Source organism: Blautia faecicola, assembly GCF_004123145.1.
GTDB classification, from domain to species: Bacteria; Bacillota; Clostridia; order Lachnospirales; family Lachnospiraceae; genus Oliverpabstia; species Oliverpabstia faecicola.
The window spans coordinates 725,486-840,828 of record NZ_SDKC01000001.1 but is presented as its reverse complement, the minus strand read 5'-3'; the positions used below and the strand labels follow the sequence as shown (position 1 = coordinate 840,828).

Below are 115,343 nucleotides of genomic sequence, written 5' to 3'. Positions count from 1 at the left end.
TCTTTTTTATGTTCTACCAGGCGCTTCGCTCTCTCAATTGTCATCTCGGATACCCGTTTGTGGTGTTCCGGCTGTTCATCGAATGTAGAATAAATAACTTCTACATTGTCTCCGCGGATCGCCTCCCGGATATCGGTTACTTCCTCCGGACGTTCATCGATCAGCAGAATGATCAGATGCATATCCGGGCTGTTTCGAAGAATGGACTGCGCTGCCTCTTTTAACAGTGTCGTTTTACCGGCTTTCGGTGGAGATACGATCATACCTCTCTGCCCTTTTCCGATCGGGCTGATCAGATCTACAATCCGCATCGCCATGCTTCCGCCCGGGCGTTCCAGACGCAGGCGGGAATCCGGGAAAATCGGCGTCATATCTTCAAAATTATACCGTTTGGTGTTCTCATTCGGTGACATGCCGTTGATAGAAGTCACATACAGCAGTGCACCGAACTTTTCATTTTCTTTTTTTACTCTTGTACTTCCCCGTACAATATCTCCTGTCTTCAGATTGAAGCGGCGAATCTGAGAAGGGGATACATACACATCATTTTCACCCGGCATGTAATTATCGCTGCGGATAAATCCATAACCGTCCGCGAGCACTTCCAGAATCCCATTTGCCTCGATGCCACTGTCCAACTGTCCAAATTCTGCTTTTTTATCTTCAATCTGTTTTTCCTGCTCTTTGGCGTCCTCATCCAGCATCCGCTGTACAAGTTCCTCTTTCCTCAGAGCAGAGATTCCTTTCAGTCCTCTTGCTTTGGCTACTTCCCGAAGCTGTCCGGCTGATAATGATTCGTATTTTTCTCTCATTTCATGATTCCTTTCTGTATGTCCGATCTGACACCCGAGATGGTTCTAGCCTACCATCGTGTCTGCGGTTTGTCAACTTATGCCTCTGCTTTCCTCAGGAAAATTTTTCCAGAATATGTCGCAGACGCTCCTTTTCTTCCTCCGGCAAAAATGCTGTCCGGATACTGTTTTCCATCAGTTTTCTGCAAAATGTCTTCTCATCTTCCACCGGTTTTTGGGACGCTTCCATCAGTTCCAGTGCCATCTTCAGTTCTCTGGTCTCGCTGGTCTGACTGACGGTACGATTATCGGTATTAACCGTTACCAGAAGCCCCTGTTCCCAAAAGAGCGCCAGTGGATATTCTTCTCCCTCCTGCACCGCTTTCGTCTGAAAATTGCTGCAAGGGCACATCTCGATCCCCACGTCTCTTTCCGCTGCCAGTTTCATCAGTTCCGGATCTTCTTTCATCGCGATCCCGTGTCCGATCCTTTTTGCGCCCATCTCGATCGAAGTTCTCACATTTTCCGTGCTGTGGCATTCACCTGCATGGATCGTAAACGGGATACCCAGTGCTCTCGCCTCCGCAAACAGGTCTGTAAACTGTGATGCCGGATAGGATGCCTCATCCCCTGCAAGGTCCACCGCACACACCCCGCGATCCAGATACTCTGTGGCAGTCCGGAACACTTCCAGATTCTGTTCCATCGTATGATGGCGCATTGCACAGCAGATCACCCGCCAGGAGATCTTACAGATCGCTTCTGCCTCCCGCAGCCCCTCAAGAACCGCCTCGATGACCTGCGAACAGCCAAATCCTTCATGAACGGAAAGCTGCGGGGCAAAACGCACTTCCACATACATCACATTTTCTTTTTTCAGATCCAGCAGAAACGACTTTGCCGCCTCCCGCAGCCCCTCTGCCGTCTGCATCCCGAGCAGCGGAAGATCAAATTTCTCCAGATAGGTCTTCAGACTGTCACAGTCTGCTGCCGCCTGCAGATCCTCCCATGAAATCTCCTGCTTGCCCGTCAGGTTTCGTACCGTTTCCAGATTCAGTGAACCATCCAGATGGCAATGGAGATCAACTTTCGGCAGATCTGCCAGCCATTTTCTTTCTTTCATACGCTAATGGCCTCCTTTTTCAGTTCTTCTATAATTTTTATCCTCTGGGAAATCAATCAGAATCTAAGATATGATATCAATACTTTCTATATAATGCGGTTAGTGGGACTCGAACCCACACGGTTGCCCACTGGCACCTAAAACCAGCGCGTCTGCCAATTCCGCCATAACCGCCTGTATCCTACAACGAAAAAAGGACAAGCACTAGGCTTGTCCGATGAGACATCGGGGATTCGAACCCCGGACAACTTGATTAAAAGTCAAGTGCTCTACCAACTGAGCTAATATCCCATAACCTGGGCTAGGCAGATTCGAACTGCCGAATGCAGGAGTCAAAGTCCTGTGCCTTACCGCTTGGCGATAGCCCAACGTACGCCTTACGGCAGGGTGGATACAGGGATTCGAACCCTGGGCCTCCAGAGCCACAATCTGGCGCGCTAACCAACTGCGCTATACCCACCATACCTTTCCTCTTTAGAGAAAAGAAACGTGCTTGGAGGGATTCGAACCCCCGACCCACGGCTTAGAAGGCCGTTGCTCTATCCAACTGAGCTACAAACACGTACTCATCAGATATTGTCTGATGGAAGCGGGTGATGGGAATCGAACCCACGTATCCAGCTTGGAAGGCTGGTGTTCTACCATTGAACTACACCCGCAAAGGAAATATTTAGTTGTTAAGTCGGGGTGACAGGATTCGAACCTGCGACCTCCTGGTCCCAAACCAGGCGCTCTAGCCAAGCTGAGCCACACCCCGTTTCGTTCCTCGTGTTGAGCTCTCTCGCTCAGCACAAGGAGTATTATAGTGTATAGTTCTCTAAAAGTCAACACCTTTTTTCAAATTTTTTTAATTTTTTTTATTTTCCCGATTTTTCCTTATTTTTCAGGCTTTTTCGAGGTATCGGTGTTCGTAATGTGCCTTGCCCTGCTCATCAATTTCCATCACAAGATAGCTCGGCTTACGTCCGGGCTGGCGGGGATAGGAAAGACTGCCCGGGTTTAAAACCGTCAGATCTTCCATCTCTTCCAGATACGGATAGTGGGTGTGTCCGAACATAACCACCTGTACCTGTCTGCTTCTCGCTTCTTCCTCCAGCACACAGGTACTCATCGAGACACCGTACAGATGTCCGTGCGTCACCAGGATCCGATAATTGCCCAGCGTAAACTCTTCTTCTTTTGGCAGATCGCTGAAAAAGTCATTATTTCCTCTCACGAAGTAACAGGGACATTCCACAGCCTCCGGGATATACTCTTCGGAACCTTCCAGATCCCCGCAGTGGATCAGTGCATCGATCGGCAATTCCCGCTGCAGGGCACACATCAGATTCTCATCGTGTCCGTGCGTGTCGCTGACTACCAAAATCTTCATTCTGCGCTCACACTCTCTTTCAGGATCTCTCGCATCTTTTCCAGTGCTTTTCCGCGGTGGCTGACCGCATTTTTCTGTTCTTCGGGAAGTTCTGCTGTCGTACAGCCGAATTCCGGCACATAAAAGATCGGATCATAGCCAAATCCGTTCTCTCCGCGTTCCTCATATCCGATCCGGCCTTCGATCACTCCCTCGGTGGTTTTCACGGTTCCATCCGGAAATGCGGCTGCGATCGCACAGACAAAGCGGGCGGTTCTTTTTTCATCCGGCACCCCTGCCAGGCGCTCGATCAGGCTGGCATTTTTGATCCGGTAAGAGGTGTCCTCTCCCATATATCTTGCGGAATAGATTCCCGGCTCTTTGTTCAGATAGTCAATTTCCAGACCGGAATCGTCGGCAAGGACCAGTTCTCCGGTCAGTTCCATGATCGCTTTTGCCTTGATGATCGCATTTTCTTCAAATGTTTTTCCATCCTCGACAATATCTGCTTCGATCCCTGCTTCTTTCATCGACAGGATCTCCACCGGAAGATCGGCAAGGATCTCCCGGATCTCCCGCATTTTATTCTGATTGCCCGTGGCAAATATCAAACGTTTCATCGTGTCTCTCCCTCTCTGCGTTTCGGCGGTTTCGGACCAAGGAACTGATAATAATAGGTCCGGATCATGCCATTATAGATTTTCCGGTTCTTATCTGCCTTTCTTCCAATATAGCGCTCCGCATCCTGATAACTGGTGATCAGATACATCGACCAGGCATCCAGTTTTTCATACACTTCACCGATCTGGCGGTACAGCCCCGGAAGCATTTCTTTTTCTTCGAGACGCTCGCCGTATGGCGGATTGGTGATGATAAATCCGTATTTTTTCGGATGACGCAGCTTCGCCACTTCTCTCTGCTGGAAATGGATCAGATGATCCACACCCGCCGCTGTCGCATTTTCTCTCGCATTTTTTACTACTTCCGGATCAATATCGTATCCCTGCAGATCCAGACTTTCTTCCATATGTACCAGATCCTGCGCCTCCTCCAGTGCGTTATACCAGTGTTTGCGCGGAATCAGGTTTATCCAGTCCTCTGCAAGGAACGAACGGTTCATACCCGGAGCGATATTGCATGCCATCATGGCAGCTTCGATCGGGAACGTTCCGCTTCCGCAGAAAGGATCCACCAGAATCCGGTCTTTCTTCCACGGCGTCAGCATGATCAGTGCTGCTGCCAGTGTCTCGGAGATCGGTGCTTTGGACTGTAATTTTCGGTATCCTCTCTTATGTAGGGATACCCCTGTCGTGTCGATGCCCACAGTCACAATATCTTTCATCAGAGATACACGCACCGGATAGCTGACTCCGTCTTCCTCAAACCGCTCTCTGTGATACTTCTGTTTCATCCGTTCCACCATGGCTTTTTTCATGATGGACTGAATATCGGAAGGACTGAACAGTTTACTCTTGATCGAAGAGGCTTTCTTTACCCAGAACTTTCCGTTTTCCGGAATGTATTCCTCCCATGGGAGGGCTTTTGTGCCCTCAAACAGTTCATCGTAGGTACACGCCTTGAATTCTCCTACTTTTAACAGGATTCTTTCTGCGGTTCGAAGGAACATATTGGCATAAGCCACCGCTTCCTCGTCTCCCCAGAAACTTACCTTTCCGTCTTCCACCTTGCTGATCTCATAACCAAGATCCAGGATTTCTCTTTTTAACACCGCTTCCAGTCCGAAATGGCACGGGGCAATCAGTTCAAATTGTCTCATAAATCGTATTCCTTTATTATTTCTTCCTCAAATGTCTTGATGGTAAATCTGCTGTTTTCCAGGATCGCATACGTTGGCGGATTGCCTTCTTTTGGGATAGATACAGAACCCGGGTTCAGGATTGTGATATCTCCCACTTTCTCTGCGCGGAGCACATGGGTATGTCCATGCATGAAAATGTCTCCCGGTTTCAGTGGCGGCAGGTTGTTTTCGTTGTAGATATGTCCATGGCTCATATAGAAGGTCTTTCCGTCGATCTCCATAAATCCGTAATCTGCCAGCACCGGGAATTCCAGTACCATCTGGTCTACTTCCGCGTCGCAGTTTCCTCTTACATTATAGATGCGGTTCTTTTCTTTGTTCAGCATCTGAATCACTTCTTTGGGCGCGTATTCTTTCGGAAGATCGTTTCGCGGACCGTGATACAGAAGATCTCCAAGCAGGATCAGACGGTCTGCCTTCTCTTTTTCCAGAGCTTCCATCATTTTTCTGCAATAGTAAGCAGATCCGTGGATATCTGAAGCAATCATATATTTCATTGGCTTTTCTCCTTTGTCAGAGGGCGGAATTGCCACCCTCTGTTTCTTTTGCATTGCATATCAATAGGTTTACATTATTTTTTATTCTACTATGATTGTCCGAAAAACTCAAGATTTCTTCCTTTATATTCTGTAATTCCGCCCGCCACGGAAACGGCGCGGTAGCCCTGGCGAATCATCTCCCGGGCTGCTGCCATGCTGGTGGCTCCCCGTTCACAGTACACCACAATCTCTTTTCCCCGCGGCAGTTTCCAGATCTGTCCCGGCTCATACGGAATATTCACGGCATGTCGGATATGGGATCTTCGGTATTCTTCCCCGGAACGCACGTCGACGATCCAGATTCCCGGATAGCGGTCTACATACTGATCCAGCTTTCGTGGAGAGATCAGAGGTATATCCACAAGAAAACTCCTTTTTTCTTATCTTATGCACTCCTTCGCCCCGCCGCACATCCGCAGCCTGCTTTTATGTATCAGTCTGTTCCGGTGGCAAATCCCGGAACAGACCATTGTGTTTACTGTCTGTTTTTATCGCTGTAACGGTTGGTACTGTTTCTGTCATAGCTGTCAGAGCCATAACGGTTTTCTTTTTTCTGTGTTTTGACATCCTCGTTTGTCTCGTCTGTCATGCCGTATTTGTTGGTTTCTTTGTTCTCTTCGCTGTACTTGTTATAGTTTTTAGACATGTGTATTTCCTCCTGCTCATCCTTGTTTTGTAAATGTTCCGATGAACCATCGGTTTCATTTACAGGGTTAGTATGTCAAAAATAGAGGACTTTATTCATTTCTTTGTTGCATTTTCAAATGATCTGTATTATAATCAAACCTGTAAAAAGAATTTACCCTTCAAAAATTTTTTTTACAATTAATAACCCCTTATTAATTATTTATACTCCCCTCGAAAGGCCAGTAGCTCCCCTACTGGTCTTTCTCTTTGTCTGAAACCATGTATTTCTGGGATACGTCCCCACTTTTCCGTTTTTTAATTTTTCGGTATTTTCTTTGTTTTCTGTATTTACTATCCACTTTTTTATGATTTTCTGACGGGTTTTTCCACCTTTTGCGTCCGTTCCTCCACATTTTTCCTTTTCTATAGCAAAAAAGCAGAAGATGCGTTTTCTTCACACCTCTTCTGCTTTTTTCTTATTTTTGTTTAAAATACGCCACAACCAGCAAGATCACCATCGCCGGAATCAGTACCGGAAGCAAGTGGATAAGTACCGTACCTGCCGCCCACAGGATCATTGCCACGATGACAACGAAAATAATAGCAGCCAGCAGACAGCCTCCTCTGGTCTTTATCTCCATTCGATGCAGTTCTTTCTGTACATCGTCGGCCTCCTGTCCGCCTTGTTCATCATAAATGTTTGTCTCCGGACGGCTGTACCCTTCCTGGGTCTCCTGTACATCCATCAGTGTCTTTGCGATCAGAAGCGGATCGCCGAGTTCTGCCAGTACCTCTTCCTCTGATCTACCGTTTCGCATCTGTTCCTGAATATAGTTCTCATAGTAATGAACCTGTGCTGTCACTTCCTGCACGGACATCGTCTGAGACAGCCGTGCCCGCAGTTTTTCCAAAAATTCTTCTTTTCTCATGGTAATCCCCTTTTTCTGTCGCTGATCGGGTTACTGATTTAACGCTGCACTGAACTCTTCTATTTTCTGGAGTACCCGTTCTTTTTCGCTTCCCTCCAGAACCATCGGCTGATAATTGTTGTAGCCGGATTCCGAAGAAAGAGAGCACGGGATAATATTAGTCACATCGTCTTCCACCAGCTCCCCGTTTTCTACGGTAAAGGTCTGCTGGAAGATCATCGTATCTTTGTCTGACGGGTTCTTATTTCCACCGAAGCAGAAGTTTCCAAGGCTGTATACAATATTTTTTCCCTGATATTTTTCGATTCCCTGAAGCACATGCGGGTGATGTCCGACTACCAGATCAGCGCCCTGATCGACCGCCAGATGCGCCAGTGTTTTCTGGATATCGTCCGGAATGTTTGATTTTTCGGTTCCCCAGTGGAAACTTACGATAATGACCTGTGCGCCCTGATCTTTTACTTCCTGTATCGTATCGATCACCTGCTGCTGTCTGCCAAGACCATCTTTCAGTTCATAGATTCCGATCAGCCCCACTTTGATGCCTTTCACATCCATGACAGCTGTCCGGTCATAGCCAAATGTCGTGATGCCGGCAGCTTCCAGATACTGGATCGTATCCTCATAGCTCTGATCTCCGTAATCGTGACTGTGGTTATTGGCAAGGTTTGTGGCTTCCACGCCGCCCCGGGTAAGAATCTCCGTATAGGACGGATCACCCTTGAAAGCAAAGGTTTTCTGCTGCCGGTCGTTGGAAGTTGTCAGAGTTCCCTCCATATTTGCCACGGTGAGATCATCTGCGGTAAAAATGTCCTTTACATTCCGGAAAAAGTATCCCGGATCGTTTTTCATCTGGTAAAATGCATCAAAGCTGGTACTCTGATCAAAATTCACATCGGTTCCGAGTGTACAGTCACCAACCATGCTTACCGTAATGGATACCGGCTCCGCTGTCGGTTCCGGTGTCGTTGTCTCCTCTTGGGAATCCTTCGAAGTATCGTCTGTGTTGTCTGTACTGCTGTCATCTTTCTTTGGTTCTGTTGTTTCTTCCTGTTGTTCCTGACTTGCTGTTTTTTCACTGTTCTGTGCCTGTCGGTTGTTCATCACTTTGGTCAGTGCAGCCGCTCCTACCAGCAGTCCGAGGAAAATTGCCACGGTGATCAGTGTAATCTGCATGTATACAATTTTCTGCCGGTAACTCATACGGCGTCTTCGTTTTCGCCGTCTTCGTGCATTTCTTCTCTGTTGTTCTTTATTCATCTTTTATCTCCAGCTTTCTGTCTGTATCTTCTGATTTTCTGATAGTTGCTCCTTTTTCATATTTATTATCCATGATACCTGCTTTTTTCTAAAACTTCAAGTATTCTGTCCTCTTTTTCCTGCCAGTTTCATCAGCTTTACATTTCCCGGCTGCGTGTTTATAATATTCGTATGATTTGCTAGAGCATGTCTGAAAAAGGCTTTTCGTGAGCTGCGAGTCCCAGTTTGTGGGAGATTTTATCCGAATAAGGGCGGCGTAGCGGGCTACGTCAACCGAATGAGGGTAAAATATACCGCAAAGTGGAGCTCGCAGATTGCGGAAATGATTTTTCAGACACGCTCTAGAGAAAGGTTGAGGTATTTATTTTATGAAGAAATCAAATCCATATCAGATTACCGAATGGTGTCGTTCGCTGATCCGGCCGCAGGTAAAACCGGGGGATCTCTGTATCGATGCGACAATGGGAAATGGGCATGATACGCTGTTTTTAAGTCAACTTGCCGGTCCTTCCGGGCGGGTGCTGGCTTTTGATATTCAGCAGGCGGCACTGGATGCTACCCGCAAGTTGCTGGAGAGGCAGGACGGGGTGGCTCCGGTTTCGCTGTTTTTGGACAGCCATGCCAATATGGGTGATTACGCCAGACCGGGGACGGTTTCGTGTATTGTTTTTAACCTGGGATATCTTCCTTCGGGGGATCATTCGATTGCTACGCATAAGGAATCGACGATTGCGGCACTGGAGCAGGGGCTGGAGCTTTTGAAAACGGGAGGATGTATCAGTCTTTGTATTTACAGTGGAGGGGATAGTGGATTTGAGGAACGAAATGGGGTGCTTGAGTATCTGAAAGGGCTGGATTCGCGGAGGTTTTTGGTAGTGCTTTCCTGTTATTATAATCGGCCGAATCATCCGCCGATTCCGGTGGTGATTTATAAATTGTAGGGATGCCGAAAATTGTTGGTAAGGGGGACGCCGAAAAACGAGTCCGGGGTGAGCGGATCAAACGTGGAGACGTGGGCAGGGCAACTTTAAGCTAAGTCCTAAGAAGAACTATATGCCAGTTCGCGGAGAGCCGCTCACTGTCAAGTTCTTCTAAGGACTGGATCTTAAAGCTTTCCCTAACCGCCCACAAAGTGTTCCCCCTTACTGATCCGCTCACCCAGGACTCGTTTTTCGGCTGGTTACTGGTTGTGAAACGTTGTGTTAGTTTGTTGATGGTATGCTATCGGACTTTGTTTAATACTACCCATCTTTCAGCACCACATGATTTATTTTTCACATTTTTTATCCATACTCATTTTTAATATTGATTTACCAATATATATTTATTACACATCACCGTTGCATTTTAACTGTATTTGTCAATTTTTTCCACACTTTCATTTTTTCAGCTTCAAAAGTTAAGAATCTACAGTTATGTCTCAGGTTTCGCGGTCGAGTGGGAATTCTATGGTGATTTTGGTTCCCTGACCGGGTTGGCTTTCGGTTCGGATCTGGGCGTGGTGGAGGGCGGCGCCGTGTTTTACGATGGACAGGCCCAGGCCGGTGCCGCCGGTCTGGCGGGAGTGGCTTTTGTCTACGCGGTAGAAGCGCTCGTAGATCCGTTCCTGTTCATCTTTGGCGATTCCGATTCCGGTGTCTTCCACTTGCCAGTAGATTTTATCGGCGGTTTTCCACATGCGTACCCAGAGTTTTCCGTGTTCTACGTTGTATTTGATTCCGTTATCCATCAGGTTGTACAGCATTTCGTACAGGATCTGGCGGACGCCGGTGATTTCCTGGGTGATTCCTTCGATTTTCATCGTGATGTCTTTTTTCTGGGCGGAGTGAAGAAGCGTATCACCGATATCTTCTGTCAGTTCATAGAGATCTACCGTCTCTTCCTGCATCTGGCTGGTTCCCTCTTCCAGTTTGGACAGCTGAATGATATCCTGTACCAGTGCGGTCAGCCGGTTGGCTTCCTGATGAATACGGGATGCAAATTCCGGGATGTCTGCCTGCTGTACCATGCCATTTTCAATCAGTTCCGCATAGCCCGAAATCGACATCAGCGGGGTTTTTAATTCATGCGATACATTGGCGGAGAATTCTCTTCGCATCTGCTCTGCCGCATTTTTTTCTGTGATATCCCACACCATGATAACTGCACCGTAAGTCTTTCCTGATACTTTTACCGGATTGGCAAGAAGCTGATAAAAACGTCCGTGTGTCTCCAGCACTGTCTCGATATGTTCGCCTGCCAGTGCGCCGTCCAGCGCTTTTTTCAGTTCTTTGTTCCGGCTGACACGGCTGATCGGTTTTCGGATACAGTCGCTCGCCTGTACCTGAAACAGTTCCTGTGCCGCCTTATTAATAGAAAGTACCTCTGTCTGGCTTGCTACCACCAGACCATCTTTCATATTCTCCGTGATCGCCAGATATTCCTCATGACGCTCTTTTAATTCCTGGATCTGTCCTGCGATCTGGCGGTTCTGTTCGTGAACACGCACCAGAAGCGGACGCAGTTCCTCATATTCCACATGCCGAAGCGGATGTTCCAGATCCATCTTATTAATCGGCTCCACCAATTTTTTTGTCTGGTTCTGGATCACGAAAAAGGCGATACCGATGATTCCCAGCACCAGAACTGCCACCAGTACAATTCCGGACTGTAAGTATCCCAGAACGGAATCGATGCTTCTTGACACCCGGAGGATTTTACCATCCTCCAGCCGGACTGCATAATAAAAGGTCTGTTTGGCCAGTGTTTCCGAATACCGGAGCATCTCACCGGAGCCGTCTTTTTCTGCCTCCCGTACCTCCGGGCGATCGTTGTGATTTCCCATCGTGGAGGCATCTTCCAGAGAATCGTATAACACCGTACCATCCGTATTTAACAGGGTGATTCTGTTATCCGACTTCATACTGCTGATTTTCTCATTCAGGTATGCACCATCCGTCTCCTCGATTGCCACTTTGATATATTCCGCTTCTTCCCGCACACTTTCATGCATATATCCGTTAAATTTGCTGTACATCGTCAGACTGACGACTAAAAAGGTAAGCAGGATGGAGACCGTCAAAAGGACTCCAACCTGCTTTAAAATTTTCTGTCTCATGATTCATCTCCCATGCGGTAACCTACGCCGCGGACCGTCTCGATACATGTTCCTGCTTCTCCAAGTTTCTGTCGGAGGGTTCGCACATGGACATCCACCGTTCTGGTCTCACCGTCAAAATCGTATCCCCAGATTCTGGTCAATAACTGATCACGCGTCAGAACAATTCCTCTGTTTTCCACCAGATATTTCAGCAGTTCGAACTCTTTCAATGTCAGTTCTACCTTCTGCCCGTGCACCAGCACTTCATGGCGCTGGATCCGGATCTGGATCGGACCGTGTACCAATGTTTCTTCCGTCCGGGTTCCCCCTCTTCGAAGTACTGCCTTCACACGCGAGATAAATTCCATCATGCCGAATGGCTTGGTGATATAATCGTCCGCACCGAGATCCAGACCTTTTACCTTATCAAACTCCGCACCTTTTGCGGTCACCATGATCACGGGAACCTCCCGTACTTCCGGCATCTGCCGGATCTTAGCCAGGATTGTATATCCGTCATCCCCCGGAAGCATGATGTCCAGCAGGATCAGATCCGGGATCAGGTTGCCCAATTCTTCAAACAGCTGCTCACCATTTTCCAGTCCCTTTGCCTCAAATCCTGTGGAATGCAGGGTATATACCAGCAGTTCCCGAATATTTCTCTCATCCTCAACGCAGTAAATCATAAGTCTCTCCTATCTTTATGGCAGCAAATATTTTCCTTCTGCCTCTAATACCAGTCCACGGAAAATCTCGCTGTCCTCATTTTTTACACTGTTCAGGTATCCATGGGTATCGTAAGTATCATCCCTTACCTGTGTCACACAGACTGCAATGTTGGAACAGTGATCTGCCACACGCTCGAGACTGGTCGTGATATCCGAAAGGATGAATCCCAGTTCGATCGTACATTTTCCATTCCGCAGTCTGCGGATATGGCGTTTCTTCACTTCCTGATTCAGGTCATCCACGACCGCTTCGAGCGGTTCTACTTTCTGCGCCAGCTTCTCGTCCTGGTCACGGAACACCGCATACGCTTTTTCCACAATATCCTGCACCGCTCTGCAGAAAACTTTTAACTCTTCTTCCGCTTTCGGCGAGAAGGTCAGCTTCTTGTTGTGCATCTCCTGCGCTGCCTCCATGATGTTGATGGCATGGTCGGAAATCCGTTCAAAATCTCCGATACAGTGCAGCACGATCGATAACGTGTGGCTGTCATGAACACTCAGGTTCTGCCTGGAAAGTTTTACCAGATACGTTCCCAGCTCATCCTCATACTGATCTACCAGTGTCTCCAGTTCGCTCACCTTTTTCGCGCCATCCTCCGTGTAATTCCACAGAAGATCCATCGCTGTAAATAGGGTACGTTTGGATTCCTCCGCCATCTTATTTGCCACATGAACGCTCTGCTCCATCGCAAATGCCGGTTTTTCCAGAAAACGGGCATCCAGAAGCTGTAATTCTTTTTTCTCTTCTTCCTCTTCCAGAGATTTTGCATCGTCCCGGATTGTCAGGCAGGCAAGTTTCTCCAGTCCTTTACTGAACGGAAGTAATAACAGCGTAGCAAATACATTAAACAGACTGTGTACCACAGCAATTCCCGCTGCGTTTGCCGCCGTACCGAGGAAAGAAAATCCAACGACTGCATTGACCGAATAAAAGATCACCATGAACACAACCGTTCCGATAATATTGAAATACAGATGTACCATAGCGGCACGTTTTGCATTTTTGCTTGCTCCGATACTCGATAACAGGGCGGTCACACAGGTACCGATATTCTGTCCCATGATGATCGGGATCGCTACCCCGTAGCTTACCGCTCCGGTCACACAGAGCGCCTGCAGGATACCGACAGAAGCAGAAGAACTCTGAATGATCGCTGTCAGCACTGCTCCGGCGATCATACCGAGGATCGGGTTGGAAAATGCTGTCAGGATACCGGTAAATTCCGGTACATTTGCCAGCGGTTTTACCGCATCACTCATGGTTTCCATACCGAACATCAGCACGGCAAACCCAACCATGATTGTTCCGATATCTTTTTTCTTCTCATCTTTGAGAAAGATCAGAAAAACCACACCGATCACTGCAAGGATCGGGGAAAAGGAACTTGGTTTACATAATTTTACAAAGATATTGTCTCCCTGCAACCCGGATAAACTGAGGATCCAGGAAGTTACGGTTGTACCGATATTGGCACCCATGATAATTCCCACTGCCTGGTTCAGCTTCATAATACCCGAATTGACAAATCCGACAACCATAACGGTCGTCGCTGATGACGACTGAATCACCGCCGTCACACCGGCTCCGAGCAGTACCGCCTTGATCGGACTGGATGTCAGATTTTCCAGAATCCGCTCCAGCTTTCCGCCGGATACCTTCGCCAGCCCGTCTCCCATCACCTGCATACCGTACAGAAACAGGGCCAGTCCTCCTACCATCGTTAATACACTGAATATGTCCATTGTTGTCCTCCCAATGTTTTTTCTCTTTCGACGGCATCATTATATTAAATCCCTGTTAAATCTGTTCACGGTCTTTTGTTAAATCTGTGTAAAGTGAGCAGGAATTCACTTTACAGTTCAAATATTTAATTTCTTTTCCATATATTTTTTCACATCATGATACACTTTTTCTTTTTCCCGTTCGTTCAGGATCTCATGACGCATGGACGGATACAGTTTGCCTTTCGTGTCCATATATCCTATCCGCCGCATCGTCTGCACTGCCTGAGCAAATTTTCTTGCTCCTCCGATACACGGATCTTCATAGCCTCCGATAAATAATACCGGAAGCTTCGGGTTGGAAAGTTTCCATCCAGTCTCCCGATACGTCTCATCCATCAGCTGAAACAGTGCCTTGTCCGCATCCACAGTAAAGGTAAATCCGCAAAATTCCGAGGCTTCATAATCACGCACGACCTGTTCATCGGAACAGCACCAGGCAAAACGGCTTCCCTCACCGGCGAACTTCGCCGAATAGCTTCCCAGGGAAAGCAGTTCCAGAAAACGGCTGACATGATGTGCCCCGCTGATCTTTTCCTGGGCAGCTGCCAGCGCCAGTCCGACTTTTGCTCCCGGATTCTTCGACGGAGAACCACAGACTACCAGCATGTCCAGAAGATCATCGTACTTTTTTGTAAAACAGCGAACCACCATAGAACCCATGCTGTGTCCCAGTAAAATAAGCGGTACTCCCTGCCATTCTTCTTTTAACATTCTGGTGATTTCAGCGGTATCTTCAATCAGCGCGTCCATACCGCCGCCATACATATAACCCAGATCTTTTTTCGTCCGCACACTTTTTCCGTGTCCGCGGCAGTCATGGATCGCTGTCACATATCCGGCTTGTGCAAAATATTCCATAAATGGCAGATACCGCTCTTTATATTCTGCCATACCGTGATGAATCTGTAGAATCCCCTTTGGCGTTTTGTCCGGAACCAGCACCAGCAGATCCAGTTTCAGTCCGTCAACCGGAGATTTGATCTTCTTTGAAATCTTTGTGTATTCCATATCATTCCTCCTGACTTATTTTTTATATACGAAAAAGGACCTTGTCATTACTGACAAAGTCCTTCATTCAGAGCACGAGACGGGATTCGAACCCGCGACCCTCGCCTTGGCAAGGCGATACTCCACCACTGAGCCACTCGTGCATATCCTTGTTCCTTGGAACAAAGATATCATACTATAAATCTCAGCACCTGTCAACTAAATTGTTGCAATTTTTTATATTTTTTCTTCAACTGAGATAAATCATGCTATTTTTCCATCTTACGGACGTAAAATCGCACTCAACACATACTGATTGTTCTGAAAGTTTTTCTGACTCAGCTCGTCCAGACGGATCAGATCCACATCCAGCCACATCTCTTCTGCTGCCGTCATCATATTGGCAAACATGATACCAAAGTTTACCTCATCCCATTTTCCCAGTTTATCACTCGGATGCTTCTTTGAGAAAATATGGATCCGGCTGTCAAATACTACAAAGCGCCACGGCTGGCTGTTCATACTCGACGGTGCCATCCGTGCGGCGTCTAACAGCTGCTTCATCCACTGTCTCGGTGTCTCTTTGTATACACACAGTTCATCGAGACTCAGCCGCTTCGCCTCTACCTGTTTCCGATAACAGCTTCCCTTCGGTTTTCCGAATGCCATCACCACCATCATCCGTTTTTTATCACGGTACTGGTATTTTTTCTTGATGATCGGATTGCCGATAAAACAGCTTCCGATTCCTCTGGTATACATATATAAAGAAAGCTGCTCCATCAGATACCCGGCGTTCATCATCGCACGGTCTTTTTCCTCAGAATACAGCACCAGATAGTACGGCGCCTTGATTCCCAGGAGGCTCAGCATCTTATAATCATTCTGTCGATTGTCAAAAATCGCCAGTTCCGTCTCTACTCCACCAAACAGTCCGTTGATCTCATCAAATTGTTTCAGAATATCTTCCAAAACTTTCGGACTGATCCCTTCATTTGTATAACTCCGGACGGATTTCCGGACAAAAATTGCTTCAAATAAGTTCATGTTATCACCTTTAATTTTTTCGTAACACTATTGTAACATGTTTTTTCTGTTTTGCAACCGCTTCCGGTACTTTTTTATATCTTTTTCTTCCCTTATTTTTATGACGCAAGCGCCTCGATCTGCTGCTGCACATCCGTCTTAAACTGCTCCCAGGCGTCCTCATGTTCCACAAAATATTTCGGACAGATCTTACCTGTCACATCATAGTGACGGATCACATCCTGACCGGTCAGTCCAAACCGGTTGCACAGCCATGCCGTCAGCTGCACCATCGACTGATACGTTGCCGTGTTGAAAGCACCGGTATCATCCGGATGACAGCACTCGATAGATATCGTATCGGCATTCCGGTTATTGGAAGCATATGCAATTTCCGTGGTTGGTATACATTGCACGACTTCACCGTCCAGACCTACAATAAAATGGCTGCTGGCTTTTGTGGTATGGGCATCTTTGAGTCCCTCAAAATAATCCCGGTTTGCCATGGCGCTGCTTCCCGGATTCGCAGTGTAGTGAATGACAATGCTGTTCACCTGCTCCAGCGCTATTCCCGGACGGGAATATTCGTTGCCATCCAGAAGTTCCACATCGATTTCCGGTGCACCGGTCCAGTCAATCTGTCCCGTCTCCTGCACCGCATCCTGTCCTGTCTGTGAAAAAAATAATTTCTTACATAAAAATATCAGACCGATAATACATAAAAAAGCAATACACAGTACAATCATCGATCGCCGGATCAATTGCTGTCTCCTCTGTTGTCTCGTCATCCGTCTCCTACGGACTGTCCTGCTCCCCTGTCGGTTTCTTCCCCCGGTTCTTCTCCCACTCATACTCTTCTCCTGTATATCCAAAAAGGCAGTCCCACCCCTGAGACCGCCTCTTTTATCTATTCATCAATACTGTAGTTTGGTGCTTCTTTGGTAATATGAATATCATGCGGATGAGATTCTTTTAAAGATGCTGCGGAAATCTTTACGAATTTTCCGGTTTCTTTTAATGTCTCAATATCTTTTGCTCCGCAATACCCCATACCGGAACGAAGTCCTCCGATTAACTGGAATACTGTGTCTTCCAGATGACCTTTGTAAGCAACACGGCCTTCCACACCTTCCGGAACCAGTTTCTTCGCACCGGTCTGGAAATAACGGTCTTTACTTCCGTTTTCCATTGCTGCGATAGATCCCATACCACGGTATACTTTGTATTTTCTTCCCTGATACAGTTCGAAGCTTCCCGGGCTTTCATCACATCCGGCAAACATGCTGCCCATCATACACACGTTAGCTCCGGCTGCGATTGCTTTTGTCATATCTCCGGAATACTTGATACCGCCATCTGCGATGATCGGCACACCGTATTCTTTTGCTGCGTTGTAGCAATCCATAACTGCTGTGACCTGTGGAACACCGATTCCGGCAACCACACGGGTCGTACAGATAGATCCAGGTCCGATACCTACTTTTACCGCATCGGCTCCGGCCTCGATCAGGTCTCTGGTTGCTGCACCTGTTGCAACGTTACCTGCGATCACCTGCAGATCCGGATATTTATCTTTGATCATACGCAGTGTTTTGAAAATATTTGCGGAATGTCCGTGTGCAGAGTCGATAACAATGACATCAACTTTTGCTTTTACCAGAGCATCCACACGTTCCATCACGTTTGCTGTAATTCCAACAGCTGCACCACAAAGCAGACGACCGTTTTTGTCTTTTGCAGACTGCGGATATTTGATCTGTTTTTCAATATCTTTGATGGTGATCAGACCTTTCAGGTTGAAGTCATCATCTACGATCGGCAGTTTTTCTTTTCTTGCCTGTGCAAGGATCTTTTTGGCTTCATCCAGTGTGATACCTTCTTTTGCTGTGATCAGTCCTTCGGATGTCATACAGTCTTTGATCTTCTTGGTGAAATCCTCTTCGAATTTCAGGTCACGGTTTGTGATGATACCAACCAGTTTTCTGCCTTCTGTAATCGGCACACCGGAGATTCTGAATTTTGCCATCAGATTGTTGGCATCTTCCAGTGTGTGTTCCGGTGAAAGGAAAAATGGGTCTGTGATGACTCCGTTCTCTGAACGTTTTACCTTGTCCACCTCATCAGCCTGAGCCTCGATAGACATGTTTTTATGGATAATACCGATACCTCCCTGTCTCGCCATGGCGATCGCCATACGATGTTCGGTAACTGTGTCCATTCCCGCACTCATCATCGGGATGTTCAGTTTAACTTTTTTTGTTAAATGTGTAGATAAATCTACCATGTTGGGAGTTACTTCTGAATACTGAGGAACCAGTAACACATCGTCAAAAGTAATTCCATCACCAATAATTGTACCCATTTCTTTCTCCTTTCGTATGCTTTACTCATTGTTGACAATTAGTTTAACAAAAAACATGCACCCTGTCAATCTTAATCAAAGAACACTTTTCTCGGAGCTTTCAGTCGGAAGTCCTTGACCATATGCTCAGATGGCTCAAAAAGCACTTTCAGCATCCCTTCTTTTTCCGGCATGATCATCGCATATACCAGTTTTTCTCTCTCCGGGTTGCAGGATGAATAATCACAGACTTTTAATTTCTGATTGTTATTATAGTAATCAAATCTGTGAGACGCTGCCGGAGCGATCAGTTCTGCTTTTGTGATATCGTAAGATGCCATACGTTTTCTCTTTGCTTTGTTCAGGATACGGTCCACATCCAGTTCTCCGTTGACATACTGGTATTCCCATTCTGTCTGAAATCTCGGGAAAATAAAGATATCTGCCACGCAAATCGCGATAGAAACCGCAATAATGATCAGGTTCCAGGTGAGAAGCGACAGTACAACACCGATCGCAGTCACTGCCATCAGTGCATACCGCAGTGCCTGATCCGTTCCCGTTCTTCTTCTTTTTACCAGTTCTTCCAAATACAAATCACTCATTGTTGTCCTCCTTCGTTTTCATCAGGCGTGTTTCCATCACCCATAATATATGTAATAAATGATTTGGCTTCCTCCAGATGATCCGAATAGATCAACACTCCCAGGCAGGCATCTTCATCCACCTGCATGCCATGGGCTTTGAGTACCTCACTGTCACCAACCTTCAGTCCGTATTCTGTCAGCTGGTCTTTGTATGCCTCCTGCTGTTCATCTGTCAGCAGTTCCGACATCGGATAAAATCCACCCTGATCCACATATTCCTGAAATTTGTATTCCGGAGCGATCAGCACATCCACCTGCTGGGCGCCGATGATCGTGGAGAGTTTCATGACCATGTTATAATCCTCCTGGTCTTTGACCAGATACATGGAATTATCCACGGTATATTCATGATACTTATCCGTATCTCCGGTATACGTTTTAAAATCCTGTGCAAGCGCCTCTCCGTCCCCTGACGAACCGTTGATAATTGCTGCATAAAAGACCGTGTCAAACTGACTCCGGTAAATCAGCTGTCCGACAAATACAATCACCAGGATAATGGCAAGCGCTATCGCCATATGCAGTTTATAGTATGCCCAGATGTATTCCACTTTCTGTGGGAATGTCATCTGTTTTAATTTCTTTTTCTCAAGTTCCCTTTTTTCTTTTGGGGTCATATCACTTTCGTATCGTTTCTGTTCCATCCCGGTTCCTTTCTGTGACGCCTTACTTTTGTTTTTCCCCCATGTCCGACCCGTTTTCTGCGCGATAGCAGTCAGGTCTGCTTTTCATTTTAACACAAACAGGAGCCGCCGTCTATCGCGTCAGCTCCTGCTTTTCTTAAATCTTTATGAAATTCGTGTTCTGTAACTGGAAATTACATCATTCCCATTCCCGGGTTACCTGCCGGTGCTGCCGGTGTCTCTTCCGGGATAATGGATACTACAGATTCTGTTGTCAGCAGAGTAGATGCAACACTGGTAGCATTCTGCAGTGCACTTCTTGTTACTTTTGCCGGATCCAGGATACCTGCTTTTACCATATCTACATATTCTTCTTTGTATGCATCAAATCCGACACCAACTTCGGATTCTTTTACTTTGTTGATGATTACAGATCCTTCCAGACCTGCATTGGCAGCGATATGGAACAGAGGAGCTTCCAGGGCTTTCATGATGATCTGAGCACCTGTCTTTTCATCTCCTTCCAGAGTATCAACCAGTTCCTGCAGAACTTTTGTTGTATGAATATAAGCAGAACCACCACCTGCGATGATACCTTCTTCTACAGCTGCTTTGGTAGCTGCCAGAGCATCTTCCATACGCAGTTTTGCTTCCTTCATCTCTGTCTCGGTAGCTGCACCAACACGTACAACCGCTACGCCGCCTGCCAGTTTTGCCAGTCTCTCCTGCAGTTTTTCACGGTCAAATTCAGATGTCGTCTCTTCAATCTGTCCTTTGATCTGATTTACTCTTGCTTTGATGGCTTCTTTGTCGCCTTCACCGTCAACGATAACTGTGCTTTCTTTCTGAACTTTTACAGATTTTGCACGGCCAAGCTGTTCCAGAGTAGCTTCTTTCAGATCCAGACCCAGTTCATCAGAGATTACCTGTCCGCCTGTCAGGATAGCAATATCCTGCAGCATTTCTTTTCTTCTGTCACCATAGCCAGGTGCTTTTACAGCTGCTACAGAGAAGGTTCCTCTCAGTTTGTTTACGATCAGGGTTGTCAGAGCTTCGCCTTCGATATCCTCTGCGATGATCAGCAGTTTGGAACCGGACTGTACGATCTGCTCTAACAGCGGCAGGATTTCCTGAATGTTGGAGATCTTTTTGTCTGTGATCAGGATGTATGGATTATCCAGAGTTGCTTCCATCTTATCCATATCCGTTGCCATATATGCGGAAATATATCCACGATCGAACTGCATACCTTCTACCAGATCCAGTTCTGTTTTCATGGTCTTGGATTCTTCGATTGTGATAACACCGTCTTTGGAAACTTTTTCCATAGCGTCTGCTACCAGTTTACCAACCTCTTCGTCTCCGGAAGATACAGCCGCAACTCTTGCGATCTGTTCTTTTCCTTCTACCGGTTTGCTCATAGCTGCGATAGCTTCTACTGCTTTATCGGTTGCTTTCTTCATACCTTTTCTCAGAACGATCGGGTTAGCACCTGCTGCCAGGTTTTTCATACCTGCATTTACCATAGCCTGTGCCAGTACGGTAGCTGTTGTAGTACCATCACCTGCTACATCGTTGGTCTTGGATGCTACTTCACGGATCAGCTGAGCGCCCATGTTTTCAAATCCGTCTTCCAGTTCGATTTCTTTTGCGATCGTAACACCGTCGTTTGTGATCAGCGGAGCGCCGTATGGTTTTGCCAGTACAACGTTTCTTCCTTTCGGTCCTAATGTAACTCTTACGGTATCAGCCAGCTGGTTTACACCTCTCTCTAAGGCTGCTCTGGCTTCTGCTCCAAATTTAATCTCTTTTGCCATGATTTTTTCCTCCTGATTCTATCTCTGTTTTTCTTTCTGAAAATCGATTATTTTACAACGGCAAGAATGTCATTCTGTTTTACGATGATATATTCTTCTCCGTCCAGTTTTACTTCTGTTCCTGCATATTTGGAGTAGATAACCTGATCTCCAACTGCTACTTCCATCTTTACTTCTTTTCCATCAACCATTCCGCCAGGTCCTACAGCTACAACCTCTGCCTGCTGTGGTTTTTCCTGTGCCTGTCCCGGTAATACGATACCGGATTTTGTGGTTTCTTCTGCTACTAACTGTTTTAATACAACTCTGTCTCCTAATGGTACTAATTTCATATCTATTTGCCTCCTTTAAGCGTATAACCTGTTTTATTAGCACTCGTTTGTCTTGAGTGCTACCGATGGTCTTATATTAGTAATTTTGCCCTGTTTTCGCAACTTCACTTTTCGCTTGTATTTCTAATATATTCTCGTATTTTTAAATCTATGCTCTTTTTTTCTCTTATTTTCTCACTTTTCTATATTTTTTTCCAGTTTGTCGGCGGTTCCCGGTTATTTATTTGCAACGAAAAAAAGAAGCCCGGGGAATATTCCTCAGCTTCTTTCTTCTGTCTTTTCTTTTTTCAACGATTCTGGTATCAGTCGTCTTTTTCTGTTGCTTTCAGGTTCTTTCTCGCTTTCAGTTCTTCGAGTTCATCAAAGATCACATCGTTGAGTACTTTGATGTAGGTTCCTTTCATGCCGCTGGATCTGGACTCGATCACACCGGCACTCTCGAATTTTCTCAGCGCATTGACGATCACGGAACGGGTAATTCCCACACGATCAGCGATTTTACTTGCCACAAGAATTCCCTCGTCTCCGTCGAGTTCATCAAAAATATGAATAATCGCTTCCAGCTCTGAGAAAGACAGGGTACTGAAAGCTGCTTTTACCACATGGACTTTTCTGGCTTCTTCTGCATTTTCCTCATTGACGGAACGCATCATCTCCAGTCCCACTACGGTTGTTCCGTATTCACTGACGATAATATCTTCAATATCATACTGGCGTTCCTTCCGATACATGAATACTGTTCCCAGCCGTTCTCCTGCAATATCGATCGGGTTAATGATCGCGCAGTACTGCTGGATATCATCCCGCTCAAATCCCAGAGTCTGAAGATTCACATTTTCCTTGGTGGACAAGACACTTAAAAAACGGTCATTTAACAGTGGATCCACATGACTTCCGACTTTATCCTCAATCAATTCTGTGATTTCCTCTACTCCCGGACATAAACTGACACCAAGAACTTTTCCTTTCTTACTGATCACAAGAATATTTGAATCCAATGTTTCCATCATTACTTTACAGATATCATTGAACACTACTTTTGTAGAATTATTATTGTGCAGTAATTTATTGATTTTTCTGGTTTTGTCCAATAACTGTACGCTCATCTTCTACTCCTTTCTGGATTTTTTGTCATTTTTATAATTTAATCATATTATACCATGATATTCTCTAAATAACAATAATATTTTCTGAATATTTCAATTTTTTCATTTATTGTGACTGTTTTATCTGCCTAATCAAAATCATAAAAAAAGATACAGACCCTTTTCAGGAATCTGTATCTTTGGATTTCGTTTTATTTTTCTTTTACTTCCACATACCCGCACTGCTCGTCCGCACAGGCTTTTTTGTTTCCCTTTTCTACCATGTAACCGCCACATTTCGGACATTTTTCATTGATCGGTTTTGCCCAGGACATGAAATCACATTCCGGATTATCCTCGCAGCCGTAATACTTACGGCCTTTCTTGGTCTTGCGAAGAACCACTTCTTTTCCACACTTTGGACATTTGACACCGATCTTTTCCAGATACGGTTTTGTATTTCGACACTCCGGGAAGCCCGGGCATGCCAGGAATCTTCCGTGCGGACCGTATTTGATCACCATGTTTCTTCCGCAGTTTTCGCAGATCACATCGGTGACTTCATCTTCCAGTTTTACTTCTTCGAGATTCTTCTCCGCTTCTTTTACGGATTCATCGAGATCCGGATAGAAGTTTCGGACTACCACTTTCCAGTCTACAGTTCCGTCACCCACTTTATCCAGCAGATCTTCCATCGTAGCGGTAAAGTTGACATCCACGATACTCGGGAAGGCCTCTTTCATCATCTGATTGACAACTTCTCCCAGTTCGGTCATATACAGGTTCTTATTTTCTTTCGCCACATATCTTCTTGCAATGATCGTGGTGATCGTCGGCGCATAGGTACTTGGACGACCGATGCCCAGTTCCTCCATGGTCTTTACCAGGGAAGCTTCCGTATAATGTGCCGGCGGCTGGGTAAAATGCTGCTGCTCGTCAAATTCCTGGAAATCCAGAACGGTATCTTTATCAATGCTTCGCACCAATGTATTGTTCTGTGCCTTCTCCTCGTCTGCCTGGACATACACCGACATGAAACCGTCAAACTTAATCTTCGATGCGGCAACGGTAAACAGATATTCCCCGCCGGAGATTTTCACGGATGTTGTCTCATATACGGCAGGCTGCATCCGGCTTGCCACAAAGCGTTTCCAGATCAGCTGATAGAGACGGAACTGATCTCTGGAAAGGGATTCTTTTACAATCGCCGGCATGCGGGAGACATCGGTCGGACGGATCGCCTCGTGTGCATCCTGTACGTTCTTGTTTTCTTTCTGTTTGCTCTCCTGAACTGCCACATAATTTTCCCCGTAATGTTCCCCGATAAAGCTTCTTGCCATGGCATCGGCTTCTTCCGAGATACGGGTAGAATCGGTACGCAGGTAAGAAATCAGTGCAACGGTTCCCTGTCCTTTGATATCCACACCTTCATATAACTGCTGTGCCAGACGCATCGTCTTCTGCGTGGAAAAATTCAGTGCCTTGGAAGCCTCCTGCTGCAGGGTACTGGTGGTAAACGGAAGCGGCGCTTTCTTGCTTCTCTCTCCTTTTTTCACCTCGCTGACCTGATAGGATACACCTTCCAGTTCTTTCATGATCTTTTCCACTTCTTCTTTGGAAGAAATCGTCATCTTCTCTTTTTCTTTTCCGTAGAACTTTGCAACCAGCGGTTTCTTTTCCCCCGGGATCTTAAACACAGCATCCAGAGACCAGTATTCTTCCGGAATAAATGCATTGATTTCTTCTTCCCGGTCTGCAATGATACGCAATGCCACCGACTGCACACGACCGGCACTCAGTCCGCGTTTGATCTTTTTCCACAGTACCGGGCTGATCCGGTAACCTACCATACGATCCAGGATACGTCTTGTCTGCTGCTCATCTACCAGATTCATATCAATGTCTCTGGCATGTTTGATGGATTCTTTTACCGCACTTTTGGTGATCTCGTTAAACGTGATCCTGCGCATCTTTTTTTCATCCAGCTTCAACGCTGTTGCCAGATGCCAGGAAATCGCTTCTCCCTCGCGGTCCGGGTCAGTTGCGAGATATACTTTGTCGGCTTTCTTCGCTTCTTTTCTCAGACTCGCCAGCAGTTCTCCTTTTCCACGGATTGTAATATATTTCGGTTCATAATCATTCTCTATGTCGATGCCCATCTGACTTTTCGGCAAATCACGGACATGTCCATTGGAAGCTGCCACTTCGTAATTGCTTCCGAGGAACTTTTTTACCGTCTTTACCTTCGCAGGTGACTCCACAATCACTAAATATTTAGCCAATGTTTTCCTCCTGATTCTTTATTGCCATGTCTTTACGCCCACCTCTTTTCTGTGCGGATATAATAATTCTGCCAGACTTCGCGGGCCAGATCTTTTGCTGTCAGGTAATACAGACTCTTTAACAGACTGCCGGATGACAAACCTGTCTCGTCCTGTAACTGTGACACGGCTTTTGGGTTCAAATCGAGACAACTATACACCAAATCATCTTCCCTTGCAAGCACTATTTTTTTCTCCTCTGTGAAATTCTCCTGTATTTTCCCCTTATTTTTCGTCCATTTCATCTCTTCCAGAATGATTTCCGGCTTCCATGCGGGGATCGCTCCCTGGTAGATCAGGCGGTTACATCCCTCGCTTAAAAGGTCGCCGGCACGCCCCGGAAGAGCGAAAACCGTCCGCCCCTGCTCGAGTGCTGCATCGGCAGTGATCAGGGAACCGCTTTTTTCTTTTGCCTCAACCACAAGCACCGCCTGGGACAGTCCGCTGATGATCCGGTTTCGCAGTGGAAAATGATACGCAAGCGGCGGTGTTCCCGGAGAAAATTCCGATAATATCCCTCCCTGCTGCTGCATGGTATGATACAGGTTTCTGCTTGATGTCGGATAACAGAAATCCACCCCGCACCCCATCACGCCATACGTTTTTCCACCCGCTGCCAGTGCTCCTGCATGGGCCGCCGCATCTACCCCTCTTGCCAGTCCGCTGATCACCTGAACCCCTGCTTTTGTCAGAACTCTTGCGTATTCATACGCCATATTTTTCCCATAGGAACTGCAGTTTCTCGCACCAACGATGGCGATTGCCGGACGCGTCGGATCCGGTAATTCTCCCAGCACATATATCCGCGCCGGAGCATCCGGAAGCTGTAATAATGTTTTTGGGTATCCTTCTTCTGTTTTCTTATATATTTTTATGTTCTCACTCATAATTTATCCCCCTGTTTCCAAGAATGTTTGTCAAAACTCCGATAACCGATCGCTTCCGCGATCTCCTCTTCTTCGATTCTTTCTTTTCCGTCGAGATCCGCCGCCGTCCTTGCCACACGGAGGATCCGGTTGCATGCCCTTCCGCTCAGATGTAACGATTCAAAGGCTCCCTGTAACATTTTTTCTGCTCCTTCACTGGTTTTACAGTAGACTGCGATCTCCCCCGGCGGAATCTGGCTGTTATAACAGATCCCGGATCCGGCAAAGCGTTCTCTTTGGATCTGCTGCGCCCGCTCCACCTGTCTTCTCATATGTTCTGTACTCCATAGATTGCTCTCGCCTGCCGGTGTCTCCCCGCGGAATTCCCCATATGTTGCCGCACTGGTGGTCACGCAGATATCCATCCGGTCAAGAAATGCCTGACTGATCCGCTGCTGGTATCGTCTGATCTCATGTTCCCCGCAGTCACAGCGGTTTCTGTCCGGATAGTAGCCGCAGGGACACGGATTCATTGCGCCCACCAGAAGAAATTCTGCCGGGAAGGTATACCGTCCGCCTATCCGCGCGATATGGATCTCCCCATCTTCGAGTGGCTGCCGGAGAATCTCCAGGGTATCCCGCTTCATCTCTGCCAGTTCATCCAGAAACAGTACCCCTCTGTGCGCCAGCGTGATCTCCCCGGGCATCGGGATCTTTCCTCCGCCCGCAAGCGCCTGGGCAGAGATCGTATGGTGAGGTGACCGGAACGGGCGGACAGAGACCCACGGCATCTCCTCGGACAGTAACCCTGCCACACTATAAATAGAAGTAATTTCCATCGCCTCCTCATGCGTCAGTGCCGGAAGCAGTCCCGGGATCCGTTTTGCCACCATCGTCTTCCCGGATCCCGGAGGTCCCATCAGCAAAATATTATGAAATCCTGCCGCCGCAAGCAGTGCTCCTCGCTTTGCCGCAAGCTGCCCTTTGATCTCTTTAAAATCAGCGGTTTCTCCCCGGTTATTCACCAGCTGCATCTGCGCTGCCTTCATCTGTTCCCATCCCCGATCTCTGGCAGTTCTCAGAAATTCTTTCAGGTTTTTCACTCCCACACTTCGGATCCCCGGGATCATCTGCGCCTCTTTTCGGTTCTCCCATGGAACGATACACCCCTGGCATCCGGATTTTCTCGCTTCTTCCACCATCGCAAGCACGCCCCGTACTTTTTTGATCTGTCCGTCCAGTCCCACTTCGCCGATCAACATGACCTGTTCCAGACCGCCTTTCGGAAGGTGTCCCAGTGATTCCAGGATCGCAGCGGTGATCGGAAGGTCGAACCCGGTTCCGGTCTTTGGCACATCTGCCGGGGACAGATTGATCGTGATCCGCCTTGGCGGAACAGGAATTTCCAGATTATGCAGTGCCGTCCGCACGCGATCCTGTGCCTCCCGCACCTGGCTGTTCACCGTCCCCACCATGGAAAATCCCGGAAGCCCCGGACTTACATCCACCTCCACCTGCACCGGGATCGCTTTGATTCCCTGCATCGTTGCCGATAAGATACTTGTATACATACAATGACCACTCCTCTCTGATGTACATTGATTTTTGGCATTTTCATTATGTTTTGGGAAAATATATTCTGATGTGTTCTGCTTCTGTATTTTGGGAAAAGCACAATTTCTTCTGACAGGGCATAGATTAGAAAGAAAGCCCTTTGAGGTGTATAAGTGAAGACCTTTCTGAAACCCCTCACCACGGAAGAAGAAACTTTCTATCTCCGTAAATGCCGACAGGGTGATAAGGCGGCGCGGGATGTGTTGATTGAACGCAATCTGCGGCTTGTTGCGCATATTGTAAAAAAATACCAGGGGGTTGATGAAGATCTGGATGATTTGATCTCCATAGGAACGATCGGTCTGATCAAGGCCGTGTCCACCTATGATATGACAAAAGGCAGCAGACTGGCTACTTACGCTGCCCGCTGTATTGATAATGAATTGTTGATGATGCTTCGCAGCCGGAAAAAATTTTCCAGAGAAGTTTCTCTGTACGAACCGATCGGTACGGACAAAGAAGGAAACGAGATTCATCTTCTGGATATTGTGGAAGGAAAAGAACAGGATATCACCGACCAGTGTATCCAAAAAGAACGGATTCTGAAATTACATGTTTTTTTAAGGGAAGTTCTTTCACCATTGGAATATGAAGTGATCAAATACCGCTACGGGCTTTTTGGTGAAAAAGAATTGACACAGCGGGTGCTGGGGAAACGGCTGGGAATCAGCCGCTCCTATGTCTCCCGCATTGAAAAAAATGCTGTATTAAAGCTCCGTGACCGGTTCTTTTCTGCGTAAAATATCATATCGATCCAGTTTGATTCCCAGATCAATGTAAAGAATCTGTTTCGGATGCGGTGCGCTCTCCATCTGGTTGCCTTCCTCGTCCTGAATACTCTTTACGGTCACTTCGATGTTATCGCCATTCGGCTTCATAACCTCGATCTGTTCTCCGACAGAAAACTTGTTTCTCTGAGAGATGCAGTATTTTCCTTCTTCGTTTGCCTCTCCCACGATACCCAGATAAGTATATTCTTTGATATATGTGTTGTTATCATAAATCTGTGCTTCCTGGGTTGGTTTTCCGTAAAAGAATCCGGTGGTAAACTGCCGGTAAGTACAGTTTGAAATCTGTTCCTGATACCATGGCATATTTTTCTGATACAGTGCCGGATCTTTCAGATAGTCGTCGATGGCTTTCCGATAGGTCCGGGCAACTGTTGCCACGTACAGGGCAGTCTTCATACGCCCCTCGATCTTAAAGCTGTCGATTCCGGCATCGATCAGATCCGGGATATGCTCGATCATGCACAGATCCTTGGAATTGAAAATAAAGGTTCCTCTCTCATTTTCATAGACCGGAAAATACTCTCCCGGACGACTTTCTTCCATAATAGAGTACTTCCATCGACACGGATGAGTGCATGCTCCCTGATTGGAATCTCTTCCGGTCAGATAATTGCTCAACAGGCATCTTCCAGAATAGGAGATACACATCGCTCCGTGGATAAATGTCTCAATCTCCATATCATCCGGAATCCGGTTTCGGATCTCGCGGATCTCTTCGAGAGACAACTCCCTTGCCGTTACCACACGTTTGGCTCCCATCTGATACCAGAACTGATACGTTCCATAGTTGGTATTGTTCGCCTGGGTACTGATGTGGCGTTCGATCTCAGGACATACTTCTTTTGCAATCTGATATACACCCGGATCCGAAATGATCAGCGCATCCGGTCCGATCTTTTTCAGCTCTTCAAAATATTCCCGAACGCCTTCGAGATCCTGATTATGTGCCAGAATGTTGGCTGTGACATACACTTTGACACCATGTTCATGGGCAAACCGAATGCCTTCTACCATGTCTGCTTTTGAAAAATTTTTCGCTTTGGCGCGCAGACCGAAGGCCTCGCCTCCGATATAAACTGCATCCGCACCAAATATAACCGCAACCTGTAATACTTCCAGGCTGCTGGCCGGAACAAGTAATTCCGGAATTCTCATGTTTCTTTCTCCTATCGTTTCGTGCTGACCGCAACCCCATCCCCTAACGGAAGCAGGGAAGTTACCAGCTCGTCATTGTGTTTTAATTCATACAGATACTCGCGCATCCGTTTGTAGATCGTCCGGTTCCTTCGCTCCACTGCGAACCGGGATTCGATCAGATCGCCTTCCTGCAGGATATTATCCGACACCAGAAGTCCGCCGCTCTTTAACAGGCGCAAAACTTCCGGCAAAAAGTGAAGGTACTGTCCCTTCGCCGCATCCATAAAGATAAAGTCAAACGGCTCGGTAAGTGTCGGCAGGATCTTTGCCGCATCTCCCTCCAGAAGTTCGATCTGTCCCTCCTTGCCCGCTTTCTTAAAGTTTTCCCGGGCAATCGGGATCCTCTTTTCATAATTTTCTATGGTTATGATCTGACAGGGTTCCGGATTATACTCACACATTAAAAGTGCAGAAAATCCAACCGCGGTTCCCACTTCCAGGATCCGCTTCGGTCTGGCAGCCGCCATCAGAAACTTTAAGAAACTCTGCATCTCTCTTCTTACGATGGGAACTGCATCTTCCCTTGCTTCTTTTTCCAGCTGTTCGAGAAACTCCGTATGCCCTTCATCCAGAGAATTGATAAATGTCACCATACGTTCATCTACGATCATGACGCACTCTCCTCCCCAGCCTCCGTATCCTCCGCATCGGAAGTACTGCTTTCTTTCTCCTGCGATGGCTGTCCTTCTGTATTTTTCCCTGACAGGATGGCAAGCATCTGATCGACCGTCTCATGCGTATTCAGAAGATACGTTCCCGGTTTGATCTTGCCACGGTAATCGGAGAGTTTTTCCTGTGCCCAGAAGATGACCGGTCGTTCGATCAGTCCTTTCTCCTGCAACGTCACACCCACATCATAGACGGAATCCTCCTCATGAACGATCACGGTCACATCCTGACCTTCCGCCTGTGTATCTGCCTCCGGTTCCTGATAAAAGATCAGATATCCAAAGCTGTATGCCGTTTTTCCCACAAAGATCAGGATACAGATCAGTAAAACATAAAGCAGGATCCGGATTGCTCCTTTCGCCCCGCTGACAGCAGCCTGATACGTTGCATCTTTTTTCTTTTTCTTACTACCCATCTATACTCCTTGCTTCTCCTTCCCGCATCTGCTGCAGGGATGTCCGGCAGTGTGATTATACATTGGGAATGTTCAGATCAATCCCGTTTCGGAACTGTGACTGTACCTGCTGAAGCATCCGACAGACATCCAGTTCCGCCTCCAGATATGCGTTCACCTCCGGAACTTTCCGAAGGCTTTCATATCTGTTTTCCACTTCATCTGTAATATCGTACAGATCTCCCTGTGTATCGTCATTGTTCATATGAAAGACGGCTACACGGAATTCATCAATCTGTTTTTTTAATTCCGGATTGGATTTCAGCTTCTCCTCACATGCAAGGTACCTCTGATATGCGGAATCCTCTCTGATTACTTCCAGCAGTTTTTCTACGCATTCCTGTATCTTGTTCATGTATCTTACGCCTCCATTATAATTGGCAGAATCATCGGTTTTCTCTTGGTTCTCTTCCACAGGAAGTCACCCAGGGAATCCTTGATCACACCTTTCATTTTTCCCCAGTCGGAGATTCTTCGATCCAGACAAGAATCGATCGCATCTTCTACGACGCTCTTTGCCTGTCCCATCAGATCTTCGGATTCTCTCACATAGACAAATCCACGGGATACGATATCCGGACCTGCCAGAAGCTGGTTGCTGTATTTTTCCAGTGTCAGTACAACGATCATGATACCGTCTTCTGCCAGATGCTGACGGTCGCGAAGTACGATATTTCCTACATCACCGACACCAAGTCCATCTACCAGGATCGCTCCGGTATGCACTTTACCGGTGATCGCCGCGGACTCTTCGTTTAATTCCATCACATCACCGGAGTGCATGATGAAAATGTTTTCTTTCGGAATACCCAGGCTTTCCGCAATGCCAGCCTGTGCTTTCAGATGACGGAATTCTCCGTGAACCGGAATCGAATACTTCGGTTTTACCAGAGAGTAGATCAGCTTAATCTCTTCCTGGCAGGCATGTCCGGATACATGGACATCCTGGAAAATAACATCCGCACCTTTGGCTGACAGTTCGTTGATCACGCGGGATACCGCTTTTTCATTACCCGGAATCGGGTTGGAACTGAAAATAATGGTATCGCCCGGTTTAATCGAAACTTTTTTATGAATATTTGCCGCCATACGGGACAGAGCCGCCATGGACTCACCCTGGCTTCCGGTTGTGATCAGAACCATCTGCTCATCCGGATAATTTTTCATCTCATCGATATCAATCAGTGTATTGTCCGGCACGTTCAGATAGCCAAGTTCGGACGCCGTTCCGATGACATTGACCATGCTTCGGCCTTCCACAACTACTTTTCTTCCGTATTTGTAAGCAGAGTTGATGATCTGCTGCACACGGTCTACATTGGACGCAAAAGTAGCAATGATGATTCTTGTATTTTTATGCTCTGCAAACAGATTGTCAAACGTTTTTCCCACGGTACGTTCTGACATGGTAAATCCCTTTCTCTCTGCATTGGTACTGTCACACATCAGTGCAAGAACACCTTTTTTTCCGATCTCTGCAAAACGCTGCAGATCAATGGCATCGCCAAATACCGGAGTATAATCTACTTTAAAGTCACCGGTATGCACAACAATTCCGGCAGGAGAATAGATAGCAAGTGCAGAAGCGTCCTGAATACTGTGATTTGTTTTAATGAATTCAATCCGGAAGCATCCCAGATTGATCGACTGTCCGTGTTTGATGGTTTTTCTTTTTGTGGTACGAAGTAAGTTGTGTTCTTTTAATTTATTTTCTATCAGACCGATCGTCAGCTTGGTTGCGTAGATCGGCACATTAATCTCTCTTAATACATAAGGAAGAGCTCCGATATGATCCTCGTGTCCGTGAGTGATCACAAAACCCTTCACTTTTTCATAGTTGTCTTTCAAATAGGTAATATCAGGGATGACCAGGTCGATTCCCAGCATATCGTCCTCCGGGAACGCCAGACCGCAGTCCACCACAATAATACTGTCTTCGTATTCGAAGGCAGTAATGTTCATTCCAATCTGTTCCAATCCGCCCAGAGGAATGATTTTCAATTTTCCATCGTTACTTTTTTTCAAATAGCACCTCCGTCACTACTTACATCTCAATATCCACATCGTCCATCATCTGACTGAACACTTTTGACATGGCTTCCAGTTCCACGTCATCTTCCACCATCACATAATCCGCTTCCGGATCTGTCTCATCAGAAGAGTCTTTCAGGATGTAGGCGTTGGCTTCATCATCCATGGAGTCTGTTACCAGCAGATAATCTGTACCGTTCACTCTGGTCTGCTCCTCTACATAGAATTCCACTGTTTCGCCTTCATCTGTCACAAATTTGATTTTATCCATAACGATTCTACCGTCCTGTTTCTTCTTTCTTATTCGCAAGATAATCCAGATATCCCTGCAGGATAAATACCGCAGCAATCTCGTCCACATGCTCTTTCCGGTTTTCCCGGCGTACTCCCGTCTCCATCAATACCCGGTTGGCAGATACAGTTGTCAGCCGTTCATCCCACATCACAACAGGCAGACCTGTCCTTCTCTCCAGCGTTTCTTTCAGCTCCAGAGATTTCTCAGCCCTGTCTCCCAGTGTGTTATTCATATTCTTCGGTAAACCAAGTACGATTTCTTCTACCTGATACTGTGCGATCAGTTCTTCGATTCTTGCCAGTGTCTGGCGCATCTTGTTTTCTGATTTTCTGCGGATGATTTCCACACCCTGGGCAGTAAAACCAAGGGGGTCGCTCACCGCGACTCCCATTGTCTTTGAGCCATAATCAAGTCCAAGAATCCTCATCAGCGATTCTCCCAGGATCTGTTCTTAATATATTCTTTCAGAAGTTCCTCTACCAGTTCGTCACGTTCTACTTTCATGATCATGCTTCTGGCACCTTTGTAGCTGGTGATATACGTTGGGTCACCTGACATAATATAACCAACAATCTGGTTGACCGGGTTATAACCCTTTTCTTCCATAGCTGTGTATACCACATCCAGGACTTCTTTCACCTGTACTTCCGGCTCTGTTTTCACTTTAAAATACTGTGTATTGCTTAAATTTGCCATTTTTTCACGTCCTCAACTATACTTGATATCTATTCTATTCTAATACAGAAGATACAAAAATTCAATCAAGTTTACAGTTTTTTTAAACTTTCTATTGCTATTTATCAGTTTTGTAACATTCTGCCAATTCCGGTTTTTTACCGTTTTGCAAGAACGAAATCCTGACCGATCATCTCCCGAAGCTGTACCATAACACGCTTATTCTCCAGGTTTTCTTCCGATATTACCGCAATTTTCAGGTATTCCATCGTATGTCCGGTCCAGTATTCCTGCCCTTCCACCGTCTGCTGTTCCTCAAACAGAACCTCTTTTTCCTGTCCCAAAAACTGCTCCATATACTCCCGCTGATGTTCTTTTCCGAGAGCGATCAGAATCCTGCTTCGTTCTTTTTTCACCTGTTCCGTAAGCTGATCCGGCATACCCGCTGCCTTTGTCCCCTCTCTCTTGGAATACGGGAAAATATGTGTCTCATAAAAATGAATACTGTCCACAAAGCTGCGGCTTTCTTCAAATTCTTCTTCCGTTTCTCCCGGAAATCCTGTGATCACATCGGTCGTCAGTGCCGGTGCCGGATAGTATTTTCTCAGGATTTCGCATTTTTCCCGGTACTCTTCGGCGGTATAGCGACGGTTCATCCGCTTTAATGTGGTGGTACATCCGCTCTGCAAAGACAGATGAAAATGCGGGCACACTTTCGGCAGACTGCTGATCGCCGCTGCAAATTCTTCTGTGATAATTCCCGGTTCCAGCGAACCAAGACGGATCCTCTCAATCCCGTCCACCTGATGCACTGCCTGAATCAGCGTCAGCAGATTTTCCTGATCCTCCGGGCGTTCTTTTCCGTAAGAACTCAGATGGATCCCCGTCAGTACCACTTCCTGACAGCCGGATGCTGCAAGGCGTTTTACTTCATTTACCACATCCTCTGTCTTTTTGCTGCGGATCCGTCCTCTGGCATACGGGATGATACAGTAGGTACAGAACTGGTTGCAGCCGTCCTGCACTTTCAGGTATGCTCTTGTATGTTCTTCGGTACGGTCAATCTCCAGATTTTCATACTCTTTCGTGTGATTGATGTCCACACATTCTGTAGTTTTCTGATGACCTGTCCGGTAACTTTCCAGTATGGGGATCAGTTCCTGTTTTTTATTATTCCCGATTATGATATCTATAGACGCATCTGCCTCTGCTTTTTTTGTATCTGCCTGCACATAGCATCCGGCTGCGACCACGATGGCATCCGGATTCATCTTTTTTGCTTTGTGAAGCATCTGTCTCGACTTGCGGTCGGCAATATTGGTAACGCTGCAGGTATTGATCACATAAATGTCCGCACCCGGTTCAAAAGGCACGATTTCATAGCCTGCCGCCTCTAACATCTGCTGCATTGCCTCGGTCTCATATGCATTTACTTTACATCCCAGATTATGCAGTGCAACTTTTCCTTTCATTGTCTACCTTCTTTCTTTTCTGCCAAATTATTTTTCTGTTTTCTTTGAATCTTTGTATGCTTTCACCTTGACTTTTAGCAAACAAAACGGTAAGATAAATTTAGTTGAAATGCGCCGCACAAAACTGTTATTGACAGATTTACGCGCCGTACATTCCAAAAATAATCTGAATTTTCGGGAGGAAGTTATCATGAAAACTGTTAGTATTTCACTTAATTCCATTGACAAAGTAAAAGCATTTGTAAACGATATTTCCAAATATGATTTCGATTTTGATCTGGTTTCCGGAAGATATGTGATCGATGCAAAATCTATCATGGGTATCTTCAGTCTGGATCTTTCCAAACCGATCAATCTGAACGTTCATGCAGAAGGAAGCAGCCTGGACGAAGTATTAAAGGTACTTGCTCCATACATTATTGAATGATGATTCTGCACTTTTAAATCGGGAGTCTATGTTTCACAGACTCCCGTTTTTTACGCTTCGCGTATTTTATCTCGCTTCCAGTTTACGCTTCAATATAGATCCTCTCTGCGGTATTGACCGCCTGATCCATCATCTCATCAATCTTCTCTGCAAGTTTTGTCTCTGATTTTTTGATCATCTGGATGTTCGGTTTGGTTACCGGATGTTTTGCCACAAAGATCGTACAGCAGTCTTCGTATGGCTGAATGGATGTCTCGTAAGTATTGATCTTCAGAGAGATATCCACGATCTCCTGTTTGTCAAATCCGATCACCGGACGGAATACCGGCATCGTGCACACTTCGTTCGTTGCCGCAAGACTCTGTACGGTCTGGCTTGCCACCTGTCCGATGCTCTCTCCTGTGATCAATCCCAGGCATCCCTGCTCTTTTCCGATGCGTTCTGCAATCTTCATCATGTAACGGCGCATAATGATTGTCAGCTCGTCGTGCGGGCACTGATCGTAGATATACAGCTGAATATCTGTAAAGTTTACAACATACAGATTGATCGGTCCGCTGTATCTTGCCACCAGTTTTGCCAGATCTACCACTTTCTGTTTGGCACGTTCGCTGGTGTATGGCGGTGCATGGAAATAAACCGCATCGATCTTTACGCCACGTTTTGCGATCATGTAACCGGCTACCGGAGAGTCGATACCACCTGATAACAAAAGCATCGCTTTTCCGTTAGTTCCGATCGGCATACCGCCAGGTCCCGGGATAGACTCGGAATAAATATAGATTTTTTCACGGATCTCCACCGTGATCAGCAGCTGTGGATCGTGCACATCGACTTTCATCTCCGGAAATGCATCCAGGATCGCTCCGCCGAGGTTTGCATTCAGTTCCATCGAAGTTCCCGGATAGGTCTTCTTTGCACGGCGTACATGCATCTTGAATGTTTTATTTTTATCCGGATACACATGGTCCACATAAGCCACCACATCTTTTTCCAGCTGTTCGTATCCCTGATCTTCTTTGATCACAACCGGGCAGATATACGCAATACCAAATACGCGTTTTAACGCTTCCAGCGCTTCCTCATAATCAAAGTCACCCTCGGTCAGCACATAGATTCTTCCCTGCTCTTTGGTTACATGGAAGGTTCCCTCTACCGGTTTCAATACATATTCCATCTGACGGATCAGCGCATCTTCAAACAGATATCTGTTTTTTCCCTTGATGCCGATCTCCGCATATTTTACTAAAAATGCTTTAAACATCTCTTTTCTCCTTCTGTTCCTTCCTGCGCTTAATGTCTTGCATACCGGCGCAGCATCGGTACTACTTCATTTAACACCTGTAACGTATAGTCCAGTTCTTCTTTTGTGGTTGTCTCACAGAAACTGAACCGTACGGTTGCTTCCATCTGATTCTTCGGCAGTCCGATGGCTGTCAGCGTCGGGCTTCCGCTTCTTTTATGTGTGGAGCAGGCACTTCCCGCTGACACATAGATGTCTCTTTCTTCCAGGGTATGTAATAACACTTCGCTTCGCACACCCACAAATGCAGCACTTACGATCTGCGGCGCAGCCGCTTCCCCGTGCGGACCATGAACCACAACCTGATCCATCTTTTCGAGTTCTCCGACAAAATACGCGCGAAGATCATACATATGATTTACATTTTCTTCCAGATGATCATAGACCATTTTAGAAGCCAGTCCCAGTCCTGCGATTCCCGGCACATTGTCCGTGCCGGAGCGCATGCCTTTCTGCTGACCACCTCCGTAGATGATCGGGACAATTTTCATTTTTTCACTGATATATAAGAATCCGGTTCCTTTCGGTCCGTGAATCTTATGTCCGCTCGCGGAAAGCATATCGATATGCATTTTTTTCGGAAGAATCCGGAATTTTCCATATGCCTGAATCGCATCTACATGAAAATACGTCTTCGGATTCACCTGTTTGATCAGTTCCCCGATCTCTGCAATCGGCTCTACCGCTCCGATTTCGTTATTCACAAACATCACCGATACCAGAACCGTCTCCGGACGGATCGCTTCTTTCAGTTCTTCCAGAGAAATCTGTCCCTGTGCATTGACACCCAGTCTCGTCACTTCAAATCCCTGGCTTTCCAGAAATTCCGCCGGGGCGGATACTGCCGGATGTTCAATGCTACTGATAATGATATGATTCCCCTGCCGTCTGTTTGCCAGTGCTGTTCCGATCAGTGCCCAGTTGTTGGACTCGGTTCCACCGGAGGTAAAATAAATTTCTTTTTCCTGTACTTTTAACGTAGCCGCGATCTGTCCTGCCGCTTCTTTCACGTATCGTTCACTCTCCACACCCTTCTGATGCATGGCGGAAGGATTGCCATAGTCATCCATCATAGTCTTTACGACAATATCCTTCACCTCTGCATAACAGCGGGTTGTGGCTGAATTATCTAAATATGCTTCCACTTGTTATTCCTTTCCTTCCAGCAAAAACATCAGGATCGAGAGTACCGTCATTCCTGCTGTCTCTGTCCGCAAAATCCGTTTTCCCAGTGTGATCGGCTGTACCTGATGTGCCATGGCAAGTTCAATCTCTTCCGGTGTAAATCCACCTTCCGGTCCGATAAAGATACCGATGGACTGTCCCGGTTCGATCTGTTCAAACAGTTTTTTCGTATGCGCCATATCTTCGGCAAGTTCATACGGAATAAACCGGATATCCAGCTCTCCGGCGTAGTTCACTGCCTCTGAAAACTTCATCACAGAATGAATCTGTGGAATCACCATTCGTTTGGACTGTTTTGCAGCGCTTTCTGCGATCGTCTGCCACCGTTTCTGTTTGGATGCTTCTTTTTTGGCATCCAGTTTTACTACCGCCCGTGCAGTGCTCACCGGAATCACTTCATAAACGCCGAGTTCCACCGCTTTCTGAATGATCATCTCCATCTTGTCACTCTTTGGAAGTCCCTGAAACAGATAAATCTTTGACGGCAGCTCCATGCCTACTTCCTGCACATAGCTGATATCTGCGATCACTTCTTCCGCTTCCATCTCGCCGACCAGACAGGTATATTCCAGATTATCCCCTGCGCTGATCAGGATGGTTTCTCCCTGACGCATCCGAAGCACATTTTTTATATGGTTCACATCACTGCCTGTGATATGCACCTTTTTTTCTTCCATATCAATCTGTTCCGGTTTTACAAAAAAACGATACATCTTACGCCTGCTTTCTTGCGGTTACGGATACCCACTCGCCCTGATATGTCACTTCCAGAATCTCCAGACCGGCTGCTTTCACGGCATCTACTACGGTCGGTTCTTTGTCATCGATGATACCGGAGGTAATATATACTGCGCCCGGTTTCATCTGGTTAACAATGACCGGTGTCAGCGGTACCAAAACATCTGCCAAAATATTTGCCACTACGATATCGTAGCATCCGTATCCGACTTTATCCTGTACTTCTTTGTCATCGATGATATTTCCGATCATCATGTCGAAGCTTTCCGGAATGATTCCGTTTACTTCTTTATTTTCTTCCACTGCCGGTACCGCACATGGATCCAGATCGGTTCCGACTGCGTGTTTTGCACCCATTTTCAGTGCAATGATCGACAGAATACCGCTTCCGGTTCCCACATCGAGAAGTTCGGTCTCCGGTGTCACGTATTTTTTCAGCTGGCGGATACACAGCTGTGTGGTCTCATGCATACCGGTTCCAAATGCTGTTCCCGGATCGATATGGATGATCATCTTGTCTTTGTCTTCTTCTTTGACTTCTTCCCAGGAAGGAATGATCAGAATGTCATCCACATAAAACTGTTTGAAGTATTTTTTCCAGTTGTTGATCCAGTCGATATCTTCCGTCTCATCCACGGCAATACTGCCCTCGCCGATCTCACAGAACATCCGCAGGGATTCCAGTTCTTCTTTTACCTGAGAAAGAATCTCTTCTTCTGTTTTCTCCTCGCCATTTACCGTAAGGGTTCCGTCTTCTGCCTCTTCCACAAAGAAACTTAAGTAAGCGATTCCGTCATCTTCCGGTCCGTCCGGCAGGATGTCTACAAACATCTGCTCTTTTTCCATCGCAGTCAGCGGCACTTTGTCTTCAATCTGTGCGCCTTCCAGTCCGATATCATATAACGTACTGATGATAATATCTTCTGCATCTGTCACTGTTTTTATTTTAAATTTTTTCCATTTCATAGTATTTCTCACCTTTCTGTACAAGTACACAAGTGCATAGCTATGATAACTATACTAGATTCTGTCCGAAAAAGCAACAAAAGAGATTGCCCGGAAACTATTTCTGTTTTCCGGACAGTCTCTTTTGCCTGTAACTGTCTGACTCTTTTTTATTTTCTGTCGTACAGTCTGTTATTTCTAATCTTCGTAACTGTTCAGTTCCTTCACAGTTACAAATATTCCTTACTGAATAGTTACTAATCCTCAAAGGTTTCTTTCAGTTTATCCATGAAGCGTTTTTTCTTTTCTTTCTCCGGTGCCGGTTTTCCCTGGCATGCTGCGTCGAAAGCACGAAGTGCATCTTTGGCTTCCTCGGAAAGTTTGGTCGGTACCTGGACAACCAGGGTGACATACTGATCACCACGAACATTTTTGTTTCTCAGTGACGGTACACCTTTTCCGCGCAGACGGATCTTGGTATCGGTCTGTGTACCGGGTTTTACTTCGTACTCTACTTCACCGTCTACCGTGTTGATGCGGATCTTACCACCCAGTGCAGCCTGTGCATAGGTGATCGGTGCTGTGGAGAAGATATTCATATCCTGTCTCTGGAAGATCGGATGACGGGCTACCTGTACTTCTACCAGCAGATCGCCTCTCGGTCCGCCATTGGTTCCCGGTTCTCCTTTTTCACGAATACGGATGCTCTGTCCATCGTCGATACCTGCCGGAATAGATACCTGGATCTTCTTTCTGCTTGCGGTAAATCCGGTTCCACGGCAATCCGGGCATTTGTCTTTGATGATCTTACCGGTTCCTCCACAGTCCGGACAGGTCTGTACGTTTCGTACCATACCGAACATGGACTGCTGTGTATAGGTTACCTGACCGGTTCCATGACATTTGCTACAGGTTTCCGGAGAAGTACCCGGTTTTGCACCGGTTCCGTTACATTTGGTACAGGTATCTTTCAGTGTCAGTTCCAGTTCTTTTTCGCAGCCGAAAACTGCTTCCTGGAAAGTAATATGAACAACCGCACGCAGGTTTGCTCCACGCATCGGACCGTTGTTCGCTCTGCGGCTTCTTCCGCCGCCGAACAGATCCCCGAAAATATCGCCGAAGATATCGCCCATATCTGCGCCGTTAAAGTCGAATCCACCGAAACCGCCACCCTGACCGGCTCCACCATTTTCAAATGCTGCATGACCGTACTGGTCGTATGTTCTTCTCTTTTCCGGATCGCTCAGTACGCTGTACGCCTCTGTCGCCTCTTTGAATTTTGCTTCTGCTTCTTTATCCCCTGGGTTCATATCCGGATGATATTTTTTCGCCAGTTTCCGGTATGCTTTTTTCAAGGTCGCATCATCAGCTCCGCGCTCTACACCCAGAACCTCATAATAATCTCTTTTCTCTGCCATTTTCTTTCACCTTATCGAAACGCCTCGTACCCCTGGGGGATACAACTGCGGAATTATCAAACTAAATGATGTTGGGGTCAAAAAATATTTTGACCCCTTTGATACCGGATTGTTCCGTACTTCGTACTCTCACAATCCTCAAAAACATTCGTAATCCGCTCATTTTTCTTCGAAAAATAGCTACTTACTCATGTTTTTGGCGGGTTAAAAGTTCAGAAATCTTCCTGCAAGCAAGCTTGCGTCAGATTTCCGACCTTTTAACCCTGGTATCATCACATTATGGGGACGGTGATCCTTCCGGTATCCCCGTCCCCTGAACTTACTTACATGAGTTTTGCAACCGTTTGGTAAGCATTTTTATTCGCTTTATTAAACTTCTTTGTAGTCAGCGTCTACGACATCATCGCCGTAGCCTGCTTCGCTGGATCCCTGAGAAGCACCGCCTGCTGCACCGTTCATGTCCGGACCTGCACCCTGAGCACCTGCTGCTCCCTGTGCCTGCTCGTATACTTTTGCGAACAGTTTCTGTGCGCTTTCCATCAGTTTTTCTTTTGCAGCTTTGATCTCTGCAACTTGCTCATCTGTCATGTTATCTACAGGAGCCTTTGCAATCAGATCTTTCAGAGCTGCCAGATCAGCTTCTACTGCTGTCTTATCGTTGGCATCCAGTTTGTCACCTACTTCTTCGATGGCTTTCTCTGTCTGGAATACCATAGCGTCTGCATCGTTTCTTGTATCGATAGCTTCTTTTCTCTTCTTATCCTGTGCTTCGTACTCAGCAGCTTCTTTTACTGCTTTGTCGATATCGGAATCAGACATATTGGAACCAGCTGTGATAGTAATGTGCTGTTCTTTTCCTGTTCCCAGGTCTTTTGCAGATACATTTACGATACCGTTGGCATCAATATCAAAAGTTACTTCGATCTGCGGAACACCTCTTCTTGCTGGCGGGATACCATCCAGACGGAACTGTCCAAGAGATTTGTTGTCTTTCGCAAACTGTCTCTCACCCTGTACGACGTTGATGTCTACGGCTGTCTGGTTATCTGCTGCTGTGGAGAAGATCTGGCTCTTCTTGGTCGGGATGGTTGTATTTCTCTCGATCAGTCTGGTTGCGATACCACCCATTGTCTCGATAGACAGTGACAGTGGAGTTACATCCAGAAGCAGGATATCGCCGGCACCGGCATCGCCTGCCAGTTTACCACCCTGTACGGAAGCTCCCAGAGCTACGCACTCATCCGGGTTCAGGCTCTTGCTTGGTTCATGTCCTGTCAGCTGTTTTACTTTATCCTGTACAGCCGGGATACGTGTAGAACCACCAACCAGAAGGACTTTGCTCAGTTCAGAAGCGGTCAGTCCTGCATCTGACAGTGCTCTTCTTACAGGTTCTGCTGTCAGTTCTACCAGATCATGTGTCAGTTCATCGAATTTTGCTTTTGTCAGGTTCATATCGAAGTGTTTCGGACCTTCTGCTGTAGCTGTGATGAATGGCAGGTTGATGTTGGTTGTTGTAGAAGAAGAAAGTTCTTTTTTCGCTTTCTCTGCTGCTTCTTTGATTCTCTGCAGAGCCATCTTATCCTGAGACAGGTCTACACCTTCTGTTCTCTTGAACTCTGCCAGCATGTAATCTGCTACTTTCTGGTCGAAGTCATCACCACCCAGACGGTTGTTACCTGCGGTAGACAGAACTTCGATAACGCCATCACCGATCTCGATGATAGATACATCAAATGTACCACCACCTAAGTCGTATACCATGATCTTCTGTTCCTGTTCGTTGTCCAGACCATATGCCAGAGCTGCTGCTGTAGGCTCGTTGATGATACGTTTTACATCCAGACCTGCGATCTTACCTGCATCTTTGGTTGCCTGACGCTGTGCATCGTTAAAGTAAGCCGGAACAGTGATAACTGCCTCTGTTACTTTTTCACCCAGGTAGTTTTCTGCATCGGATTTCATCTTCTGCAGGATCATAGCGGAAATCTCCTGTGGAGAATATTTTTTGTCATCGATGGTTACTTTGTAGTCAGTACCCATATGTCTTTTAATAGAAGAAACTGTTTTATCTGCGTTGGTTACTGCCTGACGTTTTGCAGGTTCACCTACCAGTCTTTCTCCTGTTTTTGTAAATGCTACTACAGATGGTGTTGTTCTTGCTCCTTCTGCATTTGTGATAACGGTTGGTTTTCCACCTTCCATAACAGCTACACAGCTGTTTGTTGTTCCTAAGTCAATACCAATGATTTTTCCCATGACTGTTTCCTCCTCATGAATTATAATCTTAATCTATATTCTGATAATTGTTAGTTGGCTACTTTTACCATGCTGTGGCGGACTACACTGTCTTTGTACATGTAACCCTTCTGGAACTCTTCTACTACGATGTTCTCTCCGACTGTTTCATCTTCCACATGCATCACTGCATTGTGAAAATCCGGATTGAATTCATTTCCTACAGCTTCAATGGCTTTTACTCCCATGCCATCCAGTGCGGTGAGGAACTGTTTGTAGATTTTTTCCATTCCCTGTACGAAAGGATCTTCTTTGTCTTCTGCGACATCCAGACCTCTTTCAAAGTTATCGACTACCGGAAGGATCTTCTCGATCACATCCTTGGCTCCCACAGCATACATACCTGCTTTTTCTTTTTCGGTACGTTTTCTGAAGTTTTCGAACTCGGCCATCTGGCGTTTTACGCGATCGGTCAGTTCTTCGATTTTTTCATCTTTTTCATCTTTTTTATCTTTTTTCTTTTTTCCAAAAAGTTTTTTCTCTTTGGTCTCTTCCACTTCTTCGCTTCCTGCCTGAGTTTCAGGAGTTGCTTCGGTGACTTCGTCTTCAGCTGCCTCGGTTTCTTTTACCTCTTCGGCTGTCTCCTCAGCAGTCGTTTTATTTTCTTCTGTCATCTCTCACATTCCACCTTTCTACGGCTTTTTGAATATGTTGTCCAACTGGACTTTCAATGTTTTCAGATTATCTACTACATTTTCATAATCCATTCGCTTCGGTCCGATAATTCCTATCGTTCCTTTCATTCCCTCTCCCAGATCATACGATGCGGTAACTACGCTGCAGTCTTTCATGGTCTGTATCGGGCTTTCATTTCCTATATATACCTGAATTCCTGTATTCTCTCCGGAATCAGAAACGGTATCTTTAATCATCTCAACCAGTTCCTGCTTATCCTCAAATGCGGATATCAGCTCGCTGGCTTTACTGCTGTCTGCCAGTTCCGGATACTTGAAGATGTTGGTCGCTCCGCTTGTATATATCGGAACTTCCTCATCGTCCACTGCAATGGCATCTGCCACCGCATCTAATACGGTACTTACCACGCCGCTGTGGACACCTGCCTGTTCTTTCAGCTTCGTGATCATGCCAAGACTGATCTCTTCGATCGTCAGGCCATTCAGCTGTGTGTTCAATAACAGGTTCAGTTTCAGGATCTGTTCATCATCGATCGTCTCATCCAGATTCACGATCTGGTTCTTTACCAGGTTGCCTTCCACAACGATCACCGCCAGAAGCTGTTCTTCGTTCAGCTTGGATAACTGAATGAACTTTACTTTGTTGTGATGATAGGTAGGACCGGTAATGAGCGTCGCATAATTCGTATTGGATGCAAGCACCTTGACCACCTGTTTGAGCACCCGTTCCATCCGGTCTGTCTTCTCGATCATGATTTCCTTCATCTCGGAAACTTCCTGATCTTTTTCTTTCATCAGTTCATCGACATATAACCGATAACCGAGATCCGATGGAATCCTGCCCGCTGAGGTGTGAGGCTGTACGATGTATCCCAGATCTTCCAGATCCGACATCTCATTTCGAATGGTGGCAGAACTCAGATTCAAATCTGTGTATTTGGAAATGGTTCTCGAACCAACCGGCTCACCAGTTTCCAGATAGGTCTGGATAATCGCTTTTAAAATCTTGCGTTTTCTTTCATCCAAATCCTGCATCTTCTCTGCCTCCTTCTTTGTCTTTTTGTTGTGTTAGCACTCGTTTAAGTGGAGTGCTAACATCTATGGTTTAAAGATAGCACTGCCTCTTTTATTTGTCAATGGGTATTTTGAAAATTTTTGTTTTTTCTTGGATTTCTTTTCTTATTGGTGTTTTAAGCTGGAAATTTTCTCCTGTGTTTTTCTCTTACTTTCGTTTTCTGGAAGCCTCTGTGTTCTCATACAAGCATAGTTTTGACACATTATTCACTCACGTAAGATGACATATACTTTATGCTTTGCAAACTTTTCTCGTTATCGCAACAATCGCCGTGTTCTCACACAACCAGGTCTTTGACTCGTTGCTCGCGTAAACGAGAAAAATACGCTTCACGAATTTTTCTCGTTATCACGGCAGTCGCCAAGGTCTCATGCAAGCATGGACTTTGGCTCGTTGCTCGCGTAAAATAAAAAGAAAGAATCTCCTGCCGAAAATGTCCTCTCACACATTTTGAGGATATTTTCCCAGAAAATTCTTTCTTTATATAAATACAGATTTTTGAGTCGTACTCTTACTTGTCCAGTTCTTCCAGATTCTTCTTCAGTTCAATCATCTGGTCACGCAGCTCGGCTGCCATCTCGAAGTTCAGGTCGGCTGCTGCCGCTTTCATCTGTTTTTGTACTTTTCCGATCAGTTCTTCGAGTTCCTTGCGGCTCATGGATTCCATATCTTTTTCCAGCTTCTTCTGCGTCTTTGCCACTTCTTTGGATATGCTGATCAGATCCCGGACTGCCTTTTTGATCGTCTTCGGTGTAATTCCGTGTTCCTTATTATATGCTTCCTGTAGCTCTCTTCTCCGAAGCGTCTCATCGATCGCACGGCGCATGGAATCGGTGATCACATCGGCATACATGATGACATGTCCCTCTGCATTTCTGGCTGCGCGACCGATCGTCTGGATCAGAGAAGTTTCCGATCGCAGGAATCCTTCTTTATCCGCATCCAGGATTGCTACCAATGAGATCTCCGGGATATCCAGCCCTTCTCGAAGCAGGTTGATGCCGACCAATACATCGAAGACATCCAGACGCATATCACGGATGATCTCCGAACGTTCCAGCGTATCAATATCGGAATGCAGGTATTTGACACGGATACCCAAATCTTTCATATAATCGGTCAGTTCCTCTGCCATTCGTTTGGTAAGCGTTGTCACCAGGATCTTATTGTGTTTTTCCACCTCTTTGTTGACTTCCCCTACCAGATCGTCAATCTGTCCCTCCACCGGACGCACTTCCACATAAGGATCCAGAAGTCCGGTCGGACGGATGATCTGCTCTGCCCGAAGAAGTTCGTGATCTTTTTCATACTGTCCCGGCGTTGCCGACACGAAAAGCACCTGATCAATCCTCTCCTCAAATTCTTCAAAGTTCAACGGGCGGTTATCTTTTGCCGACGGAAGACGGAATCCATAATCCACCAGCGTCGATTTTCTCGACTGGTCACCAAAATACATCCCTCGCACCTGTGGCACTGTAATATGGGACTCATCGATCATGATCAGATAATCATCCCCGAAGTAATCCATCAGTGTATACGGCGGCTCTCCCGGTTTCAGTCCTGCCAGATGCCGGGAATAGTTCTCGATACCGGAACAAAAACCTGTCTCTTTCATCATTTCCAGATCAAAATTGGTCCGTTCGCTGATTCTCTGTGCCTCGAGAAGTTTGTCTTCGCTTTTAAAATACGCCACCTGTTCTTCCATTTCTTTTTCAATGGCCTTGGAGGCCTCCAGGATACGTTCCATCGGCACAACATAATGAGACGCCGGATATAAGGCGATATGATTCAGTTCTCTCCGGATCTCCCCGGTCAGCACATCCACTTCCGTGATCCGGTCAATCTCATCTCCGAAGAATTCCACCCGGATCGCCACATCCGATTCATATGCCGGAATAATCTCCACCACATCCCCTCGCACCCGGAAGGTTCCACGGTGAAAATCCATATCGTTTCGGTCATACTGCATATCAATCAGACTCCGCAGCACCTCATCCCTGTCTTTCTCCATTCCAGGACGCAGAGAGATCATCATGTTCTGATAGTCTTTTGGACTACCGATTCCATAGATACAGGAAACACTCGATACGATGATGACATCTTTTCGTTCGGAAAGTGCTGCTGTGGCGGAAAGACGGAGCTTATCGATTTCTTCGTTGATGGCGGAATCCTTGGCAATGTAGGTGTCCGTGGACGGGACGTAGGCTTCGGGCTGATAGTAATCGTAGTAGGATACAAAATATTCCACTGCGTTATTCGGGAAAAACTCCTTAAACTCTCCATATAACTGCGCTGCTAATGTTTTATTATGTGCGATGATCAGTGTCGGTTTATTCAGCTGCTGAATGACATTTGCCATCGTAAATGTCTTACCGGAACCTGTGACACCAAGCAGCGTCTGGCACTGGTTGCCTTCTTTGAACCCTTCGACCAGCTCTTTGATCGCTTCAGGCTGATCGCCGGTTGGTTTGTATTCGGATACTAATTCAAAATGATCCATATGATTTCTCCTGATCCGCTCTGGCTGGCGGTGATATTTTAGAAATAGTAGTTGTATTCTTAGTATTGTTACTTATCCAGTATAGCATTCGGAAGAAAAAAAGTACAGAGCAAAGCCGAATGTTTGTTCTGTGAAATTTAATTGTAAATTTTAAACACATTGACAGACCATCCTTTTCCGATATATACTATTTTTATTACACACGTAAGATTTAGAGGAATATCACATGAGCAATCTGCCTCAAATTTCAGAAGCTGAATTTGAAGTTATGAAAATCGTTTGGAAATACGCACCAATCAGCACCAATGAAATTACTGAAAAATTAACACAAATTTCCAGTTGGAGTCCTAAAACAATTCAGACATTGATTAAACGTCTCGTTTCTAAAAAAGCACTAACCTATGAAAAACAAAGCCGGGTTTTTGTCTATACTCCATTGGTCAAGGAAGACGAATATATTCGGCAGGAAAGTAATTCTTTTTTAAAGCGATATTATAATGGTAATATCACTTCTATGCTTGCCTCTTACATTGAGGATGATAAATTGTCTGAAGAAGACATTGCCAGCTTACGGAATCTTCTTTCCAATCATTAACCATGGGAGGAGCATATTTTGATATATTTTAGTTTTCGATTTTTACTCTGTAATGCCATCATTTGTATTTTTTTAGGTAGTTTACTGGGATTAAAAAATTTATTGCAAAGGCAATTATCCGCACGTATGCAATATAATCTTTCGATTATATTTCTTGCCGTTCTAATTGTTCCCTTTTTACCGATAAACTCTGCCCCATCTTCTATATCGTGGAGACATTTGCTGACAGCCAGTTCAAGTACCAATGGTGACATTCAAACCACTTTTCTTTCTGGTAATGGTTATAATTTGGATAAAATAAATGATTTTGCTGTCTCTGTCAGCACCCAAATACCAACTTTTATTCACACATTACTTGTATTTTTCTGGAGTATCGGTATATTCATAATGTTTTTTCTTCTCTACCGCTCAGTAAAACAAGTAAAAGCCTTACATAGTTCTGCTTTACCTCTTCAAAATGAAGAACTAAACGCTCTTTATATAGAATGTTTAAACGAAGTGAACAGCAAGCATACCATTCCGATTTATAGTACAGCATTTTTGAAATCTCCTGTTTTGGCTGGTTTCCTGCATCCTCGCATTTATCTTCCAATTCACTTGATTTCAGATTTTAACGCTGGAACTATAAGTTCAACTGATATTCGATATATGCTTCTTCATGAACTGCAGCACTACAAGCATAAAGATATTCTAATTGGATATTTGATAAATACAGTAAATGTTTTCTACTGGTTCAATCCCCTAATCTGGTATTTTCTAAAAAGAATACGACAGGAACGGGAACTTGCCTGCGACAGTGCTGTATTACAATTATTAAAAGAAACAGAATACAAGTCATATGGAAATACACTGATTAACTTTGCCGAAACAATAGCTCTGTCTCCATTCCCTCTTACTATGGGAATCAGTGGAAATATAAAACAGTTAAAAGGACGCATTTTAAATATTGCATCATTCCACCAACCTACTTTTAAACAAAAAATTCGTGGATATCTTATATGCATATTCGTCTCTACTATCATCATTGGATGCATTCCCATACTTTCTGTTTATGCTTCTGATCAGACTGGCTATCATTTTGACACAACCGAAAAGAATATTACTCAGCTAAATCTTTCTTCCAATTTTGGGGACTACACCGGAAGTTTTGTTTTATATGATCAGTCTGCTGATAGATGGAATATTTATAATATGGATCATGCTTCCACACGTGTATCACCGAATTCGACTTATAAAATATATGATGCATTACTTGGCTTGGAATCCGGAATTATTACACCAGAACATTCCACTTTCACATGGAATGGAGAACCATATCCTTTTCATTCATGGGAAGCCGATCAAGATTTAACCTCGGCTATACATAATTCCGTAAACTGGTATTTTCAGGCAATTGATTCACAGGCAGGTTTTGAAGCCGTAAGAACATTTTTACAGACAATAAACTATGGGAATCAGAATACTGGAACAAATCTAAATCTCTATTGGACAGATTTCTCTCTGAAGATATCACCTATAGAACAGGTGGAATTGTTACAGAATTTCTATCAAAATAATTTTCATTTTGACAGTAAAAATATCCAGGCAGTAAAAAAAGCCCTGCTACTTTCCACTACTTCTTCCGGTTCTCTTTACGGGAAAACAGGAACCGGTCGTGTCAATGGTAAAGATGTCAATGGCTGGTTTATCGGATACATTGAAACAGCGAATAATACTTACTACTTCGCAACAAATATTCAATCCTCTTCTGGTGCAACTGGAAGTCAGGCTACCAAAATAACAGAATCTGTACTTTCTAATCTTGGTATTTGGAAATAAATAAAGAGAACTGATAGCATAATTTCCCGTTATCAGTTCTCTTTATTTATTTCTTCTCTACTGATCAATTCTGCAAATTACCTAACCGGTACTGATACCTCGGTATATTATCAATACCATTATCTAAAATCCTGTTTCCAACATACTGAATCGTTCCATCATCCTGAATTTTCATCGTAAGTTCGTGTGTAATAACAACATCATTACATACAACAGAATCACATACTGCATGAATTGTCAAAACAATGGTTCCATCTTCATTATGCCTGACCTCTGTTACTTCCGGTAAAGACAAGCCAAAATGTGTTGGTGAATAATTACCACATCCCAATCGTTTCCAGATAAACATATTACTTTGTTCATCGTAGACCGCCCATTCTTTCAATTCTTCTTTTGTAACAGGAAGATATGTCATAATTACATTTTCGAACTCTTCTGCTGGAATTCCCACAACCTCTTTTTCTGCAGTAAATTTTTCTCCATATTTCATTTGATAAAAATATTCATAAAGTCCATTATAATCCAACCCCTGCATATCCTCCGCATTCCAGTTTGAACATAACAGATTGTTTCCCTGATAGCCGAACGTACTCACATATTTTTTTGAATATTCCCGACACTCCTCACTCAAAGGCTTTACCCGGATAATACAACTTCCATCTACAATCTCTGTCACTTCCGGTGGTTCAGGTACGCATAATTCATAACAGAAATTTCCATTTTCAGTATATGCCCATTCTTTTATTTTTGATAGCGATATGTATGTAAGTACAGGCTCTGTATCCTCACTCCAGATCATTTTTGCGAACATCACACTCATTTCTTTTCCATCATAACTATATTCTTTTCTGGTAATTCCACCATCTGTATCTGCTTCATATAAAATTACACTTCCTTTTTCTTCTTGTTCTGCAGATTTTAAAAATTGTTCCATCTTCTGATAATTATCCATAACAGAATAATGATCGGAACCAATGACCGGATTCCCATTTTGTTTGATAATTTCTTTCATCCGATTCATCATTTGCTCAGCAGTATTCTGATCTGCTTCTTGTATTCCATTATATTCAGAATAAATGTCTCGGACAATGCCCATAATTTCTTCACAATCGTTCACAACTTCCTTTTTCTTGTCTTCATCGATTGGTAGATTATATCCCTTATCCGGATTTTCCATGGTAGTGTTTTTCTGATTCTTCTCATTTTTTACATCTGTGCTATTTAACGATATCTTACTTTCACAGGAAGTCAGAATCATTCCTATACAAAGTACTAACAAAATACTTTTTCTTTTCATATTGCCCCCTAATTATTACTGTAATTCTCTTCCCACTCTTCTTCTGTTAACCTTGGCATATACCACCCTGCATTTGCATTTTGATCTGAACTGATTACCTTATTTGATAAATACTGGAAACTTCCGTCTTCCATAGGTTTTATCATCAATTCACTGGTGATTGCCTGATCTAACATTCTGATTTCCCATACTGCTTCTATCGTAAGTTTTAATGTTCCATCTTGTAATTTTTCATATGAGATAACTTCCGAATATGGCTCATATGGGAATTCACAATCATATAACCCTCGCGGTCTGTATCTAAAAGTTTTATTATCAGAGTTATAAAAAGTTCCCTTTTCAATCTCAGTATTACTAAATGGTAAATAGGTCTTTATAACCTCTTCAAACTCATCTTCTGGAACTTCATATTCTACTCCACCATAATTTGCTTCATATGGAACTTGCTTTCCATATTTCATATAATACATTTTTTCATAAAGATCATAAAAATCAAGTTCCGTATAATTCTGATTATCCCAATTTGTAATCAACAGATTATTAAGTGCATACCCCAACGGCATAACATATTTTCGATTCAATTCCCGGCATGTTTTATCTAATGGCTGCACTCTGAATCCAGTTTCACCCGGTGCTCCATCAAATCCCGGTGGGTGATATTCCTCCAGAAACAAGTATCCTTTTTCTGTATATTTCCACTCATATGCTTCATATTCATCATAATAATTAGCCTGTGGACTATTATCCTTCCATTTAACCTGACATAATCGAACATTTATCTTTCCATTCATTGACTCTAAATGATATTGTATAATTTCCCCTTCATCAAATACAACAACAATATCAACTGCTGCCTGTTCTTCTTTCTCCGCTGCTTTGCAAAATTCTTCTACTTTTTCACGATTGACCATATCAATCTGATTATCACAATCTACTGCCGCATATTCTTTCTCTTCCAGACAATTGATAATTTTTCTTTTCGCCTTTAATGTATTTAACTCCGACTTCTCCTTCATATAAACAGACCGAAAAGTTTGCGCTGTTTTTTTTACTTCTGCATTCATTTCAGATTCTACGGTTTCTTTCTTTTCTTCTTTTTCCGTAATTCGATTTTGGCCGCACCCTGTAAAAACAATAAGAACTATCAATATCATCGCAAATTTCTTACACATGTAATAATTCCCCGTAAAAATTTTTTTATTTTTCAAAATATTCCTCCAATACGGTTGCATCCTTTTTAACAACATAACCACTTCCACCGATTCCTTTCACATTCTCAACCATACTGATAAGAAGAATTGGTTTGTCCACGCTTTTATCTGCCGTAAACACCGAAAACCACCCGATTTCTTTGCCAGAAGTATCTTCTTTCGTTGTCTTCAACTCGGCTGTCCCTGTTTTTCCAGCAAGCAAAATATCGTCACGATGTGCAGCATATCCGGTTCCTTCCGGATCATTTACAACACCTTCCACCCCTTGCATAATTTCTTCTACATTTTCTTCGCTAAACGCATTTTCTATCCATGTTTCACCAGATGCTTCTTCTTTGTATTTCAAATATGGTTTTATCATATTCCCTTCATTTAAAAATGAAGTATAAATACTTGCCAGATGTAATGGATTTACAAGAATCTGCCCTTGCCCATAACCACTATCTGCCAATTGTATTTCTGTTTCTATTTTATCTGTATTGGAATATGTTGATTCCTGCATCGCAATCTCAAACGGCATATTCTGATTAAATCCTATTTCATTTAAAGTATTCATGAAATTCTCACTACCAATTTTAAGAGCTGCCTTTGCAAAATAAATATTATCAGAATAGATAATTGCATTTTTCATAATAACCGGTTCATATTCATGAAGTGTTGTCACTTGATAAGATCCCCAAGACGAATCTTTCTGCCATGCCAAACCTTCATTTCCAAAATCTTCTTTTGGATCTATGCTTCCCGTTTTCAACCCAATTCCTGCCACAACTGGTTTAAATGTTGAGCCAGGACACCATACTTGACGAAAACGATTATATAATGGCTTCTTTTCATCTTCGTTTAATGATGTCCATTTCTCTGATGATAAGCCCCGTATAAATTCATTATTATCATAAGATGGGGTACTTACCAAAGCCAATACTTCTCCCGTATAAGGATTCATTGCGACAGAACACCCCGGATCTTCTTTAAACTGCTCGTATAATGATTTTTGCAAATCGGAATCTATCGTTAATCTTATATCCATACCATCTTCTTTAAAAATACTTGCAAGAACCTCTTTTACTTCCCCATCACTATCCAAAATCTTTATATCACAACCATCTTTTCCTTTTAATTGCTTTTCGTATAACTTTTCCACCCCAGATCTTCCGATTACACTTTCAGCTGAATATCCTTCCCCTGGATGATTTTCCAAATCTTCTGCTGTTACAGACTGTACATAACCAATTAAATGAGCTGCTGCTTCCCCTAACTCATAGGTTCTAACTTCCACATCTGATAGCATAACCCCTGGAATTTCCAAAAGTTTATTCTGACAATCCTGCTCTTCAAGTGTCTTTTCTTCTGGCTGTATTTTCATTAAATCTATTTCTTCTACTTTCGGAATAGTTTCAATTGGTACAAAAGAATCTTCTTTTACCCACTTTGCTGTGAGTTTGTTATTTATTGTTTCTACATCTATCTCTAATAACTCCGCTATTTTTTCAATAGATACATTCCTGTCTTCCAGCTTTCCCGGTATAATGCCAACTGATGTTGCTACTCCTTTTCCTGCAAGCATTTTACCATCTCGGTCTAATATTTCTCCTCTCTCCGCTTTTGATGTAGTAACACTTATTTTATCATCACTCTCTAAATCTGGAAAAATCAGGCTATCCTGCCATACTAATTTATATCCCTGTTTCGTCTTCTTCAGTTCCGCCATATTGTCAAATTGCATTGTTCCGGCAATTGTATTACATGATGTTTCATACGAAAGCGTAACTGTATCTGCTTTTTTCTCTTTCACAGCTATATGACTGATTTTAATGTCACTGACCTCTATTCCTTCGTATATCTTAGAATTTCGTTGTATGTATTCTTCTTTTGTCAGATAAACTTTTTCATCTGAATCTATCATAGTATACATTACTTCATATTCCTTTTTTTCAATATGGTTCATATATTCCACAAGTGTGTCTTCTGGTGATTCCGTTATCGTCCTTTTTAATAAAATACCTCCTGAAACAGCAATTACTGTTATAGCTACTATCAGCCCAAAAATCTTACAAGCGTAAGATTTTTGGATATTTTGCTTTTTTCGTCTTCTTTTCATAGATATTCCTTTCTTCTAATTTTTTTGTTTCTTAAATCTTACACTTGTAATATTTGAAAGTCAAGTCTATTTTCAGGAATTGTATACTCCAGATTCACCATTAGACTATCACACTTTTTCTCCTGCCTTTTAATATGCCGGAACACCATATCCATAAATGTTACTGCTTCCGATACTGTAACTCCGTCTTGCTACTTTATCCCCACTGTTGCCTTCAATGGTATTTACAGTTCCACCACTGACGCTCTCTACAATTCCAACATGGTCAATCGTTCCATTGTTTCCCCAGTCAAAGAAAATAATATCTCCTGCCGCCGGAGTATAACTGGCGTCCCGGAACCTGCCTTTACTTTCAAACCATTTCACACCGTCCGAACAAAGAGAAAATTTCGGAATGACTCCACTCTGGATATAACCACTCTGGTCTGCACACCATGACACAAAGCAGGCACACCACTCTACCCGGCTTCCAAATCCATATCAACTCCAGTAGGTTGTTCCGCCTTTTCCTTCCTGCGATGCTGCCACCTGAACAATTGCCTGATTGCCGATGCCTGTCGGGATTCTTCCAAATGCATAATACTGAAGCACATGTGGTACATACTGCTTGTCCCCATAACTGCTCCACCCCATTCTCTGTGCCATCATATCGGAAAATTCTGCCACATTTGCAAGGGTGTATCCACCTCTGGCTTTCGCCCATTCCAAATATCCATTTCCGTAGTTGTAACTTTGCAATGCCAGTTTAATATTTTCCATATCCAGAGGATTTTTTACTCCTGCACGTTCCAGACAGCTTTTTATCTCCTGCACTCCGCAAGAAATCGAATACTCTGGATCAGTGATTCCATTCGGCTGTTTGGGGTATTTTGTATTAAAGCTCCCTTCTGAACACTGCATCGGGTCAAGTCCTCTCCCACCTGATTCCTGCATCATAATGGCTTTGATTAGTTCCACATGCATAACGATTGTCTTCACCTCTGGATGCATTTTTAATGTCCTGGCCAACGCTGCAGGGACTTTACTTTTTTCAATTTCTTTTGCTGGCTGATAGACACCTGCCAGTGACAATAAATGTTCTCTCCTCCACTCTTTCCCGTCTAATTTCTGCAACGTCGCATAGGATAACAAATCAATGGCTGACTCAAACAGATGCACCGTATCATTGGATTTCTCTGCAAAAATGGAAAAAGAATAATTCTTATCGCTTCCATTTGCTTCTCCTATAAAGCTGGTTCCGATTCCTCTAAGAGCTGCATATTTCGGATTATCTTTCTCATCCATCCCTACAAACACTACATTATGATGAAATGCACTTTCATAAACTCTTCCGGACTCCAAACAAAACTGAATGATTTCCTTATCAATCCCACGTCCTAAAAGATACGCAATCACTTTCTGATCATCTTGATTTTCTTTGGCAACAGTAACTGTTTCTCCATCGGAACATTCTCAGATACAAAAAGAGGCGGCTGAATATTTGCCCGTTCTGCAAGCAATTCAACCGCCTCTAAAAAACTGTATCCTCTTACTTTGATCAGATAATCCAGTGCTGATCTGCCACCGGTTCTCTGACTCCACCACATCCATTTCCCATTTGATATTTTCAAACTATCGTGTGTTCTGGTAGTGTAGGTGTTGCCAGAAAAGTAAACTAATTCGTATGGTTCATAATTTTTCAAGTACATAAGCAAATCCATCCGCTTGACCTCCCGCACGACCGATGGTGGTATATATGGCATAATTTTCATCTCCTTTCTTGCCTTAGATTGATATTATTGGGGATAATATCCGGGCATGAAAATAGCCAGGTGATTCCTTGGTTGGAAACCAACTGGCTATGTAAAATATTCTTTTATTCTTGTTCTATCATCGGTCTCTGTAGCCTAAATTCTATAGTTTTGGTGTTTCCTCCGGTTCTTTTTATTAATTCATCTTCTCCAATCACCCTTACTAAATTGGCAATCTGTTTACCCATACTTTCTTTATTATGATAAAAAATAATTGTATTAACATTGTTATTTAGTATTAAATCTCTTAAAATATCTCCATCTGTAATGTCCAATGAATGACCATAAATATATAAATTATGTTTCCTGCTTTTTTTACTCATTATAGTACTATCAATTATACTATTTATCATACTTTGTATATCCGTTACGTTTCTTTCCACCTCTTTCATTTTCGCTTTTGTGTACAATAAATATTCTTCTTTTATCCTGTCAACCCAAGTTTTATATTTGCACCCTGTTTCCTTATATATTCTTTGATAAAATTTTTTAAACTCTACAAATTCGATATTTTTATTTTGTTGTTCAAGCGAAAGAAATTCATCGATACCAAGTACCATATTGTTTTTTTCAATTTCATAATTATTATTTACTTTACCATGAATGTAATCTATATCTATTTCACAATTGTTTGTGTATAATTTTTCAATAGTATTTGTATAATTAAAACACAATACTTTATTTTCCTTTTCCTCATTTGACGCATTTATAATTTCTTCTATATCCGGTGATATCTTTTTACATTCTATCTTATCCACATATTGAAACAAATAAATTTCTAATGCTTTGATTAATTTATTTAGGTCATCGTATAATTTTTCTTTTATATCTTTATAAATTTCCATATTGTGATCATTTACATAGCAGTCTAAAAATTCATTAGATAAAACACTTGGGATATCATCATATATATTAAACTCCATTTCATTCCCATGCATATCACGGTGTAAAGATTGAATAACGTCAGATATTTCACTTTCAAAGTCTATCCAATTTTCTTTTCCATGCATGTCATTTTGCAAAAAATATTCAATCCAAAAATTATTATCTAGTAAATTTTTCCATACCTTCTCTTTTGAAAATAAATTATTTCTAATATTTCCTGTATCATCTGTTACAATTCTTTTTATCTGGGGATCAGTCTTCCCCCAGTCTATATCATTCATATTTTTTGTATTTAATATATATCGAATAACTTTCACAAACTCTAAAAAATCTGTATATTTTGTAGGCAAATTATGAGCTATATCAAATCCATTTCCAATCACAATAATATTCATGCTGTCTCCTTCGTATTATATAATTTAATCTTTGGCAATAAATACTTTTTACTTAATCAATTTAAAATTATAATCCGGAATCAATAATACACATGTACTCAACACCCATATAAATCCTTTTTCAAAATTTCTGCTGACTTCATTTTGTACATTCAGTATCTCAGATAAATCCATCTGTTCAAATTGCTTTCTAAGATCATTTTCATTTACATCTTCCTTTTGAATTCTAGCTGCCTTGCGAATATTATGACATACGATCTCTTGTAAAACTTTTCTCATATGCTCCCAATATGTTCGATTCTCACATGTATATCCAATTTTTATAATCCAATCTTTTAATTGATATTTTAATGTCTTTTCCTTCTTCTCATCTCCTACAATACACAATATTTCTTCCAATTCTTTTTCTAACTCATTCGCAGAAATCTTCAATATTGCATCACAACATCCATTTCTTTTTTCAACATCACTTACCCGATATCTATCTCCTACAAGTAAATCATCAATTCTATGTGGCAACTCAACCGCCTTTTCAATAACACTTTCTGCCCTTACTAGGCTTTTATACTTGTCTCCCGGCTGCAATGATACCAGAATTTTTCGATTTATATACTCTTCATCTGGTATAGATTTTAAATGCAAATATGATTCAATCATTGGATAATTCAGATACAATTTCCCCATATCAGTCGAATCCGCAAAGCAATGCTGCATTTCTAAAATCTTTTCTTCAGAAAATGCCGGATCATGCCGTTCATAATCAAATACAAGAATAATATTGGTAAAATCATTTCTATAATAGATTGTCTCCGGATGTTCCTTTTTACTGATTACAAACGGTAAATCAACATCCATTTCATCTTTTGCCCAATCATTTCCGTATTCTTTTACAATATCCTCATATAACTTATAAATATTCGTACCGTAAATCCACACATCATCTATATCAATATTCATTTCTGGAAAACATTTAAAAACAAGCCAAAACAATTCATCCTTTTCATGTTTTCCCTCTACAACCAGTAAGCTCCGGCTACGCCGCCTTGTCTCTACTGCGTAATTATTCATATTTTTCAAACTCCCCACTGATATACATCTTTTCAAGATTGTGACCTTCTCTCAGCTCCCGTTCAGTTGCATTACAAAGAGCCGTTAATGTTCCCTTTCTTGATAAAATAAACAGGCAATCCGGTCTCATAATTCTATTTGTCATCAAGTTCGTATTATGCGATGTCATAATCATTTGGCATTTTGGATACTTCTGTTTAAAGAAACGAATCACATTTTCTGCCATTTCATAATGGTAAAACGCATCAAATTCATCTAAATAAATCAAGGATGCATCCCATACTTTCGGAACCAGTCTCCGATATAACTCAGCTAATGCCAATGTACCACTTGATGCATTTTCATAAAATGGAACTAATTGTTCATGTGAAAAATACAGTTCTCTTTGTCCGTCTGGTAATTTTTTTAATACCAATTTACATTCAATACCCATTGCATTTAAAAAATCTTCAAAATCCTTCAGATGTTCCGGATTTTCCAGACTCTCATAAAAACCTTGATTCAGTCTTCCAAAGCGATACTGCATCCCATTTCCTACTGTAATCATCATCATTCTTCTAACATAATTCGATAACCGGATAAGAGCTGAATCATTTTTCAAAGCCACATTACTGATCAGCCATCTCAAAAATGGAAGTTTTGGTTCACTGATTTCATCATCTTCTCCAACTTCCAGAGATTGTAAATAGCGCTCTATATTGGCAGTTTCTGCATCAATATAATCTAAATTATCAAAATTGTATTCTCGCAAACCAAAATTACATTTAAAAATGCTTTTTCCATTTACAGATAATTCTTCTTCACGTAATTCCTGATTTGATAATCTCGAATATTTGTAACTTAATTCTGTATCCTCAAATCTGAATTCATATTGAAACATTGCTGCATCTTCTTTGGAATCCGCGTTGAGTAAAATTCCATTACTCGCATATCTTGTTCCGCCAAACATTGTTGAACCAATATCAAGAATTGCTCTTCCAAGGTTCGTCTTACCAGTCGCATTACGTCCATAGATCAACATTTTGCCGATGATACCATCTGAAAAACAATCTGTATTAAACTGATAACCTGCAATATTTTCAAAATCTATCGTAATTTCATCTTTAAAATTTTTGTAATTCTTTAACGTGAATTTTTTAAGCATATCTTATACCATCCTATCAAAAAATTATTAACGTATAATTCTATGCTTACAGTATAACCAATTTTCACTCTGTTCGCAACAACATGCCGTAAAAAAATTACGGCATGTTGTGACATAGTTTCAATTTTTATTTCTCATTTTACTTCTGGTTCTTGTTTTTGTATGAATTCTTGCACACTTGTAAGCAATATCGGAATCAACACCACCATAATCATATGTGATATTATCATTTCTTGCACTGCCCAGTTTCTCGTAATAGATGAAATAGGATAAATATCTCCATATCCGGACGAAAAGAAAGACACAAAACTAAAATAAATATATTTTTCATTATTGGCACTACCCATATTATCTTCATTTAAAGCAATATTTAAATCTGGTTCTATAATACCTATTTTTCCGTTTTCATCTTGTATCATAATGTCTAACGGACACAATTTTTCTTTATCTTGTTCATCATAATTCCCTTTCACACTCCACGTTTTTCCATCAATTTTTTTCTCTATTTTCTTTCTATGTAAAGAGACATTTTCACCTTGCATTTCAAGTAAATTCATTTGAAACGCAAAATATACGTTATTATGATATGCCACATACAAATTAGCATATACACTAATTACAACCCCCACTATAATTACATATTCTAAACATACACATATTACAAATTTTATTTTCTCTCTTTTTTTCTTATTACTGTATTTTTTCACTCCCCATAATGACAGCCATACCCATATAGCTACCATACAACATATAAACATAAAAAATATATACTGAAATTCCCACGCCGTTCCTGTCACCATCTTCAATAACGTTTTCTGAGAAATAGTAAGTGACCAAAGCCAAATTCCAAAACCAACAAGGCTAATAATAGAAAGTGAAGCCAGTGGCTCTGTTCTAATTTTCTTAATCATCATTATAGACATAACACTTATCTTAATACCTACTATCATAACTTGTATTGCTTTAGAATTAGTAAACTTCACTGGAAAAAACACTATTAATAGTGCTATCATTATACCCAGAAATATCTGTATAATCTGATTTATTACAAATGCATTTATCCATTTGGGAAACTTTAATTTTCTATCTCCGTACCTTTTTTCGTTGTTTTCTTTTTGAAATTTATAGTCCTCTGCCTGTGTTTTTTCATCTGTAGTTCTTTTATTCCAATTCGTATAACTTCTTACTGGAGCCAAGGCTACTCCTCCTCTCTCGGTACAGAAATTCTTTCTGCATTGTCGCGGCAGTCGTCAGGTGTCTGTGCCAGCACATCCGTCTGACTCGTTGCCCGCGCAAAATCGAATGTTGAAAATACCGGTATAGCACCATATCTACCTTCCAGATATGCCTTGCTCAACACCTTATCATATCTCTCTTTAAAACGATCCAGGGAATATATAGAGCTTGCATTTTCTGCGTTACGTTCTACAAACCAGATTTCATCCCTTCTAAAAATAGCCTGATCCATAATAGATGATTCATGTGTGGTAAACAATAATTGCATTCGCTGCTCATCATGTAACTGCATAAATAATTGCAAAAATCTTTCTGTCAGTTTTGGATGTAAGCTTCGCTCCAATTCATCTACAACATAAAGAACATCTTCCCGTTTATTCAAAAGCATATCCATCAAATCAAATAATCTTCTTGTTCCATCAGACTCTTCGTCAAATCCAAATTCATAAAATGACTTATTATGATGCAATCGGATTGTTGTAACCTTCGGTTCAGAATGTCCTTCAACTTCGATATTAAAGAAAGTTTCCTTCGACCTCATCGTCATTCTGAATGACGGTTCTTCCTGCTCTTCCATTCTATTTTTCACATGCTGCATCATCTTATCAAATACTGGTTTCGGCATCGCATTTGATAACTCATCCAGTGTAATTTCTTCGATTTTTACCTGACTGATACCCGTATCAAATGTTTTGATCAATTTATTAATCAGCTTCAACGAATTGTCATCATAGTAGTACTCCAGATCAATCAATGGGGTATCCGGTGTGATAATCGAAATATGATTCTGAATCCAATCATACACATCCCGGAAAAACAATAATTTTGATCGTATGCCATATTTTTTCCCACGATTCATTTCCGTCAGGAACAAAGATGTTTCATTTCCTTCAAAATCATCTGCATAGGTTTCAAATTTATTTTTTTCTGTATTTGTCAGCGTAATGCCATCATTTAACACTGGACGTTTGCTTCCTTCTCGTTCAAAGAGACATTTTGCTGAACCATTCTGATATAATTCATATAACCATTCTCCGGTTACTTTTCGTCTGCTTAAAACTGCAGAAAAACCATAGGCATAAAATTTGTCACCTACAGTAATCTGAATTTCAAAACTACTTTCTCGTTCCTTATTCTCCTGCCGATTCTTGCAAAACATCTGTGTAGCTTCTATTGGAATACCATTGCAGACACTGTCTTTAAAAAATTTAAAGAACAATGCCAGATTCGTCTTTCCAGATGCATTTGCTCCATAAACTACTGCATATTTCAATAACTGGGTACCTTTTATCTTTAACCTGTGATTTGCATTTGTTCGTATTTTATTTGAGGAAATCATTGTCAGCTCTGCTGCTTTATCAAAAGATTTAAAATTTTCAACACTTACTTTTACTAACATTCTTATACACCTCCACCTTTATTATATGTTCTGCTCTTCTTACAGGCAATGCAAATTTTCTTATTTGGAGATTTTTTCGTTATATATTGCTCTCTTTTCTTTTTTGAAAATTTAATTTTGAGTTATGCATATAATATCAATGTATAAGTCAGTTTTTTGTAGCAACACTATTTTGCTAATGCCGCTACATGAAATATTACAGTAAATAAAAACTTTCTATTCTTTTTAGTTTTATCCGAATGAGGGCGGCGTAGCGAGCTACGGCAACCGAATGAGGGTAACATATACCGCAAAATGGGGCTTATAGATTGCGGAAATGATTTTTCAAACACGCTCTAATTTCGCCTAGAAGTTTCTGACAGTATTCCGGGGACTTCATGCGGATTGCTTCATAGAAAAATTGTGAGCTTTTTGGTACCCTTTATATTTCAGTGCTCTTATTCCTTTCCGTTTAATATCTCCACCAGTCTTTTTTCTTTGATAATAGCAATTCCCTGACTTTCATCGCCCAATATGATCAGATTATCACCTGGCTGAATATCAAATATTTTTCTTGCTTTTGCCGGTATCACAATCTGACCTTTCTCTCCCACTTTCGTGATTCCAAAAACATGCTTTCCCTTTGGCGGAACACCAAGACCAAGATTATTGCTGTTTTCTCTGTCATAATTTACAAGATCATCCAGACTTACATCCAATACTTCTGCCAGAAGTTTGCCCCTCTCAATATCAGGTAGGGATTCTCCTGTTTCGTATTTTGAAAGTGTCTGTCTACTTACACCAATCTTTTCAGCCAGTTCATCCTGCGAAAAGCCATGCATTTTACGTGCGGATACAAGATTATCTTTAAACATATTTTCCCTCCTTTTTCAGACCCAATACACACCAGCGGATAATCGGTATCCTGCTGATGATTTCGTATAAAAGCAATGCACCTGCAAATGCACTGATTCCCACGACTATATATACAATCCCTGCCGGAAGTTCTGAAGCAAAACACCTCAGATAATAAGCTACACAAGCTAATGGAAGATAATGAAAAACATAAATTCCCCAGGATTTTTTTGACATCCATCTTGATACTTTGTTTTCCAAGTTTCCATATTTTTTCATAAATGCCAAAATTGCAAGAATTGAAACCCAACAATAAATACAGGCAGGCATATTATTAAGTACAGGCTCTACCGCATAGTTTTCACCATAATAATATATCGTGTAGAATATTCCTGTTGCACCGGCTGCGATCAGAAAAATCGCCCACCATTTACTTAAGCACTCAACAACCTCATCATGCGAAAAAATGAAATAACCTGTAAAAAAACAGAACCCGTAAATTCCAAACCGGTACACAGTTACAATCGGCGTATTAAGAACTTGTGCGAATCCATATACACAGACAGTTAACAAAATCAGCAACCAGACTGGTGTTTTTTCTCCTCTTTTCCAGATACGATCCCTTTCAAATTTTCTCACTAGTAACAGAAGCATCGAAAAAATCCATAACACTTGTATATACCACAGAACACCGATTCCTGATATAGCCATGACCACATACCGAACTATTCCCGGAACTGATTCAAAACTTTCAAAAGCACCGCTGATTTTCATATTATAATATCCCAGTATCCATTGAAATACAAAAAGTCCAATGGTGGAAGGAACCAACAGCTTGCGTGTTTTATCTCGAATGCATTCTTTTAAATTATGCTTTTCCAGGTAATATCTGACTGTCATACCTGACACCGTAAATAACAATGCCATCATCCATGGATATACGAGATATTGGAAAGCATCCTGCAACTGTTCTTCTTTAAACGGACCGATTACTCCAAACGGCTGGACACCATTATACATATAAATCACATGATAAATAACAACAATACAAACCGTAATCCAGCGAATATTATCCAGATATATTCTTCTTGTGTTATCCATACTTTTCCCACCTTCGCAATTATTTTTAACATATTTTAGCATGAAAAATGTGGTCTTACGACCAACTTCCCTTAACATTTTCTGCTGAATTTTGTTAAAAATCGTTGCATTATGCTATACCTTCGTTTACGGCTCATTTTCATAATGTCTGTATAGCGCTCCCTTAGTCATTCCAAGAGTTCCTGCAATCCGACTCACAGATACAGCTTCATATCCTTGTAAACACAATAGATTTGACTGATGGGGTACTCTATAACTGTGATATGCATAATTTCTATGCTATCATAGACCTTGTTCAATTTGTTCTATAAACATACCGTTTGCGGTATATAATCCATTCTTTGCGCTTATTATACTTTTACAAACTAAAAATATCCCTCAGGGCTTCAAACCCTGAGGGGCATCTCCATTCAACTTAAAGACACTACTTTTATTTACATCGCCCTCTTCGTGATTCTTTTCGTTTTCCCGGAGATGATAGGGTTCGATTCCAAACAGGACATCGATATACGGAAGACACAGTGTACAGACATCTCTGTTTCGTTATCAATACTCCAGGTAAGCTCCCTTCATCGGACTTGCTGCATACTGGCTGAAAAGTCTCAACACACCTTTTTTATATTTTGCTTCTACCGGTTTCCAGTTTTTCCGTCTTTCGGCAAGAATCTGGTCAATTTCCTCCATCGACTTACGCTCTCCTGCAACTCCGATGATATTCAGTTTTCTTTCCATAACATCAATTTCAATCAGATCACCTTCTTCTACAAGTGCGATCGGACCGCCGTCAACCGCCTCAGGACTGCAATGACCGATAACCGGACCTGTGGATGCGCCGGAAAAACGGCCGTCTGTAATCAGCGCAATACTCTTTCCAAGCTCTTTATCACTGCTGATTGCCTCTGATGTATAGAACATCTCCGGCATTCCGCTTCCTTTTGGTCCCTCGTAGCGGATGAAAACGGCGTCTCCCTTCTGAACCTTATGCTTCAGGACAGCATCCAGGCATTCTTCTTCGCTGTCGAACGGTCTGGCACGGAGCACAGCTTTAAACATCTCTTTCGGACATGCCGTATGCTTGATCACGGCTCCTTCCGGTGCAAGATTTCCACGGAGAACGGCAATACTTCCATCGGTTCCGATCGCCTTCTCATACGGACGGATAATATCTTCTTTTGTGAGGTTTACCTGATACCGTCTGTTGAATTCCTGAAGCCATTTTTCACATTTCTCATAGAATCCGTTCCGCTTCAGCTCTTCCAGATTTTCTCCTAATGTCTTTCCTGTAACAGTCATTACATCCAGATGGAGGTGTTCCTTGATTTCTTCCATGATAGCCGGTACACCGCCTGCATAATAGAAGCACTCTGCCGGCCAGCGTCCTGCAGGACGTACATCCAGAAGATATCTGGCATTTCTGTGCAGTCTGTCAAAGGTATCTCCGGTAATCTCAATACCAAATTCATGTGCAATTGCCGGAAGATGAAGCAGGCAGTTGGTGCTTCCTGAAATTGCCGCATGTACGAGAATTGCATTTTCAAAGCTTTCCATCGTCACAATATCTGAAGGACGCATATGTTCCATCTTTGCCAGTCTTACCGCCTGTCTTCCAGCCTCTCTTGCAAATGCAAGGAGATCCGGGCTGGTTGCCGGCATCAGTGCTGTTCCCGGAAGTGCAAGACCAAGCGCCTCTGCCATGATCTGCATTGTAGAAGCTGTTCCGATAAAAGAACATGCACCGCAGCTCGGGCAGGCATTGCATTTCGCCCAGTCAAGTTTTTCTTCATCAATCTCGCCGCGCTCAAACTTTGCACTGTACATTCCGAGCTGCTCCAGTGTCAGCATTTCCGGACCCGCATTCATGGTTCCACCCGGAACAAACACGGACGGAATATCGACTCTGGCAAGTCCGATCAGATTTCCCGGCACTCCTTTGTCGCAGCTGGAAAGATAGACACCGGCATCAAACGGAGTCGCATTTGCATGAATCTCGATCATATTTGCAATCATTTCACGGCTGGCCAGGCTGTAATTGATTCCGTCTGTTCCCTGGCTTTCGCCGTCACAGATATCGGTGCAGTGATAGCGTGCACCAAATCCGCCTTCCTCTGCAATTCCTTTCCGTACCTCTTCCTCCAGGATATTCAGGTGACCGCTGCCCGGATGACTGTCACCATACGTGCTTTCCACTATGACCTGAACCTTTCCAAGATCTTCTTTCGTCCATCCGGTTCCGATGCGCAGCGGATCCAGCTCCGGCGCAAGTTTTCTCATTTTCTGACTTTTTAACTGCATTATCTTTTCCTCCCTGTACCTTTTATGTACTTTCGGAATCTTTCTACACTTTCTTTTGCGGCTGATTTTCCGGCAGTTGCAATCATCAGCCGCATTGGATCCGCCGCAAACGTTGTTCCTTCCATTCTTCTGTCTTCTTCTAATTCATCTGATGTTTTTTACATCACACACCAGCATTTCCTGCTATTTTCTTGTGTTACACGAATATCTTTTGTTGTTCAGCCTCGAATTCATCCGATGTATTTATCGTATAATTATCTTATTTAAAAATCAATATTGGAATTTTATCTAAAAAAACAGTTTTGTTTTTGTATGTTTTGATACTTTGACTTCGATCTATAAAGATATTATGATAAGAAGTAATAACGGAACAGCTAAGAAACGGAGCAAATCATATGATGACTTTATCACAGGAAGAAAAAGGTCTTCCGCAAAAAATATCAGATGACATCATCGCGCTTATTTTAGAGGAAAATTTGAAGCCGGGAGACAAACTCCCCAATGAAACCATTCTCTCGCAGCGCCTGGATGTGGGAAGAAGTTCTCTCCGGGAAGCCATGAAGCTTCTGGCCTCCCGAAACATTGTCACTGTCCGCCAGGGATCCGGAACCTATATCGCCGCGTCTCCTGGTATGGTAGAAGATCCTCTTGGATTTATTTTCATTGACAATAAACAGAAGCTGGTTCAGGATCTTCTGGAGGTTCGTTTTCTGCTCGAACCTTCGATTGCTGCCATGGCTGCCACACGCGCAGATGAAAAAGACATCAAAAAAATCACTGCACTCTGCGATGAAGTAGAAACGCTCTTAAAAAATCATGAAGATCACACACAAAAAGATATTGATTTTCACACAGCTATCGCTTTAAGCAGCAAAAACGTTGTTGTACCAAGGCTGATACCTGTGATCAACAGTTCCATTCCTCTGTTTGTGGAGACAACCGGGGGAATTCTTCGCATGGAAACCATAGAAAGCCACCGTGAAATTGCCGATGCGATTGCCTGCCGCGATCCGCTCCGCGCACAGGATGCCATGTATCTCCATCTTGTTTATAACCGCAAATGGATCTGCAGCCTCTCGCAGAAGCAATGAATTATACAAAAAGCCCGGGCACTTGGCTCCGGGCTTTTTTCGTTTAAATAAGCAAGCACAAAATACGGAAAGGTGTAAATATCATCACCATAACGAATTCCGAAGCACAACAACTCCGAAAATCAGCAATACCACTCCCGGGATAAAAAAGAGGACACCCCCAAGTACCGGTTTTTGTGGCTGATATTCTGTGATGTTCTTCGGATCAGACGGATCATAATAACCGGTACGCTGCATACCGGGCTTTTGCTCGGTGTCAGATCCATGATTGCTCGTATAGTAATAGACCTCGCCGTTTACCGTGTACTCATAGGTCGGCAGATAACAGATATCCGTGATCAGCTCCCGGTTTCCATCGCCAGTGTCTTCCCAGCGCTGGGTTTCTGATTTCGTCTGTTTGATCAGTGTCATAGTTGTGGTGGCTGTGTACTTTTGGCTGTCATCCTCATACTCGGCATAAACCTTTTTCCGATGCCGGGTTCCCAGCCAAAACAGAAGTATTGCTCCCAAAAGTAATCCAATTGCCAGACCCATACATTTCCCCCTTCCTGTCTGCTTTCTTTTGTAAGTATTGATTTATAGTAACTATTCAGTAGCCACTGTCCCGCGAGGTGTTTTGACATGAATATGTCAAAATTCCGAGACATACAAGCCATAATGCCATCACCGGTTTCTTCTGTTTTTATTATAACAGAACCCTTCTTTCCGCACTACTATATTATTCATCTGTGCAAAAAGATTGTTACTGGTTACTGTTCACTCCGTTCTCAGCAACACGCCTTGCAGAATATCACCAGTGAACAACAACAAAGGATTCCATAAAAATAATTTCATGTAAACTATGAGAAACACACTGCGCATCCTCGCGGAGCGTTTTTTACTTTACAGGAAAGCAATTTCCTGTAGAGTAAAAAAGCTTCCCGGGAAAATCCCGGGAAGCTTTCTGAATTTATATTTTTTATTCTATTTCTTCCGGCTCCATGCTCAGCACGTGCTCTTCACCTTTTTCAGTGATATCATATTTCTTTTTGTACTCGCTGAAGTATGTGTAATATTCGAAACTGTCCGTCGGATAGATCTTACTGTCGCGGATATGCATATCCGGGTCTTGTTCGCCACTCTTCATCAGGGCTACCATGGCACTTGCACAATGGGATGCAATTCGTCCGAAGCTATTCAGGATATCGTTAAATACAGTTCCCTCTTCCAGCCCGCAATTGCCATTGCTCAGTCGTTCCACATGGTGCATCTTCAGTTCATCACACAGATGGGTAATAACAACACCGAGAGGGGCTACACGCTGCGCTGCCTCCTTATCATCATTCAGAAAAGCATTACAGGTAATGTTGATCTCTTCACGTACCGCTTCCATCACGATATTCAACTCATTCCAGGCTGCCGGTGAAAAGTCCGTGTGATTGTCATGCATCTCGTTCGACATATGTGCGATATAAGATGCGTGGTCACCGATACGCTCAAAGTCACCGATCGTATGCAGATACAGGGATACCTGACGGGTCTGTGCCGTGTTCATCTCACGTTTGGTCAGCTGGATCAGATACTCGCCCAGACGGCTCTCATATTTGTCGATCAGGTCTTCTTTTCTCTGTACTTTATCGAACTTGTCCTGCTGATACTCGTTCAGCAGATTCATGGCTCTGTTTACATTCTTGCGAAGTTTCTTCGCCATACCGTTCATCGCACGGTGACACTGTGCGATTGCCAGTGCCGGATAGTTCAGCAGACGTTCCTCTAACAGGTCAAAATCTGCTTCGTCTTCCAGTTCTTCCGCACTGTCTTTGACCAGGATACATACCAATTTCTCGATCTTCGGAATGAACGGGAACAGTACCACTACGGTTGCCACACGGAAGACGGTATTTAACAGTGCGATAGATACCGGCGTCATCACCATATCCATAAAGGTAAAGTGCACAAACGCGTTGACCGTGTAGAAGATGATCGACCACATGAGCAGACCGAACAGGTCATTCAACAGATAAACCAGTGCGGTTCTTTTTCCGTTTTTATTAGCGCCGATTGCAGAAATCAGAACCGGACAGGCTGCACCAACACCGATTCCCAGTACGATAGGGAAGGCACTTGCAAATGTTAAGAGACCGGTAACGGAAAGTGCCTGCAGCACACCAACGGTGGCAGACGCACTCTGCAAAACTGCTGTGAACAGGATACCTACCAGGATACCTGCCAGCGGGTTGGAAAACATCGTTAACATCTTGATAAAGGTAGGATTTTCACGCAGCGGGGAAACCGCTCCACTCATCATCTGCATACCTGTCATCAGGATGGCAAAACCAAGCATGATATTTCCGATATTCTTATGTACGGAACGTTTGCAGAACATACGGAAAACGATACCAACTACAGCTACAACGGCAGAAATGGTCGCAGTGGAAAAGATACTTGCGATTCCTCCGCCACTTCCTCCGATGTAGGAAAGACACAGGATCCAGCCGGTAATACTGGTTCCGATATTGGCACCCATGATGATACCGATCGCCTGTTTCAGCTTCATCATACCGGAGTTTACAAAACCGATGACCATGACGGTCGTGGCGGATGACGACTGAATCACACTGGTAACACCCGTACCAAGAGCTACTCCTTTCAACGGAGTATTTGTCATTCGATATAAGAAGGCTTCCAGTTTGTTACCGGCTACCATCTTCAGACCATCGCCCATCAAAGACATTCCAAACAAAAATAATGCTACTCCGCATAGCAAAGACAAAATCATTGAAAATATTGCCATATTTTTCTCCTCTGTTGTCTGACATCCCGGTCTGTTTCCGGGACGGACACATTCTACATTTGGTTACTTTTTACTTTTGCTTTACCTATTATTTTCTTTTTCTTAACATTTCCTTTCTTATTATGCCATGTTGACGGTCTGATTACAACGTTTGATTGTTTTCCGACGTGATTTTTATCATCCCGTCAAAAATGCCTTGTTTTTTTTGTGTAAATTTCAGCAATTTTCCAACTATTTTCTCTATTGACATACTTGTGCGTACCTTTATGTCAATTCCGACATTTTCGTTATTTTTTTAACACTATAGTATACGCCGTACGGAATATTTTAAATTTACAGCTATGTCATTTCCCTTAAGTAAAAAGACGATGTCTCATACTCTTTTCAGAAGTTATGAAACATCGTCTTTTTTTACAGATACGACCGGATATCCACCGTAAGTTTTTCTTCTATATTAATCAGCCTTTTTGCAATATCTTTTACTTTTTCTTCTGCTTTTGCATACTGGTTCAGATAGCGGTGCAACGATTTGATTCCCATATTGCACCCATCCGTCATCAGATCCGCGATCGTTGCGTCGGACTCATCCATCGCCAGTTTTCCCTTGGTCTTCATCCAGGACATGCCCTTTGCCATCAGGTTCGGCTCTTTCCCCTCTTCCCGGCTGGCTTCCAGTTCCCGCTGGATTTCCTCCTGCAGTTTTTCGTGTTTATCCCTGCATGCAAGTAACAACTGTCGGAATTTCCCTTCTTTCACATACGGAAGCACCTCCTGAATCGAGGTAATTCCCATCTGTACACCGGCATCACACTCCTGTAACAGCCGGATCGTCTCTTCCTGTTCCATCATTTCTGACTGCCTCCTTTTTTGTGTTGCATTCAGATATAGTATGCCTTTTTGAAAAGACTTTTATGCGAATTTTTCTATTTTCCTGAATCCCTCATGCATGATTGGCGGAACATGTTTTAATTCATTTTCTCAGACTTCCGTGATCGCACGGCTCCAGATCTCCGTCAGTTTCTCCAGAGAGTACGCCGCATTGGCAGGGCTTGTGGACGGCAGTTCTTCCATCGGAAGGTTCATCTCTTTGTCCTGATATTTTTTATAAAGCTTTCCGGCTGTTTTTCCGTTTGTGTACACCTTCTGAATCTGCGATTCTCCCACGATTTTCCCCAGATCCGCCGGAACCACATCTTTGATACTGCTGTCACTCGACCCTATGATACTGCACTGTTCGATCACATCATACACGGCAACACCGCGCCGGAAAAGCATCGCCTTTTTCTCTTCCACCGTCTGTGGCTCCTCCTCTTTCAGCACTGCCGCCAGCACCTTCCAGAACCGATTCCGCGGATGTCCGTAAAAAAATGCCTGCTCCCTCGATTTCACAGAAGGAAAACTTCCCAGGATCAGTATCCGTGACTCGCTGTTATACACCGGCCCGAAGCCGTGGCTGATGTTTTGATATTCTTTCATGTATCTCTTCCTTATTTTCTCATCAAATTTTTTATTTCACCGCCCGTTTCTTCCCGGACAGCGCCGTTCCCACGATCAGTAACACCGGAAATACAATCGCTGCGAAGATTCCTTTTTTCAGATCTTCGGAGAACATGCTGGATACATAGCCAACCAGTGTCGGACCGCCGGAGCAGCCGAGGTCACCGCCGAGGGCTAACAATGCAAACATAGCGGTTCCGCCGTTTCGCATGACGGCAGATGCCTTGCTGAAGCTTCCCGGCCACATGATTCCTACGGACAGACCGCAGATCGCACATCCCAACAGGGACAGCTGCGGAAGCGGGGACAGGGAAATCAGCAGGTAGGAGCCGATACAGAGTAACCCGCTGCCTACCATGAATTTATCCAGATCGATCTTATCACCGAATTTTCCATAAAATGCTCTGGCGCTTCCCATCAGGATGGCGAACGCCATAGGACCTGCCAGATCCCCGATCGCCTTGCTGACACCCAGACCCTTTTCCGCAAAGGTGGATGCCCACTGGCTGACCGCCTGTTCACTGGCTCCGGCGCAGATCATCATCAGCATCAGGATCCAGAACATTTTTTCCTTGCACAGATCAAGGATTGTCATTCCGTTTTCTCCTTCTTCTACCAGAGGAGCAATCGGTGCTTTTACAAAAATCAGTCCGTTCACGATCGGGATAATTGCCCAGACACACGCAAGGATCTTCCAGTTTTCAATCCCGAAAATTTTAAAGAAGCAGGTGGAAATCAGTACGACTGCCACATGTCCCCAGCAATAAAACGAATGTAACAGGCTCATCGCTTTTTCTTTGTTGTCTGTCGGGCAACTCTCCATAATCGGGCTGATCAGCACTTCGATCAAACCGCCGCCGATCGCATAGATCATAACGGACAGCAAAATTCCTGTATACGCATCCGGTAAAAGATTCGGCAGTACGACCAGACCGAGCAGTCCCAACGCGGATGCCGCATGTGCGATCACGATCGATACCCGGTAGCCGATCTTATCGACAAATCCGGCGGATAACAGATCCACGATCAGCTGGATACCGAAGTTAAGCGTGATCAGCATCGTGATCTTACGCAACGGAATCCCATATGTTTTTTCAAAGGTTAAAAATAACAGCGGTACAAAGTTATTGACGACCGCCTGCACCACATAGCCGATAAAACAGGCATATATGGTTTTCTGATACTTATCTTTCATTTTTCCTCCCATGTTTTTCTTTTTCTATTTTCCTGTTGTCCATATACTCAAGACAGACAGTATCTCTCTTTTAAGGGATACTGTCTGTTCAGCAACAGCCTTTTATATTATATATCAGCCTGCACCATTTGTAATTGCATTTTTTTCGCTTCTTTTTATACTATATTGCAAATTGTTTAATTAATTCAAGTACTGACGAATCTTCTCTTCCTGCAATCTTTCCCCGATCACGATCAGAATCTCCTGTCCTTCTTTGATCGGCTGTTTTTGCAATTCATGGCGGGTTGCATTGACCTCAATCCAGCTGCCGTTTTCTTCCTGCATAAATCCTTTGATCCGGAAGACTTCCCCGCAGGACGGGTCGGCAAAGATTTTATTCATGCCTGCAAGAATCTCTTCCACCGTCATCTTCCGTTCCATCACATACACCGTGTCAAAACTGTTTTCCTCGGTCAGATCCATTTTCTGATAATTTTCCTGCACATAACCGCACTGCTGAATCTTTGCAAAATCCGCATTCATGAGCGACAGGCTGCCTTTTCGGATAATCTCCTGATCCAGTCTGCGGCCACAGTGTACCTTCTCCAGTGCTCGGTTCAGATGCATGATCGTTGCCTGCATCTCTTCCTCCGTCGCTTCTTCCGCACGGCTTAACACCACCGCTCCTGCATGCGCCGCCTCCGAAGCCAGCAGATACTCGGACATTTCCGAAAGCTCCGGTTCCAGCTTTGCGTTGACTACGGTGATGACATTTCCTATTTTATACCAGCGATCCAGCGGTTCATCCCGCAGCACATCAAAGAATTCATCCACATCATACACCCCTGATGGTTCCACCAGCACCCGGTCATAACCGCACATTCCCATCGCGATCAGTTTGGTGCGAAATCTCCTCCGGTGTGTTTCCCTGTCGCATCCACCGGCGATCATCTCCAGTTCACACTTATCCCCCATCAGTTCCTGTAACAGCAACATATCCACATTGACCGCGCCAAAATCATTTTCCAGAATCCCGATGTTCATTCCCTGATCCATCAGGTATTTTGCATAGCGTTTGATAAATGTTGTTTTCCCCGAACCTAAGAATCCGGTAATCAGATCGATTGTAACCATATCTCGTCACCTCATGTTGTTTTCCTATCATTTCATCAGTTTCACATGCCTACATTATGTTCGGTATTGCTTTCGCTGTCAAGTATTGCCTGCACCATGCAAATATGATAAATTTGTACCGAAACGATTATTACCCTACGCAGGAGGAACTTTACGATGTCCGATTATCAGCTGATCGCCTTTGATATGGATGGCACTTTATTAAACAGTCAAAAAGAAATCTCACCTGCCTGTATCCACTGGATCCACTAGGCTGCCCTCGCGGGAAAAACTGTAATTTTAAATACCGGGCGGTGTCCGGCGGAACTGGAAGAATATTTTGCACTGCTTCCGGATCTTACTTATGTAAACTGTGTAAGTGGTGCTCTTGTATATAATCACGCCACAAAAGAAACCATTTATTCCAGGACTCTTCCTGTCGATACCGTAAAAAAGAAAGCGGATCCTGGATCTGGGACTGGATGTCGAACTTGCCGATGCTGAGACAACTTCCCTGGAAATCTCCGCAAAGGGGATCCACAAAGGGATCGGACTTTCCAGACTTTGTGAATATCTGCACATCCCGCTTTCCCAGACGATCGTAGTCGGAGATGCCGATAATGATGCCGCAGCATTACAAGCAGCCGGTCTTCCGGTGGCTATGGCAAATGCGAAGGACCGGATCAAAGCACTGGCAGATGTGATTACGATGCAGGATAATGACCATGACGGGTGTGCCGAAGTGATTCAGAAGTATCTGTTATCCTGATACAAACCGGCTGCTCAGCCATTATCCAAACTGTCATCCACGGCAGTCGTCAAGTTCTCGTGCAAGCACGGACTTTGACTCATTGCTCGCGTAAATAATATCTGGATAAACCCATTTTTATAAAAAACACCTTTATGGAAATCAACGGATCATATACGATCCTGTTTTTCCGTAAAGGTGTTTTCTGTTTTACTCTTTTCTTAATTTTTTACTCTTCTTCATATAAACCAGCCCGGTAAGATCCGCCAGCGCCCAGCCAATCGGAATTGCCACCCAGATCCCGATCACACCGACCCAGGCCGATAATACGTACGCCAGTAATACGCGCAATCCCAGCGAGATCACAGTCAGAACCAGCGACATTTCCGCCTGCTTGATCGCGCGGTAATATCCATACAGCAAAAAAAGGAATCCGATGCCGATATAGCAGGCTCCCTCGATGCGAAGATACTGTACACCCGCTGCCAGAACTTCCGTCTCACTTTTCCGGATAAAGATCCGCATCAGATACGGGGCACCCGCATACACCAGTGCGGAAATGATCAGACTGAACACTCCGCTGATTGCAAATGCCTGCCGGGTTCCTTTCCGGATCCGTTCTTTCTCTCCCGCGCCGTAATTTTGTGCCACAAAGGTTGAGTACGCATTGCCAAAATCCTGCACCGGCAGATAAGCAAATGTATCAATCTTTACTGCCGCCGCAAAAGCTGCCATAATGACCGATCCGAAACTGTTGACCAGTCCCTGCACCATCAGAATCCCGAAGTTCATCACTGACTGTTGCAGGCAGGTCAGCGTGGACAGATTGGCGATTTCTTTTAAAATCCCCCTGTCATAATGCAACTCTGCCTTTCCCGGCAAAAACTCTCTGCTGCATTTCCATGCATACAGGGTAATCCCGATTCCCGACACATACTGCGCGAGTACTGTCGCAAGCGCCGCACCTGCGATTCCGAGTGAAAATACCATCACAAACAAGAGATCCAGCGCAATATTTAATCCCGCTGATACGGCAAGAAATATCAGCGGCACGGTTGAATTGCCGAGGGCACGGAGCATGCAGGAAAAGAAATTGTAAAGGGATGTTGCGAGGATTCCCGCAAAGATCACCAGCAGGTACTCCCGCATTCCTGCGTATACTTCTTCCGGTACTTTCAGAAATACTAAAATTCCGTCAATTCCAAGGTAGACTGCCACATTCAAAAGCAGTGTCACTCCAAGGATCAGCACACCCGCATGAAGAACCGTCACCCGCAGCCCTTCTTTTTCTCCCTTTCCCTGATAAATAGAAAATAACGCCCCGCTTCCCATACTGAGTCCCAGAAAGATCGAGGTCAGAAATGTCATCAGTGTATAGGCGGAACCCACCGCCGCCAGCGCTTCACTTCCCAGCACCCTTCCTACAATCAGCGTATCTGCAATATTATAAAACTGCTGCAACAGATTTCCCGCCATCATGGGCAGTGCAAAGAGTAACAGCGATTTTCCTATGTTTCCTTTGGTAAGATCTGTGTACATTTCGTTCCCGTCTTACCCTCTTGTCACACGATGGATCCGGGTTTCATCATAACGATCCTGCTGGGTTCTCTCTTCTGCCGGATATCCCAGCGCAAAGATACCGAAGGCCCGCTGACTTTCCGGAATACCGATGATTTTTTCTACTTTTTCCATCCTGTCCTCTAACGGCGCGATTCCCATCCAGACACCGCCAAGTCCCACTTCATCGGTGGCAAGCCACATATTTTCCATACAGATACTCAGGTCAATCTGCGCGTACTCCGGTACGGTACATTCTTTCCGGTAAGCGGTAACGATCGCCACCGGTGCTTTCGCAGTGAGTTTTGCGTATGGCGTTGTCTCAGAAAGTTCTTCTAAAATCTCCGGATCTTCCACGATGTAGAATTCCCACGGCTGCTGGTTACAGGCAGATGGTGCTGCCATGGACGCCCTCAGAATATAATCCAGTTTTTCCGGTTCTACCTTTTTTTCCTGATACTTTCTAATACTGACTCTGTGAAATAAATCTGCCATTATTTTTCCTCCCATATCATCGTTTTATATATCTAATATCTTATCATTTTTCCGTATATTTTCCAAATCATTTTCGCTACTGTCCTATTTTAGTTGATAATTCTGTTACTGGTACTCCGCAGCCAGTAACACGCTGCGCAATGCACAGAATTTATGCTGATCATATAAATTTGCGTGATATCTCTCGGGTTTTTCTGTGACCTTCACTCACCCAAAACGTCTCGCGGGATATTACCCGGGAACAGTAATATAATTCTCACTTTTTATTTATATTCACTAAAAATCATTGCAAAATTTTGGTGCTTTTTAACTGTATTGCCTGTCCATTTATTTTCCGATATAATAGATAGCAGTAAGGGTCAATCACAGCTTTGACCCTTATCTCTATGTAAACAGCTATAATTAAAGGAGGTTTCCCAATGGAAAATGAAATTTTTGAAAAGGCTCCCGTGCCGAAAGCCTTTTTTACGATGGCACTCCCTGTAGTGTTCAGTATGGTAATCTCACTGGTCTATAATATGGTAGATACTTACTTTATTGCCCGGACCGGCAACACCAATCTTGTGGCAGGTGTCTCTCTCGGCGCACCGATTTTTACCCTGATGATCGCCCTCGGCGATATCTTCGGACTCGGTGGAAGTTCCGTGATTTCCCGTCTCTTCGGAGAAAAAAAAGACGCGGACGGAAAACGGCTCAGCGTCTTCTGTTTTTATGGTGCGATCCTGTGCGGAATCGTGATCGCTGCTCTTATGCTGCTGTTTCGCCGGCCGATCCTCGGACTTCTTGGTGCTGACGCGGATACTTATACCTACGCTTCCCAATACTATACCTGGCTGGTGCTTGGTGCTCCGTTTATCATTGTGGCACTGACTCCGTCAAATCTGCTTCGTACCGAAGGGTTTGCCAAAGCTTCCATGGTCGGTACGATTCTCGGATCTGTAGTTAATATCATTCTGGATCCGGTCTTTATCTCCGTGCTTGGATTTGGCGCTGCCGGTGCGGCGATTGCTACGGTCATCGGAAATATCTGTTCTGATATTTTTTTGTCTGGTTTTTGTTGAACCGCAGCAAACGACTTTCCGTCAATCCTGCAAATTTCTACATCCACAAAGATGAACTGATTCAGATCTTCGCCATCGGTATCCCGGCTTCCATCACCAACCTGATGCAGAGTCTCGGCATGACACTTATGAACCGTTCCCTTCTGCCTTACGGAAATGACCGTGTCGCAGCCATGGGCATTATTATGAAAGTCAATATGATCGCCGTGCTGATCCTGGTCGGATTTGCCTTCGGTGGACAGCCGCTGATCGGTTATAACTACGGTGCAAAAAATCGCCGCCGGCTGGAAGAAATCCTTTCTTTCGCCTATAAGTTTGAATGTGGTCTTGGTCTTCTTCTGACCATTCTTCTTTCTCTGGCAGCCCGCCCGATGATCCGGATCTTTATGAAAGATAACACAATCGTCTCCCTCGGCGTTCCGATGCTCCGGATGCAGCTGCTCGGTATGGTGTTCGTGGCAATTGTTCTGGTCACCACCTGTACATTCCAGTCCGCAGGTATGGCAAGAAACGCGTTTCTGTTATCGATCAGCCGCCAGGGAGTGATCTTTGCCATTGTACTTGCGATTGCTTCCCACACAATCGGATATCAGGGGATTTTGCTGTCGCAGGCTATTTCAGATCTGCTGACCGCTGTGCTTGCTATCGCCCTTTATCGGACAAGTGTTGCAAAAGAACTCCACACCTGAAAAAGTTATAACATATCATTCTAAAGCATAAAAAGTTCGAATCCATCTGTTGTATAACAACTCGTGGATTCGAACTTTTTATGTTTTTGATGTCGGATTGTTCCGTACTTTTTCGAGCAATCCTTTTCAGGTTTACGCTACAGGCTGAACACACCCAGTGACTGCAGAAGCAGTGCTGCCAGCAGAACCGGCGCGATGAATTTTACCATAACAATATACAGTTTCTTTCTTCCGAACTTATAGCCGCCAATCGTTACTTCATCGATAATGGTCTGTGGTTTTACCACCCAGCCGATCAGGATACAGCTGAGCAGTGCAACAGTCGGCATCAGCAGGTTGTTGCTCAAATAATCCATCAGATCCAGAATCTGTGCAACCGCACCATTCGGAAGTTTCAGTTCAAAGTACAGGACATTGTATCCCAGACACACGATCACTCCGACAATACATGCATAGATCGTTACCAGAACCGTTCCTTTCTTTCTGCTCACATGGAACCTGTCAATAATGTTGGATACAATCGATTCCATGACAGATACGGAAGATGTTACCGCTGCAAAAGATACCATCAGGAAGAAAATCGTTCCGATGACCGGACCGGCTGCTCCCATCGCCTCAAAAATCTTCGGCAATGATACAAACATCAGTCCCGGACCGGCGGACATTCCCTCCGTTCCCATGAACGTATACACGGCCGGAACGATCATCAGACCGGCCAGCAGAGCCACCGCGGTATCAAACCATTCAATCTGATTAATGGACCGCATCAGATTGGTCTCTTTCTTTACGTAAGATCCATAAGTTACCATAATACCCATCGCCACACTGATCGAGAAGAACAGCTGTCCCAGTGCATCGACAAATACGATCACAAAGTCTTTCAGTGTCATACCACTGAAATTTGGTACCAGATAAACTTTCAGCCCCTGCAGACCGGTTCTTGTCACACCGTCCGCATCGCTGTGAGACAACGTCATCGAAAAGATGGATATACCAACGATCATTACCAGAAGAATCGGCATCAGGATTCTACTGTAATTTTCAATTCCTTTGTTTACTCCCCTGTAAACAACAAATGCGGTCAGGAACAGGTAGATAAACAGCCAGATGATCGGCTGCCACACGCTTGTGATATAACCGGTAAAATAACCGTCCTGTGCGGCTTCCACCCCATGTCCGGTGATAAAGGTTCCCAGATATTTCAGTACCCATCCACCGATGGAACAGTAATAGGGCAGAATCACAACCGGAATGATACACGCCAGAATGCCAAGACCGCCCCATTTGGGGTGAATCATCCGGTACGCATTCAACGGACTCTGTCCGGTTTTTCTTCCGATAGCTACATCTGTGGTCAACAGCGTAAAACCAAAGGTCAGTGCCAGAATAATGTAAACCAGAATGAAGGTTCCTCCTCCATCCTTCGCTGCCAGATACGGAAATCTCCAGATATTTCCCAGTCCGACAGCACTTCCTGCTGCTGCAAGTACGAATCCAATAGATCCGGTAAAATTTCCTCGTTTGTTTCCTTTCTCCATACGTTACTCACTTTCTAAAAATTTTGTACCTTACTACTGTACCCTGATTTCAGAATCTTGTCTATCATTTTCCTGATTTTTTTTGGTTTTTTATAATCCTTCAGCAGATAGGATCCCGTGAGGTGTTCCGGCATGAGAATGGTTACCGTTCACTCCGTTCCCAGTAACACGCTTTGCGATGCACAGAATTTATACTAATCGCATAAGCAGATATTTTTAACATTTCTCGCAAAATCATGTTATAATTTAATCTGATACGAATGAAACTTACTATTTTTCGGAATATATAAGAATAAATGGAGGGGACTATGGAGCATCAACGACTGACAAATAAAGAAGTGAAAAAGAAAAACCGGAATCAGATTTTCCGTTATATTTGTACCCATGGAACAGTATCCAATCCGGATATCGCCTCCGACCTGCACCTGAGTCTCCCAACCGTGACCAACACCACCAGAGAACTTCTCGAATCGGGGCTGCTGCGGGATCTCGGTGAGATGCAGTCCACCGGTGGCCGCAGAGCCAGAGCGCTGTGTGCCGCTTCGGATTATCGGTTTTCCATCGGACTGGATATCACCCGAAATCATCTTGGCATCCTTCTTTTGAATCTGATCGGAGACATTATAAAACATGAAAGAATACAGCTTGGTTTTTCCAGAAGTTCCGCCTATTTCTCCGAAGTCTGTCAGAAAATTGATGATTTTCTCCTGGAAACGGAGATTTCCGGAGAACAGATCCTCGGTCTTGGCATCTCTCTTCCAGGAATCGTCGATCCGGTGCAGAAAATGATCACTTATTCCCATGCCCTCGGTGTGCGGGATCTGCCTTTTGGGGAAATACAATCGTATTTCCCATGGCACTGTACCTTTTTAAATGATGCAAATGCAGGTGCTTTTGCGGAAGGCATCGGTTCGGATCTGCCTTCCTCCTTCTTTTATCTTTCTCTGAGTAACACCGTGGGCGGTGCCATCTTTCACGATGGCAATCTGCTTCCGGGCGATGCTTTCCGCTGTGGAGAAGCCGGTCACATGACTCTGATTCCCAATGGAAAACCGTGTTACTGCGGAAAAACCGGCTGCGTCGATGCCTACTGTTCCGCCAGACTCCTCTCGGATCTGTCCGGCAGACGGCTGGAAGATTTCTTTCTCGGACTTCAGCAGAACAACCCGGACTATCGTTCCGTCTGGGATACCTATCTGGAGCATCTGGCAGTCGTCATCAACAACCTGCATATGATCCTCGACTACGATATCGTCCTCGGCGGTTATGTAGGAAGCTTTCTCACCCCCTGGCTCGATACGATCCGCCACCTGGTTGCTGAACGCAATACTTTCGAAGACGATGGCAGCTTTGTAAAACTGTGCACCTACCAGACCGGAGCGGCGGCTTATGGGGCGGCGATGGATGTAATGGAAGGTTTTTTGCGAACAGTATGACCTGTGAATCTGCAAAGTAAATGTATCATTGCCGGTTTTATAATTTTAGAATGCCAGATAGGCATTTCAGGTTTTCGCTGGCCCACATACAAAAGAAGCAGAAATCCGAAAATAGATTTCTGCTTCTTTTGTATTATATGATATCATTATATGTTTCATTATCCGTTTATACCTGCGGAAATACCTCCGTAAACACCGCATCCATCAGTTCCTGGTCTCTGCGGCATTCTGCGATAACAGTGATAACCGCGTTTTTCTCCCGACTGATAATGGACCACTGGCAATATTTTCCGTCGGCTCGGAAAGTGTTTTCCCTACCGCCCCAGAACAGGTAGCCATAGCCGAAGCTGTCTTTGTCGTTTTCTACCTGTTTGCTGGTGGCTTCCTTTACCCAGCTTTCCGGTACCAGCTGTTTTCCGTTCCAGTTTCCGTTCTGCAGATAGAGAAGTCCCAGTTTGTGGAGTTCATCCATTGTCAGGTAAAGTCCGCCGGCACCGAAGACATGACCATAGGGATCCAGTTCCCAGGTCGGACGGGCGATGCCCAGCGGTTTGAACAGTCGCGGATACAGGTAGGATACCAGATCACATCCGGCTCTCCGTTCTACCAGAACACCTGCAAGATACGGACCTACGTTATTGTATACAAACTTTGTTCCCGGCTCGTAGACAAACGGGAGGGCAAGACTCATCTTCACCCAGTCCTCTTCCTCATAAACCGGGCGCTGTGCACCCATCAGTTCCGCTTTTTCCTGTCCGAGGCACATGGTCAGAAGGTCTTTTACCGTAGCCTTTGCAAGGTTCTCACTGACATTTTCCGGAAGATCTTCGTCAAAACAGTCCACCAGTTTTTCATCCAGGGATAGCAGACCTTCTTTTACTGCAATTCCCACAGCTGTGGAAGTGAAACTTTTGCTGGCAGAATATACATTTCTTCTGCACTGTTCATCCCACAGTTTCTTTCCGATTTCTTTGCCGTCCTTCGTCACAACGATCCCCAGCACACCCAGATCTTTGACTTTTTTCTCAAATGCATCAAAATTCATAAAAAATCCCCCTTTTGCACTCGCATATATAATTTACATTTTATGTTTTCCCATCTTCGCATAGCTGTCTGTTCTCGGCAGCCAGTCCAGGAACTTTGGAAGTTCCAGTTCCCAGAATCTCCATTCGTGTTCATAACCGTCCACACGGTCAAAACGGTGCTCAATTTTCAGAGAATTCAGATATTCTTCGAACTGATCCACCGATTCAATCAGGAAATCATTGTTTCCCACACAGAAGAAAATATCCGGCAGCTTTTTGCCTGCATCCAGATCGTCTTTGATTGTCTGATAGAGATCCATCGCATCCGGATATTTATGTCCTACTCGTTCTTCCATCTCTTTCGACCAGACTGTAGCCGGTGAAAATGCACCAACCGCACGGTACTGTTCTGTATCCGTCATCGCATGGATCAGTGCACCATATCCTCCCATGGAAGCTCCTGCGATATAGGTATCCTCCGGACGATCTGAGATCGGGAAGTATGCTTTTACGAATTCCGGAAGTTCTTTTCCAATAAAATCGTAGAATTTTTCCCCGTAGATCGTATCCATATACAGGGAATTTCCTACCGATGCAGAAACTACCGCGATCCGGTACTCTTCCGCATAACGGCTGACGCAGGTAAAACGCTCCCAGGATAGATAATCATTTCCATGGCCGTGTAACAGGTATAATACCGGGAATTTTTCCGGCATCTGATGCGTCAGTAACACCGGATCATCCATATCACAGGGACTTACTCCCGGCAGCGTGATTGTAAGATCTGCTCCGTGACCCAGAGCGTAAGAAAAAAAATTGCAATGCATCTGTGGCATGGTACGTTCCTCCTTTATTGTTATTCACTTATTGTTTCCAGTGGTTTTGTCGTCGGTCCTTCATGAAACGTTACGGGAATGTTCGTGACATCCTCAGCTTTTCCGTTTTCAATCATATCTGTAAGGCTCTTCACTGCCTGCTTTGCAATCTCATGCACCGGCTGCGCAATGCTCGATACGATTGGTTTCCCCTGATTTAAAAACTGCAGACCATCGTATCCGATAATCTGGATATCTTCCGGAACCCGTTTTCCCATCTCTTCGAGTTCTTCCCGTACAATCGTTGCGAGGTGATCCGAACTGGTAAAGATTCCATCGATGGAATGTTCGCCCAGGGACGGGGAAATATAAGCCCGCAGCATATTGTGGATCAGTTTTCTGGATCCGTAGGATTCATAGACCGAAACAATCTGTTTTTCTGACATTTCCACACTGTTACAGGAAAGATCATGTTCCATACAATATTCCGTAAAACCGACTCTTCTTTTTCGTACTTCACTGTCTACGGATGACATTGTCATAAAGCACAACAGGTTGGTGGATCCTCTTTTATGCAGATTCTCTGCTGCAAGCCAGCCGCCCTGCCAGTTATCTCCTGCCACACATGGGATGTGTGATTTGTAATGACGGTCGATGGAAACAAAAGCCATGTTTTCGATCCGTTCCTCTTCTACCTTACTGTAAGTCACACCAATGATTCCGTCAACTTTATTTTGTTTTGCCATATCCATAAATGCCACTTCCCGTTCGGCATCATCACCGGACAGGCATAGTAGTACCTGTTTTCCGACTGCTGACAATTCGCTTTCCAGGGCATCCAGCAACAGTGCAAAATACGGATTGATCAGATTCGGCAGAATGACAACCACATAATCGGTCTTCTGCATCCGCATTCCCTTTGCCAGAGTATTCACCTGATACCCCAGTTTTTCTATGGATGCTTCTACCAGCTTTCTCCTCGCTTCACTGACACGTCCTCCATTCAGTACGTTCGACACGGTTCCCACCGATACACCGGCGTCCCGTGCAACGTCTTTGATTGTTACCATTTGATTTTCCTCCTCCACACCTTCCTATCAGATACTCAAGTTCGACACAGCAAGTTTCTGACAAGACGCGTCCTTCATCGGGACCTGAAAAGGCTATATTTATTTTTATTATAGAATTATTTTCTCATATTGTCTATGTATTGTTGTGTACTTTATTTTCTATGATACCAGGGTCGTGAGAGTACGAAGTACGGATCAATCCGGTATCAAAGAGGGCAAAATACCTTTTGACCCCAACAGCTTTCCGTTTATATAAGAAAAGGTGAGTGTATCTTTTCTTTATCAGATTCAGATACACTCACCTTTCAGTACCGCTTTATTATGATTTTACTGCACCGGCAACTACACCAGCGATAATATATTTCTGTAATGCGACATACAGGATGATTACCGGGATGATTGCCATAACCAGTGCCGCCATCAGAAGATCCATATCATTGCTGTATGTTCCCTGGAACAGCTTGGTTGCGATCGGGATCGTGTACAGAGATTTATCTGTCAGGATCAGGCTCGGCAGCAGGTAATCGTTCCACAGAGACAGGGCATACAGGATAACCAGTGTTGCTGTAGTCGGTTTTAACAGAGGGAACACAATCTGAAAGAATGTTCTCAATCTTCCTGCTCCGTCAATCTGTGCTGCCTCTTCCAGTGAGATCGGTACCCCACCTTTGATAAATCCATGGAACATGAATACCGCCATAGATACCGAGAAGCCCAGATGCATGAATATCAATGTTGCTCTGTGGTTCAGGATTCCAAATGTTCCACCGTAGATAGAGATCAGCGGGATCATAACTACCTGGAACGGGATTACCATGGAAAACAGCATTACCATGAAGATGATCTGATTGATCTTCCATGCTTTTCTTACGAAAATGTAAGCTGCCATGGAGGAGAACAAAATGATCAGGAACACACTCACACAGGTAATGATCAGGGAGTTCTTCAGGATGTTCATGAAGTTCATCTGTTGGAAAGCATCTACAAAGTTATCTGTTGTAAAACCTTTTTTACCACCCCAGCTCAGTGGCATTTTGATAATATCACGTTTGTGTTTGAAGGCATTCAGCACGATCATGTAGAACGGGAACATATAGATGATAAACAGCACTACAGTTACCAGTGTTTTCAGGAACGTTTTGATGCCTCTTACTGTCTTTTCCTGTCCTTCCATTATGCTTCAACCTCCTTCCGTTTGTTGATGATTGTCTGAGATACTGCAATAACCGCTGTAAAGATAAACAGGATGATTGCTTCTGTCTGTCCGACACCATACTGTTTTGCAGAAAAGGCTTTCTGATATACATACATGGCAGCCATAACAGTAGATCCGTAAGGACCACCTTCTGTCAGGGACAGGTTCACATCGTAGATCATGAAACATCTGGTGATGGTCAGGAACATACAGATCGTGAAAGATGCTCTCATCAGCGGAAGTACGATATATCTTGTTGTCTGAGATTCGTTACAGCCATCGATCTTGGCTGCTTCTTTCAGGTCTTCGGATACACCGGTCAGACCTGCGATATAAATTAACATCATGTAACCGGAGAACTGCCATATTGTTACCAGTACCAGTGCTGCGAATGCAGAGGCACTTCCTGACAGCATGGATTTCTGCAGAACGGTAACGTTCAGTGCATCACCAAAGTAAACAATAACTTTGTTAAATACGAACTGCCAGATATAACCAAGGATGATACCACCGATCAGGTTCGGGGTAAAGAATCCGGCACGGAAGAAATTCTTTCCTTTGATTTTTCCGGTTACCAGCAGTGCCAGTAAAAATCCGATCACGTTTACCAGTATTACGGAAACTACCACATACAGCAGTGTCAGTCCCAGGGACTGCCAGAAGCTGCTGTCTGCAACTACTGCCGCATAGTTTTTCAGTCCTACAAAAGGTTTGTTGCTGGATACGCCGTCCCAGCTTGTAAATGTCAGATATACACCATATAAGAATGGTACGATTACCACGGCCAGGAATGCGAAGGTTGCAGGACCTGCAAATACCAGGAACGTGGAAACTTTGCTCCATAAGCTTTCTTTTTTACTATTCATCTCGTTGCCTTTCTTTCCCTCTTTTAGTGAAAGTTGCCGGGTCAGTATGCATTACTCTGCCCGGCAACTTCTTAACTAGCAACCAATTATGTATCTGCCTTTTTGATTATTCGGAAAGATTTGTCCAGTAATCCTGAACTTCTTTTGCGAATTCGGCACGGTCAATCTGTTTGTCCAGATATTTCTGCATGAACGCACCAACTTCTGACCAGTGATCTCCAGGATAGTTAGAAGGCTGATCAAACAGCTTTCCTTCTACAGTAAATCTCTGAATACTCTGTCCCAGCATGTTTGTAGCATCTTCTGTGATATTGGAGAATGCGGGTACTAAAGAGCAATCATCAACCAGTACTTTGTTTCCTTCCGCTGTGTTTGCCAGCCAGTCAAGGAAATCTTTTGCTGCTGCCTGCTGATCTTCATCGTTACATTCTTTATCGATCATAACCTGTTTGGTAGCACCACCACAGATGTAATCATTTACGTTAGCATTTCCTTCTGTTCCGTTCTGCGGTACCGGCATGATTCCGATCTCAGTATCGTCTTCAATGTAATCAGAAATCTCTGCCCATGCCCAGTTTCCGTTGAACCAGAATGCCACATCACCTTCTGCCAGGTCTGCTGCGTTTTCATCGTAATCAGCAGCCAGCGGGTCTGCTTTGTTGATGTTATATTCCATCAGCAGATCGTAGGTATCCATCAGAGAAGTAAATCTTTCGTTGGACATCAGATCTACGCTTCCGTTTCTCAGATCTTCCATAATCTTTTCTGTACCGGTCAGTGTTCCGTCCTGCTCTTCATATACCTGTGTGAAGTAATGTCCTGCATTGCTCCAGTCTTCCTGGTTCAGAGCCACCGGGCTTTCCATACCGTTGTCTACCAGTTTTTTCAGCAGTGCTTCGAAGTCATCCATGTTTGTTACAGAAGTCGGATCCCAGTCTTCTCCCAGAGTATCTTCGATTACTGTTTTGTTGTAGATCATACCTCTGCCTTCGATACAGAATGGGAAGCTGTACAGTTTTCCGTCTGTTCCGGAGATACCGTACTGTGTACCACCATTTGCTGCCCAGGATTCATCACTCAGATCTACACCTTTTTCTTCACAGATAGAAGCAACGTCCTGTGGGTCACACATGATCAGTGTCGGAGCATTCTTTGCCGCATATCTGGCAGATACTTCCTGAGAAGGTGTACCACTACCGATGGTGTAAACTTCCAGTTTTGCTCCTGTCAGTTCTCCCCACTGCTCTGCAGCTGCTTCCAGCTGAGACTGGATCTCACTCTTTGTATTCAGCATGGTGATGGATACGCCGCTGAAATCTCCGCGTGCGCTGTCTGCGGAATCACTGTCATCGGAAGATGCGCTTTCATCTGTTGTTGTAGTTTCACTCTTGGAAGAAGAGTCATCGGAAGAAGAGCTTCCGCATCCTGCCAGCAGGCTTCCTGCCATTGCCATTGTTAATACTGCTGCAACTACTTTTCTTTTCATATTAAATATCCTCCTAAAATAGTTTATGCACTTTGCTACTTTGAAACGGTTCATTTTTGTTTCTTCGTAGTTCCTTTCGTTGTATTTACTATACTACAACATCTTGCACAAAGCAATTGTGATTTTTCATCAAAGTTACCGGTTACTTTTTGTGCATTTTTACTCTTTCTTTTATTTCCTTGCCTAGTTTTCGTTTTTTTCATCTTTAAACCGTTTCATTTTATATAGAACAATTCATGCATTCTATGGTTTTTTAATTCATTTTTTGCGTATATCTCTCAGCATCAATATGTGTTCAAATTTTTATTCCTTTGCAGGCTAAATGATTTCACTATTCTATCTATCCCCTGTTTATACTGCTTTTTTACCAATTCTCAATTTCTATCTTTGTGTATTTTTACTACTGGTACTTTTTGCAGATTTATCCTATGATAAATTGTACCTATTCCGTAGGTAGCATTCTGACTCATAACTGTGAGGCTACTGAACAATTACGAGTAATTTATATATTGAATCATTTCATTCTGCAAAATAACATAACGGAGATAACAGGGTGGTTGTTAACAGTTAAATATAAATTATAAAATCATATAAGTTGGTGTTGAGTTTTATAAAATATCAGAGTAGAATATTATTGAAAGGAGTTGATACTTTGAGTAAATATTATTCTATACATGAATTTTCAAAAATTATAGGCGTATCTGCTCAGACATTACGAAATTGGGATGCCAATGGAAAACTTCATCCGCATCATACTACAGTAAGTGGCTATAGATATTATTCCGATGAGCAACTCAACCAAGTAATAAATGTAAAGCCTAAAAATCGCATTACAATTGGATATTGTCGTGTTTCCAGCCATAAACAAAAAGATGATTTGGAACGACAGATTGATAATGTCAAGACATATCTTCTAGCAAAAGGGCAGCCGTTTGAGATAATAAGTGATATCGGTTCTGGGATTAATTATAAGAAAAAAGGGCTTCAGGAATTGATCAGACGAATCTCTCAAAATCAGGTTGAAAAGGTTGTTGTTTTATATAAAGACAGGTTATTGCGATTTGGTTTTGAGTTGATAGAATATATCGCTTCACTTTATAATTGTGAGATTGAGATTATTGATAATACTGAAAAATCTGAACAGCAGGAACTTGTTGAAGATCTGGTTCAAATAATCACAGTATTCAGTTGCAAATTACAAGGAAAACGAGCGAGCAAAGCTAAGAAGCTTATCCGAGAATTGATACAGGAGGAAACAGATGGTAAAAGCCATAAAAGTAATGTTGATACCAAACAACGTACAGAAAACTAAGATGTTTCAGTACGCAGGAGCTTCAAGATTTGCTTATAACTGGGCTTTGGCCAGGGAAAAAGAAAGCTACGAAAAAGGTGGCAAATTCATTTCAGATTCAGAACTCAGAAAAGAATTTACAAAGCTTAGACATTCTGATGAATACGCATGGCTATTAAATATTTCAAATAATGTAACTAAACAGGCAATCAAAGATGCCTGTACTGCGTATAAGAACTTTTTCAAGGGTTTGCAAAAATTCCCAAGATTCAAGTCCAGAAAGAGATCAATGCCGAAGTTCTATCAGGACAACGTTAAGATACAATTCAGTAATACCCACGTTAAGCTTGAAGGTTTTTCTTCCGGCAGGAAAGCAAATAAGCAAAAAAAGAATTGGGTAAGACTTGCAGAACATGGACGTATTCCAACAGATGTTAAATATATGAATCCGAGAATATCCTTTGATGGATGGAACTGGTGGATCAGTGTATGTGTAGAATTTCCTGACTGCAAGGAAACACTGAATGATGATGGAGTTGGCATAGACCTGGGAATTAAAGACTTAGCTGTCTGCTCTGATGCCGTTAAGTATAAGAACATGAATAAGAGTCAGAAAGTAAAGAAACTAGAAAAACAGAAACGTAGATTACAGCGTAGGATCTCTCGTTCTTACGAGAAAAATAAGAAAGGGGAAAGCTACTGTAAAACAAATAATGTAATCAAAAAGGAAAAACTTTTATTAAAACGAAATCACAGATTAACAAACATCCGTAAAAACTATTTGAATCAGACCATATCTGAGATCGTAAATCGAAAACCAAGATTTATATGTATTGAAGATCTGAATGTCAGCGGAATGATGAAAAACAGACATTTATCCAAAGCAGTACAGGAACAAGGATTTTTTTGGTTTAGAAAACAGCTTGAATACAAATGCAATGATAAAGGGATTCAGCTTATTGTGGCTGATCGGTTTTATCCATCATCAAAGCTTTGCAGCTGCTGTGGAAACATCAAAAAAGATTTGAAGTTATCTGACAGGGTTTATAGATGTGAATGTGGGAATATGATTGACAGAGATTTCCAGGCATCTATAAATCTCAAGGCTTATGGAGAACGATTTGCAAGCTAACACTGAAACGTTAATGCAAATATGTACGGATACGTTAGTCCGGAATTTACGTCTATGGAGAGTACAAGAACTTGTGAGTAGATAGATATTTATATCATCAAAAGCATACTCGTTGAAGTAGGAATGAAACATGAAAGTTTATAACTTTTTATAAGTTTTCAGTAACGGTTATCCAATGGCGACTTTAACAACTGTATCAAGTAATTATGGAACTATTAACGGTATTCAGAAAGATGGATATTCTGTTTTTCGGGGCATTCCATTTGCAAAGGTTCCCACAGGTGCTCTTCGTTTTGCACCACCTCAAAAACCGGAAAGCTTCAAAGAAGCTTATGATGCGTTTACTTTCCGTTCCATCCCCATGCAGCATTTCACCGACCCGGACGGTTTATATCAGAAAGAATTCTATGATAACCCGGACTTTCATTTTCCGATTTCTGAAGACTGTCTGTATCTGAACATCTGGACGCCGGCACATACTGCTTCTGAAAAACTTCCGGTAGCAGTATGGATTCACGGGGGTGGCTTTGAACATGGATTTTCCACAGAACTGGAGTTTGATGGGGAAGCTTATGCAAAAAAAGGTGTGATCCTGGCGACTATTTCTTACCGCGTCAACGTGTTTGGTTTCCTTTATGATCAGAAACAGGAAGAGGAACTTGGTTTCAGCGGCAACCAGGGACTACTCGACCAGATTGCCGCACTGGAGTGGATCTCTGAAAATATCGCTGCCTTCGGTGGAAATCCGGATAACATCACAATCATGGGCCAGTCCGCCGGAGCTATGAGTTCACATGTACTCACATTTTCTCCGCTGGCCACACCGATGATCCATCAGGCTATCCTTCAGAGTGGAAGCATTGCCTGTTTTCCGTCTCCAATGGTATTTACCAAAACACAGGCGCAGGCAGTAACGGATAAGTTCTATGAACTGTGCGGTGTTTCTTCTATCGAAGAGTTACGCAGACTCCCCGCAGAAGATCTGCTGGACAAATCCGATGAACTGATGACTCTGTACCCATCCCTTCCGTTTCGTCCGGTCGTCGACGGTCATGTACTTCCGGATACTCCGGATGTTCTGACAAAAGAAGGGGGCATGGCCCATATCCCCTATCTGATGGGTGTTACCAAAGACGATCTGTTTATTCCGGAAGGTGCTTCCCACAGAGAGGGTGGTTTCTTCACTGCTGCCGTTTCTTTTGCAAATGCCTGCCGGAAACAGGATCTTCCGGTATATCTCTACGAATTCTGCCACGATCTGCCGGGAAGCAGTGATGGAGCATTTCATTCTTCCGAACTATGGTATACTTTCGGAACACTGGATCGTTGCTGGCGCCCGATGACAGACGCTGATCATGCACTTGCTGAAAAGATGGTCACCTGCTGGACCGATTTCATGAAGCACGGAAATCCGAACAGCACCGGCACAAACGACTGGAAACCATGGACAGAAGAACATCCATATGTCAAAACTTTCGCCTAATTCATAATTGATTCACTGAACTATCGATATGTAAAAAGCGCCCCAAAAACTATGTTTTTCAGTATATAAAATACCAGGAGAAAACATCCCATCCCGTTTTCTCCTGGTATATAATTCGTTTTATTTATATTTTATTGCCGTTCCGTATGCAATCACTTCTGCTGCACCTGACATCACCTGCGAGGAACCATATTTTACTCCGATCACTGCATCTGCATCCATTTCTTTCGCCTCATCCACCATACGTTTCGTGGCGATCTGGCGTGCTTCGTTCAGCATCTCCGTGTATCCTACGATTTCTCCACCTACCAGAGTCTTCATACCTGCCATAAAATCTCTGCCTATGTTTTTGGTCTGTACCACGGTACCCTTTACAATTCCCAGTGCCTCAAATTCTGCACCCGGAATATATTCAATACTTAGAAGCTTCATCTTCTTCTCCTCCTTCGATCTCTTTCATTCTTCCTGCAAGTGCTGCCAGTGTTCCGATCACGATTGCAGCCGGAACTGCCAGAAACAGCACAAGCAATCCACACGGAATCGGATCCTGTGCATTTGCCCATATTACCAGAAGCATACTGCATACCATAAGCACAATCATCACAGCTGCACCGACAATCGCACCTGTCATTTTTTTTCGGTGAACATCCGTCCTGTTTACATCCATAAACTTCACACCTTCTTTCTCCATCTTCTCCACTTCTTCCAGACAGGCTTCTGCGTCCAGGGTATCCAGTGACAGATGCTCCTGTATCATCCGTTCGCAGATCTCCTGCATTTTTCCAAGACTTCTTTTTCGATGCTCCAGTTCTTTCAGATGCTGTTCCAGACAGATCTGCAGACTTTCCTTTTGCTCAAAAAGTGCTCTCATCTCCTCAATAGAAATATCTATTTTCCGAAGAAGCTTAATCTCCTGCAGTCGTATCACATCTTTCTGATGATATTCCCGGTATCCGTTCTCCGCCCGCTCGATCTGTAACAAACCCTGTTCTTCATAAAAACGGATATTCTTTTTTGTGATTCCGACTAACTCTTCTACCTGTTTGATCTTCATAATCCTGCATCCTGCCTCTCGTCTTTTCCAAACCCTTCAACATCCCATCAAAATTTCCCGGAAAAACCGCTTTATTTTCCTGTCTGTACCTGTTTTATAAGGCATCCACCAGGGGGAAAGTCAAGTATTTTCATAAAAATATTCAAATTGTGATATTCAATTCGCCAAAGTATCTAAAACCTAAAGAAAATGACGAAATTGCAAACACACTGCATAGGCCATTTTTGCTTGTTATTATATCACGATTCGTACCTCCGGCACTGACGCTGCTTCGCAGCTATCGTGATCGCTATTCGCCGCTCCCCATGAATAAGCTGCGCTTATTCCCGCTCGCTAACGCTCATTATATCACACATCTCTTTAAAAAGTTTCCATAAAGTTCATCCTCCGACGTGCTTCACCATATGCAAAGGCAGACCCTGATTCCCGGATAGACAGTCCGAGAAACAGTGTGGTATGATATAAGAAGACAAATCGTAAACAACTGGCCGAACATCCGGTACAGAAATCAAGCAAAAAAACAGCTATAAGGGGGTAATAACCGATGCAAATGACGTTTCGCTGGTATGGCGATGGAAATGATGACATCACTCCGGAAATGATCCGACAAATTCCCGGAGTCAGCGGACTTGTCTGGGCGCTTCATGACAAGCAGCCGGGGGAAATCTGGACTGTCGAGGAAATAGAGAAAGTAAGAGCTAGGATCGAAGGCGCCGGTTTCCACATGGATGTTGTAGAGAGCGTAAATGTCCATGACGATATCAAAATCGGTCTTCCTACACGGGATCAGTATATTGAAAATTATAAGACAACACTTAAAAATCTTGCACAGTTCGGTGTAAAAGTAGTGACCTATAATTTTATGCCGATCTTCGACTGGACAAGAACGGACCTTTTTCATCCGCTGGAAGACGGATCCACTGCACTGTATTATGAAAAAAGCAAAATACAGGATGCCTATAAGGAAATGGCTGCCTATATTCTGGAAAATCTTCACGGAAAGACATTTCCCGGATGGGAACCGGAGCGGATGGCAAAACTGGATGAACTTTTTGAAGCGTATCGCCCGGTGACCAAAGAAAAATTGTGGGAAAATCTGCAGTATTTTCTGGAAGCAATCATGCCAACCTGCCATGAAACCGGCATCAAGATGGCCATTCATCAGGATGATCCGCCGTGGGATATCTTCGGAATCCCAAGACTGCTCTGTGATAAAGCATCCATCGGAAGATTTCTTCATATGGTAGATGATCCATACAACTGTCTGTGCCTGTGTTCCGGTTCCCTTGGCGCCAACCCGGAAAATGATGTGGCCGACATCATTCACACCTACTGTGACCGGATCGCTTTTGCTCATATCCGGAATCTTCGCCATTACCCCAACGGTGATTTCTCCGAAGTCTCTCACAGAGACTGTGACGGCGATACCGGAATTCTGGAAATCATGCGAGCATACCATGACTGCGGCTATACCGGCTATGTACGGCCGGATCACGGCAGACATCTGTGGGGAGAAGAATCCCACTGCCGGCCGGGATACGGTTTGTATGACCGGGCACTCGGTATCATGTACCTCTTGGGATGCTGGGATATGTTGGAACGTCTGGAACCGGATTCCGGTCAGTTACGCTCCATTTCTTCTGATGCAAAATAAACATGTGTTTTATGATCATCACAGCAGTCACCTGTTTCTCGTGTAGGCACAGACTTTTGCCCGTCACCCACGTAAATGATTGATATACAATGCAATAAAAGGACTATCCGTGTTGGTAAGATAAAAAATACTTTCTAAAGATTTTTCACCTTACCTACACGGATAGTCCTTTCTTTATTTTATATGGGTAATTTTCCCTAACAGGAAATCACCTTAATTCCTTTTTCAGACATTCCAACAGACTCTGGCATCTCTATTTACGTATATCTTGCATTTGTCATACCCGCTGCTTATTTTCCAAGTGTAAATCTCACCTCCACCGGGCGGCATCCGGTCAGGGCAACGCTTCTCTCATCCGGCTGTGTGCATCCCACATAAAGCGAAAACTCATCACTGTCTACATAGCGCTTTCCTTCCTCGTCTACGATCGTCAGTGCCCGCGGATCGATGGTAAGATCCGCTTCTATGGTTTCTCCGGCTTTTACTTTCACCCTCCGAAATCCACACAAGCTGTAATTTCTGACTGCATATCTGGATTTCCAGTCTTTTATGTAAACCTGAACCACATCGTCTGTGTCCCGCATGCCGGTATTGTTTACTGTACAGCGAAGTTTCAGCGGCCGGTCTTTTTCCGGTTTCTCTGTCCATGCAACTGCAGTCACCTTCACATCCCCATAAGTCAGTCCATATCCAAACGGATACAGTGCTTCCATTTCCATATAACGATACGTTCTGTTTTTCATGGAATAATCGGTAAACTCAGGCAGATCTGCTGTATCTTTATAAAATGTAACCGGAAGCTTTCCGCTTGGTGATACCTTTCCAAAAAGAATATCTGCCACCGCAGTTCCACCCTCTGCGCCAGGATACCACGCCTGTAAAACCGCATTGGTATTCGCATCCGCATATCGCAGGTCCATCGCGCTTCCCGAAAGAATTACCGTGATCACAGGTTTTCCGACAGCCACAACCGCCTGCAGAAGTCTCTGCTGACAGCCCGGAAGTTCCAGAGATGCCTTATCTCCTGCCTGCCCGCGGTTACTCTGATCCGGTTCTTCTCCTTCCATCGTCTCATCCAGTCCCAGAACCACAACCGTCACATCGCTGTGTTTGGCCGTGATCACTGCCTCCGAGATTCTGTCATCGTTCCATGCCAGATTTTCCATGACATCTTTATACATATGGGATCCCTCTGCATAAAGTACACGGCAGTCCTCTTCTGCCTCTTTCTGAATTCCTTCCAGAACCGTCACATACCGTGAGGATGTTCCGTGGTAATTTCCCTGCAGGGCGATCCGGTTGTTCGCATTCGGTCCAACCACTCCGATCGTCCGGATCTTTTTCTTATCTAACGGCAAAATTCCATCGTTTTTCAGAAGAACCGCACCTTTTTGTGCCGCTTCGACAGCCAGCTGCCGATGTTCTCTACATTCTACTACTTCATAAGGAATATCATCGTATTCACTTCCGTCAAACATTCCCAGAAGAAAACGTGTGGTAAATACCCGGATACAGGATTCCGTGATCTGTTCTTCGGTAACCAGGCCATCCTGAAGCGCTGCCATAATATACGCATATGTACATCCGCAGTTCATATCACATCCGGCCTCCAGTGCCATCTGCGCCGATTCTTTTGGTCCGTTGGTGATCTTATGGAACTGATGGAAATCCTGAATCGCCCAGCAGTCCGATACCACATGACCTTCAAATCCCCAGTCTTCCCGCAGGATTTTTTTCAGTAGCGTTTTACTTCCGCAACATGGTTCCCCGTTTGTCCGGTTATATCCTCCCATCACGGCTTCCACACCGGCTTCTTTCACTGCCATCTCAAAAGCCGGAAGATAGGTCTCATACAGATCTTTTTGTGAAACCTCCGCATCAAACTCATGGCGGATCGCCTCCGGACCGGAATGTACGGCAAAATGCTTCGCACATGCTGCCACTTTCATCGTCTCACCATCACCCTGTAAGCCCTTGATAAACGCCACACCGAGTCTCGCGGTCAGAAACGGATCTTCTCCATACGTCTCATGCCCGCGTCCCCACCTCGGATCACGGAAAATATTGATGTTCGGTGACCAGAAAGTCAGTCCTTTGTAAATATCTCTGTCTTCTTCTTTGGAAAATGCATTATACTTGGCTCTGCCCTCTTCTGCAATCACATCAGCGATCTTCTGCATCTCCTCTTCATCAAACATAGCCGCACAACCGATTGCCTGTGGAAATACCGTTGCAGTACCTGCACGTGCCACTCCGTGAAGTGCCTCATTCCACCAGTTATAAGTCGGAATTCCCAGCCGTTCAATCGCCGGGGCATCGTATTTGAGCTGTCCAGCCCGCTCCTCGATGGTCATTTTTGCTACCAGGGCTTCTGCTTTTTTTCTTGCCTGCGCTCTGTCCATATTTTTTCTTCTCCTCCTTGGTATGTTGCTGTTAAAAATCCCCTTCTGTGCCAAATATCATTTTCTTTTTTTGTACAGAATTCCTCACTGCAAATTTTACCATATTTTTCTGTATCTGTGTTTAATTTCAGTATTTTTACACAAAAAAATCCTGTACGGAAAAAACGCTTTCCATTCTCTCCGTACAGGATGTTATCTTTTTTATTTGCTCAGTTTTTCTCCCTTGTTCTGCAGACACGCTCTACAGTATGTCACCGATGTTACCAGCCAGATCACTGACGGCATCACGATGGCAAGGATCCCCGTATCAAAAAACATATGCAGGATCAGCGCCACAAACGTCAGGATCGGCGCCCATTTCATCACGGTCTGATAGCCTTTGTAACTTGCCTGGTAGATACATTCCTTTTCTGCCTCATCGCAGCTTTCCAGCCACTGCTTCGGGAATTTTAAAGAAGTCGGATCTCCTTTTTTGTCCGGATAGATCTTCTGTATCACGCGGACATAGCGAATCTGCCATACATTCAGATACACTTCCAGTGCAATAAATGTAAGAATTTCAAGCAGAAACCACATTATCCCAGAACCGTTCAGACTTTCAATATATTTTGTGGAATATCCGGTTGCGAGAAGCAGAATCATCGCAATACTTCCGGCAAAGCTTACGATCATTCCCCTACCTCCCGCAGCTTCCAGCTCGTAATTCAGCCGTTCATACGCTTCATCTTCTGCCTGTTCCATGGCTTCGCCCGCTCTTTTCAGTCTGCCCATATACTGCTCACAAAGTACCAGCGCTATCACTCCACAGATTGCCATCAGCGGAAGCATCCAGGTGCGGACACTGTTCAGGAAGAATTGCATTCCCTCCTGAATACCTGTCAGAACTCCATGCACTTGTCCCATTTCCATGACACCCCCCAGAATTCCTCCCAGCGCACCGCTGATACACATGATTACCGCATATTTTACATATACATTTTTCTTTTTTGTTTTATTCATCATTCTCTTCCTCCGTATAGCTGAAAATATCTTCCACGGTTACCTGACAGATCTTTGCCAGCTTCAGCGCCAGCGTTACCGACGGTGAATAATCCCCCCGCTCGATCAGACTGATCGTCTGCCGGGACACTCCTGCCCGTTTTCCCATATCCGCCTGATTGATGCCAAGTCTGGCGCGATGTTCCTTTAACCTGTTTTCCAGCGGCATATCTGCTTCTCCTTTCTTGTTTCTGTTTTGACTTGTATTCTTGTCATTTTGACAACTTTATTTGTCATTTAACTTGTGTTTATTCTATCATTGACAACTATAGTTGTCAATGCCAATTTTCATGATTTACAAAAAAAAATACCATAGCTCAGCCACAGTATCTTTTTTTGTAAATCATATTCTTTTTTCTTCCGTTAATCCATATTTGTCATCATTGGAAATTTATCCAGCAATTGAAGTAATCCTCGCATATCCTCTTCAACCTCATCTATATCTGTATAAAGTTCGACTACTGGCTTGAAAAAACGCTTCTCCTTTAGCAAACTTCCCCTTTCAATTGACGAAATCTGCCATACAACCTCCACCGAATAATACTTTACCTCTCCCTCCGTATCCTTTACCCGTACTGTCTTTCCTTCTTTTTGAACTTCACAGGATATATAGCAGGAATAACCCGTATGAAACGGCAATCGGCAGTCAGAACTTTTGACCTTGAAATCACTCCAGGATATACTGATTTTCAGATCACACTCATACTGTTTGAACAATACTGAATATTTACCAATAATTTCTGTATATGTTTTGAACATTGTATTTTCATGATTTATAATAAGCTTTTTTCTGTTTTCATCATATATGAATCGCATCATCCCCACTCCCTATATCCCCTGTCTATCACCACGCTCACAGTTCTTCCTCTTTATTTTTTCCCGTCATTAATATTTTTTTGATTCTGTAAAACTGCTACAATTCCAAGTAACAGGATTATTGTTTCTATTCCTCCTGCTATTACCATTCCAAACTCCGATAAATATTCCCCTATCGCCAGAATAGCTCCTAGATAAGTTACAATTTCCGTAAGCAGCCCATTACCACGCGAATCTCTCTGAAAATCATTGCGCACTAAATGCACAAATAAACCACACGATAATCCTCCCAGCACACAGATTGTTCGCAATGCCGCCCCTTCACCTCTCATCTTTACTCCAAGGACAATATAGTTCAATGTCTGAATCACTCCCAGATATAAAATTGCCCACACACGTATTTTATAAACCAACGTATTTTTTTTATTTTCATCCAGCATTTATCCTTTTCATCGACTCCCGATATTTTTACAATGCATGTAACAGAAATCTCGGTGGTGCTCCATATTCCTGTTCTCCCTGATAGTATCCGATTCCGTTTCCACAATATATGATACAAATTCCCCCTTGCCAGGCTTCTTCGCATGCCTGGCGTAACTGCATGGTTCCTATGTAACATTCACCTATAACATAACATTCCCTCGTCCCACTCATTTCATATAATACTTTTTCCAAATGCTCCGCATCCTTGTAGGTTGACGGATATAAAATCTCTTTTTTGAAAATATCCGGATGATCAAAATGCCAGAACACCTTTTTTCGTTTTTTGGCATTTTGTAATTTCCAGATAATTCTCTCCTGTTTGTTTTTCACAATGAATTTCTTTATAATTTCCACTTCTGTCTCTTTATTCATGGCTGGTATCCCTTCATTGTATTTCAGTACAACTCTGCTCTCATCCATTCGTCTATCTCTTCGCTTCCAAACGAACATTCATCATTTTTCGGTAAGTCTTTCTCTTTTAGATTATAGTGTTTCCGGTTAATCAGGCATGCTGCTTCTTCTAATTCCAGACATGGAGTCAGATCTCCATCCGCTATATTGACGCTGAACCAAAATCTCTTCAGGCTCTTTATTTCTCTGATAAAGTGAATATCGGAAATCTTGTTACTTCCATAAATCATCAATGTCTGAAGATTCTCCAATTTCTCCAACACTGTATAATCTTCAATTTTCGGGCAATGGTCTATGTACAGTAATTTCAGTGTCTTCTTTACTTTTTCCAGCGCACTGATATCACTCAGGTTCCTTGCATAAGATAAAAATAAACACTGCAAATCTGGCAATTCTTCTATATGTTCTATGGAAGTCCGCTTTCCTCCATAGATACTCAGATTCCTTAACGATGGACATTTTTTCAAAAATGAAAGATTTTCCTTTCTTATTTCCGCGCTTTTTATCTGCTTTTCCTTTATATATCGGATGTATTCTTCTTCCGTATGAACAGGTATGTCTGTCTCCTGATAGCAGCCATCCTTCTCATCCTGTATCACAATTGCATCATATCTGTCCCACGGATAATGAATCGCAGCAAATACAAATCCATCCCTGACTGCAAAAAAATCATTGGTTTCCTCTTCATAATCTTCCACAATCTTCTCTGCATAATAAAGTGCCTGACGCTCGAAATAATCTGTCCGCTCCCCAGAAGCCCATTCCTCATGCCTTTTGATCCATTGATAGTAATGGGTAAGTTCATGCGCTATGGAACATAAATTTGCTCTCAAAGCATCCTCTTTTCCCCATCTTTCAGCATTTTCTTCATAATCACCTGTAGCAACTTTTATGTATGGCTCCTGCATCAGATCATATGGTCCAAAAAACGTCGCCGACACCATTTCTCCATTCAACGCTTTGATTTGTTCAGCGCTCTTCACATAAATTACTACACGCATGGGAAATTGATATTCTTTTCTTAGCCATTGTACAAACTGTATACATTCTTCCCTTATCTCTGGACAAACATCTTTTTCAAATCTCAGACGAATTCCTTCTCTTCTGGGTTCTTTAAAGTACGTATCCCAGTTTTTATGTGTCCATAATCTTCTCATTTTGTATATCATCTTCCGGAAGAATTACACTCTTCCTGTTATTCATAATTTTTCACTTTTAACAGCTATGCCATCGGAGCACCTTCTTCATGATCCGTATGACAGTATTCACTTCTCCATTTCCTCTATAAACGCAATCTGAACGGGAAGAAGTTTTTCTTTTTTATAACTTATAATCCGTTGCAATTCGGTCTGGTTCTCTTCGTTTTTTATTTCTTCCAATACATGTAATACCGTCCATATCAGATCATATCTCTCTTGATCCATCGCATCCGTATAAAAATTTTCCAACAAAGACAATCCCGTTTTATGATCCATATAATATTCATTTCTATAGTAAGCCAATAATACCCTTGGATTGTTCTCCATAGAAAAATGCTTCTCTTTTATTTCCCGATACTGCTTAAAAGCCTCCTCATTTGCTCCGAAAGCATTCGTAAGCAGGTCAAACAGCGATAGTACGGCATACATACGAATCAGAGACCATTGCCCACTCAACATAGTGGCAACTTTCTCGATTGATTTCCGGCTCCTTCCAACGCCAATCGAATCCACTGCTTCCAGGCGGACCATTCGGTTCTGATCTGATAACATGTTGTATAAGATTTCCTCTGTTTCTTCGCAATCAAACAACACCAGATTTTCCGCCAGCATTCCCCTGACTTCCGGGTTCTTATCCTGTGAAAGTTCTAAAAGAACCGGGAGTTTTTGTTTTATCGCTTGATCATTGTCTTCACATATTTTTTCAATATATTGCAGTTTCTGTTTCTTATTTTTCCACCTCATGGCTCTTCCCTCATCTCCACACATGTTTGAAAAATCGCTCAGGATTCTAACAACCCGCAAATTCATTTTCCGTATATATAATTACATTATATAGAATATCATCTCTGCCAGTCAACTAATGAATCTGTAATACCGAACAAATATATTTCTTTCCTTTTATCTGAGAAATGTTACTCTAAAAAACTGCCATACTTCCGATTAACCATATGAAAAAAGCCGCTATTCTCAGTTTATCTGAAAACAACGACTTTCTCATTTTTATCCTCTTACATAGATATCCATCCAAATGCATTGGCCACGGAGCTTGCCAGAATGATCAAAGCAAAGATCGGGCACAGGTATTTGATCATGATTACAAAGATTTTCTTTCTGCGGAAGGCGCTCTCGCCGTGGCGGATCTCTTCTTCGATCTTGTCCACACCGATCACCCGGGATACCAGAAGGCTGGTCATCAGGGCTGCGATCGGCATCATGACGGAGTTCGTCAGGAAGTCAAAGAAATCCAAAAACTGCATGCCGATGATCTTTACAAAATCCAGCGGACCATATCCCAGACAGGACAGGGTTCCCAGGGCGATCATGATCACACCGGTCAGTACGGTTGCTTTCTTTCTTCCCCAGCCAAGTTCGTCCTCGAAAGTAGATACCGCACTCTCTGTCAGGGCGATAGAACTTGTCACTGCTGCAAACAACACCAGCACGAAGAACAGGATACCGACTGCGGTTCCGAATCCCATGTTGGCAAATACTTTCGGGATCGTGATAAACATCAGAGACGGACCTGCCTGCAGGGTATCCGGATCGCCGCCGGAGAATGCGAAGACCGCCGGGATGATCATCAGACCTGCCATCATCGCAATCGCGGTATCAAAGATTTCCACGTTTCTTGTGGAATCTTCGATGGAGGTATCTTTTCTCATATAAGAACCAAAGGTTACCAGGATACCCATGGCGATGGACAGGGAATAGAACATCTGTCCCATGGCTGCCACTACCGTCATCCAGGAGAAGTTTTTCACATTCGGTACGAGGAAATATTTCACACCTTCGATAGCTCCCGGTCTTGTGACCGAATAAATCGCGATGATCACGGACAGAACGATCAGAATCGGCATCATGATCTTTGACACACGTTCGATACCATTCTGTACACCTGCGTAGATGATCACCAGGGTGAACATACAGAAGATCACAAAACAGATTTCTGTAGCACCTCCGTTTGAGATAAAACCGGAGAAGTATCCGTCTTCCGCCAGTTTGCTGCCATTTCCTCTGATATACTCAAACAGATATTTGACTACCCATCCACCGATTACAGAATAATACGGTACGATCAGTACCGGAATGATTGCGTTGATCCAGCCGCCGAAGCTGAGCCAGCCCACTTTTTTTCCCTTTGCAAAGCTTCGAAATGCCCCCACCGGACTTTTTCTTGTCATACGTCCAAGGGCAGACTCCGCAACGATCATAGTATACCCGAAGGTCAGTGCCAGTATGACATACACCAGCAGGAAAATTCCTCCTCCATACTTCGCCGCCAGATACGGGAATCTCCAAATATTTCCCAGTCCGACAGACGCACCGGCCGCCGACAGGACATAGCCGATTTTCCCTGAAAATGCGCTTCTTTTCTTATTCATCTGCGTCTTTTCCACTCTCTTTCTTTTAACTTTTCCGACATTTTCTCTCAAAATGCCCTGCGGGACTCCTCACCCACAGAATACTTGTTATTCTACCACGCTTACCAGATAAAGTCACGACTAACAGAAAAAAACGCAAAAAGTTTCAGATTGGAAGAAGAACAGAAACCGACTATACTCTGACAATATAGTTCGCTTTTCTTTCTTTTGCTTCCGGGTATTCACAGTCACGATATCCAAGGATGCAGTGTCCGATGCCGACCAGATTTTCCGGAAGTCCCCACTCTTTTAAGAGTTCTTTTCCCTCTGCACTCTCAAATTCTTCTTTTGCCCGGTGGATCCAGCAGGAATCCACGCCTACCGCATGAGCTGCCAGCATCAGGTTGCCCATAACCAGAGAACCGTCCTCATGATAAGTTCCGATCTCCGGATCTGCGAGTACGATCAGAACCGTCGGTGCACCGTAGAACGGATCATTGCTGCTTCCCATCACAGCCGCGTTCATCTTCGAAAGTTTTGCGATCAGTTCCGGTTTCTGCACTACCACGATCACCGGAGACTGTTTTCCCATTCCAGTAGCCGCATATGTTCCGGCTTCCAGGATCGCATCCAGCTGCTCGTCTGTGATCTGCTCCGGTTTGTATTTGCGGATGCTTCTGCGGGTTTTCATTGCTTTCAATACTTCATTGTTCATGGTAAAATCCTCCTTTGTCCCATTTTCATTGTTTTTTTCTGATGCCTATTATAGTACAGATTCCTGCGAATCTCAACGCCAGACAAGTGCCTGTTCTTCTTAATTTTGTCTTAATGTTACTGCTCACCCCGTACCCAGTAACCTTTTAATTCTTCTGTGTTTCCTTCAGAAGTTCTTCCGCTGAAACATCGAACACCTTCGCAAGCGCCATCAGATTCGTGGTACTCGGTGCCGAGGCTCCGCTTTCCCACTTGGAAACCGCCTGTCGGCTGACACCTAATGTTTCTGCGACAAATTCCTGCGTCATTTTACAGTTCAAGCGATGTTGTTTCAGAACCTCCCCAAGCGTTTTTGCATTTTCCGCCTTTTCCTTTCTCACCGGCACCGACCTTGTGTATTTTCTGAGCGCCTTGATCACCAGATAAACCACATACCCCGCTACCACCACAAGAAATATCCATAAGCAAATGTTGAGCAGGACGAAAATAAAATTCAATTTCATTGGAACACTCTCCTTTCTGATTTTGTACCTCCATCATACGGATTTTCCCCGTGTTGCGCTACCAACTATTACGCAACTTTGTGGTTGCGGGGAGCTTTTTCATGATAATCTACTTGCAATGCCGGTCTGTCTTTTTCAAAAAGTCCCATGCCTGCCACCTCTACAGCACAGACATGAGACTTATTTTTACTTTTGCATGGTTTCAATCACGCATTCATGTTTTTTAGTCATCTTATTATAATTAATTCCTGCAAGCAGCAAATTCCCCTGATACTCTTTTAACGCATTCACATACTGTTTTTCTTTGATCTGCTCTATCGCTCCAACTGCGCTCTTATTCCATTTCAGTTCGATCACGACAGCCGGTTTGTCAGAATGCTTCTTTCTCGGAATCATACATATATCAGCAAATCCCTTTCCCGCTGGCATTTCCCGAATCATAGTATAGTATTCCCTTGCAAAATAAAAGGCGAGCTGAATCGTACAACTCAGGGAATTTTCATCGTTATATTGAAGAATAGAAATTTCCTCATGTGCTTTCTCGATTCCCTCTGCAACCGCATCTGCATCCATGTTCCACAGTGCTTCCAGTAATTTACGGGAGGATTCCACGGACTCTGCCACGCCATGCCAGTTCATGGTGCTGATGGCATTTACATATTCCCGGGAAACCTCTTTATTTGGTATACTTACGGTTCCATCCACACTGTCATAGGTCAGATATCCCAGATGCACCAGCAGAGTCAGCACATCGTCTTTCGTTGCAAAGGTAGTCATATCGTTGCTGAATGTTCCGATATTAATGGGGACAGATTCTCCCGCAAGCATGCGAACCACGGAGTCCTTTAAGCCGTCCATATCCATCTGGATATAGATTTTTAGTGCTTCATATGTCTCCGTCTGGTTCCAGTAGGTTCCAAACTTATGACGCAGCATGGCTTCCACAACCGACTTGGGGCTGTACATGGAATAGCATTCATTTCCCGTCTGTCGATGGGCAATTAATCGATAGCCATCATACCATGTTTTTGCATCTTCAAAACTCATTCCATATTTTTCGCACAGAACCGCCACTTCCTGTTCGGTAAAGCCAAAATACTCTGCCAGCTCACCGGGATCCGTCATGGAATATTCTGTAAACATATTTAATGCCGAATGAGAACCATATTTCTTGATCGGCAGAATACCAGTCATGTAAGCCAGTGCAACATAATCTTTGTCCTTGAGCCACGCCCGTAAAAAGTCCAGATACTTTTTCTGTGCTTCTCTATCCTGTTTATATTCCCGGAACAGACAATCCCACTCATCAATCAAAATTACAAAAGGACATCTGGTATAAGAAAATACATCTTTCATTACCTGAATCAGATTTTTTTCATCCCGAAAACGCACTTGCGGATAAGTTTCCTCAAAATCCAATACAAGATATTTTTTCAGCATTTCCAGCATCTCTTCCATTGTCCCTGACATACTCAAAAATTCCTGCATATTAATTTTTATCACATCGTATTGATTCAGATTTTCTTTGTAGGAACTGTCTTTGCTGATTGCAAGATTCCGAAACAGTTCTTCTATATTTTCACTGCGATCATAGTATGCAGCAAGCATATTCGCTGCCATTGATTTGCCAAATCTTCTCGGACGGCTCACACAGATATACCTCTGTTCTGTGCAAAGAGCTTCATTTGTCTTTGCGATCAATTCACTTTTGTCTACATATATTTTCGAACGAAGACTTCCACGAAATGAAAAATTTCCCGGATTCAGATAACTGCCCATGCAAATTCCTCCCCGTCAAGATTTTATAAGATATATTATACTGGATTCCTCTGGTAATCACAAGGACAGGATTCCGGCTCTCCTGCATCCTGTGCACACTTTGTTACTGTTCACTGATAATATTCCGCGAGGCGTTTTTTGTGAGCGAAGGTCACAGAAAAACCGAGACATATCGCGCGAATTTATGCGATCAGCATAAATTCTGTGCATCGCGCAGCGTGTTACTGAACACGTAGTGAACAGTAACCACACTTTTTAAGTCACATAAGCTGCCTTCAAATTCTTTTTACGCCTCTCCTTTTATATCCCGGAGTAACTCCTGCAGAATATTCTCCTGATAACCTGCTAATCGTTTTATCTTTACAGCTTCTGCTGTCAATTTCAGTTGTCGATGACTGATATTTTCCAATTTACTTATTCCGGAATCTCCGATTTTTTCCATAGAACAGCTTTTTTCATAATCTTGAGGTGACATCCTCCATATATGAATTCCATCTCCAAATTTTTTCCATAGTTTATCTGCAATTCTTATTCCATCCGGATCAATATCACCACTGTAATAAATCTCGGCTTTTCCTTTCAGTATCATGGAAATCAGAAGCAGAGCCACTGAACGCGGTTGCCCTGAAGTACACAATACAGTAGCTGACTGATCACATAAATGACTGAGCAAATAAGTGAAAACCATCTCGTTTTCTACTATATAGACTTTTTCCTCTGCCTGTGTTCCAAGAATCCCCCGCATATTTTCCATGGTAATGACATATGGTTCCTTACGTTCACAGAATGCCTCATACGCCGGATGCAATCCATCTTTTGTCATTAAATGAAGACCATAGGCATGCACCAGCGAAGACACATTGTCAGGAATAATCCTGACACTTTGTAAAAGTTTTCGCCAGCTGTGAGCATTCTCTGGTGAATCTGCATTTTTAAGATAGCAGATTCCGTGTATCAGAAGCATGCCCCCTGGACTTCCACGATCAAAATAGTGAGGATTTCCTGACACATCTGCCGCGAAAACAGCTAATGGACTATCCGTCTCCATATCTTTTAATTCTTCCAGTTTTAAAAGTGCATTTCCTGCATTTTTTACCAGATGTTCTGCCTGTTGCGGATCTTTCCTGTATTCTTTTATTATAACCTGATTTCCATACTTTTTCCTGGCAATTACCGTTTCCAGCCATTTTGCAGCTACTGAATTCTCACCTGTTTTCTTTTTAAAATCATCAAGTATCGTCAGCAGGAAATCATTTTTCTGCTTCTCTTTTTCTTTCTGTTCCGTCTGACTTGTCTGCAGTTTTTTTCCAAAATATTCTTCCAGAACCTGCTTCATATCTACAGGTGCAAAGCGGGTCCTTTGCAGTCCCGCTTCAAATTCAGCAAATGAAAACTGAATTTTTCTTTCATAGAATACCTTCCCAATAATTCCGGTAATTGCCCTCCTTTCCTGTTCCGAAGTCTCTTTTAAAGTAATTTTTCCTGCCACTCTTCCATAAGAACGCCATTTTTTCCATAACTCCTGAAAGCACCTGTCATATACCTTCTGATTTCTGAAATATTCCGCACATTCTCTGTTACTGTTCATCCAGCATTCTTTCCTTTCCGTTCCATGTATAGCGGATGACAGAAACTATCCGGGAATTCTGTGGTCTGAGAAGTTCTGCAATTCGAAGTCCTTTTACTGTCTCAAAGCACCCCCACAACGCCTGTGAATTCATAATATAATCAAAGTCAAGTTTATGAACCATTTCAAACATACTGCTGATGTTCTTGTCATCCACTCCTGCAAAGGCTTCATCCAGAGCTATCATACGTGGATGATCCTTGTTCTCAGCCTTTTTATACTGTGCATTTACCGCTGCAAACAGAGGAACATACATGGCCATAGCTTTCTCTCCACCACTGAAACGGTTAAATGCTGCATTTGTAAGCGGTTTCTTCTGCTCTTCTCCCCGTTTGAAAAACATACGGAATTCAAACCATTTTCGGTAATCCAGTGCATCCCTTACCAGATCCATATAATTCATTATTCCATTGTCTTCTTCAAGCTTCTGCTTCTCCATGCGAATTTTACTGCGGAAATGAGCAGCTACTTTTTCAATATCATCCATTGTGAGAAGAGTCCTGTCACGAAGAAGAATTTCTTCCAGCTGAACCGTATCCAGTTCTTCATCATTTTCCGATTTACGCGGTTTCCACTCCAGTGAAAAACTAAGCCCCATAGATGTATCCATATCACGCATAAGTCTGGACATGTCTGAAACCCATTTACGACTCTCCGCAATTTTGTCTGTAAGCTGCTGACTGATAGTCTGCGAAAGGATATCTTCAAACAGTTCTCTGTCCTTCTTCTGAATCAGTAATTCCGTCTCATCAATAGCTGCTTTCAAAATTTTATAGAATTCTTCCAGATACACTTTCTTTCCATTCCAGGTAGATACAATACGTACACGGTTTCGCAAAGCACTGCTGTCTGATTCCGCTTTTCGTTGATCGGCTTCAAAACAATTTTCTATGGAAGTTCCATAGCTGGTCAGGCTGCCATTATGGCGTTGGTATACCTGATACAGCGACTGGAACATTTCTGCAGCTTCTCTGTTTCTGTCACTTTCACGGATGATTTCCGTTGCAGCTTTCGCACATTCCAAAAGAGATTTACCCTCTCGCTCCATTACCAGTTTCAGAGAAAGTTCTTCCTCAAAATAACTTCGTACTGCTGTTTCATAACTGATTTCCCGCTGAAGTTCTTCCTTCTGTGCCGGTTCTGTCTCCTTCATTGTTTTGTATCGGTCTTTTAATACGGCAATCTCCTGACTTAAGGAAAAGCTTTCTTCATTTATTCCTTTCAGTTCTTCTCTGAGTTCTTTCAGACGTTTTGCCTTTTCTGCAATATCAGGACGATTCAGATACTCCTCATACTGATGAATTTGAATATCAAACTGTTTCACTTTTATGCTGTATTTATCTTTTTCTGCAAAAGCTTCATCCATATGTTCTTCTGCCTGTTCTATTCCATCCTTTTGTGCAGTGCAATTGTCTCTTATATTCTCGATTACAAGAAGATTCCTGCTGATTTCCTGCCAGATACGAATATATTCCTCCACGGCATCAACAGCCTCCTGATATGCTTCTTCTGTTCTTCCATATGAAAATGGTCTGCACTTCTGCAATACTTTCTGATATTGTCCGTTTTTCTCCTGTGCAAGTTTATTTTCCTGCGTTTCTGCTTTTTGATGCTCTACAGTCAGTTGCTGCAATGCAAAGCCGCATTCTTTTTCGTAATCCAGTGCCACATCAATTTCTGTAAAACCTGGCAGATCCTGATATTCTTTCTCAAGCTGCTCCATATTCTCCTGAAGTTTATTTACTTCCTTTTCCAGAGTGTCCACTTTTTCTTTCTGCTGTTTTATCTCCACTTCCAGTTCATGAATTCTCTGCTCTTTTCGTCTTTTTCGTGCCAGAATACCTATGAATTCTGCTTCTCCTTCTTTTTCTGCCTTTCCAAACAACATCCCATGCCTGAACCATCCATCTTTCCCCAGACGGATTCCATCAGAAGCAGCTCCATCCAGATAAATATTTCCTAATATCTTCTTAACAGCCCTTTTCAGTTCCGGCGGCAATTCTTCACTCACTGTCAGACCATTGAAATTTGAATTACCGTTTTCTTTCAGGAAAAGTACTGTGTCCTGAAACTCAGGACACTCCTTCCGAATCCTGTCCATATCCTGCTCAGTCACTACCAATGCATCCAGAATTCCAGCCTTTTGCAGTTGTGCCTCCATCCTGGCACTCTCTGCATTATCCAGTTTTTCGGAAAATTCCACGGTTTTATAAAACGGAACTGCTGCAATTCCCAGTTTCTCCAAAGCTGTTCTCGATGCTTTCATCCATTCATCCCGCTCTGGTTCCAATTCCGGCTTGTTTCTGATTACAGTAAGTTCTTCTTCTGTTTTTTCCAGCAAACTTACCTGAAGATTTCGTTCATTTATCTTGCTGTTCCATACATCCAGCATACTTTGTCTCTGACCCTCATAGTCCTCCCGCAAAATCTTCTGTACTCTTCCGGCATCCTCGACAGCCTGATATTCTCTGACTGCACATTCCGCTTTCTTCAGTATATTCTGTCCTGGTTTCCATACAGCAGACATCCTCTGTTGCTCAAAAAGATCTGTAATCCACTGATCAATGCTTTTTGTTACCTGTTCCTGGGCAGACTGCATATCCTGTTCTGCTTTTATTTTTCCTTTTGTAAGCTGTTCGAGTTTTGCCGCTGCTTCATCATACAAATCCTCCAGTTTCTCATACTCTTCTATTACCCGCCGACATTCTTCCAGAAGTTTTTTCATTGTATTCAGATTTTTTACCACTTCTTCCGAACTGCTGTGGTCTTCTCTTTCTATAATTTGAACAGCCCAGGAATGTTGATCCCATTGTAAAATCTCCTGAGTTTCCTCCAACTCTTCTTTTTCATCCCCAAGTTCCTGTTGTCTTTGTTCCAGACCACCCTGCAGCTCTCTCAGCTTTTGTTCTTCCCTCAAGATCCTTTCTCTGTAATCCTGAATTCGTGATTCCCAACGCTGCTCATCTTCTAATGCTGTTTCTTTTTGTGTCCTGGCTTCCTCCAGTTTATGGTCAATTCCCTCCAGATCCATATCAAGGAGTCCATTCCGTTCTGTTTCTGCCAGTACTTTCCGCTCTTCCAGTGTCCTGAGCTGTTCTTCTTTTTCATGACAGAAAATCTCTGTATTCTGAATTTCTGATTTCTGTCTGTCTAATTTTCTCTGGGCTTCCTTCACCGCCTGATTTTTCTGCAAATACGCCTGAGCTTTTCTGCCCAGCATGTACTGATTGTAACGGGTGTATTCTGTGCGTATCACTTTTATATCTGCAAATGCCCGTTCCAATATCTCCAGGCTATCCTGAATTTCATCCATTTTCTCCATGGCATCTACCATAGCTCGCAGATCTTCATCCGTCAATGTCTGCAGTGAATCGTTGAGGATTTCATATACTTTCGTAGGCTTAAATTCCTTGGACAACTTGGGGGCACGTACTTTTACCAGCAGTTTAATAAACTGTTCATACTGTTCCGCTTTGCGGAAACCGAAAATATACTGATTTACATATTTCTTGTATTCACTCTGGCTGTCCGTAAAAAAATTATCCTCTCCCAGGGTGGCTTTCATTTCCCTTTTATCCAAAGGGATCTTACTGGAACCAACTTCTTTATACAACCACAGATCATATCCAATTCTTTTTCCATCTAAGAGCACAAATCCCCAGAAGTCCATCGGTTTTCCGCGCTTTGCACGCTGTCCTATTCCTATCGTCCTGTACTCCTCTGTATCTGCCTTTTTAAATTCCAGAAACAAGTAACCAGTTGCATCATCTCTTCCTTCCTCACCCAGAAAATAATATTCCATTCTCCGGTCACTGGAACCAAAAGGGTCCAGTCTGCTGGGTGTTCGATCTCCGTCAAGTACAAACGGAATAAAACTCTGAGTGGTAATGGATTTTCCGGAACCATTCTGACCACGTAACAAAAGTTTTCCATCCACAAATTCAAAATCTTCTTCATCATACAGCCAGAAATTCACAAATCCAATTCGGTTCATTTTCCAACGGTCGCTCACTCTTTTGTACCTCCTTTAAAGTCGTCCGGATATACTCCGGCTAACCTTCCGGCTGCCGGACGTATAACGACCTGCTCCTCTTTGCACTGAATCATAAGCCAGTTTTCCATATATTCTGTCACTGTTTCCAACAGTTTCGTTTCATCCATTTCCCGATATTCTTTACTCCACCCGGAACACCATTCCTTACGACATGCCAAAACCAGATTATCAAATTTCTCTCTGGTCATATAGATACATTCATTTTCTTTTTTCTCCAGTTTTCCATCTGCCAATTGATTCTGTATCCTGACACAGATCATTAAAACCACTTCCGGAAGCATGGCATCTCTTGGATGTACCGTTCCATAACAGTCCGCATCATCTACAGTCAGACATGCTGTATTTCTGTAAATATCAAGATTTCCACCCAGATTTTCCTGCAGATATTTTGCCACCCACTGGCGCTGGTTTTTCAAATAAAGCGCATCTGCATCATCATTCCCTTCCCAGTACATGACCGGGCACACAGCCAGCTGCCGATAAACACGGTTGATACGTGTGGTTCCTCTGTCTTCCTGCACTTCCTGGAAATCAGCTTTTTCAAAGTCTTCCCAGGACTGATAACCTGAAATGTCCGTAGGAAAACTTGTAGCAAAATACTTGGAATATCCTGTATTTTCATATAATACTTCCTGTCCGGCTTCTGCACCGAATGATTCACTTTTTCCCTCATATACACGAAGCATTTGCAGTTTTTCCATATATTGCAGCACCCGAACAAGCGATTTTCTCTGGCTGAAGGAGGTCCAGTCAACTTCCATATAATCTTTTAACTGGGTTTCCACATAATCAATCAGCTCAGAGAGTAAAAACTGTTCCTGCTCTTCCTTGTCTTCCAGATACATAAGTACCACACACAAAATGCAGTAATCCCTGATTTCTGTAAATTCACTGATTCCCATAAAAGGCTCTGCATGTGCAGGTCTTTTCTCCAATTTCAGAATATTTTCTGTATGAACAAGCCTCCATCCAAGCTGTTCACGCACAAATCGCTGAAATGCCGGGATATCTCTTTTTACCTTATAATAGGTTTCTTTCTCGGTATCTTTGCAGATCCAGAATTTCTCAAATAATGTTCGAACTTCATTCATGATTTTTTAAACTCCAATACATAGGATGGCATGGTCAGATCTCCATCTTCACACTTTAGTACACAATGATCCTGTTCCCGAATCAGCCGGTATTCCTGTCCGTACTCAGTTCTTCCTGTTTTTCGGGAACTCACATTAGCCTGGGCTATCCATTGTAAAAATACTGTTCGGGTTTCTTCTGTGACTGGTTCCTTTATTTCTGAAAATATTATTTTATCATCTTTTATATATTGCATCACAATTTCTTTTTGTCTCCGTGCTTTTTGCAGATATGCTTCCCTCTGCATCATTTTTTCCAGAGATTTATCCTCAAAGCCGCGCCGGTATTTTTTTTCACGATAATTTCGGGTATGAGGTTTCAATAAAAATTCAGCTGGTGATTCATCATATATGCTGTTGTTTATAGAATCTTCTTCTCTTGGATAAATTGTCTTGAAATGCTGAATTTTCTGAATTCCAAACACATGTGCCGAAAGTCTTCTGGCTTCATTGAGATCTTTACAATTGAGAAAAAGTTCGAGAAATTTCTTATAATCATCTTTTCTGCTGATTCCCCAGTTCTGAATCTGCACAATAAGAGCTGCGTTCTGAATAATGCTCCGGATTACATCATTCGTAATTTTCAGAACTTTTTTACACTCACATTCACGCCTATCAGAATCTATAAACCAGTTTTTCAGAGCTTCCCATTTGCCTTGCACATTTTCACGTATACTGGGTTCCGCATTTCCGTGGATTTCAAGAAGTGCATGGGGAATATCCAGTTCGCTTTGTACTACTTTTTCCAGAATTTTCTCTTCCATAAGAGGAATATTTTTCAATAAACTCTGTTCGATCCGATGGGAATGGCGTTGCATCTCCTGTATAAATTCAGTCAGATATTTCACAAATTTATCTTTGTGTACAACAAACTCTACAGATTTCATCAACTGCTCTGACTTTCCGGAATAAAAATCTCTCAGATAGTCCTGATAATTCTGATTCAGGCGTTTAAAATCCTCCTGCAGCATATTCCACCACTCATTTACTTCTTTTAATGTGGCGTTTTCCATTTCCGGAACTTCACTTAAACTTTTTTCCAGTCGGACAAAGAAGTTCGTAGACAGATTCCCGGATTCCAGAAAAATATTCTCCAGTCGAACTGTCAGACGTTCTATTTCTACAGCATATTCTGACATAGTATACTGGTACTGCTTATTCTTATAATCTGCAATCGTATATACTCTTCCCGGATCCTGTATCGGTGTGAGATTCTTCCACTTAACCAGTGCATCCAGATCCAGCATCAACTGCTCCATTGTATAATTATCAAAAGTTTCCTCTTTTTTCAAAAGCTGAAATATATCTTCTTTATACAACTGAAAATTCATTTTCTCATATTCCCGGTAAAAGCATCGCATGATCTTACGATATATTGGTGCATTGGGAACGGAAAGGTAAGAGGTTTCATTAATTTGTTCCAAATATTCCATTGTACAGTTTCCTTTCTTAAATTTATGTTCACTGCTCCCCTGATGGAAAATTATATCTTATAGAGACATAGTAATGTTTGCACTTTCAATCATCTTATAAGCCTCTTCACGTTTCTCATCACCATGACTCTGATCTTTGCAAAAAGTCTCACTTCCCCCTTACGGTACAGACATGAGACTTCTGGTTTTA

Annotated in this window: 108 protein-coding genes, 8 tRNA genes and 4 pseudogenes (2 of these 120 running past the window's edge); 16 read left to right on the top strand and 104 right to left on the bottom strand. The window is 43.4% G+C overall.

What is annotated here, in order from left to right; translation table 11 throughout:
* From rho to ETP43_RS18315, 18 genes are all read right to left on the bottom strand, one after another.
* Positions 1 to 812 carry the 5' portion of a transcription termination factor Rho gene (rho, locus tag ETP43_RS03895; RefSeq protein ID WP_129257102.1) on the bottom strand. 493 nt of this gene lie to the left of the window's left edge, so 812 of the gene's 1,305 nt are visible here — the first part of the coding sequence; it begins with the start codon at positions 810 to 812; the stop codon falls past the left edge of the window.
* A 94-nt stretch (positions 813 to 906) separates the two neighbouring features.
* Positions 907 to 1,914, bottom strand: a complete 1,008-nt coding sequence (gene add, locus ETP43_RS03890) for an adenosine deaminase (RefSeq protein WP_129257101.1) — start codon at positions 1,912 to 1,914, stop codon at positions 907 to 909.
* A gap of 94 nt (positions 1,915 to 2,008) precedes the next feature.
* Positions 2,009 to 2,088 (bottom strand) — tRNA-Leu (locus ETP43_RS03885).
* Positions 2,089 to 2,132: 44 nt separating this feature from the next.
* A tRNA-Lys gene (locus tag ETP43_RS03880) sits at positions 2,133 to 2,205 on the bottom strand.
* A gap of 5 nt (positions 2,206 to 2,210) precedes the next feature.
* Positions 2,211 to 2,282: transfer RNA gene (locus ETP43_RS03875), tRNA-Gln, on the bottom strand.
* Between the two features lie 18 nt (positions 2,283 to 2,300).
* Positions 2,301 to 2,374: transfer RNA gene (locus ETP43_RS03870), tRNA-His, on the bottom strand.
* Between the two features lie 28 nt (positions 2,375 to 2,402).
* Positions 2,403 to 2,476 (bottom strand) — tRNA-Arg (locus tag ETP43_RS03865).
* Between the two features lie 26 nt (positions 2,477 to 2,502).
* A tRNA-Gly gene (locus ETP43_RS03860) sits at positions 2,503 to 2,573 on the bottom strand.
* A 23-nt stretch (positions 2,574 to 2,596) separates the two neighbouring features.
* Positions 2,597 to 2,671: transfer RNA gene (locus tag ETP43_RS03855), tRNA-Pro, on the bottom strand.
* Positions 2,672 to 2,797: 126 nt separating this feature from the next.
* Complete coding sequence (locus ETP43_RS03850) at positions 2,798 to 3,286, bottom strand: metallophosphoesterase family protein (protein ID WP_129257100.1); 489 nt, start codon at positions 3,284 to 3,286, stop codon at positions 2,798 to 2,800.
* Entirely contained in the window at positions 3,283 to 3,885 is a 603-nt protein-coding gene (locus ETP43_RS03845) for an XTP/dITP diphosphatase (RefSeq protein WP_129257099.1), read from the bottom strand. Before ETP43_RS03845 ends, ETP43_RS03850 begins: the two co-directional genes overlap by 4 nt.
* Positions 3,882 to 5,042, bottom strand: a complete 1,161-nt coding sequence (locus ETP43_RS03840) for a THUMP domain-containing class I SAM-dependent RNA methyltransferase (RefSeq protein ID WP_129257098.1) — start codon at positions 5,040 to 5,042, stop codon at positions 3,882 to 3,884. The genes ETP43_RS03845 and ETP43_RS03840 overlap by 4 nt, the downstream gene beginning before the upstream one ends.
* Positions 5,039 to 5,581, bottom strand: coding sequence for a phosphodiesterase (gene yfcE / locus ETP43_RS03835; RefSeq protein ID WP_129257097.1), 543 nt, complete (start codon positions 5,579 to 5,581; stop codon positions 5,039 to 5,041). The genes ETP43_RS03840 and yfcE overlap by 4 nt, the downstream gene beginning before the upstream one ends.
* 89 nt (positions 5,582 to 5,670) lie before the next feature.
* Positions 5,671 to 5,985, bottom strand: a complete 315-nt coding sequence (locus ETP43_RS03830; protein WP_022399008.1) for a rhodanese-like domain-containing protein — start codon at positions 5,983 to 5,985, stop codon at positions 5,671 to 5,673.
* A 113-nt stretch (positions 5,986 to 6,098) separates the two neighbouring features.
* Positions 6,099 to 6,269, bottom strand: a complete 171-nt coding sequence (locus ETP43_RS17025; protein WP_022399007.1) for a hypothetical protein — start codon at positions 6,267 to 6,269, stop codon at positions 6,099 to 6,101.
* Between the two features lie 457 nt (positions 6,270 to 6,726).
* Positions 6,727 to 7,179, bottom strand: coding sequence for a DUF1700 domain-containing protein (locus tag ETP43_RS03825; RefSeq protein ID WP_129257096.1), 453 nt, complete (start codon positions 7,177 to 7,179; stop codon positions 6,727 to 6,729).
* A 30-nt stretch (positions 7,180 to 7,209) separates the two neighbouring features.
* Positions 7,210 to 8,439 (bottom strand): CapA family protein, encoded by a 1,230-nt coding sequence (locus ETP43_RS03820; RefSeq protein WP_243114183.1) that lies wholly within the window; start codon positions 8,437 to 8,439, stop codon positions 7,210 to 7,212.
* A gap of 88 nt (positions 8,440 to 8,527) precedes the next feature.
* Positions 8,528 to 8,731 carry a DUF6783 domain-containing protein gene (locus ETP43_RS18315; protein WP_334295506.1) on the bottom strand — a complete coding sequence of 68 codons (204 nt, stop codon included), beginning with the start codon at positions 8,729 to 8,731 and terminating at the stop codon, positions 8,528 to 8,530.
* Here ETP43_RS18315 and ETP43_RS18310 point away from each other — a divergent pair.
* Both ETP43_RS18310 and ETP43_RS03815 read left to right on the top strand, forming a co-directional pair.
* Positions 8,651 to 8,917 (top strand): DUF6783 domain-containing protein, encoded by a 267-nt coding sequence (locus ETP43_RS18310; protein ID WP_334295505.1) that lies wholly within the window; start codon positions 8,651 to 8,653, stop codon positions 8,915 to 8,917. The genes ETP43_RS18315 and ETP43_RS18310 overlap by 81 nt on opposite strands.
* Positions 8,808 to 9,380 (top strand): class I SAM-dependent methyltransferase, encoded by a 573-nt coding sequence (locus ETP43_RS03815; protein ID WP_129257095.1) that lies wholly within the window; start codon positions 8,808 to 8,810, stop codon positions 9,378 to 9,380. Before ETP43_RS18310 ends, ETP43_RS03815 begins: the two co-directional genes overlap by 110 nt.
* 479 nt (positions 9,381 to 9,859) lie before the next feature.
* Here ETP43_RS03815 and ETP43_RS03810 read toward each other — a convergent pair whose 3' ends face one another.
* From ETP43_RS03810 to ETP43_RS03735, 16 genes are all read right to left on the bottom strand, one after another.
* On the bottom strand, positions 9,860 to 11,536 hold the full coding sequence (locus tag ETP43_RS03810) for a sensor histidine kinase (protein ID WP_129257094.1): 1,677 nt from the start codon (positions 11,534 to 11,536) through the stop codon (positions 9,860 to 9,862).
* Positions 11,533 to 12,204, bottom strand: coding sequence for a response regulator transcription factor (locus ETP43_RS03805; RefSeq protein WP_022399002.1), 672 nt, complete (start codon positions 12,202 to 12,204; stop codon positions 11,533 to 11,535). Before ETP43_RS03805 ends, ETP43_RS03810 begins: the two co-directional genes overlap by 4 nt.
* 15 nt (positions 12,205 to 12,219) lie before the next feature.
* On the bottom strand, positions 12,220 to 13,989 hold the full coding sequence (locus ETP43_RS03800) for a Na/Pi cotransporter family protein (protein ID WP_129257093.1): 1,770 nt from the start codon (positions 13,987 to 13,989) through the stop codon (positions 12,220 to 12,222).
* Between the two features lie 117 nt (positions 13,990 to 14,106).
* On the bottom strand, positions 14,107 to 15,039 hold the full coding sequence (locus ETP43_RS03795) for an alpha/beta fold hydrolase (RefSeq protein WP_129257092.1): 933 nt from the start codon (positions 15,037 to 15,039) through the stop codon (positions 14,107 to 14,109).
* Between the two features lie 71 nt (positions 15,040 to 15,110).
* Positions 15,111 to 15,182 (bottom strand) — tRNA-Gly (locus ETP43_RS03790).
* A gap of 118 nt (positions 15,183 to 15,300) precedes the next feature.
* Complete coding sequence (locus tag ETP43_RS03785) at positions 15,301 to 16,065, bottom strand: nitroreductase family protein (RefSeq protein WP_022398999.1); 765 nt, start codon at positions 16,063 to 16,065, stop codon at positions 15,301 to 15,303.
* Between the two features lie 98 nt (positions 16,066 to 16,163).
* Positions 16,164 to 16,895, bottom strand: a complete 732-nt coding sequence (locus tag ETP43_RS03780) for a peptidoglycan recognition protein family protein (RefSeq protein ID WP_243114182.1) — start codon at positions 16,893 to 16,895, stop codon at positions 16,164 to 16,166.
* Between the two features lie 56 nt (positions 16,896 to 16,951).
* On the bottom strand, positions 16,952 to 18,406 hold the full coding sequence (guaB, locus tag ETP43_RS03775; protein ID WP_129257091.1) for an IMP dehydrogenase: 1,455 nt from the start codon (positions 18,404 to 18,406) through the stop codon (positions 16,952 to 16,954).
* Positions 18,407 to 18,477: 71 nt separating this feature from the next.
* The gene (locus ETP43_RS03770) at positions 18,478 to 18,990 is read right to left on the bottom strand and encodes a DUF6106 family protein (protein WP_129257090.1); all 513 of its coding nucleotides are present in this window, start codon (positions 18,988 to 18,990) and stop codon (positions 18,478 to 18,480) included.
* Positions 18,987 to 19,676 carry a hypothetical protein gene (locus ETP43_RS03765; RefSeq protein WP_022398995.1) on the bottom strand — a complete coding sequence of 230 codons (690 nt, stop codon included), beginning with the start codon at positions 19,674 to 19,676 and terminating at the stop codon, positions 18,987 to 18,989. The genes ETP43_RS03770 and ETP43_RS03765 overlap by 4 nt, the downstream gene beginning before the upstream one ends.
* Positions 19,677 to 19,849: 173 nt before the next feature.
* Positions 19,850 to 21,472, bottom strand: a complete 1,623-nt coding sequence (gene groL, locus ETP43_RS03760; RefSeq protein WP_129257089.1) for a chaperonin GroEL — start codon at positions 21,470 to 21,472, stop codon at positions 19,850 to 19,852.
* 47 nt (positions 21,473 to 21,519) lie between these two features.
* A complete protein-coding gene (groES, locus tag ETP43_RS03755; protein WP_022398993.1) occupies positions 21,520 to 21,804 on the bottom strand; it encodes a co-chaperone GroES in 285 nt (94 codons plus the stop codon).
* Between the two features lie 302 nt (positions 21,805 to 22,106).
* Entirely contained in the window at positions 22,107 to 22,910 is an 804-nt protein-coding gene (codY, locus tag ETP43_RS03750; protein ID WP_022398992.1) for a GTP-sensing pleiotropic transcriptional regulator CodY, read from the bottom strand.
* Positions 22,911 to 23,101: 191 nt separating this feature from the next.
* Positions 23,102 to 25,171 (bottom strand): type I DNA topoisomerase, encoded by a 2,070-nt coding sequence (gene topA, locus ETP43_RS03745; RefSeq protein WP_129257088.1) that lies wholly within the window; start codon positions 25,169 to 25,171, stop codon positions 23,102 to 23,104.
* Positions 25,172 to 25,203: 32 nt separating this feature from the next.
* Positions 25,204 to 26,097 (bottom strand): DNA-processing protein DprA, encoded by an 894-nt coding sequence (gene dprA / locus ETP43_RS03740; RefSeq protein ID WP_022398990.1) that lies wholly within the window; start codon positions 26,095 to 26,097, stop codon positions 25,204 to 25,206.
* Positions 26,094 to 27,647: a YifB family Mg chelatase-like AAA ATPase gene (locus ETP43_RS03735; protein ID WP_129257087.1), complete on the bottom strand. Its 1,554-nt coding sequence runs from the start codon at positions 27,645 to 27,647 to the stop codon at positions 26,094 to 26,096. The genes dprA and ETP43_RS03735 overlap by 4 nt, the downstream gene beginning before the upstream one ends.
* 156 nt (positions 27,648 to 27,803) lie before the next feature.
* On the opposite strand from ETP43_RS03735, the gene sigK reads away from it, so the two are divergent.
* Positions 27,804 to 28,430 carry an RNA polymerase sporulation sigma factor SigK gene (gene sigK / locus ETP43_RS03730; RefSeq protein WP_022398988.1) on the top strand — a complete coding sequence of 209 codons (627 nt, stop codon included), beginning with the start codon at positions 27,804 to 27,806 and terminating at the stop codon, positions 28,428 to 28,430.
* Here the strand turns inward: sigK and ETP43_RS03725 are convergent.
* The 9 genes from ETP43_RS03725 to mtaB all read right to left on the bottom strand — a co-directional run bounded on the left by ETP43_RS03725 (position 28,398) and on the right by mtaB (position 35,274).
* Positions 28,398 to 29,636, bottom strand: coding sequence for a peptidase U32 family protein (locus ETP43_RS03725; protein ID WP_129257086.1), 1,239 nt, complete (start codon positions 29,634 to 29,636; stop codon positions 28,398 to 28,400). The genes sigK and ETP43_RS03725 overlap by 33 nt on opposite strands.
* Positions 29,637 to 29,647: 11 nt before the next feature.
* Positions 29,648 to 30,289, bottom strand: a complete 642-nt coding sequence (locus tag ETP43_RS03720) for an O-methyltransferase (RefSeq protein ID WP_022398986.1) — start codon at positions 30,287 to 30,289, stop codon at positions 29,648 to 29,650.
* Positions 30,286 to 30,762: an endolytic transglycosylase MltG gene (locus ETP43_RS03715; protein ID WP_129257085.1), complete on the bottom strand. Its 477-nt coding sequence runs from the start codon at positions 30,760 to 30,762 to the stop codon at positions 30,286 to 30,288. The genes ETP43_RS03720 and ETP43_RS03715 overlap by 4 nt, the downstream gene beginning before the upstream one ends.
* A gap of 55 nt (positions 30,763 to 30,817) precedes the next feature.
* Positions 30,818 to 31,156 (bottom strand): YlbF family regulator, encoded by a 339-nt coding sequence (locus ETP43_RS03710; RefSeq protein WP_022398984.1) that lies wholly within the window; start codon positions 31,154 to 31,156, stop codon positions 30,818 to 30,820.
* Between the two features lie 5 nt (positions 31,157 to 31,161).
* Complete coding sequence (locus tag ETP43_RS03705) at positions 31,162 to 32,826, bottom strand: ribonuclease J (RefSeq protein WP_129257084.1); 1,665 nt, start codon at positions 32,824 to 32,826, stop codon at positions 31,162 to 31,164.
* A 19-nt stretch (positions 32,827 to 32,845) separates the two neighbouring features.
* A complete protein-coding gene (locus ETP43_RS03700) occupies positions 32,846 to 33,103 on the bottom strand; it encodes a DUF1292 domain-containing protein (RefSeq protein WP_129257083.1) in 258 nt (85 codons plus the stop codon).
* A 7-nt stretch (positions 33,104 to 33,110) separates the two neighbouring features.
* Entirely contained in the window at positions 33,111 to 33,554 is a 444-nt protein-coding gene (gene ruvX, locus ETP43_RS03695) for a Holliday junction resolvase RuvX (RefSeq protein WP_129257082.1), read from the bottom strand.
* The gene (locus tag ETP43_RS03690; RefSeq protein ID WP_022008878.1) at positions 33,554 to 33,823 is read right to left on the bottom strand and encodes an IreB family regulatory phosphoprotein; all 270 of its coding nucleotides are present in this window, start codon (positions 33,821 to 33,823) and stop codon (positions 33,554 to 33,556) included. The genes ruvX and ETP43_RS03690 overlap by 1 nt, the downstream gene beginning before the upstream one ends.
* Before the next feature lie 137 nt (positions 33,824 to 33,960).
* A complete protein-coding gene (gene mtaB, locus ETP43_RS03685; protein ID WP_129257081.1) occupies positions 33,961 to 35,274 on the bottom strand; it encodes a tRNA (N(6)-L-threonylcarbamoyladenosine(37)-C(2))-methylthiotransferase MtaB in 1,314 nt (437 codons plus the stop codon).
* Positions 35,275 to 35,464: 190 nt separating this feature from the next.
* Between mtaB and ETP43_RS03680 the strand changes: the two genes are divergently transcribed.
* Complete coding sequence (locus tag ETP43_RS03680) at positions 35,465 to 35,701, top strand: HPr family phosphocarrier protein (protein WP_129257080.1); 237 nt, start codon at positions 35,465 to 35,467, stop codon at positions 35,699 to 35,701.
* 82 nt (positions 35,702 to 35,783) lie between these two features.
* On the opposite strand, the gene thiI is transcribed toward ETP43_RS03680, so the two are convergent.
* From thiI to uvrB, 9 genes are all read right to left on the bottom strand, one after another.
* Entirely contained in the window at positions 35,784 to 36,965 is a 1,182-nt protein-coding gene (gene thiI / locus ETP43_RS03675) for a tRNA uracil 4-sulfurtransferase ThiI (RefSeq protein WP_129257079.1), read from the bottom strand.
* Positions 36,966 to 36,994: 29 nt separating this feature from the next.
* Entirely contained in the window at positions 36,995 to 38,149 is a 1,155-nt protein-coding gene (locus tag ETP43_RS03670; protein ID WP_129257078.1) for a cysteine desulfurase family protein, read from the bottom strand.
* Between the two features lie 3 nt (positions 38,150 to 38,152).
* Positions 38,153 to 38,902: a 16S rRNA (uracil(1498)-N(3))-methyltransferase gene (locus ETP43_RS03665; RefSeq protein ID WP_118316301.1), complete on the bottom strand. Its 750-nt coding sequence runs from the start codon at positions 38,900 to 38,902 to the stop codon at positions 38,153 to 38,155.
* 1 nt (position 38,903) lies between these two features.
* Positions 38,904 to 39,893, bottom strand: a complete 990-nt coding sequence (gene prmA, locus ETP43_RS03660; protein WP_129257077.1) for a 50S ribosomal protein L11 methyltransferase — start codon at positions 39,891 to 39,893, stop codon at positions 38,904 to 38,906.
* A gap of 236 nt (positions 39,894 to 40,129) precedes the next feature.
* On the bottom strand, positions 40,130 to 41,290 hold the full coding sequence (gene dnaJ / locus ETP43_RS03655; protein WP_129257076.1) for a molecular chaperone DnaJ: 1,161 nt from the start codon (positions 41,288 to 41,290) through the stop codon (positions 40,130 to 40,132).
* Positions 41,291 to 41,659: 369 nt separating this feature from the next.
* Positions 41,660 to 43,546, bottom strand: coding sequence for a molecular chaperone DnaK (dnaK, locus tag ETP43_RS03650; protein WP_129257075.1), 1,887 nt, complete (start codon positions 43,544 to 43,546; stop codon positions 41,660 to 41,662).
* Between the two features lie 50 nt (positions 43,547 to 43,596).
* Positions 43,597 to 44,199 carry a nucleotide exchange factor GrpE gene (gene grpE / locus ETP43_RS03645; protein ID WP_129257074.1) on the bottom strand — a complete coding sequence of 201 codons (603 nt, stop codon included), beginning with the start codon at positions 44,197 to 44,199 and terminating at the stop codon, positions 43,597 to 43,599.
* Positions 44,200 to 44,217: 18 nt separating this feature from the next.
* The gene (gene hrcA, locus ETP43_RS03640) at positions 44,218 to 45,255 is read right to left on the bottom strand and encodes a heat-inducible transcriptional repressor HrcA (protein WP_129257073.1); all 1,038 of its coding nucleotides are present in this window, start codon (positions 45,253 to 45,255) and stop codon (positions 44,218 to 44,220) included.
* Positions 45,256 to 45,806: 551 nt separating this feature from the next.
* Positions 45,807 to 47,795, bottom strand: a complete 1,989-nt coding sequence (gene uvrB / locus ETP43_RS03635) for an excinuclease ABC subunit UvrB (RefSeq protein WP_129257072.1) — start codon at positions 47,793 to 47,795, stop codon at positions 45,807 to 45,809.
* A gap of 226 nt (positions 47,796 to 48,021) precedes the next feature.
* On the opposite strand from uvrB, the gene ETP43_RS03630 reads away from it, so the two are divergent.
* Positions 48,022 to 48,390, top strand: a complete 369-nt coding sequence (locus tag ETP43_RS03630) for a BlaI/MecI/CopY family transcriptional regulator (protein WP_005341664.1) — start codon at positions 48,022 to 48,024, stop codon at positions 48,388 to 48,390.
* 18 nt (positions 48,391 to 48,408) lie between these two features.
* Positions 48,409 to 50,208: a BlaR1 family beta-lactam sensor/signal transducer gene (locus tag ETP43_RS03625; RefSeq protein ID WP_129257071.1), complete on the top strand. Its 1,800-nt coding sequence runs from the start codon at positions 48,409 to 48,411 to the stop codon at positions 50,206 to 50,208.
* A gap of 64 nt (positions 50,209 to 50,272) precedes the next feature.
* On the opposite strand, the gene ETP43_RS03620 is transcribed toward ETP43_RS03625, so the two are convergent.
* From ETP43_RS03620 to ilvD, 16 genes and pseudogenes are all read right to left on the bottom strand, one after another.
* Positions 50,273 to 51,505, bottom strand: coding sequence for a DUF6070 family protein (locus ETP43_RS03620; protein WP_129257070.1), 1,233 nt, complete (start codon positions 51,503 to 51,505; stop codon positions 50,273 to 50,275).
* A gap of 8 nt (positions 51,506 to 51,513) precedes the next feature.
* The gene (locus ETP43_RS03615; protein WP_243114181.1) at positions 51,514 to 52,713 is read right to left on the bottom strand and encodes a DUF6070 family protein; all 1,200 of its coding nucleotides are present in this window, start codon (positions 52,711 to 52,713) and stop codon (positions 51,514 to 51,516) included.
* A complete protein-coding gene (locus ETP43_RS03610) occupies positions 52,703 to 54,814 on the bottom strand; it encodes a penicillin-binding transpeptidase domain-containing protein (protein WP_129257069.1) in 2,112 nt (703 codons plus the stop codon). Before ETP43_RS03610 ends, ETP43_RS03615 begins: the two co-directional genes overlap by 11 nt.
* Before the next feature lie 129 nt (positions 54,815 to 54,943).
* Positions 54,944 to 55,774: pseudogene (locus ETP43_RS18305) on the bottom strand (lysozyme family protein); the annotation flags it as partial.
* A gap of 285 nt (positions 55,775 to 56,059) precedes the next feature.
* Positions 56,060 to 56,209 (bottom strand): annotated as a pseudogene (locus ETP43_RS18300) (DUF3991 domain-containing protein); the annotation flags it as partial.
* Positions 56,206 to 56,556, bottom strand: coding sequence for a hypothetical protein (locus tag ETP43_RS17500; RefSeq protein ID WP_164979522.1), 351 nt, complete (start codon positions 56,554 to 56,556; stop codon positions 56,206 to 56,208). The gene ETP43_RS17500 and the pseudogene ETP43_RS18300, both read right to left, overlap by 4 nt.
* A gap of 113 nt (positions 56,557 to 56,669) precedes the next feature.
* A complete protein-coding gene (locus ETP43_RS03600) occupies positions 56,670 to 57,884 on the bottom strand; it encodes an AbiH family protein (protein ID WP_129257068.1) in 1,215 nt (404 codons plus the stop codon).
* Between the two features lie 48 nt (positions 57,885 to 57,932).
* Positions 57,933 to 58,952, bottom strand: a complete 1,020-nt coding sequence (locus tag ETP43_RS03595) for a hypothetical protein (protein ID WP_129257067.1) — start codon at positions 58,950 to 58,952, stop codon at positions 57,933 to 57,935.
* Positions 58,945 to 60,096 carry an AAA family ATPase gene (locus tag ETP43_RS03590; RefSeq protein ID WP_129257066.1) on the bottom strand — a complete coding sequence of 384 codons (1,152 nt, stop codon included), beginning with the start codon at positions 60,094 to 60,096 and terminating at the stop codon, positions 58,945 to 58,947. The genes ETP43_RS03595 and ETP43_RS03590 overlap by 8 nt, the downstream gene beginning before the upstream one ends.
* A gap of 134 nt (positions 60,097 to 60,230) precedes the next feature.
* Complete coding sequence (locus ETP43_RS03585; protein ID WP_129257065.1) at positions 60,231 to 61,292, bottom strand: ion channel; 1,062 nt, start codon at positions 61,290 to 61,292, stop codon at positions 60,231 to 60,233.
* A 2-nt stretch (positions 61,293 to 61,294) separates the two neighbouring features.
* Complete coding sequence (locus tag ETP43_RS03580) at positions 61,295 to 62,731, bottom strand: AAA family ATPase (RefSeq protein WP_129257064.1); 1,437 nt, start codon at positions 62,729 to 62,731, stop codon at positions 61,295 to 61,297.
* A 196-nt stretch (positions 62,732 to 62,927) separates the two neighbouring features.
* Positions 62,928 to 63,023, bottom strand: a pseudogene (locus tag ETP43_RS18295) (hypothetical protein); the annotation flags it as partial.
* A 145-nt stretch (positions 63,024 to 63,168) separates the two neighbouring features.
* Positions 63,169 to 63,585, bottom strand: coding sequence for a helix-turn-helix domain-containing protein (locus tag ETP43_RS03575; protein ID WP_117525671.1), 417 nt, complete (start codon positions 63,583 to 63,585; stop codon positions 63,169 to 63,171).
* Positions 63,578 to 64,666, bottom strand: a complete 1,089-nt coding sequence (locus tag ETP43_RS03570) for an acyltransferase family protein (RefSeq protein WP_243114180.1) — start codon at positions 64,664 to 64,666, stop codon at positions 63,578 to 63,580. The genes ETP43_RS03575 and ETP43_RS03570 overlap by 8 nt, the downstream gene beginning before the upstream one ends.
* Positions 64,667 to 64,792: 126 nt before the next feature.
* Positions 64,793 to 64,894: a TetR family transcriptional regulator gene (locus ETP43_RS18285; protein ID WP_408608687.1), complete on the bottom strand. Its 102-nt coding sequence runs from the start codon at positions 64,892 to 64,894 to the stop codon at positions 64,793 to 64,795.
* A 318-nt stretch (positions 64,895 to 65,212) separates the two neighbouring features.
* Positions 65,213 to 66,958 (bottom strand): dihydroxy-acid dehydratase, encoded by a 1,746-nt coding sequence (ilvD, locus tag ETP43_RS03560; RefSeq protein WP_129257063.1) that lies wholly within the window; start codon positions 66,956 to 66,958, stop codon positions 65,213 to 65,215.
* A 398-nt stretch (positions 66,959 to 67,356) separates the two neighbouring features.
* Between ilvD and ETP43_RS03555 the strand changes: the two genes are divergently transcribed.
* The gene (locus ETP43_RS03555) at positions 67,357 to 68,049 is read left to right on the top strand and encodes a FadR/GntR family transcriptional regulator (protein WP_129259432.1); all 693 of its coding nucleotides are present in this window, start codon (positions 67,357 to 67,359) and stop codon (positions 68,047 to 68,049) included.
* A gap of 84 nt (positions 68,050 to 68,133) precedes the next feature.
* On the opposite strand, the gene ETP43_RS03550 is transcribed toward ETP43_RS03555, so the two are convergent.
* The 6 genes from ETP43_RS03550 to ETP43_RS03525 all read right to left on the bottom strand — a co-directional run bounded on the left by ETP43_RS03550 (position 68,134) and on the right by ETP43_RS03525 (position 74,627).
* Positions 68,134 to 68,583, bottom strand: coding sequence for a DUF3592 domain-containing protein (locus ETP43_RS03550; protein WP_129257062.1), 450 nt, complete (start codon positions 68,581 to 68,583; stop codon positions 68,134 to 68,136).
* Between the two features lie 424 nt (positions 68,584 to 69,007).
* Positions 69,008 to 70,822 (bottom strand): Na/Pi cotransporter family protein, encoded by a 1,815-nt coding sequence (locus ETP43_RS03545; protein WP_022398904.1) that lies wholly within the window; start codon positions 70,820 to 70,822, stop codon positions 69,008 to 69,010.
* 411 nt (positions 70,823 to 71,233) lie between these two features.
* Complete coding sequence (locus ETP43_RS03540) at positions 71,234 to 71,668, bottom strand: hypothetical protein (protein WP_129259430.1); 435 nt, start codon at positions 71,666 to 71,668, stop codon at positions 71,234 to 71,236.
* Positions 71,669 to 71,800: 132 nt separating this feature from the next.
* Positions 71,801 to 72,298: a DNA-deoxyinosine glycosylase gene (locus ETP43_RS03535; protein ID WP_022398906.1), complete on the bottom strand. Its 498-nt coding sequence runs from the start codon at positions 72,296 to 72,298 to the stop codon at positions 71,801 to 71,803.
* Between the two features lie 31 nt (positions 72,299 to 72,329).
* Entirely contained in the window at positions 72,330 to 73,514 is a 1,185-nt protein-coding gene (locus tag ETP43_RS03530; RefSeq protein ID WP_129259428.1) for an MFS transporter, read from the bottom strand.
* Positions 73,515 to 73,694: 180 nt separating this feature from the next.
* Entirely contained in the window at positions 73,695 to 74,627 is a 933-nt protein-coding gene (locus ETP43_RS03525) for a GTP-binding protein (RefSeq protein ID WP_129257061.1), read from the bottom strand.
* A 156-nt stretch (positions 74,628 to 74,783) separates the two neighbouring features.
* Between ETP43_RS03525 and ETP43_RS17495 the strand changes: the two are divergent.
* Positions 74,784 to 75,110: pseudogene (locus tag ETP43_RS17495) on the top strand (HAD family hydrolase).
* Positions 75,070 to 75,375 carry an HAD hydrolase family protein gene (locus ETP43_RS17490; RefSeq protein WP_330546562.1) on the top strand — a complete coding sequence of 102 codons (306 nt, stop codon included), beginning with the start codon at positions 75,070 to 75,072 and terminating at the stop codon, positions 75,373 to 75,375. The pseudogene ETP43_RS17495 and the gene ETP43_RS17490 overlap by 41 nt, the downstream one beginning before the upstream one ends.
* 189 nt (positions 75,376 to 75,564) lie before the next feature.
* On the opposite strand, the gene ETP43_RS03515 is transcribed toward ETP43_RS17490, so the two are convergent.
* Together ETP43_RS03515 and ETP43_RS03510 are read right to left on the bottom strand one after the other, a co-directional pair.
* A complete protein-coding gene (locus ETP43_RS03515; protein ID WP_129257060.1) occupies positions 75,565 to 76,893 on the bottom strand; it encodes an MATE family efflux transporter in 1,329 nt (442 codons plus the stop codon).
* Positions 76,894 to 76,905: 12 nt separating this feature from the next.
* A complete protein-coding gene (locus ETP43_RS03510) occupies positions 76,906 to 77,406 on the bottom strand; it encodes a nitroreductase family protein (RefSeq protein ID WP_118316319.1) in 501 nt (166 codons plus the stop codon).
* A 419-nt stretch (positions 77,407 to 77,825) separates the two neighbouring features.
* On the opposite strand from ETP43_RS03510, the gene ETP43_RS17485 reads away from it, so the two are divergent.
* On the top strand, positions 77,826 to 78,467 hold the full coding sequence (locus ETP43_RS17485; RefSeq protein ID WP_243114178.1) for an MATE family efflux transporter: 642 nt from the start codon (positions 77,826 to 77,828) through the stop codon (positions 78,465 to 78,467).
* A complete protein-coding gene (locus tag ETP43_RS17480) occupies positions 78,464 to 79,156 on the top strand; it encodes an MATE family efflux transporter (protein WP_243114177.1) in 693 nt (230 codons plus the stop codon). Before ETP43_RS17485 ends, ETP43_RS17480 begins: the two co-directional genes overlap by 4 nt.
* Positions 79,157 to 79,293: 137 nt before the next feature.
* Here the strand turns inward: ETP43_RS17480 and ETP43_RS03500 are convergent, their stop codons facing one another.
* Positions 79,294 to 80,694, bottom strand: coding sequence for a sodium-dependent transporter (locus ETP43_RS03500; protein WP_129257059.1), 1,401 nt, complete (start codon positions 80,692 to 80,694; stop codon positions 79,294 to 79,296).
* A 308-nt stretch (positions 80,695 to 81,002) separates the two neighbouring features.
* On the opposite strand from ETP43_RS03500, the gene ETP43_RS03495 reads away from it, so the two are divergent.
* Positions 81,003 to 82,130 (top strand): ROK family transcriptional regulator, encoded by a 1,128-nt coding sequence (locus tag ETP43_RS03495; RefSeq protein ID WP_129257058.1) that lies wholly within the window; start codon positions 81,003 to 81,005, stop codon positions 82,128 to 82,130.
* A gap of 166 nt (positions 82,131 to 82,296) precedes the next feature.
* Here the strand turns inward: ETP43_RS03495 and ETP43_RS03490 are convergent, their stop codons facing one another.
* From ETP43_RS03490 to ETP43_RS17015, 7 genes are all read right to left on the bottom strand, one after another.
* On the bottom strand, positions 82,297 to 83,175 hold the full coding sequence (locus ETP43_RS03490; RefSeq protein WP_129257057.1) for a serine hydrolase domain-containing protein: 879 nt from the start codon (positions 83,173 to 83,175) through the stop codon (positions 82,297 to 82,299).
* A 33-nt stretch (positions 83,176 to 83,208) separates the two neighbouring features.
* Positions 83,209 to 83,991 (bottom strand): alpha/beta hydrolase, encoded by a 783-nt coding sequence (locus tag ETP43_RS03485; protein WP_129257056.1) that lies wholly within the window; start codon positions 83,989 to 83,991, stop codon positions 83,209 to 83,211.
* A 20-nt stretch (positions 83,992 to 84,011) separates the two neighbouring features.
* Positions 84,012 to 85,040: a LacI family DNA-binding transcriptional regulator gene (locus ETP43_RS03480; RefSeq protein ID WP_129257055.1), complete on the bottom strand. Its 1,029-nt coding sequence runs from the start codon at positions 85,038 to 85,040 to the stop codon at positions 84,012 to 84,014.
* 319 nt (positions 85,041 to 85,359) lie between these two features.
* Positions 85,360 to 86,214, bottom strand: coding sequence for a carbohydrate ABC transporter permease (locus ETP43_RS03475; RefSeq protein ID WP_022398573.1), 855 nt, complete (start codon positions 86,212 to 86,214; stop codon positions 85,360 to 85,362).
* Complete coding sequence (locus tag ETP43_RS03470) at positions 86,214 to 87,101, bottom strand: carbohydrate ABC transporter permease (RefSeq protein ID WP_022398572.1); 888 nt, start codon at positions 87,099 to 87,101, stop codon at positions 86,214 to 86,216. The genes ETP43_RS03475 and ETP43_RS03470 overlap by 1 nt, the downstream gene beginning before the upstream one ends.
* Positions 87,102 to 87,207: 106 nt before the next feature.
* Positions 87,208 to 88,587, bottom strand: coding sequence for an ABC transporter substrate-binding protein (locus ETP43_RS03465; RefSeq protein WP_164979589.1), 1,380 nt, complete (start codon positions 88,585 to 88,587; stop codon positions 87,208 to 87,210).
* A 50-nt stretch (positions 88,588 to 88,637) separates the two neighbouring features.
* On the bottom strand, positions 88,638 to 88,790 hold the full coding sequence (locus ETP43_RS17015) for a hypothetical protein (protein ID WP_164979588.1): 153 nt from the start codon (positions 88,788 to 88,790) through the stop codon (positions 88,638 to 88,640).
* A 449-nt stretch (positions 88,791 to 89,239) separates the two neighbouring features.
* Here ETP43_RS17015 and ETP43_RS03460 point away from each other — a divergent pair, with 449 nt between their 5' ends.
* The 3 genes from ETP43_RS03460 (at position 89,240) to ETP43_RS03450 (ending at position 92,493) form a co-directional block, all read left to right on the top strand.
* The gene (locus ETP43_RS03460) at positions 89,240 to 89,899 is read left to right on the top strand and encodes an IS607 family transposase (RefSeq protein WP_129257053.1); all 660 of its coding nucleotides are present in this window, start codon (positions 89,240 to 89,242) and stop codon (positions 89,897 to 89,899) included.
* Complete coding sequence (locus tag ETP43_RS03455) at positions 89,847 to 91,010, top strand: RNA-guided endonuclease InsQ/TnpB family protein (RefSeq protein WP_129257052.1); 1,164 nt, start codon at positions 89,847 to 89,849, stop codon at positions 91,008 to 91,010. The genes ETP43_RS03460 and ETP43_RS03455 overlap by 53 nt, the downstream gene beginning before the upstream one ends.
* 175 nt (positions 91,011 to 91,185) lie before the next feature.
* Positions 91,186 to 92,493, top strand: a complete 1,308-nt coding sequence (locus ETP43_RS03450; protein ID WP_129257051.1) for a carboxylesterase/lipase family protein — start codon at positions 91,186 to 91,188, stop codon at positions 92,491 to 92,493.
* Between the two features lie 120 nt (positions 92,494 to 92,613).
* Here the strand turns inward: ETP43_RS03450 and ETP43_RS03445 are convergent, their stop codons facing one another.
* Complete coding sequence (locus ETP43_RS03445) at positions 92,614 to 92,925, bottom strand: YbjQ family protein (protein ID WP_117526054.1); 312 nt, start codon at positions 92,923 to 92,925, stop codon at positions 92,614 to 92,616.
* Positions 92,906 to 93,547, bottom strand: coding sequence for a MerR family transcriptional regulator (locus ETP43_RS03440; RefSeq protein ID WP_118575510.1), 642 nt, complete (start codon positions 93,545 to 93,547; stop codon positions 92,906 to 92,908). The genes ETP43_RS03445 and ETP43_RS03440 overlap by 20 nt, the downstream gene beginning before the upstream one ends.
* A gap of 544 nt (positions 93,548 to 94,091) precedes the next feature.
* Between ETP43_RS03440 and uxuA the strand changes: the two genes are divergently transcribed.
* The gene (gene uxuA, locus ETP43_RS03435; protein ID WP_129257050.1) at positions 94,092 to 95,201 is read left to right on the top strand and encodes a mannonate dehydratase; all 1,110 of its coding nucleotides are present in this window, start codon (positions 94,092 to 94,094) and stop codon (positions 95,199 to 95,201) included.
* A 290-nt stretch (positions 95,202 to 95,491) separates the two neighbouring features.
* Here uxuA and ETP43_RS03430 read toward each other — a convergent pair whose 3' ends face one another.
* The 18 genes from ETP43_RS03430 to ETP43_RS03350 form a co-directional block, all read right to left on the bottom strand.
* Entirely contained in the window at positions 95,492 to 97,603 is a 2,112-nt protein-coding gene (locus tag ETP43_RS03430) for a glycoside hydrolase family 3 C-terminal domain-containing protein (RefSeq protein ID WP_129257049.1), read from the bottom strand.
* Between the two features lie 201 nt (positions 97,604 to 97,804).
* Entirely contained in the window at positions 97,805 to 98,605 is an 801-nt protein-coding gene (locus ETP43_RS03425; protein ID WP_129257048.1) for a DUF3169 family protein, read from the bottom strand.
* A complete protein-coding gene (locus tag ETP43_RS03420; protein WP_022170760.1) occupies positions 98,595 to 98,810 on the bottom strand; it encodes a helix-turn-helix transcriptional regulator in 216 nt (71 codons plus the stop codon). Before ETP43_RS03420 ends, ETP43_RS03425 begins: the two co-directional genes overlap by 11 nt.
* A 194-nt stretch (positions 98,811 to 99,004) precedes the next feature.
* Positions 99,005 to 99,466, bottom strand: coding sequence for a hypothetical protein (locus ETP43_RS03415; RefSeq protein ID WP_129257047.1), 462 nt, complete (start codon positions 99,464 to 99,466; stop codon positions 99,005 to 99,007).
* A 44-nt stretch (positions 99,467 to 99,510) separates the two neighbouring features.
* A complete protein-coding gene (locus ETP43_RS03410; RefSeq protein WP_129257046.1) occupies positions 99,511 to 99,897 on the bottom strand; it encodes a hypothetical protein in 387 nt (128 codons plus the stop codon).
* A gap of 28 nt (positions 99,898 to 99,925) precedes the next feature.
* Complete coding sequence (locus ETP43_RS03405) at positions 99,926 to 100,360, bottom strand: hypothetical protein (RefSeq protein ID WP_129257045.1); 435 nt, start codon at positions 100,358 to 100,360, stop codon at positions 99,926 to 99,928.
* A complete protein-coding gene (locus ETP43_RS17280; RefSeq protein WP_207668911.1) occupies positions 100,336 to 101,352 on the bottom strand; it encodes a leucine-rich repeat domain-containing protein in 1,017 nt (338 codons plus the stop codon). The genes ETP43_RS03405 and ETP43_RS17280 overlap by 25 nt, the downstream gene beginning before the upstream one ends.
* 264 nt (positions 101,353 to 101,616) lie before the next feature.
* A complete protein-coding gene (locus tag ETP43_RS03395) occupies positions 101,617 to 102,294 on the bottom strand; it encodes a HEAT repeat domain-containing protein (RefSeq protein ID WP_164979584.1) in 678 nt (225 codons plus the stop codon).
* A gap of 266 nt (positions 102,295 to 102,560) precedes the next feature.
* On the bottom strand, positions 102,561 to 103,934 hold the full coding sequence (locus tag ETP43_RS03390) for a sodium-dependent transporter (RefSeq protein ID WP_129257043.1): 1,374 nt from the start codon (positions 103,932 to 103,934) through the stop codon (positions 102,561 to 102,563).
* Between the two features lie 172 nt (positions 103,935 to 104,106).
* Positions 104,107 to 104,628, bottom strand: a complete 522-nt coding sequence (locus ETP43_RS03385) for a nitroreductase family protein (protein WP_022170766.1) — start codon at positions 104,626 to 104,628, stop codon at positions 104,107 to 104,109.
* 145 nt (positions 104,629 to 104,773) lie between these two features.
* Entirely contained in the window at positions 104,774 to 104,935 is a 162-nt protein-coding gene (locus ETP43_RS18010) for a helix-turn-helix domain-containing protein (RefSeq protein ID WP_330546344.1), read from the bottom strand.
* A 1-nt stretch (position 104,936) separates the two neighbouring features.
* Positions 104,937 to 105,167 (bottom strand): hypothetical protein, encoded by a 231-nt coding sequence (locus ETP43_RS18005; RefSeq protein WP_330546343.1) that lies wholly within the window; start codon positions 105,165 to 105,167, stop codon positions 104,937 to 104,939.
* Between the two features lie 149 nt (positions 105,168 to 105,316).
* Positions 105,317 to 106,909, bottom strand: coding sequence for an AAA family ATPase (locus tag ETP43_RS03375; RefSeq protein WP_129257042.1), 1,593 nt, complete (start codon positions 106,907 to 106,909; stop codon positions 105,317 to 105,319).
* A gap of 286 nt (positions 106,910 to 107,195) precedes the next feature.
* Entirely contained in the window at positions 107,196 to 108,497 is a 1,302-nt protein-coding gene (locus ETP43_RS03370) for a TIGR02679 family protein (RefSeq protein ID WP_129257041.1), read from the bottom strand.
* Complete coding sequence (locus tag ETP43_RS03365; RefSeq protein WP_243114176.1) at positions 108,487 to 112,530, bottom strand: TIGR02680 family protein; 4,044 nt, start codon at positions 112,528 to 112,530, stop codon at positions 108,487 to 108,489. Before ETP43_RS03365 ends, ETP43_RS03370 begins: the two co-directional genes overlap by 11 nt.
* Before the next feature lie 14 nt (positions 112,531 to 112,544).
* Positions 112,545 to 113,681, bottom strand: a complete 1,137-nt coding sequence (locus tag ETP43_RS03360; RefSeq protein WP_129257039.1) for a TIGR02678 family protein — start codon at positions 113,679 to 113,681, stop codon at positions 112,545 to 112,547.
* Positions 113,678 to 115,153 carry a TIGR02677 family protein gene (locus tag ETP43_RS03355; protein ID WP_129257038.1) on the bottom strand — a complete coding sequence of 492 codons (1,476 nt, stop codon included), beginning with the start codon at positions 115,151 to 115,153 and terminating at the stop codon, positions 113,678 to 113,680. Before ETP43_RS03355 ends, ETP43_RS03360 begins: the two co-directional genes overlap by 4 nt.
* 187 nt (positions 115,154 to 115,340) lie before the next feature.
* Positions 115,341 to 115,343, bottom strand: partial view of an AAA family ATPase gene (locus ETP43_RS03350; RefSeq protein WP_129257037.1) — the 3' end only. 1,584 nt of this gene lie beyond the right edge of the window; only the last 3 of its 1,587 coding nucleotides appear in the window; its start codon lies beyond the right edge, outside the window — the gene reads right to left on this strand; its stop codon occupies positions 115,341 to 115,343.

What these genes read in the sequence shown, in the direction of transcription:
- grpE (WP_129257074.1), bottom strand. Translation starts at nt 44,199, where the DNA reads ATGACAGAAGAAAATAAAACGACTGCTGAGGAGACAGCCGAAGAGGTA.
- guaB (WP_129257091.1), bottom strand. Translation starts at nt 18,406, where the DNA reads ATGGGTACAATTATTGGTGATGGAATTACTTTTGACGATGTGTTACTG.
- ETP43_RS03525 (WP_129257061.1), bottom strand. Translation starts at nt 74,627, where the DNA reads ATGGTTACAATCGATCTGATTACCGGATTCTTAGGTTCGGGGAAAACA.
- hrcA (WP_129257073.1), bottom strand. Translation starts at nt 45,255, where the DNA reads ATGCAGGATTTGGATGAAAGAAAACGCAAGATTTTAAAAGCGATTATC.
- ETP43_RS03580 (WP_129257064.1), bottom strand. Translation starts at nt 62,731, where the DNA reads ATGTTAGTAAAAGTAAGTGTTGAAAATTTTAAATCTTTTGATAAAGCA.
- ETP43_RS03440 (WP_118575510.1), bottom strand. Translation starts at nt 93,547, where the DNA reads ATGAAGATCAAACAGGTAGAAGAGTTAGTCGGAATCACAAAAAAGAAT.
- yfcE (WP_129257097.1), bottom strand. Translation starts at nt 5,581, where the DNA reads ATGAAATATATGATTGCTTCAGATATCCACGGATCTGCTTACTATTGC.
- ETP43_RS03795 (WP_129257092.1), bottom strand. Translation starts at nt 15,039, where the DNA reads ATGGAATACACAAAGATTTCAAAGAAGATCAAATCTCCGGTTGACGGA.
- ETP43_RS18005 (WP_330546343.1), bottom strand. Translation starts at nt 105,167, where the DNA reads ATGATGGAGGTACAAAATCAGAAAGGAGAGTGTTCCAATGAAATTGAA.
- ETP43_RS17485 (WP_243114178.1), top strand. Translation starts at nt 77,826, where the DNA reads ATGGAAAATGAAATTTTTGAAAAGGCTCCCGTGCCGAAAGCCTTTTTT.
- ETP43_RS03810 (WP_129257094.1), bottom strand. Translation starts at nt 11,536, where the DNA reads ATGAGACAGAAAATTTTAAAGCAGGTTGGAGTCCTTTTGACGGTCTCC.
- ruvX (WP_129257082.1), bottom strand. Translation starts at nt 33,554, where the DNA reads ATGAGGATTCTTGGACTTGATTATGGCTCAAAGACAATGGGAGTCGCG.
- ETP43_RS03770 (WP_129257090.1), bottom strand. Translation starts at nt 18,990, where the DNA reads ATGAGTGATTTGTATTTGGAAGAACTGGTAAAAAGAAGAAGAACGGGA.
- ETP43_RS17280 (WP_207668911.1), bottom strand. Translation starts at nt 101,352, where the DNA reads ATGCGTGTAGTAATTTATGTGAAGAGCGCTGAACAAATCAAAGCGTTG.
- prmA (WP_129257077.1), bottom strand. Translation starts at nt 39,893, where the DNA reads ATGAAATGGAAAAAATTTAAAATAAAAACAGTGACAGATGCAGAAGAT.
- ETP43_RS03840 (WP_129257098.1), bottom strand. Translation starts at nt 5,042, where the DNA reads ATGAGACAATTTGAACTGATTGCCCCGTGCCATTTCGGACTGGAAGCG.
- ETP43_RS03690 (WP_022008878.1), bottom strand. Translation starts at nt 33,823, where the DNA reads ATGGCAAATTTAAGCAATACACAGTATTTTAAAGTGAAAACAGAGCCG.
- ETP43_RS03590 (WP_129257066.1), bottom strand. Translation starts at nt 60,096, where the DNA reads ATGCTTAAAAAATTCACGTTAAAGAATTACAAAAATTTTAAAGATGAA.
- ETP43_RS03630 (WP_005341664.1), top strand. Translation starts at nt 48,022, where the DNA reads ATGAGCAATCTGCCTCAAATTTCAGAAGCTGAATTTGAAGTTATGAAA.
- ETP43_RS17015 (WP_164979588.1), bottom strand. Translation starts at nt 88,790, where the DNA reads ATGAAAAAAACGAAAACTAGGCAAGGAAATAAAAGAAAGAGTAAAAAT.
- ETP43_RS03420 (WP_022170760.1), bottom strand. Translation starts at nt 98,810, where the DNA reads ATGCCGCTGGAAAACAGGTTAAAGGAACATCGCGCCAGACTTGGCATC.
- ETP43_RS03570 (WP_243114180.1), bottom strand. Translation starts at nt 64,666, where the DNA reads ATGGATAACACAAGAAGAATATATCTGGATAATATTCGCTGGATTACG.
- ETP43_RS03540 (WP_129259430.1), bottom strand. Translation starts at nt 71,668, where the DNA reads ATGGAACAGGAAGAGACGATCCGGCTGTTACAGGAGTGTGATGCCGGT.
- ETP43_RS03550 (WP_129257062.1), bottom strand. Translation starts at nt 68,583, where the DNA reads ATGGGTCTGGCAATTGGATTACTTTTGGGAGCAATACTTCTGTTTTGG.
- ETP43_RS03595 (WP_129257067.1), bottom strand. Translation starts at nt 58,952, where the DNA reads ATGAATAATTACGCAGTAGAGACAAGGCGGCGTAGCCGGAGCTTACTG.
- ETP43_RS03535 (WP_022398906.1), bottom strand. Translation starts at nt 72,298, where the DNA reads ATGAAAGAATATCAAAACATCAGCCACGGCTTCGGGCCGGTGTATAAC.
- ETP43_RS03710 (WP_022398984.1), bottom strand. Translation starts at nt 31,156, where the DNA reads ATGAACAAGATACAGGAATGCGTAGAAAAACTGCTGGAAGTAATCAGA.
- ETP43_RS03680 (WP_129257080.1), top strand. Translation starts at nt 35,465, where the DNA reads ATGAAAACTGTTAGTATTTCACTTAATTCCATTGACAAAGTAAAAGCA.
- ETP43_RS03480 (WP_129257055.1), bottom strand. Translation starts at nt 85,040, where the DNA reads ATGGTAACAATCAAAGACGTTGCACGGGACGCCGGTGTATCGGTGGGA.
- dnaJ (WP_129257076.1), bottom strand. Translation starts at nt 41,290, where the DNA reads ATGGCAGAGAAAAGAGATTATTATGAGGTTCTGGGTGTAGAGCGCGGA.
- ETP43_RS03365 (WP_243114176.1), bottom strand. Translation starts at nt 112,530, where the DNA reads ATGAACCGAATTGGATTTGTGAATTTCTGGCTGTATGATGAAGAAGAT.
- dnaK (WP_129257075.1), bottom strand. Translation starts at nt 43,546, where the DNA reads ATGGGAAAAATCATTGGTATTGACTTAGGAACAACAAACAGCTGTGTA.
- ETP43_RS03825 (WP_129257096.1), bottom strand. Translation starts at nt 7,179, where the DNA reads ATGAGAAAAGAAGAATTTTTGGAAAAACTGCGGGCACGGCTGTCTCAG.
- thiI (WP_129257079.1), bottom strand. Translation starts at nt 36,965, where the DNA reads ATGTTTAAAGCATTTTTAGTAAAATATGCGGAGATCGGCATCAAGGGA.
- ETP43_RS03715 (WP_129257085.1), bottom strand. Translation starts at nt 30,762, where the DNA reads ATGGGTAGTAAGAAAAAGAAAAAAGATGCAACGTATCAGGCTGCTGTC.
- ETP43_RS03500 (WP_129257059.1), bottom strand. Translation starts at nt 80,694, where the DNA reads ATGGAGAAAGGAAACAAACGAGGAAATTTTACCGGATCTATTGGATTC.
- ETP43_RS03430 (WP_129257049.1), bottom strand. Translation starts at nt 97,603, where the DNA reads ATGGACAGAGCGCAGGCAAGAAAAAAAGCAGAAGCCCTGGTAGCAAAA.
- ETP43_RS03815 (WP_129257095.1), top strand. Translation starts at nt 8,808, where the DNA reads ATGAAGAAATCAAATCCATATCAGATTACCGAATGGTGTCGTTCGCTG.
- dprA (WP_022398990.1), bottom strand. Translation starts at nt 26,097, where the DNA reads ATGAGTGAGAACATAAAAATATATAAGAAAACAGAAGAAGGATACCCA.
- ETP43_RS03800 (WP_129257093.1), bottom strand. Translation starts at nt 13,989, where the DNA reads ATGGACATATTCAGTGTATTAACGATGGTAGGAGGACTGGCCCTGTTT.
- ETP43_RS03720 (WP_022398986.1), bottom strand. Translation starts at nt 30,289, where the DNA reads ATGATCGTAGATGAACGTATGGTGACATTTATCAATTCTCTGGATGAA.
- ETP43_RS03490 (WP_129257057.1), bottom strand. Translation starts at nt 83,175, where the DNA reads ATGAATTTTGATGCATTTGAGAAAAAAGTCAAAGATCTGGGTGTGCTG.
- ETP43_RS03600 (WP_129257068.1), bottom strand. Translation starts at nt 57,884, where the DNA reads ATGAATATTATTGTGATTGGAAATGGATTTGATATAGCTCATAATTTG.
- ETP43_RS03395 (WP_164979584.1), bottom strand. Translation starts at nt 102,294, where the DNA reads ATGAGGTGGAAAAATAAGAAACAGAAACTGCAATATATTGAAAAAATA.
- add (WP_129257101.1), bottom strand. Translation starts at nt 1,914, where the DNA reads ATGAAAGAAAGAAAATGGCTGGCAGATCTGCCGAAAGTTGATCTCCAT.
- ETP43_RS03820 (WP_243114183.1), bottom strand. Translation starts at nt 8,439, where the DNA reads ATGAATAAAGAACAACAGAGAAGAAATGCACGAAGACGGCGAAAACGA.
- ETP43_RS03665 (WP_118316301.1), bottom strand. Translation starts at nt 38,902, where the DNA reads ATGTATCGTTTTTTTGTAAAACCGGAACAGATTGATATGGAAGAAAAA.
- groL (WP_129257089.1), bottom strand. Translation starts at nt 21,472, where the DNA reads ATGGCAAAAGAGATTAAATTTGGAGCAGAAGCCAGAGCAGCCTTAGAG.
- ETP43_RS03470 (WP_022398572.1), bottom strand. Translation starts at nt 87,101, where the DNA reads ATGAATAGTAAAAAAGAAAGCTTATGGAGCAAAGTTTCCACGTTCCTG.
- codY (WP_022398992.1), bottom strand. Translation starts at nt 22,910, where the DNA reads ATGAGCGTACAGTTATTGGACAAAACCAGAAAAATCAATAAATTACTG.
- ETP43_RS03405 (WP_129257045.1), bottom strand. Translation starts at nt 100,360, where the DNA reads ATGGATGAGAGCAGAGTTGTACTGAAATACAATGAAGGGATACCAGCC.
- ETP43_RS03370 (WP_129257041.1), bottom strand. Translation starts at nt 108,497, where the DNA reads ATGAACAGTAACAGAGAATGTGCGGAATATTTCAGAAATCAGAAGGTA.
- ETP43_RS03360 (WP_129257039.1), bottom strand. Translation starts at nt 113,681, where the DNA reads ATGAATGAAGTTCGAACATTATTTGAGAAATTCTGGATCTGCAAAGAT.
- ETP43_RS03475 (WP_022398573.1), bottom strand. Translation starts at nt 86,214, where the DNA reads ATGGAAGGACAGGAAAAGACAGTAAGAGGCATCAAAACGTTCCTGAAA.
- ETP43_RS03445 (WP_117526054.1), bottom strand. Translation starts at nt 92,925, where the DNA reads ATGAAGCTTCTAAGTATTGAATATATTCCGGGTGCAGAATTTGAGGCA.
- ETP43_RS03355 (WP_129257038.1), bottom strand. Translation starts at nt 115,153, where the DNA reads ATGGAATATTTGGAACAAATTAATGAAACCTCTTACCTTTCCGTTCCC.
- ETP43_RS03785 (WP_022398999.1), bottom strand. Translation starts at nt 16,065, where the DNA reads ATGAACTTATTTGAAGCAATTTTTGTCCGGAAATCCGTCCGGAGTTAT.
- ETP43_RS03805 (WP_022399002.1), bottom strand. Translation starts at nt 12,204, where the DNA reads ATGATTTACTGCGTTGAGGATGAGAGAAATATTCGGGAACTGCTGGTA.
- ETP43_RS03530 (WP_129259428.1), bottom strand. Translation starts at nt 73,514, where the DNA reads ATGAAAGATAAGTATCAGAAAACCATATATGCCTGTTTTATCGGCTAT.
- uvrB (WP_129257072.1), bottom strand. Translation starts at nt 47,795, where the DNA reads ATGGATCATTTTGAATTAGTATCCGAATACAAACCAACCGGCGATCAG.
- ETP43_RS03845 (WP_129257099.1), bottom strand. Translation starts at nt 3,885, where the DNA reads ATGAAACGTTTGATATTTGCCACGGGCAATCAGAATAAAATGCGGGAG.
- ETP43_RS03545 (WP_022398904.1), bottom strand. Translation starts at nt 70,822, where the DNA reads ATGGCAATATTTTCAATGATTTTGTCTTTGCTATGCGGAGTAGCATTA.
- ETP43_RS17025 (WP_022399007.1), bottom strand. Translation starts at nt 6,269, where the DNA reads ATGTCTAAAAACTATAACAAGTACAGCGAAGAGAACAAAGAAACCAAC.
- ETP43_RS03510 (WP_118316319.1), bottom strand. Translation starts at nt 77,406, where the DNA reads ATGGCAGATTTATTTCACAGAGTCAGTATTAGAAAGTATCAGGAAAAA.
- ETP43_RS03450 (WP_129257051.1), top strand. Translation starts at nt 91,186, where the DNA reads ATGGCGACTTTAACAACTGTATCAAGTAATTATGGAACTATTAACGGT.
- ETP43_RS03425 (WP_129257048.1), bottom strand. Translation starts at nt 98,605, where the DNA reads ATGATGAATAAAACAAAAAAGAAAAATGTATATGTAAAATATGCGGTA.
- ETP43_RS03465 (WP_164979589.1), bottom strand. Translation starts at nt 88,587, where the DNA reads ATGAAAAGAAAAGTAGTTGCAGCAGTATTAACAATGGCAATGGCAGGA.
- ETP43_RS03620 (WP_129257070.1), bottom strand. Translation starts at nt 51,505, where the DNA reads ATGAAAAGAAAAAGTATTTTGTTAGTACTTTGTATAGGAATGATTCTG.
- groES (WP_022398993.1), bottom strand. Translation starts at nt 21,804, where the DNA reads ATGAAATTAGTACCATTAGGAGACAGAGTTGTATTAAAACAGTTAGTA.
- ETP43_RS03610 (WP_129257069.1), bottom strand. Translation starts at nt 54,814, where the DNA reads ATGAAAAGAAGACGAAAAAAGCAAAATATCCAAAAATCTTACGCTTGT.
- ETP43_RS03780 (WP_243114182.1), bottom strand. Translation starts at nt 16,895, where the DNA reads ATGAGTGGGAGAAGAACCGGGGGAAGAAACCGACAGGGGAGCAGGACA.
- uxuA (WP_129257050.1), top strand. Translation starts at nt 94,092, where the DNA reads ATGCAAATGACGTTTCGCTGGTATGGCGATGGAAATGATGACATCACT.
- ETP43_RS03735 (WP_129257087.1), bottom strand. Translation starts at nt 27,647, where the DNA reads ATGTATACAAGTATCTTATCGGCAACGATGCAGGGAATCAAAGCGATC.
- ETP43_RS03410 (WP_129257046.1), bottom strand. Translation starts at nt 99,897, where the DNA reads ATGCTGGATGAAAATAAAAAAAATACGTTGGTTTATAAAATACGTGTG.
- ETP43_RS03555 (WP_129259432.1), top strand. Translation starts at nt 67,357, where the DNA reads ATGACTTTATCACAGGAAGAAAAAGGTCTTCCGCAAAAAATATCAGAT.
- ETP43_RS03495 (WP_129257058.1), top strand. Translation starts at nt 81,003, where the DNA reads ATGGAGCATCAACGACTGACAAATAAAGAAGTGAAAAAGAAAAACCGG.
- ilvD (WP_129257063.1), bottom strand. Translation starts at nt 66,958, where the DNA reads ATGCAGTTAAAAAGTCAGAAAATGAGAAAACTTGCGCCGGAGCTGGAT.
- ETP43_RS03385 (WP_022170766.1), bottom strand. Translation starts at nt 104,628, where the DNA reads ATGAACAATGAAGTATTGAAAGCAATGAAAACCCGCAGAAGCATCCGC.
- ETP43_RS03850 (WP_129257100.1), bottom strand. Translation starts at nt 3,286, where the DNA reads ATGAAGATTTTGGTAGTCAGCGACACGCACGGACACGATGAGAATCTG.
- ETP43_RS03390 (WP_129257043.1), bottom strand. Translation starts at nt 103,934, where the DNA reads ATGAATAAGAAAAGAAGCGCATTTTCAGGGAAAATCGGCTATGTCCTG.
- ETP43_RS03575 (WP_117525671.1), bottom strand. Translation starts at nt 63,585, where the DNA reads ATGTTTAAAGATAATCTTGTATCCGCACGTAAAATGCATGGCTTTTCG.
- ETP43_RS03725 (WP_129257086.1), bottom strand. Translation starts at nt 29,636, where the DNA reads ATGAGAATTCCGGAATTACTTGTTCCGGCCAGCAGCCTGGAAGTATTA.
- ETP43_RS03485 (WP_129257056.1), bottom strand. Translation starts at nt 83,991, where the DNA reads ATGCCACAGATGCATTGCAATTTTTTTTCTTACGCTCTGGGTCACGGA.
- ETP43_RS03455 (WP_129257052.1), top strand. Translation starts at nt 89,847, where the DNA reads ATGGTAAAAGCCATAAAAGTAATGTTGATACCAAACAACGTACAGAAA.
- ETP43_RS17500 (WP_164979522.1), bottom strand. Translation starts at nt 56,556, where the DNA reads ATGCCATATATACCACCATCGGTCGTGCGGGAGGTCAAGCGGATGGAT.
- mtaB (WP_129257081.1), bottom strand. Translation starts at nt 35,274, where the DNA reads ATGAAAGGAAAAGTTGCACTGCATAATCTGGGATGTAAAGTAAATGCA.
- ETP43_RS18010 (WP_330546344.1), bottom strand. Translation starts at nt 104,935, where the DNA reads ATGACGCAGGAATTTGTCGCAGAAACATTAGGTGTCAGCCGACAGGCG.
- ETP43_RS03375 (WP_129257042.1), bottom strand. Translation starts at nt 106,909, where the DNA reads ATGGGCAGTTATCTGAATCCGGGAAATTTTTCATTTCGTGGAAGTCTT.
- ETP43_RS03515 (WP_129257060.1), bottom strand. Translation starts at nt 76,893, where the DNA reads ATGTACACAGATCTTACCAAAGGAAACATAGGAAAATCGCTGTTACTC.
- ETP43_RS03765 (WP_022398995.1), bottom strand. Translation starts at nt 19,676, where the DNA reads ATGGAACAGAAACGATACGAAAGTGATATGACCCCAAAAGAAAAAAGG.
- ETP43_RS03700 (WP_129257083.1), bottom strand. Translation starts at nt 33,103, where the DNA reads ATGGATAAAATCAAATTTGTGACAGATGAAGGCGAAACAGTGGAATTC.